We start from the raw sequence: 111467 nt of genomic DNA on the forward strand, positions 1-111467 counted from the left end.
GGTTAGGGTTATCACGTGGGTCAGATTTAGATGGAAATCACACCGCCAACTGGGTCACTTCTAGATGGAAATCAACACCAGAGGACGGAAAACTGTGAATGTCAAAGGCGGGAGTTTTCAGTAGCCCGAGATTGCTGCCCGGAGCGGCCGCCAACGCTGCAAAGGCGATGCCCGGTAGCAAGCCCGCTGCGCTGGGCCTGAATGCGGCCTTGCCCGGCTCGGAAGCAAGGGCCCTGACGTCAGTTCGCATAAGACTTCGTCGCTCGCTCGTTTCGACAGACCTACTACAACTGCCAGTTGTCTGAAGTCGCGCGTCGTCGCATGCTGAACGCAAATCCAGGCGTAAAACGACTCTTTTGGGGCGCGCTGAGTTTGGACAGCGATTGTTAAGTCAAGTCCGGAGCGACACCGTCGCTGGCTGGGATTTCTATTCGCTTCTTGTTGGGCTCTTCAAGTGAGGAAATTCCCCTTCGAAACACACAATTTCGACTTGAAAGCTCGGCTTCACTTCGAGGACTAGCCATGCATCTTGAACACCCTGCCAATCGCCGCGATGCTGATTCGTCAACCGTGACAGGTCCTGCGTTCTATCGCATGACCGATGTGGTGCGCATCACGGCCCTCAGTCGAACCACCGTATATCGAAGAATTGCCGGAGGCAAGTTCCCCCCTCCTGTGCATCTGGGCGGGCGCGCTTGTGGTTGGCCGCGTGCGGCGATTCAGCGCTGGATCGATGATCCGGAGGGTTACGCGAATGCCTCACTCATGCAGACGCGTCGAGTGAGTTGAATGTACGGCCGCGACACGGTGCCGTCGCTGCGCGTCAAGGGGGCAGTCGCCCAAATCGTCTACATCACGACATCGGCGTATCGCTCCCGAGCCTCGACGTCATCGAGAAAGAAGAAAGTCTTGTCGATGCGCGGCTAGGCTGCCTTGAGCGTCAGGATTTGCGCGCTTGCGGCAAGTTGGCCCAGGTAGTCCGCCCAGCGCTGCATCATGTCCTTGCGCTTGTCCATGAACTCCGCGCGGTCGTAGGCCGCACCCAGCGGCCCGCTCTTGCCATGGGCAAGCTGTGCCTCGATGACGTCGGGCGAAATGCCGTGAAGTTGCTCCGCCATGACCGTGCGGGCCATCGCACGAAAGCCGTGGGCGGTCATTTCGTCGTTGGTGTATCCCAGCCTTCGCAATGCGGCGTTCACGGTGTTCTCGCTCATGGGGCGTTCTCCTGTGCGGATGCTGGGGAACACGTATCGGCCGTGTCCGGTCAATGGCTCAATTTCCTCCAGTGTCTGCAGTGCCTGCTTCGACAGCGGCACGAAGTGGGGGCGGCCGTTGAGCTTTTCATGCAGCCTGCGCTTCATGTCCTGCGCCGGGATGGTCAGCATCGCCTTTTCGAGGTCGACCCAGGCCCATTCCATCGCACGGATGTTGCCGGGGCGCTGGAAGAGCAGGGCGGACAGGAGGAGGGCGGCGCGGGTGATCGGCTGCCCGCTGTAGCCGTAGATGGCGCGCATCAACTCGCCTACTTTCTGGGGCTCCAGGACAGCGGCCATGCTCTTGGTGAGCACCGGCCGAAGCGCCCCATGCAGATCCGGGGCTGGATTGCTCGCGCACCGGCCTGTCTGCACACCGTAGCGGAATACCTGTCCGGCGCACTGGCGCAGGGTGTGGGCCGTCTCGATGACCCCTCGGCCCTCGGTGCGCTTGAGCGCGTGCAGAAGATCCCTGGCCTGGATCGTGGCGATTGGCAGCTTGCCGATGTAGGGGAACAGGTCCTTGTCCATGATGCGCAGCCAGCGCTCCGAATAGGACGCGCTCCAACTGCTGGCCTTTGTGGCGTGGAATTCGCGCGCCAAGGCCTCGAACGTGTTGGCCGCCTCCACCGCCCGGGACAGTTTCTCTGCGCGCTTCGCGAGGCCAGGGTCGACGTTGTCGGCAAGCAACTCGCGGGCCTTGTCACGCCGCTGCCGGGCCTTCGCGAGCGATACGGCAGGGTAGACGCCCAAGGCCAGCGTCTTCGCCTTGCCGTTGAATCGGTAGTCCATGCGCCAGTACTTGCCGGCCGATTTGACGCGCAGATACATGCCGCCGCCGTCTGCGTAGCGCTCGCCGATCTCACTGCCCTTGTGCTTCACTTGCCTCACGAAAGTGTCTGTCAGCATTGGATTTTTCTCCTTGCTGTCGGTACCTGGCTTTGGCAGCAGGGCGGATACCTGCAGAAGTACCGACAAAGTACCGACAAGCCATGCTAGGCCCCGAGGTGCCGTGGAGCAAAGAAAAACCCGCACCCCCTATGAGAAGTGCGAGTTCTGAGTCAGCGCGATGCTGTTTGAAAAAGGAAATTGGCCTGCCCGGAGGGGATCGAACCCCCGACAACCTGCTTAGAAGGCAGGTGCTCTATCCAACTGAGCTACGGGCAGATTCCGGTCGAGAAGCGAGGGCCGGAGCCTTCGGTCCTCGGGCCGCAAGCGGTGCGGCAACAGACCCGAAAAATCAACGGTCTGGACGCTTCTGCCTTTGACCGGGGAAGCGCGGATTCTACCTACATCCCTCCATGCACGACGCCTTCGGCGGCGGTCGTTGAGAGGGCGAAAGGGCGGGGCTGGCGCCGGAGGACACCCTGGCGGTCTCGGCGGCCTGCTTCGACGCGAGCTGCTTCTTGCCGCAGGTGCTGCACCGGTAGAACCTGAGGGCCGGCAGCATCCTCATCCAGGTTCGCCGCTCGATGCGGCGAAGGCCGGCCAAGCCGCAGGAACATCGGAGAAACAGATTCAGCAGCATCACAGAAGAGTTCAAACCGGGAAGGTGTCGACACTCTTTCCCCGACGCTGCTTCGCGGTTTGCGCAACCGTGAAGCACCCGCGTTCGATTCTGTGGGGGCACAAGGCATGCAGCGAAAGGGCTGCACGCGCAACAGATTGCTAAGGAGGGCGTTTCGACCGTCCGATGCCTTTGTGGATCGCTGGGGCGGAGGGGGCGTCAGACGTTTTCCGAGCGGTACTTCCAGACCGCGTCGTTCACCGCGCGTTCGGACGCCAGTTGCTTCTTTCCGCAGGCGCTGCATTGGTAGAAGCGCAGGCTCGAGAAGAGTCGCATCCATGGCCGGCGCTCGATGCGTGCGAGATGCCTGAGGCCGCAAGAACAGCGGGAAAAGTAATTCAGCATCGGAAAAGGGTCCAGGGGTGAGGGTTCTGTTGCGACGTCCATCCCTGACTCAGCTCTTCGGCTTTGTAAACGCGATTTCACTTACTTTGTAAACACGATCACGATTGGCTTGATTCTGCGTGAGCGCCGAGGGCCTCGCGGGTAGTTCCTTAAGAAAAAGGTTGTCTTGACGGTGTAACAACAAGGCAGCGGCGTTGCCTGATGTACGGAAAGCCGTGGGTCGTGCTACGAAACGTCTAAAGGGCGGTGAGATTCGCGGCGATCACGAGCGGCCCGGAAAAGAAAAAAGCCTGCAACGACTTTCATCGTTGCAGGCTTTCACTTTTCTTTTGGTCGGGGCGAAAGGATTCGAACCTTCGACCCTCTGGTCCCAAACCAGATGCGCTACCAGGCTGCGCTACACCCCGCCAAGCCTTCCATTCTAGCCCGAATAAGAGGCCGCTCAGCGCTTCTCGTACTGTGTCTTGCCAAAAAGGATCTCGCGCGCCTTGTCATCGGTGATGGGACGGCGCAGGTCGGCCAGCACTTTCACGCCGCGCTGCACGGCGGGGCGCGCGGCGATGCCGTCGAACCAGGCCTTCAGGTGCGGGTAGTCGGTGAGGGTGATGCCCTGGTTCTCCCAGCTGCGCAGCCACGGGAAGATGGCGATGTCGGCAATCGAATAGCTCGTGCCGGCGATGAACTTGTGCTTGGACAGCTGTCGGTCGATCACGCCGTACAGGCGCCGGGCCTCGTTGGTGTAGCGGTCGACGGCATAGGCGATCTTCTCGGGCGCGTAGATGCGAAAGTGGTGCGCCTGACCGAGCATCGGACCGACGCCGCCCATCTGGAACATGAGCCACTGCAGCACGTCGTAGCGCTCGCGGTCGCCCGTGGGCAGGAACTTGCCGGTCTTGCCCGCGAGGTACACGAGGATGGCGCCCGATTCGAACAGCGAGATCGGCTGGCCGTCCGGTCCGTCGGGATCGGTGATGGCGGGGATCTTGTTGTTCGGGCTGATCTTCAGGAACTCGGGTGCGAACTGGTCGCCGGTGCCGATGTTCACGGGGTGCGCGTGGTACGGCAGGCCGCACTCCTCGAGCATGATGTGAATCTTGTGGCCGTTCGGCGTGGGCCAGGAATAGACCTCGATGGGCGATGCGGGCATGTCGCGGGCTCCGGAGTGAGAGGGTTGTGACGGGAGAACGGCAGCATATACACGCGCATCCGGACGCGTGCGGGTGCGGGCATTGGCCGTTCAGCCGCTGGTCACCCCACCTGCCGCTCGTGCGCGTTGCACCACATCCAATGCTCGCCGGGCTCGATCGACTGGATCACCGGATGCCCTTCGGCCCGCGCATGTTTCGTGGCATGGCGGTTCTTCGACGAGTCGCAGCAGCCGACGTGGCCGCAGTGCACGCACAGGCGCAGGTGCACCCAGGTGTCGCCGGTCTTCAGGCGGTCTTCGCAGCCGCGGGGCGTGTGCGGTGGGGCGAGGTCGGCGGGAACGTGTTCGCAGGCGTGGATGGGCATGGGCGTTTCAGGAAAAGAAGGGTTCAGGCCACGGCCGAGGCCGACGACAGGTGCTGGTGAATCAGCGCCACCACCGCGGCGCCTTCGCCGATCGCGCCGCCCACGCGCTTGACCGAGCCCGAGCGCACATCGCCCACCGCGAACACGCCCGACACGCTCGATTCAAGCGCCGTGGCCGGGCGCGCCGGAAAGCCGCTGCTCGCGGCCGGGCCGGTCAGCACGAAGCCGTGCTTGTCGACCGACACGCCGCAGCCCTCGAGCCACGACGTCTCGGGCTCCGCGCCGACGAACAGGAAGATGTTGCGCGCCGGGCAGTCGTGCTCCTGGCCCGAGGTGTGGCAGCGCCAGGTGGCACCGGTCAGGCCTTCTTCGGGCGCACCGTGCAGCCGCACGAGCTCGGTGTGCGGTTGCAGTGAGATATTGGGCGTGGCCTCGATGCGGTCGATGAGGTAGCGCGACATGCTGGCCGCCAGCGACGGCCCGCGCACCAGCACGTTGACCTTGGCCGCATGGCGCGACAGGAACACCGCCGCCTGGCCGGCCGAGTTGCCGCCGCCCACCAGTGCCACTTCCTGCTGCGCGCAGATCTTCGCTTCGATGGCCGAGGCCCAGTACCAGATGCCGCGGCCTTCGAATTCGGCCAGGCGCGGCACGCCGGGGCGGCGGTAGCGCGCGCCGCTCGCGATGACCACCGTGCGCGCGCTGATCGTGCGGCCATCGGTGAGTTTCAGCGCGAGGCTGTCCCGCGCGTTCTCGCGCGAGCAGTCGAGCGCCGCGACCTGCGCCGGGATCAGCATCTCGACGCCGAACTTCTGCGCCTGCACGAACGCGCGGCCCGCCAGGGCCTGCCCCGAGATGCCGGTCGGAAAGCCCAGGTAGTTCTCGATGCGCGCGCTGGCGCCGGCCTGTCCGCCGAAGGCGCGGCAGTCGAGCACGATCACGCGCAGCCCTTCGGAGGCGGCATACACGGCGGTCGCGAGGCCGGCTGGACCGGCACCGACCACGGCCACGTCGTAGAGCTCGTCGCGCGCCGCGGTGTCGACCATGCCGAGGCAGCGCGCCAGGCCCTCGTCGCTCGGGTTGACCAGCACCGAGCCGTCGGGGCACACGGCGAGCAACTGGTCGGGGCCGTACTGGGCGAGCAACGCGGCGGCATCGGGGTCGGCGGCCGCGTCGACCAAGTGATAAGGATGGCCGTTGCGGCGCAGGAAGTTCTCCAGCCGCGCCATCTCGGGCGAGTCAGGCCGCCCGATCAGCACCGGCCCGGCCGCACCCGATTCGATCAGCGCCACGCGCCGCAGGATCAGCGCGCGGGTGATGCGCTCGCCCAGGTCGGCCTCGGCCACCAGCAGCGCGCGCAAGCGGTCCGGCGGCACGACCAGCGCCTCGACCTCTTCGTCGGCATGCCCGTCGACCAGGGCAGGGCGTCCGCTCAACTGGCCGACCTCGGCGAGGAATTCGCCCGGCCCCTGGCGTGCGATCGGCACCACATGGCCCAGGCCGTCGCGCTGCGTGACGGCGACCACGCCCTTGAGCAGCACGAACATGCCGGCGCCGGTCTCGCCGGCGGTGAACAGGCGCTCGCCGCGCGCAAAGCGCTGCACGCTGCCGAAGCTGGCGATGCGTGCCATCTCGGCGTCACTGAGGACGGGGAAAGTCTGGTGCAGGCGGCTGTTGGCGCCTGGTGCGTCGGTGGCCATGGGGTCGAACTCCGTGTCGCGAATGCCCCGCATTAGACGCCGAAGCGGCGCCAAAGCGACGCTGACGCGCGTTGTAACAACGTCATGTGTCTGCCACGCCGCTGACATGCCGGTTTCATTGCGCGTGTCCAGACTCGGTCAGCAGAAAGGGATTTCCCATGAAAGAACTGCCGAACCCGACGTTTCCGCTCTCGCAGCTCGGACTGCGCGCAGCCTTGTGGCCCGCACCCGCGGCCGGAACCCCCGCCGTTGCTGCCGCTGCCGCCACCGTCGCCGCACTGGCCACCCGCACGTCGGTGCCCGAGGCGCCGCTGGCCGTCATCGTGCCGCCGGTCGTCGAAGCCAAGCCGGGCATCACGGTGAGCTGGGCGCGTCATCAGGACGACGTGCGCGCCGCGCAACGCCTGCGTCACGACGTGTTCGTCGGCGAGATGGGCGCACGTCTGACCACGCCGCTGGCCGGCCACGACATCGACCTGTTCGACGACTTCTGCGAACACCTGCTGGTGCGCGACGAACTCACCGGCCAGGTCATCGGCACCTACCGCGTGCTGACCCCCGCGCAGGCGCGCCGCGTCGGCAGCACCTACAGCGACACCGAGTTCGACCTGACCCGCCTGCGCGACCTGCGCGAGCGCATGGTCGAACTGGGCCGCAGCTGCGTGCACGCCGAGCACCGCCAGGGCGGCGTGATCCTCGCGCTGTGGGGCGCGCTGGCCGGCTTCATGCACCGCAACAAGCTCGACACCATGATCGGCTGCGCGAGCATTCCGATGTCGCACAACGGCGTGACCAGCGGCGACGCGGCGGCCAGCATCTGGCGCCAGCTCTCGGCCAGCCACCTGGCGCCGATCCAGTACCAGGTGCAGCCGCGCCTGCCACTGCCGGTCGAACGGCTCGACAGCGCGCTCGACGTGGAACCGCCCGCGCTCATCAAGGGCTACCTGCGCCTAGGCGCCAAGGTGCTCGGCGCACCGGCCTGGGACCCGGACTTCAACACCGCCGACCTGCCGATGCTGATGCGCATCGACGACCTGCCGGCGCGCTACCGCAAGCACTTCCTCGGCGCATGAAGCCGGCGGCCATCCGGCCCGACGCCGGGCCGCACGCTGCTTCGCTGTCGCCGAATGTGTCAGGTTCGCTCTCTGTGGGACAGGGTGCGTCACGCGAATGTCATGGAACTGTCACGGACGAAGTTGACACTGTCATATTTCAGCCGTCGTGTTCTCCCGTGCCGCTTGCTCCAGAATCAGTGCCCATGCCCTCCCTCTCCGCTGACCCGTCGCGTGCCGGCGAAGCGCCTCCGTTCGCGTTGCTGGACCGCGACCACAGCATCCTCTCGTTCAACGAGCGCGTGCTCGACTGGGCCCACCGGCCCGAAGTGCCGCTGATCGAACGGCTGCGCTACCTGTGCATCGTGTCGTCGAACCTCGACGAGTTCTTCGAAGTCCGCGCCGCACCGCACCTGAGCGCGGGCAGTGCCGGTGATCGCAAGGGCACCTACACGGTCGAATCCTTCGAGCGCCTGTCGGAAGCGGCCCATGCGCTCGTGGCGCGCCAGTACGCGCTGTACAACGACGAGCTGATGCCGACCTTTGCCACGCACGGCATCCATATCGTGTCGCACGGCGAACGCAACCCGGCCCAGCGCAAGTGGGTCAGCGAGTATTTCGAGCGCGAAGTGCGCCCGCTGCTGATCCCCGTGGGGCTCGACCCGGCGCATCCGTTCCCGCAGGTGGCCAACAAGTCGCTGAACTTCATCGTGCGCCTGGGCGGCAAGGACGCCTTCGGCCGCGAGAACCCGATCCAGATCGTCAAGCTGCCGCGCGTGCTGCCGCGCCTCATCAAGATGCCGGCCAAGGTGTCGGACGGCAAGACGCTGTTCGTGGCGCTGTCGAGCGTGGTGCGCGCGCACCTGGCCAGCATGTTCCCGGGCCGCGAGGTGGGCGACTTCTCGCAGTTCCGCGTCACGCGCCACTCCGACCTCGCGGTCGACGAGGAAGACGTCAAGAACCTGCGCACGGCGCTGCGCCAGGGCCTGCAGCACCGCCACTACGGCCAGGCTGTGCGGCTGGAGGTGTCGGCCAGCTGTGCCGAATCGCTCGCGAGCTTCCTGTTGGCGCAATTCAACCTGCCGCCGCAGGCGCTGTACCGCGTGCACGGCCCGGTGAACCTGGCGCGGCTCACGCAGCTCATCGACCTGATCGGCGAGCCGCAGCTGCGCTTTCCTCCGTATGCGCCGTCGTTCCCCGTCACGCTGTCGCCCGCCCAGTCGTTCTTCGAGCGGCTGCAGCGCGGCGACGTGCTGATCCACCAGCCCTTCGAAAGCTTCGACGGCGTGCTCGCGTTCCTGCGCGAGTCGGTGCTCGACCCGCAGGTGCTGGCGATCAAGCAGACCATCTACCGCACCGGCGCCGACTCCGAGCTCATGGACCTGCTGCGCGAAGCCGTGCGCCGCGGCAAGGAAGTGACGGTGGTGGTCGAGCTGAAGGCGCGCTTCGACGAAGAGGCCAACATCAACTGGGCCGAGATGCTCGAGTCGATCGGTGCGCAGGTGGTGTACGGCGTGGTGGGCCTGAAGACCCACGCCAAGATGCTGCTGGTGACGCGCCGCGAGGGCAAGCAGCTGCGCCGCTACGGCCATCTGTCCACCGGCAACTACAACCCGCGCACGGCGCGGCTGTACACCGACATCAGCCACCTCACGGCCGACCCGGCGCTCACCGCCGACATGGAGGCCGTGTTCGTCCACATGGCCAGCCAGAGCCGCCTGCCCAAGCTCAACCGCATGTGGCTCGCGCCCTTCGACCTGCACAAGAACCTGGTCGCGCGCATCGATGCGCTCGGACAGGCCGCCGCCAGCGGCGAGCCCACGCGCATCGTCGCCAAGATGAACGCGCTGACCGACGAAGAGATCATCGGCGCGCTCATCCGCGCGGGGCAGAAGGGCGTGAAGATCGACCTCATCGTGCGCGGCGCCTGCACGCTGCCGGCACAGGTGCCGGGGCTCACCGACAACGTGCGCGTGCGCTCGGTGATCGGTCGCTTCCTCGAGCATTCGCGGGTGTTCTACTTCCGCCATGGCGAGGACGAGTCGCTGTACCTGTCGAGCGCCGACTGGATGAACCGCAACATGATGCGGCGCATCGAACTGGCCTGGCCCGTGACCGACCCCAACCTGCGCCAGCGCCTCATCGACGAGTGCCTGGTGGCTTATCTGCACGATGGGCGCGACGCCTGGGACCTGGGCGGCGACGGCATCTACCGGCGTGTCGACCATGACACCCACCCCGGCGAGGCGGGTGCGTCCCCCGCGATCGAAGCGCATGGCGCCCAGGCCGCCTTGATGGGCCGCTATGCATCACGAGGAAACCACCGTGATGCGTCCGGCAATTGAAATTGAAGAAGAAGTTCGAAAGACGATGAGCATGGACTTGATCTTCTGGCGTCACGCCGAAGCCGAGGACTGGACCGAAGGGTGTGACGACATGCAGCGTTCGCTCACCCCGCGCGGCGAAAAGCAGGCCAAGCGCATGGCCACCTGGCTCGACCGGCAGCTGCCCGACGGCACGCGCATCGTGTGCAGCCCGGCGCGCCGCTGCGAGCAGACCGCGCTGGCCCTGGGCCGCAAGTACAAGCTGCGCTCCGAGCTGTCGCCCGACACCACCCCCGACGCACTGCTGGCCGCCACGGGCTGGCCCAACGGCAAGTCGGTGGTGCTGGTGATCGGCCACCAGCCTTCGCTGGGCCAGGCCATCTCGATGCTGCTCGGCCTGAAGCAGGACAGCTGCCCGGTGCGCAAAGGCTCGCTGTGGTGGATCCGCACCCGCGAGCGCGACGGCGATGTGCAGACCGTCGTGGTGACGGTGCAGGCGCCCGAGCTTCTCTAGCTGCTACAGCGGTCCTCCGCGGCGAATACCCCTGCCTGGCGCTTGCGGACAGGCGCTTTGTCACGGTTGCGGGCAGAGCTGGCAGGGCGCTTGTCTCCCGGAAAAAGGGGCGAAGCACTCATGCGCGCGCGCGGCGCAATTTCTACAGTGTGACTCCACGGCAGCGTGCTTTTGACGCCGATGCGGGAAAGAAGCGGTGCCGGTCGACCACATCACTGGGGAAGACGCATGAAACCGCTCAACACACTGCCAGGAAGCTTCATGAACATGCTGCGCGCAGACGCGGACGTGCGGTTGAAGGCGCTGTTTTTTCTGCTTGTTGCCGCAGCCCTGCTGTCGGGGTGTGCGACGAACACCGCCGCGCCTGCGCCGCCGACCCGTCACGATGTCGCCCGATCGATCGAGAAGGTCGAGCTCATCTACAACCAGGAAGACCAACTGATCGTCACGGATGGCGGCGGGTCGGGGCTGACGGGCTTCGCAGGGTTTCTGGGACCCCTCGCTGCACTGGTGGCCATCTCCGTCGATACCAACAGCCGACTGACGATGGCTGCCCGGACCGACCAGCGCAGCAAGGAGTTCACGGCCGCAGTGAAGAACAGCGGAGTGACCATGGGGCTGAACAGGCAGTTCGCAGAGCGACTGGCGGCGCGCCTGCGGGACAGTGGCCGCGAGGTGAAGCTGACGCCTTTCTTCCGCGCGACCGGAGAGCATGCGCAGATGCAGGTGCAGGAACTCCAGCCGACGCCCGGCTACAGCACATTGATCTTGCGGATCACGACGTCCTATGGCGCGGCCGATGCGACGTCGAGCTTCAAGCCGTACGTCTGGGTGGAGCAGTTGCTCAGGGACGAGAAGCAGTCCGTCGTGGGCCAGACGTTGCAGGTCGCCGACGTGAGCGAGCCGACCTATCTCCTGTACGACGGCCTGCTCAAGGACACTGCAGGCGCTCGCGAAGGGTTGAAGCGCGGGCTTGACCAGATCGTGCAGCCGGCCTATGTCAGCCTGTTCGGGGAAGACGAGTCGCGCAAGGCCAGCGCTGCGGCAGTCACGCAGACGGCCGGCATCGACACGAAGTGAAACGGCTCAGGCGCCGCTGAGTTCCATGCGCCAGTTGCCGGTCTTTTGCCAGGCCAGCACTTCCTCGCGCAGGAGGTGCGCCGACTGCGGGTACATCTCGGCCCAGTCGGGCGCGCAGGCGATCGTGAAGGCCCTGGCACCGAGTGCCGCGAGGTTCAGCGCCTGCGGCGGCTCGGGGTCGCGGCGCGCGTGGCACAGGATCACCGCCAGGCGCAGCGCCAGCAGCTGCATCACGAAGGTCTCGTCGTCCAGCGAGGCTTCGAGCTTGCGCAGCTTGCCGCGCTGGCCCAGCACCAGCTGGCCGAGGGCATGCAGTTCGTTCACTGCGAAGCCGGGTGCGTCGGTGTTGTCGAGGATGTAGGCGCCGTGCTTGTGGTAGTCGCTGTGCGAGACCAGCGCGCCGATCTCGTGCAGCTGCGCGGCCCAGCCGAGCTTGCGCAGTGCGCGGCCGGCGCGGCTGGAGGTGCTGCCGCCGCGTGCAGCGGGGGCGAGTTGCACGAACAGCGCGGCGGCGGTGTCGCTCACGCGCTTGGCCTGCGCCGGATCGACCGCGAAGCGGGTGGCGAGCCGGGTCACCGTGGCGCTGCGCATGTCGGCCACGCTCTCGTCGCGTTCGAGCAACTCGTAGAGCACGCCGTGGCGCAGGGCGCCCTGGGCGACTTTCATTTCCTGGATGTCGAGCAGGTCGAACACCGCGCGCAGCACGCTCAGGCCGCCGCCGATCACGGCCTTGCGGTCTTCGCGCATGCCGTCGATGCGCAGCTTGTCGATGCTGCCGGCCTTGAGCAGGCGATCGAGCAGCCAGTCGAGGCCCTCGCGCGTGACCAGGCCAGCCTCGCCGCCGGCCGCGGCGAGCACGTCGCCCACCGCGCCGATGGTGCCGGAGGCGCCGTAGGCCACGTCCCACTGGTCGCGCGTGTAGCTGGAGAGCGCGTCGTCCAGCACGGCCTTGGCCGCGACTTCGGCGGCGCGGAAGGCGGGGGCGGTGAACTGGCCTTCGCCGAAATGCTTCATCGACCAGGCGACGCTGCCCACGCGGTACGACTCCATGCGCTCGGCCTCGAGGGCGTGGCCGATGATCATTTCGGTGGAGCGCCCGCCGATGTCGATGACGAGGCGGCGTTCCTGGTCGGAGGCGTCGGTGTGCGGCAGGTGGTGCGCCACGCCCTGGTAGATCAGGCGGGCTTCTTCCCGGCCGGGGATCACGTCGATGCCGAAGCCCAGGATGGTGCGCGCGCGCAACAGGAACTCTTCGCGGTTGCGCGCTTCGCGCAGGGTCTGGGTGGCCACGGCGCGCACCTGCGAGCGCTTGAAGCCGGCCAGCCGCTCGCCGAAGCGGGCGAGGGCGTCCCAGCCGCGTTGCATGGCTTCGGTCGTGAGATTGCGGGCGCTGTCCAGGCCGTTGCCCTGGCGCACGGTTTCCTTGAGGTACTCGGTGCGGTGGATCTGTCCGTGGTCGACCTGGCCGATTTCCAGCCTGAAGCTGTTCGAGCCGAGATCGACCGCTGCGAGGCGGGTGCCGTTTTGCATTTTTTAGTGAAGAGGGCGGTTCTCTGATCGTAGCGCCGTGACAGCAGGCGCCGCCTCCCCAATCGCGTCACGGCGAGGGCTGGAGGTTAGGCGGGGTGAATGACGGTTGTGTGACAGCGTCACACACGACAGGGGTGGCGCAGCGGCATTTTCCCTCGACAGAAGGGGTGTCACATCGATGTCACAAAAGCTTTTTAGAGTCCGTTCGAGCCCCCAAAGGGACTACTTCTTACTTCTCAAGGAAGCTTTATGAAAACGACGTTCAAATTTGCAACCGCCGGCCTCGTGACCGCGCTGTTCTCCATTTCCGCCTTCGCACAAGACGTGACCGGCGCCGGCGCCAGCTTCCCCGCACCGCTGTACGCCAAGTGGGCTTCCGACTTCAACAAGGCCACCGGCGTCAAGATCAACTACCAGTCGGTCGGCTCGGGTGCCGGCCTGAAGCAGATCGAAGCCAAGACCGTCGACTTCGGCGCTTCGGACGCTCCCCTGAAGGACGACGAGCTGCAAGCCAAGGGCCTGATGCAGTTCCCCACCGTCATCGGCGGCGTGATCCCCGTGGTGAACATCCCCGGCATCAAGCCGGGCGAGCTGAAGCTCAACGGCCAGGTGCTGGGCGACATCTACCTGGGCAAGATCACCAAGTGGAACGACCCCGCGATCAAGGCTCTGAACGCTTCGCTGGCCCTGCCTGACGCCGCCATCGCCCCGGTTCGCCGCGCCGACGGTTCGGGCACCAGCTTCCTGTTCACTAACTACCTGAGCAAGGTCAACGCCGAGTGGAAGTCGAAGGTCGGTGAAGGCACGGCCGTGAACTGGCCCACCGGCGCGGGTGGCAAGGGCAACGAAGGCGTCGCCGCTTTCGTGAACCGCCTGCCGAACTCGATCGGCTACGTCGAGTACGCCTACGTCAAGCAGAACAAGATGACCTACGCCCAGCTGCAGAACGCCGCCGGCACGTTCGTCTCGCCCGACGACAGCGCCTTCAAGGCCGCCGCCGCCGGTGCCGACTGGAACAAGAGCTTCTACCAGGTGCTGACCAACCAGGCCGGCAAGGATTCGTGGCCCATCACCGGCGCCACCTTCATCCTGATGCACAAGGTGCAGGACAAGCCCGCCAGCGCCACCACCGTGCTGAAGTTCTTCGACTGGGCCTACAAGGGCGGCGACAAGACGGCCGACGAGCTGGACTACGTGCCGATGCCCGACGCCGTGAAGGCCACCATTGCCAAGGCATGGGGTGAAGTGAAGGACGCATCGGGCAAGCCGGTCGCGTTCAAGTAAGAAGCAACCCTTCATCCACCCTCCAGGACGGCGCGCCCATGAGCAACTCTTCGCTCCAGGACGCGCCGCTTTCGTCTTTGCCGGAGCGACCCGTGTCATCCACCTTCCCCGCTGCTGCCGCCTCCCTCGACCTCGCGGCCGAGCGCGCGCGCACCTCCGCCGCTCCTCCGCCGCCCGTCAAGGCGGCCCGTTCCGGCCCCATGGCCGACCGCCTCTTCGGCTGGGCCGCCAAGGGCGCCGCGCTGCTGACGCTCGCGATGCTGATCGGCATCCTGCTGTCGCTCGTCGCCGGCGCCTGGCCCGCCATTTCGAAGTACGGCCTCGGCTTCCTCACGAGCAGCGTGTGGGACCCGGTGAAGGACGAGTACGGCGGCCTCGTGATGATCTACGGCACGCTGGCCACCTCGTTCATCGCACTGGTGATTGCCGTGCCGGTGAGCTTCGGCATCGCGCTGTTCCTGACCGAACTCTCGCCCAACTGGCTCAAGCGCCCGCTGGGCACCGCCATCGAACTGCTGGCTGCCGTGCCGTCCATCGTGTACGGCATGTGGGGCCTGCTGGTCTTCGGCCCCATTCTTTCCACCTGGGTGCAGCAGCCGCTGCAGAAGCTGCTGGCCGGCGTGCCGTACCTCGGTGCCCTGGTGTCCGGCCCGCCCGTGGGCATCGGCATCCTGTCGGCCGGCATCATCCTGGCCATCATGATCATTCCGTTCATCGCCTCGGTGATGCGCGACGTGTTCGAAGTGACGCCCGCGCTGCTCAAGGAGTCGGCCTACGGCCTGGGCTCCACCACCTGGGAAGTCGTCTCCAAGGTCGTGCTGCCCTACACCAAGGCCGGCGTGATCGGCGGCATCATGCTCGGCCTGGGCCGCGCACTGGGCGAGACCATGGCCGTCACCTTCGTGATCGGCAACATGAACCAGCTCAACTCCCTGTCGGTGTTCGAGGCGGCCAACAGCATCACCTCGGCCCTCGCCAATGAATTCGCCGAAGCCGGCGCGGGCCTGCACCAGGCTGCGCTGATGTACCTCGGCCTCGTGCTGTTCTTCATCACCTTCGTCGTGCTGTCGCTCTCGAAGATGCTGCTGGCCCAGATGAAGAAGAGCGAAGGAACCAAGTCGTGAGCACCGCGCAAAACCTGATCAACGCCAAGACCCTGGCAGAGACGCGCCAGGCGAAGTTCGCCGCGCGCAACCGCGTCAACAAGATCGCCCTCACGCTGTCGCTCGCCGCGATGGCGTTCGGCGTGTTCTGGCTCGTGTGGATCCTGTGGGAAACGCTGCGCCAGGGCATCGGCGGCCTGGCGCTGGCCACCTTCACCGAGATGACGCCGCCGCCGAACGAGGCGGGCGGCATCGCCAACGCCATCTTCGGTTCGTTCGTGATGGTGATGCTGGCGACCTTCGTGGGCACGCCCATCGGCATCATGGCCGGCATCTACCTGGCCGAGTACAACCCCAAGGGCCTGCTGGCCTCGATCACGCGCTTCGTCAACGACATCCTGCTGTCGGCGCCCTCGATCGTGATCGGCCTGTTCGTCTACGCCGTGGTGGTGGCCTACTTCAAGACCTTCTCGGGCCTGGCCGGCGCGCTGTCGCTGGCGCTCATCGTGATTCCGGTGGTGATCCGCACCACCGAGAACATGCTGCAGCTGGTGCCACCAGGCCTGCGTGAAGCGGCCTATGCACTGGGCACGCCGAAGTGGAAGGTCATCCTGAGCATCACGCTGCGCGCCGCGCGCGCCGGTGTGGTCACGGGCGTGCTGCTGGCCGTGGCCCGCATCGCCGGCGAAACCGCGCCGCTGCTCTTCACCGCGCTGAACAACCAGTTCTGGACCGCCGACGTGAGCCAGCCGATGGCCAGCCTGCCGGTCACGATCTTCAAGTTCGCCATGAGCCCGTACGAGAACTGGCAACAACTGGCCTGGGCCGGTGTGTTCCTGATCACCGTCGCCGTGCTTGCCCTCAACATCCTGGCGCGCGTGCTGACGCGCAACAAACACTAAATCAAGAAGGCGCCAACATGCCAAACACCGTCGCACAACAACAACCGTCGCGCTCGAAGATCTCGGTCAAGGACCTGAACTTCTACTACGGCAAGTTCCACGCGCTCAAGGGCATCAACCTCGAGATCCCCGAGAACAAGGTCACGGCCTTCATCGGCCCGTCGGGCTGCGGCAAGTCGACCCTGCTGCGCACCTTCAACCGCATGTTCGAGCTGTACCCCGAGCAGCGCGCCGAAGGCACCATTGCGCTGGACGGCGAGAACCTGCTCACGTCCAAGCAGGATGTGGCGCTGATCCGCGCCAAGGTCGGCATGGTGTTCCAGAAGCCCACGCCGTTCCCGATGTCGATCTACGACAACATCGCCTTCGGCGTGAAGCTGTTCGAGAATCTGTCGGCCAGCGAAATGGACGACCGCGTCGAGTGGGCCCTGAAGAAGGCCGCCCTGTGGACCGAAGTGCGCGACAAGCTGCAGCAAAGCGGCTCGGGTCTCTCCGGTGGCCAGCAGCAGCGCCTGTGCATTGCGCGCGGCATCGCGATCAAGCCCGAAGTGCTGCTGCTCGACGAACCCTGCTCCGCACTCGACCCGATCTCGACCGCGAAGATCGAGGAGTTGATCGCCGAGCTGAAAAACGAGTACACCGTGGTCATCGTGACCCACAACATGCAGCAGGCCGCCCGCTGCAGCGACTACACCGCCTACATGTACCTCGGCGACCTGATCGAGTTCGGCGCCACCGAACAGATGTTCTTCAAGCCGCAGCGCAAGGAGACCGAGGACTACATCACCGGCCGCTTCGGTTGAAGTCAAAGGAAACACCATGACCGAGAAACACCTTTCCAGCCAGTTCGACAGTGAACTCAACGGCGTCTCGTCGCGCGTGATGGAGCTCGGCGGCATGGTCGAGTCGCAGATCCACCAGGCCGTGTACGCCCTGCTGCAGTTCGACGCCGAAGCCGCCGACCGCGTGATGGAGACCGAGCATCGCGTCAACGCGATGGAGATCGAGATCGACCGCGAACTGTCGTCGATCATCGCCCGCCGCCAGCCCACGGCACGCGACCTGCGCCTCTTGATCGCCATCAGCAAGACTACCGCCAACCTGGAGCGCGTGGGCGACGAGGCCAACAAGATCGCGCGCATGGTCAAGTCGATCATCGAGAGCGGTTCGGCCCGCCAGCTGCCCACCACCGAGCTGCGCATTGCCGCCGACCTGGCCTCGAACCTGCTGCGCACCGCGCTGGACGCCTTCGCGCGCCTGGACACGGCCGCCGCGCTGTCGATCCTCAAGGACGACGACCTCATCGACAAGGAGTTCGACGGCTTCGTGCGCAAGCTGGTCACCTACATGATGGAAGACCCGCGCACCATCTCCGCCAGCCTGGACCTGCTGTTCCTGGCCAAGGCCATCGAACGCATCGGCGACCACGCCAAGAACATCGCCGAGTTCATCATCTACATCGTCAAGGGCGCCGATGTGCGGCACACTTCGATGGAGGAAATCGAGTCGGCATTGCAGTGACGACCGTCGCCGCAAAGACTCCCCATAACGCATGAAGAAACCAAGAGTCCTGATCGTCGAAGACGAATCCTCGATCGCCGAGCTGATCGCCGTCAACCTGCGCCACAACGGCTTCGAGCCGATCTGGTCCGAAGACGGTGCCGCCGCCCAGCGTGAAATCGACGCCTTCCTGCCGGACCTGATCCTGCTCGACTGGATGCTGCCGGGCCAGAGCGGCCTGCAGCTCGCGCGCCAGTGGCGCAAAGACCCGCGCACCAAGGCCATCCCGATCCTGATGCTCACGGCGCGCGGCGACGAGCCCGACAAGGTCGCCGGCCTCGATGCCGGGGCCGACGACTACATCACCAAGCCGTTCTCCACGCAGGAAATGCTGGCGCGCATCCGCGCTGTGCTGCGCCGCCGCGCGCCCGAGGTGGTGACCGAGCGCGTCGAGATCGGCGAACTGGCCCTCGACACCTCCACCCACCGCGTCACTTGGCAGGGCGGGGCACTGAAGGTCGGCCCGACCGAGTTCAAGCTGCTGGCCTACCTGATGCAGCATGCCGAGCGCGTGCACAGCCGCGCGCAGCTGCTGGACAAGGTGTGGGGCGACCACGTCTACATCGAGGAACGCACGGTCGACGTGCACGTCAAGCGCCTGCGCGAGTCGCTGGGCGTGGCTGCGCCGATGGTGGAAACCGTTCGCGGAGCGGGTTACCGGCTGACGGCCCAAGTCACAGTGTGAGCAGCGCCGTGAGCCTCGGCGGCGGGCGCGGATAATCGCCCGCCATGCCTTTTCGTATTGCTACGTTTTTAATAGCATCCCTCGTAATTGCGGCGGGCGCTGTCGGCCTTTTCGGCTGGAAGTACGGCTGGCTGGGCGCCTGGCTGGGCGCGGTGCTCTGGCTGGGCTTCGATGCCTGGCGCGCCGAACGCCTGCTGCGCGTGCTGCGCAACGACGCGGCCGGGCTGCCGTCGCGCGGGCCGGGCGTGTGGGGCGAGCTTTCGGAGCGCATCCGCAAGCTGCTGCGCGACCGCGAACAACAGACCCGGCAGGCCGAAGACCGGCTGCAGGAGTTCCTGGCCGCGATCCAGGCGTCGCCCAACGGCGTGGTGCTGCTCGACGAGCAGGGCCGCATCGAGTGGTGCAACCAGACGGCGGCGGGCCAGTTCGGCATCGATGCCGAGCGCGACCTGCTGCAGCACCTGGCGAACCTCGTGCGCGATCCGGCGTTCGTGGCCTACCTGGCCTCGTGGAACTACAGCCGCGACGTCGTCATCGACGCACCCGGCCTCGTGCATGCACAGCATCGCGGCCATCCGGTGCGGCTGTCGGTGCAGGTGCATCCCTACGCCGGCAACCGGCGCATGCTGCTCACGCGCGACATCACGGCGCTCGAGCAGGCCGAGGCGATGCGGCGCGACTTCGTGGCCAACGTGTCGCACGAGATCCGCACGCCGCTCACGGTGCTGGCGGGCTTTGTCGAGACGCTGCAGAACCTGCCGCTGGATGCCGACGAACGCACGCGCTATCTGTCGCTGATGGGGCAGCAGTCGCACCGCATGGAAACGCTGGTGAACGACCTGCTGACGCTGTCGCGGCTGGAAGGCAGTGCGGCGCCATCGGGCAACCAGTGGGTGCGCATGCGCGCGCTGCTGGCGCAGTGCGAAGACGAAGGGCGCGGCCTGTCGGGCCGGCTCACGCCGCAGGGGCACCGGCTCACGTTCACGTCCGAAGCCGAGTCCGAGCTGTCGGGCGCGCCGACCGAGTTGCAGAGTGCGATGTCGAACCTCGTGAGCAACGCCATCCGCTACACGCCCGGCGGCGGCGAGGTGGTGGTGACCTGGCGGGTGCTGCCTGACGGGCGTGGCGAATACGCCGTGCGCGACACGGGCCCGGGCATTGCCGCCGAGCACATTCCGAGGCTCACCGAGCGCTTCTATCGCATCGACCGCAGCCGTTCGCGCGAGACCGGCGGCACGGGACTGGGGCTGGCGATCGTGAAGCACATCGCGCAGCGCCACGGCACCGAGCTGCGCATCGAAAGCACGGTGGGCAAGGGCAGTCGCTTCGCGCTGCTGTTCCCGGCGACGCGCGTGCGCGAAGCGCGTGTGATGAGCAAGTAAGCGGGCCGCGTGGCCCTCAGCGGGCCCGCGCCTTCATCGTCCAGCGCAGCAGCGCCACGAACAACAGCGCCGTGAGCGCCAGCGCCGCGGCGCTCATGAGCCAGAACGCCAGCGGCGACTGCATCGCCGGCCACGGCCCCAGGCCGCGGTAGGCCAGCAGGTAGCTGCCGCCCAAACCCATGCCCCAGAGCATCGCGCAGTAGATGACCAGCGGCGCCAGCGTCACGCGGTAGCAGCGCAGCACGAAGACACACAGCGTCTGGAAGGCATCGGCGATGTGATACAGCGCCACCGTGGTCAGCAGCGCCGCCGCCATCGCGATCACGGCCGGGTTGTCGGAGTACACGTTGGCGAGCTGAGTGCGGAACACGGCCATCGCGCCGGCATAGAGCAGGGCGAACAGCGCGGTGAGCTCGAAGCCCAGCCGGCAGGCATGGCGTGCCCGGGCGGTGTCGCCGGCGCCAAGCCAGAAGCTCACGCGTGCGCTCGTCGCGATGGCGAGCGACAGCGGCGTCATGTAGGCCACGGCCAGCAGGTTCGAGGCGATCTGGTGCGCGGCCGCTGCCGCGGTGCCCAGGCGCGCGATGAAGAGTGCCATCAGCGTGAACGACGTCACTTCCACCAGCACCGCGAGGCCGCCGGGCACGCCCAGCCGCGCGAACAGTCGGATCTGGCGCCAGTCGGGCGCCTCGATGCGCTCCCACAGCTGGTAGCCGCGGTAGAACGCGCCGTGGCGCAGAAGCCAGACCGCGCAGCCCAGCATGGCCCAGTTCACGCACAGCGTGGCCCAGGCGCAACCCACCAGCCCCATCGCCGGCAGGCCGGCACCACCGAAAGTGAACCAGACCGACAGCGGCAGCTTCACGAGCAGCGAGGCCAGCTGCAGCCAGGTCACGAGCTTGGGCTTGCCCAGGCTCTGGTTCAGCGTGCTGAAGAGGCGAAAGAGCAGGGCGGGTGCCAGCGCAAAGGCCAGCACCGCGAGGTAAGCCTCGACCTCGCCGCGCATGTCGGCGGGCACCTGCGTCCAGCGCAGCGCGGCGCCGGGCAGCAGCAGCACGGTCATGCCGACCACGACGGCGATGGCTGCGAGGTAGAGCGACTGGCGCACCGAGCGGCCGATCTCGCTGCCCCGGTTGGCGCCGTGCAGTTCGGCCCACACCGGCAGTAGCGCCTGCAGCACGCCCATCAGCGAGACATACACGCTGACGAAGATGGCGGCGCCCACCGACAGCGCGGCCAGCGCGCCTTCGGAATAACGGCCCGCGATGATGGTGTCGGCCACGCCGAAGGCCATCACGGCCAGCTGGCCGATCAGCACCGTGCCGGCGTGCCGCGCGATGAGTCCGCGTTCGTTCCCGTGCGTGCTGCTGCTCACGGGTCAGCGCACGATCTTTTCGTAGAGCAGCAGGTCGTCCGCGGGGCTGCTGGGACGGCGCAGGGTGCCGCTGAAGCGCCACTGTTCCAGCGGGATGATGGTGTGCAGCCGCTCGATGGTGTCGGGGCTCACGAGCAGCCACGGGCAGTCGTTGCCCAGCAGCAGCGGCTGCAGGTTGAGGTTGCCGTGGTGGCGCAGCGCCGCGACGTGCGGCCGGCTCAGCGCCAGCTCGGCGACGCAGCGCGGGTGGCCGATGCGCTCGGTCACGGCGCGCACCTGCGGGACGTAGCTGCGCGCGTAGTCGATGGACGGCAGCCACAGCGTCATCAGCAGCATCCAGCACAGCGCGGTACCGCCGGCCGGCAGCACCAGCGTCTTCCAGAGCGCGGCGCGATGGCGCCCGGTGCGCCAGCGCACCAGCCAGCACCAGGCCAGCGTGGCGGCCAGGGCGAGCACGAAGGCCGCCGGCGAGAACTCGGCCACGAAGCCCGGCACCAGCCGCGCCACGCTGGCGGCCGGCTTGCGCGGCGCGCCGGTCAGCATGGCGATCCAGTACATCCAGCCGAGCACGGCCAGGCCGCTGAAGAACAGCACGTTGAACCAGTCGATCAGCGCTGCCGCGCTGCGCCGGAAGGTCGGCAGCGCAAAGGCCGCCAGCGTGGCGAAGGCGGGCAGGGCCAGCAGCAGGGAGCGGTCGGAGAAGTCGGTGGTCCAGGTGGCGGCCAGCGGCACCAGCGCGAACCACAGCGGCAGCGCGACGTGGCGCTCGAGCCACTGGCGGCGCCAGCGCCAGAGCGTCCAGATCGCGAGCGGCCAGACCGGCCAGGTGAACCACAGCAACAGCTTGGCCTGGCTGCGCACGTCGGACAGCAGCGAGTGGCCCAGCGTGATCTTCCATTGCGCCAGGCCCAGGCCGAAGACCAGCGCGGCGGCCAGCACGGTGATGCCGACCATCGTCAGCAGGGCGGGCAGCGTGAAGCCGGGGCTCTCGTTGTCGCTGTAGCCTTCTGCTGCACGGGTGGCGCGCTGGCGGCGTTCGTAGACCATGTACACGGCGCTGCCGATCGCCAGCGCAAGGCCGACCGTTGGCCCGCCACTCAGCGTCATGCCGAGGGTGCCGACCACGAGGGCGATCACCGGGCCGACGCGGCGGTAGGGCAGTGCGGCGACGCCGTAGAACAGGTGCGAGGCGAAGTACAGCTGCGCCAGCGCGGGCGTGGTTTCATGCCCGAGCTGGGCCAGGCCCAGCGAGGCGATCAGCGCCAGCAGGCCGCCGTCGGCGATGGCGCGGGCGTAGTCGGTGGGGCGCGCCTCGCCGCCGAAGGCAAAGGCCACGGGTTGGGCGCGCGGCGTGCGGGCGAGGTAGTAGACGGCGTACCAGGTCGCGGTGAAGGTGCCCCACAGCATCAGCGCGAACACGAAGCGCACGGCCAGGTCGGGGTTGACCCACGATGGGGCAAGCTGGATCGCCCAGGCGCCGATCCAGTAGGGGATCAGCGCGGGGGTCTCGGGGCGCATGCCCAGCAGCAGCGGATCGAACCAGCGGGCGATGCCCTCGGTGCTGCGGGCCAGCTCGGCCATGTAGCCGAAGGCCGTGATGTCGGCACTCTTCCAGGGGCCCCGGCCGAGCAGGCCCGGCAGCAGGTAGGCCGCGCACAGCAGCAGCAACGCGACGCGCGGCAGCCGGCGTACGGCATTCTGGGCAACGATCGCGGGGGTCGGCTGGTTCAAGGGCGAGGCGGAAGAGGCGAAGGGGTGATTGGAAAGAAAAAGGGCAGCGCGGTAAACCGGGCTGCCCTCGACGCCAGAGCGCGTGCCTGATTACTTGGCAGCGGTCTTGCCGAAGCGGTTGCGGAACTTCTCGACGCGACCACCCATGTTGTCCACCGACTTTTGCGTGCCGGTGTAGAAGGGGTGCGATTCGCTGGTGGTGTCGAGCTTGAACAGGGGCAGCTCGCGGCCGTCGTCGGTCTTGCCCATTTCCTTGGTGTTCGCGCACGAACGGGTCACGAACTTGAAGCCGTTCGACATGTCGACGAACAGAACTTCGCGGTAATTCGGGTGGATGCCTTCTTTTGCCATGGTGTTTCCTTTTGCGCTGTTGGAATCAATGCGCGGTCGATGCGAGAGCCACCAGCGTGCCAGCAATCTGGCGCGCCGCCCTTGAGGCCTTTGACGTGAAGTGTGAGGGCCAAGGAAGCCGGGCGACGTGCCCAGCCGCACTTTTCGCGGAGCCTATGATTATCGCATACTGCCCCAATTGCGAGCAAACCGGGCCCTCCCATGACTTCTACACCCCTTCGCGCCGGCCTCGTCGGCTACGGTTTTGCCGGCCAGACCTTCCATGCGCCGGTGCTCTCGGCCGTTCCGGGGCTCGAACTGGCGGCCGTGGCGAGCTCGCAGCCGCACAAGGTGCACGCCGACTGGCCCGGCGTGGCCGTGGTGCCCGACGTGGCGGCGCTGGTGGCCCGGGCGGACATCGACCTCGTGGTGGTGGCGACGCCCAATGCCCAACACCATCCGGTCGCCAAGGCGGCGCTGGAGGCGGGCAAGCACGTGGTGGTCGACAAGCCCTTCACGCTTGACGTGGCCGAAGCGCGAGAACTCGAATTGTTGTCAAGGCGCAACAATCGCGTGCTCTCGGTCTACCAGAACCGGCGTTTCGACGCCGATTTCCTGACGCTCCAGCAGGTCCTGGCGTCTGGCGATCTGGGGCGCCCGGTGTATCTGGAATCGCATTTCGACCGGTTCCGTCCCGAGGTCCGCGAGCGCTGGCGGGAGCAGCCCGTGCCGGGCGCGGGCCTGTGGGTGGACCTGGGTTCGCACCTGCTCGACCAGGCCGTGCAGCTTTTCGGCCGGCCTGACACGCTGCAACTCGACACGGCCGCCTTGCGCGATGGCGCACAGGTCGAAGACTATTTCCACGCCGTGCTGCGCTACGAGAGCGGCCCTCATGCGCCTTTGCGCGTGGTGCTGCACGCCACGACGCTCGCGGCCCATGCGGCGCCGCGCTACATCGTGCACGGCACGCGCGGCAGCTACGTCAAGCATGGCGTCGATCCGCAGGAAGACGCGCTGCGCGCCGGCCAGCGACCGCCAGCCGAAGGGTGGGGCGCCGATCCGCTCGATGGTGAACTCACGCTGGTCGGCAGCGACGGCGCGCCGCACTTTCGCGCGGTGCCGACGCAGGCCGGCAACTACGTCGCCTACTACGCGGCGGTCCGCGATGCGATCCTCGGCAAGGGGGCCAATCCCGTGCCACCCGCGCAGGCCGTCGCACTGATGGAGCTGCTCGACATCGGCCGCCAGAGCGCTGCCGAAGGCCGCGCCATCCGCATCGAGCGCCCATGAAAAAAGCGCGTTGACCCGTGGGGTCAACGCGCTTTTGCGGAAGAGCCTGAAGCTCAGCCGCCGCGACGCATCATGTCGAAGAACTCGACATTGGTCTTGGTCGCCTTCATGTTCTTGAGCATCAGCTCCATCGACTCGATCTCGTCCATGTTGTACATGAGCTGACGCAGGATGCGGGTCTTCTGCAGGATCTCGGGGGCCAGCAGCAGTTCCTCGCGGCGCGTGCCGCTGCGGTTGAGCTGGATCGAGGGGAACACGCGCTTTTCGTACAGGCGGCGGTCCAGGTGGATTTCGGAGTTGCCGGTGCCCTTGAACTCTTCGAAGATCACTTCGTCCATGCGGCTGCCGGTGTCGATCAGCGCGGTGCCGATGATGGTCAGCGAGCCGCCTTCTTCCACGTTGCGCGCGGCGCCCAGGAAGCGCTTGGGACGCTGCAGCGCGTTGGAGTCGACACCGCCGGTCAGCACCTTGCCCGACGAGGGCACGACGTTGTTGTAGGCGCGGGCCAGGCGCGTGATCGAGTCCAGCAGGATCACCACGTCCTTCTTGAGTTCGACCAGGCGCTTGGCGCGCTCGATCACCATTTCGGCGACGTGCACGTGGCGCGCTGCGGGCTCGTCGAAGGTCGAAGCAATGACTTCGCCCTTCACCGTGCGCTGCATTTCGGTCACTTCTTCAGGGCGCTCGTCCACGAGCAGCACCATCATGTGCACGTCGGGGTAGTTGGCGCTGATCGCGTGGGCGATGTGCTGCATCATCACCGTCTTGCCGCTCTTGGGCGGCGCCACGAGCAGGGCGCGCTGGCCTTTGCCGATGGGGGCGATGATGTCGATGATGCGGCCGGTGAGGTTCTCTTCGCCCTTGACGCCTTCGCGTTCCAGCTTCATCTGTTCCTTGGGGAACAGCGGCGTCAGATTCTCGAACATCACCTTGTGCTTGTTGGCTTCGGGTGCGCCGTCGTTGACCTTGTCCAGCTTGGTCAGTGCGAAGTAGCGCTCGCCGTCCTTGGGCGTGCGCACTTCGCCTTCGATCATGTCGCCGGTGTGCAGGTTGAAGCGCCGCACCTGGCTGGGCGAGATGTAGATGTCGTCGGTGCTGGCCGTGAAGCTGGTGTCCGGGCTGCGCAGGAAGCCGAAGCCGTCGGGCAGGATTTCGAGCACACCGTCGGCGAAGACCTGTTCGCCGGCCTTGGCGCGTTTCTTGATGATCGCGAACATCAGCTCTTGCTTGCGCATGCGGCCGATGTTTTCGATCTCAAGCGCCTCAGCCTGCTTGAAGACTTCAGACACGTGGAGTGCCTTGAGTTCGTTTAAGTGCATGGAACGACCCCTGGAGGGGTAATCGAATCGGGAACGGGGGGAGGTTTGATGTGGGGCAAGAACTGCCTCACGAACCGGGGAACTCGAACCGGTTGCCTGATGAAAGGCCCGGTGAACTGAGGGCGATTATGACAGGAAAATCGCCCCGGCCAACGCATTGCGCGCTGGCCGGAAGAAATGCATCAGGCGAGTTGCTGGTCGATGAAGGCCGTGAGTTGTGCCTTGCTCATGGCGCCGACCTTGGTGGCGGCCAGCTGGCCGTCCTTGAACAGCATCAGCGTGGGGATGCCGCGAATGCCGAACTTGGCGGGGATGTCGCGGTTCTCGTCGACGTTGAGCTTGGCGATCTGCAGCTTGCCTTCGTAGGTGGCCGAGACTTCGTCGAGGATGGGGGCGATCATCTTGCAGGGACCGCACCATTCGGCCCAGTAGTCGACCAGGACCGGTTGGCTGGACTTGAGCACGTCGGCCTCGAAGGAAGAATCGGAGATGTGTTTGATCAGTTCGCTGGCCATGTGATGTGTCCTTGTGCGCAGAGAGAGTTTCGGTGCAGCTAAAGTGCTGGTCATTGTGACAGAAACCAAGGGGTGACGTGCCATGCGGCCCGGCTATGGCGGCGATAGCCAAAGCCCTTTGCGGCCCTGCCGCCGACCCCCTCAACCCCCTCGATAGAACATGAACGAAGGCCACCCCGTCCAGGCCCTGTGGTGCGATCCCGCCGACGGCGTCGTCGCGCGGATCGTGCGCGCGCTCGGCGAGCGCCAGCTGCATGCGGCGCGCACCGTGGTGCTGGTGCCGTACGCGCAGCTGATGGCGGTCGCGCGCGGCATGTGGGCGCGCTGCGGCAGCCCGGGCTTCGTGCCGCGCTTCGAGACCACGCACAACTGGGCGCGCAGCGCGGGTGGCTTCCTGCCGTCCGGCTACGACATCGCCTTCGACATGGCGCGCGACCTGGTCACGGCCCAGGGCCTGCTCGCGCAATCGGGCTTCCAGGCCGAACGCTTCGCGCTCGCGGGGCGCGTGGTCGAGCTGGCCTATCAGCTGGCGCCGCTGGCATCCGCCGTGGCGCCTGAGGTGCGCGGCAGCGACTGGGCACAGGGCGCAGCCAAGGTGGCCGATGCCGGCAGCGAGTCGGAGTGGTTCCGCATCGAGAGCGCGCTGATCCGCGTCGCCGTGGCCTGGGCCGCGAACTCGGGCTATGCAACCGACGTGCTGCTGCGCGACGCGGCGCGCACCCAGGTCGATGCGCTGATCGTGCTCGAAGGCTTCCAGACCGATCCGCTCACGCAGGCCCTGTGCGCGCTGTGGGGCGACCGCGCGATCCGCATTCCGCTCGTGCCCGCCGACGCACCGCCGTCTGCCGCCCACGCACACGTGGCGCTCGACCCCGAGGACGAGGCCCAGCTGGCCGCCGCCTGCGTACTGCAGCACCTGGCCGAGGGCCGCGCGCCGGTTGCGCTCGTTGCCACCGATCGCGCGCTCACCCGCCGCATCAGCGCCCAACTGAGCACGCAGGGCATCGTCACGCACGACGAAACCGGCTGGAAGCTGTCCACCACGCGCGCCGCCGCCACGCTGATGAGTGCCTTGCGCGCTTGCGCGCACGACGCAGCCACCGACCAGGTCCTCGAATGGCTCAAGAGCGGCGCCGAGGTCGATGGGTTCGCCGTGCAGTCGCTCGAAATGCGCCTGCGACGCGAAGGCGTGCGCGACTGGCAGGCCTGGTGCGCGTTGATCGCGCGCAGCGACAAGCCGCAGGACGAAAGCCTGCGCACGTTCACCGCCACCATCGAAACCCGCCGCGCCCCGATGGCGCGCGCGCGCTCCCTGGCCGAGTGGCACCGCGCGCTGCGCGAGTTGCTGACGGCCGGCGAGCAGTGGGACGCGCTCGCCGCCGACTTCGCGGGCGCCAAGGTGATCGCCGCGCTCTGGCTCGATGCCGACGCGCACGGCGAGGAAGACGAGTTCCCCGGCGGACGCCACAGCCTGGCCGAGTTCACCGCCTGGGCGCGCGACGTGCTCGAAGACGCCAGCTTCGTGCCGCCCGCCGGCGACGAGGCGCCCAAGGTGTCCGTGCTGCCGATGTACCAGTTGCTGGGCCGCGTCTTCGGCGCCGTCGTCATTCCCGGCTGCGACGACCGCCGCATGCCCCCGTCGCCCGAACCACCGGGCAACTGGAGTGCGGCGCAGCGCCTCGACCTGGGACTGGCCTCGCGCGAGGTGCTGGAGGCCGCGCAGCGCGCGGCCTGGGCCATGGCCACGCGCAACCCGAACTGCGACCTGGTCTGGCGCCATTCCGACGCCAGCGGCGAGCCCGTGCGCCCGAGCCCGCTGGTGCAGGCCCTGCAGCTCGCGCACGCATTGCAGTCGGGCGTCGATCCGCGCACGCCGCGCGACGTCGCCGTCACGCCGACCCTGCGGCCCACGCCCTCGGGCGCGCTGCTGCCGCTCACGAATGTGTCGACCAGCGTCTACGAAGACCTGCGCCGCTGTCCCTATCGCTTCTTCGCGCTGCGCCAGTTGGGCCTGCGCACCGCCGACGAGCTCGATGCCGAGGTCGACAAGCGCGACTTCGGCAACTGGCTGCACGCGGTGCTCGGCCAGTTCCACGAGACCCTGCGCGACGCGCCAATAGGCGATGCGCAAGCGCGCGCCACGCTGCTGGCCGACACCGCGCGCGATGTCACGCAAACCCTCGGCTACTCCGACGCCGAGTTCCTGCCCTTCGCCGCGGCGTGGCCGGCGGTGCGCGACGGGTATCTCGAATGGCTCGCGAAACATGAAGCGGACGGGGCGGTCTTCGTCGAGGCCGAGCCCTGGAAAGAGCAGCCCCTGGGCACCCTGCGGCTGGTCGGCCGGCTCGACCGCGTCGACCGCACGGCCGACGGCCAGCCCTTCGTGATCGACTACAAGACCGAGACCGCCTCCGTCACCAAGGAGCGCGTAAAGGACCCGACTGAGGACACGCAACTCGCCTTCTACGCGGCGCTGGTGGCCGACGACACCTTGCGTGCGGCCTACGTCAACGTGGGCGAGAAGTCGTCCGGCACGCAGACCGTCGAGCAGCCCGCCGTGGTCGAGGCGCGCGATGCGCTGGTCGCCGGCATCATCGACGACTTCGCGCGCATCGCGCAGGGCGCGCCGCTGCCGCCGCTGGGCGAGGGCAGCGTCTGCGATTTCTGCGCCGCACGCGGCCTGTGCCGCAAGGATTTCTGGGAGGTCACGCCATGAACGGCGCAGCCTACGAACACAACGGCCGGCACGTCGCGCGCGAGGCCTTCTACACCGTCGCCTGCGATCCGCGGCGCTCGGTCGCGGTCGAAGCCTGCGCGGGCGCCGGCAAGACCTGGATGCTGGTGTCGCGCATCGTGCGCGCGCTGCTCGAAGAGGGCGATTCCGCCTGCGAGCCGCACGAGATCCTGGCCATCACCTTCACCAAGAAGGCCGCCGGCGAAATGCGCGAGCGGCTCGATCAGTGGCTCGCGCTGTTCGCCGAACTCGATCCGGCCGCGTCGCAACGCGAACTCGTGATGCGCGGCATGACACCGGAGGCCGCGCAGGCGGCCGTGCCGCGGCTGCAGGGGCTCTACCGGCGCCTGCTCGAAGGCGGGCGTCCGGTGCAGTTCCGCACCTTCCACGCGTGGTTCGCGGGCCTGCTGCGCAATGCGCCGCTCGCCGTGCTGCGCGAGCTGGGGCTGCCGGCGAACTACGAGCTGCTCGAAGACGATGCCGAGGCGCGCACCCACACGTGGCGGCCGTTCTTCGAGGCGGTGACCGGCGACGCGCGCGCGCTGGCCGACTACTACGCTGTCGTCGCCACGCACGGCCGCTCGCAGACGGCGAAGGCGCTGGGCGAGGCGCTGTCGAAGCGGGTCGAGTTCTCGCTGTCCGACCCCCAGGATGCGGTGACGCCGTTCGACGTGCTGTACCCGGCCCTGCAGGGGCTGGAGGTGCCGACCGACGCGCTGCGCGGCGAGGCCGTGCGCCGCCGCTGGCTCGACCGCGCCGCCGCCCTCGGCCGCGAGGCCAACAAGACACCGCAGAAGGCGGCCGAAGCCATCATCGATGTGTTCGGCACGGGCGAGCCCGCGCCTGAGGCGCTGGCCGACGCGCTCGCCGTGCTGCGCAAGACCTTCTTCGTCGCCACCGAAGACCGGCTCACCAAGAACCTGCAGAAATTCCCCGCCGCGCAAGAGGCCGAGACCGAACTGCAGCTGCTGTGCGCCGCGCAGGCCCAGCACGCGGCATGGCTGTACCAGCAACGCATGACGCGGCTCACGCGCCTGCTGATCACCGCCTTCGGCGAGGTCAAGCGCGCGCACGGCTGGGTCGACATGAACGACGTCGAGCAGGCCGCGCAGCTGCTCTTGGGCCAGTCGGCGCTGTCGGGCTGGGTGCAGGAGCGGCTCGACGCGCGCGTCGCGCACCTGCTGATCGACGAGTTCCAGGACACCAACCCGCTGCAGTGGCAGGCGCTCTACGGATGGCTCAGCGCCTACACCGGCGCGGGCGGCAGCGCGCCGCGCGTGTTCATCGTGGGCGACCCCAAGCAGAGCATCTACCGTTTCCGCCGCGCCGAGCCGCAGGTGTTCATCGCCGCCAAGAAGTTCGTGCGTGAAGGGCTCGGCGGCGAACTGCTCAACTGCGACCACACGCACCGCAACGCGCGTGCTGTGGTGGGCCTCGTCAACAGCGCGATGCTGGCCGCGCAGGCGGCCGGCGAGTTCGACGGCTACCGCGCCCACACCACCGAGCGCGGCGACGACGGCGAGCTGCTGAAGCTGCCCGCCATCGACCGCGACGCGCTCGACACCACGGTGGCCGCCGCGCCGGCCGACGACGGCATGCTGCACTGGCGCGACAGCCTCGTCACGCCGCGCGTGCTGCCCGAAGAACAGCTGCTGCAGAAGGAATGCGAGCAGGCTGCGCGCTGGGTCGCGCAGCGCATCGCCGACGGCACGCCGCCGCGCCAGATCATGGTGCTGGCGCGCCGCCGCAGCCGCTTGTCGGCCATGCAGGATGCGCTGCGCCGCCGCCACATTCCCGTGCAGCAGCCCGAGAAGAACGACCTGAACGACGCGCCCGAGGTGCAGGACGTGGTCGCGCTGCTCGACGCGCTGGTGTCGCCCGCGCATGACCTGTCGCTGGCGCGCGCACTCAAGTCGCCGCTGTTCGGCATCGACGACGACACGCTGGTGCAGCTGGCGCGCTGCCAGCGCGAGACGCCGGTCGCCAGCTGGTTCTCGCTGATCCAGAAGGGCGAAGGCCTGCCGCCCGTGCTGACCGAGGCGGGCGTGCAGCTGCGCCGCTGGCAGCGCTGGCTGATGGCGATGCCGCCGCACGACGCGCTGGACGCGATCTTTCACGACGGCGACGTGCTCGCGAAGTTCGGCGCCGCGGTGCCGGCGGCCTTGCGCCAGAGCGCGCTGGCCAACCTGCGCGGGCTGGTCGCCGCTTCGCTCGACATCGACGGCGCGCGCTTCGCGACGCCCTATGCCCTGGTGCGGGCCTTGCGCGCGGGCGGTGTGCGCGCGCCCACCGTGGCCGCGCCCGAGGCCGTGCAGCTGCTGACCGTGCACGGAGCCAAGGGCTTGGAGGCCGACACGGTGCTGATGCTCGACTGCGACGCGCCGCCGCCGCGCGCGCAGACCATGGGCGTGCTGGTCGAGTGGAAGGGCAGCGACAGCGCGCCGACGCGCTTCGTGTTCCTGGCCAGCGAGAAGACGCCGCCGGCCTGCGCCGCCGCGCTGCTCGAAGAGGAGCAGCGCGCGCGCCACCGCGAAGAACTCAACGGGCTCTACGTGGCAACCACGCGGGCCCGCGAGCGGCTGGTGCTGTCGTCGGTGAAGCCGTCGCGCGCCAACGAGGGCAGCTGGTGGGCGCGGCTGGAGCCGCTGTGCGAGCCGACCGAGGCCGACGAGCCGCTGGTCGAGGCCTCCGCCGCCGGCGAGACCGGGGTGGGCACCTTCGCGATGAAGCGCCTGCCCGCACCGCTCGTGGCTGCAATTGGTACGCCGCCCGAAAGGAAAAAGGCACAAGACGCCACGGTCGACGCGCGTGCCGCCGCGTTCGGCCAGGCCATGCACCGGCTGCTCGAGTGGGCGGTGCCCGGCGAGGCCTTGCCGCCGGCCCATGTGCGGGCGGCCGCGCGCGAATTCATGCTCGATCCGCAGCAGGCGCGCGGCGCCGCGGCGCTGGCCCAGCGCATCCGCGCGGGCGCCGGTGCCTGGGTGTGGGACGATCGCAGCATCGACTGGCATGGCAACGAAGTCACGCTGGTCCACGAGGGCGATACCTTGCGCATCGACCGGCTGGTGCGCGAGCGCTCCACCGGCGCATGGTGGATCCTCGACTACAAATCGGCCGCGCGCCCCGAACGGGACGCGGCCCTGATCGCACAGATGCAGCGCTACCGCGCTGCCGTGCAACATGCCTACCCCGGTGCCACGGTGCGCGCCGCGTTCCTGACCGGGCAGGGCGAACTGGTGAATCTCGAATGACTGTTTCTCCTACCGTCGCCGTCATCGGCGGCGGACCTGCCGGCCTGATGGCGGCCGAAGTGCTGAGCGCGTCCGGCGCGCAGGTGCACGTGTACGACGCGATGCCCTCGGTGGGCCGCAAGTTTTTGCTGGCCGGCCGCGGCGGCCTCAACCTCACGCACTCCGAGCCTTTCGATGTGTTCGTGACCCGCTTCGGCGAGCGCCGCGCGCAGCTCGAGCCGCTGCTCGCGGCCTTCGGTCCGCAGCAGGCGCGCGAGTGGGCGGCCGGACTGGGCATCGAGACCTTCGTGGGCACCTCGGGTCGTGTGTTCCCGACCGACATGAAGGCCGCGCCCTTGCTGCGCGCCTGGCTGCATCGCCTGCGCGCCGCGGGCGTGCAATTCCACATGCGGCATCGCTGGGTGGGCGACGGGGCCTTCGATGCGAACGCGCTGCGCTTCGCGACGCCGACGGGCGAGGTCACCGCCAAGGCCGACGCCGTGGTGCTGGCCTTGGGCGGCGCGAGCTGGGCACGCCTGGGCTCCGATGGGGCGTGGGCACCGTGGCTGCAGGCGCAGGGCGTGGCGGTGGCGCCGCTGCTGCCCGCCAATTGCGGCTTCGACGGCGCAGGCTGGAGCGAGCATTTTTCAAGCCGCTTCGCGGGGCAACCCTTCAAGTCGGTCGCGATCGCTTTCACCGACAGCCAGGGACGGCACTTTGCGCGCAAGGGCGAGTTCGTCGCCACGGCCACCGGCATCGAAGGCAGCCTGGTCTATGCGGCGTCGGCGCTGCTGCGCGACGAGATTGCCGCGAACGGCAGTGCGACGCTGTTGCTCGACCTGCTGCCCGACCGCAGCGCCGAACAGGTGCTCGCCGCGGTGAAGCATCCACGCGGCGCTCGCTCGCTGAGCAGCCACCTCAAGAGCCGTCTCGGCATCGAGGGCATCAAGGCGGGCGTGCTGCACGAAGCGCTGAGCAAGGAAGCGATGCAGGACCCGGCGCAACTGGCGGCCACCATCAAGGCGGTGCCGCTGAAGCTGGTCGCGACGCGGCCGGTCGACGAGGCGATCAGCACCGCGGGCGGCGTGCGCTTCGATGCGCTCGATCCGGCCCTGATGGCGACGGCGCTGCCCGGCGTGTTCGCGGCAGGGGAGATGCTCGACTGGGAAGCGCCGACCGGCGGCTACCTGCTCACGGCAGCGATGGCCAGCGGCGCGGCTGCGGCGCGCGGCGCGATCCAGCGGCTGGGGCTATAGCCGCAGGCCTGCTCAGCGCTCGCAGGGCCAGAAGAACACCTGCTCGGGGTCATCCGCATCGAGGTTCTCGATGTGGCCGCTCTCTCTGAACCCGGCTTCTTTCAGCAGCGAGTGCATCGCCGCGTTGGAGCGGTTCGTGGAGGTGAAGAGCTTGGGGCGTTCGCAGATCGACTGGAAGTGATCGATGAGTCGCAGGCCGAGCCGCCTGCGGCGAAATTGCTCGCCGACCATCAGCATCTCGATGAACCCGCAGTCGAAGAAGTGGTGGTGCAGGACGCCGTAGGCGGCGATGTCGCCATCCACCTCGATCACATGGCAGAAGCGATCTTCGATCCAGCCTTGGATCTGCACGGCGCGGCACGCATCGTGCGCGGCCACGGTGTCGAGACGCACCAACGCTTCGAGATCACTGATGCAGGCGGGCCGGATGTCCAAGTTCATGGATGGCTGCGCGAAGTTCTGGGAATTTGAGGTGTCCGGGGTCGGTAACCCCTGGACACGGCGCGTAAGTTCTCTGGAAAGGAACTCACGGCTTCTGGATGTTAGGTTGACGAGCCTTACCCCTGGCACTGACTACGCAGTTAGGGCTGCTTGGTTCCCCACCTGACCCGGTTGGCCACTTCACCATGCAGGGAGGCCCGTCAGCCTGCATTCTAACCGCGCGGATTTGCCCCCTTGGCCGGGGCGTGAATCATTTCGACGGCGGATGGGAAACAAGCGTGAAGTGACCCCCGCCGCGCCTTTTAGAATGCCCGCAATGTCTTATCTCGTGCTCGCTCGCAAGTTCCGTCCGAAAACCTTCGGTGAGATGGTCGGTCAGGGGCATGTGGTCCAGGCGCTGGAAAACGCGCTGACGACGCAGCGCCTGCACCACGCCTATCTGTTCACCGGGACGCGGGGCGTGGGCAAGACCACGGTGTCGCGCATCCTGGCCAAGTCGCTCAACTGCCAGGGCCCGGACGGGCAGGGCGACATCACCGCCACGCCCTGCGGCGTGTGCCAGGCCTGCCAGGACATCGACTCGGGCCGCTTCGTCGACTACACCGAGCTCGACGCGGCTTCCAACCGCGGCGTGGACGAAGTGCAGTCGCTGCTCGAACAGGCGGTCTACAAGCCGGTGCAGGGGCGCTTCAAGGTCTTCATGATCGACGAAGTGCACATGCTCACGAACACCGCGTTCAACGCGATGCTCAAGACGCTCGAGGAGCCGCCCGAGTACCTCAAGTTCGTGCTGGCCACGACCGATCCGCAGAAGGTGCCGGTCACGGTGCTGTCGCGCTGCCTGCAGTTCAACCTGCGGCCGATGGCGCCCGAGACGGTGCTCGAACACCTCACCAGCGTGTTGCAGACCGAGCAGGTGCCGGCCGAGCCGCAGGCGCTGCGCCTGCTGGCGCGCGCCGCGCGCGGCTCGATGCGCGACGCGCTCTCGCTCACCGACCAGGCCATCGCCTTCGGCAACGGCGAGCTGCTCGAGACCGGCGTGCGCCAGATGCTCGGCAGCGTCGATCGCGGCCATGTGTTCCGCCTGATCGAAGCGCTGGCACAAGGCGACGGCAAGACCGTGGTCGACACCTCCGAGGCGCTGCGTCGCGACGGCATGTCCGCCGCGTCCACGCTCGAAGAAATGACGGCGGTGCTGCAGGCCATGGCGGTGCTGCAGGCCGTGCCCTCGCGCGCCGAATCGGCCGATGCGGCCACCGACCCCGACGCGGCCGACACGGCGCGCCTGGCGTCGCTGATGCCCGCCGACGAGACGCAGCTGCTGTACAGCCTGTGCCTGCATGGGCGCGGCGAGCTGGGCCTGGCGCCCGACGAGTACGCGGCGCTGACCATGGTGCTGCTGCGGCTGCTGGCCTTCAAGCCCTCCCATGCGGCCGCCTCGACGGCCTCCACGGAAAAAAAAACTCTGAATGACGCCGGTGGCGCCGCGCCGCGGGCTCCCGCGCGCGAAGCTGCCCCGGTTTCCCGGCCTTCGGTGCCCGATCCGGCACCCGTTGCCGCGCCTTCGCAACCGCCCGCGCAGCCTGCGCCGGCCGGCCAGCGGCTCGCGGTGGTCGATGCCCCGCAGCGCCAGCCCATGCCCCGGCCTGCCCCGCAGGAGGCGTCCGACGCCCCCGCGGCCCATGTGGTCGGCGTGCCGATCCGCGTGCAGCCGCCGCCCGGCCAGCGCGACGTGCCGCGCGAAGAAGAACAGCGCAGCACCTACACCCCGATCCCTCCGAGCGAAGAGGGCGACTTCTGGCATGCCACGGTCATGCAGCTCGTCGTGGCCGAAAGCGTGGCGGCGCTGGCGCGCGAGCTCGCGCTGCAGTCGCAGCTGGTGGCGCGCGACACCGACCAGTGGATGCTGCGCATCGAGCGCGAAACGCTCAACCAGCCGTCCAGCCGCGAGAAGCTCACGGCGGCGCTGCAGGGCCTCGGCCACAATGTGAGGCTGGCCATCGAGATCGGCGGCGTGGTCGACAGCCCGGCGCGCCGCAACAAGCAGGCGGCCGACGAGCGCCAGCGGGTGGCCGAGGAAGCCATCCGCAGCGACCCCGAGGTGCAGATGCTGATGCGCGACTTCGATGCGAAGATTGTTCCCGGATCGCTGAAGCCCCTCTGAAGCCGGCGCCGCAGTCGCCGCATTTTTCGACCGTATTCTTTCCATCACCAACCCATCACAGACAGGACCAACGATGTTCAACAAAGGACAACTGGCCGGCCTCATGAAGCAGGCGCAGGCAATGCAGGACAACCTCAAGAAGGCCCAGGAAGAACTGGCGCACATCGAGGTCGAAGGCGAGTCGGGCGCCGGTCTCGTCAAGGTCGTCATGACCTGCAAGCACGACGTCAAGCGCATCACCATCGACCCCAGCCTGCTGGCCGACGACAAGGACATGCTCGAAGACCTCGTGGCTGCCGCCTTCAACGCCGCCGTGCGCAAGGCCGAGGAAACCAGCGAGCAGAAGATGGGCAAGCTGACGGCCGGCATGCCCGGTCTCCCGCCTGGCATGAAGCTCCCGTTCTAAGCGACGCATGGCAGACGCCAGTTCGCTCGATGCGCTGGTCGATGCGCTGCGCCGGCTGCCCGGTGTCGGCGTCAAGTCGGCCTCGCGCATGGCCTTCCACCTGCTGCAGCACGACCGCGAGGGCGCGCAGTTGCTCGCTCGCGCGTTGCAGCAGGCGGCAGGCCAGGTGCGGCACTGCGAGCTGTGCAACACCTTCACCGAAGCGCCGATCTGCCATGTCTGCATGGACTCGCGGCGTGACGGCACCAAGCTGTGCGTGGTCGAGACGCCGGCCGACCAGGCCGCGCTCGAACGCACGGGCGCCTTTCGCGGCTACTACTTCGTGCTCATGGGCAAGCTCAGTCCGCTCGACGGCATCGGGCCGAAGGACATCGGCCTGCAGAAGCTGTTCGACCGCGCGCGCGACGGCACGGTGAGCGAGGTCATCCTCGCGACCAACTTCACCGCCGAAGGCGAGGCCACGGCGCACGTGATCGGCGAGGCGCTCAAGCAGCACGGGCTCACCGTGACGCGTCTGGCGCGCGGCGTGCCGGCCGGCAGCGAGCTCGAGTACGTCGACCTCGGCACGATCGCGCACGCGCTGGTCGATCGCCGCTGACGCGCGGCCTGTTCAAGGCCGCGTTCGTTCTTTCCTCCTGTTGTCGTCACCATGACCTTCTCCTTGCTCACCGTCGCCTACTGGTGCGTGTTCATCGCCTGCGGCCTGCCGTACCTCGCGGCATGGATCGCGAAGGCGGGCAGCTTCGGCGTGCGCGACAACATGCATCCGCGCGACTGGGCCGCCAAGCAAAGCGGCTGGCGCGCACGCGCCAACAGCGCGCAGGCCAACAGCTTCGAAGGCCTGCCGTTCTTCATCGGCGCGGTGCTCATCGCGCACCAGCTCGGCGTGGCGCAGGCGCGGCTCGACATGCTCGCGGTGGCCTACGTGGTGCTGCGCGTGATCTATCTCGCGCTCTACATCCGCGGCGCGCCGAGCGCGCGCAGCGCGGCCTGGGCACTCGCGTTCCTGGTCAATATCGCGATACTTTTTCTGGCGCGATAGCGCCTTGGCGAAGGCTTCTCCAGGAGGCCTTCGTGCTTACGTGAAAACCCGCACGGGATGACCCCGATGCAGGCCCACAGGGCGCACGCCTAAGCTCGATTCAGTTCACCAGAATCACAGAGCCCGCAGGACCGCGCCATGCTTCATCGCAGAACCCTCATCTCCGCCTCCGCAGTCGCTGCCGCAGCGATTGCATTGCCGCGGGTCTTTGCGCAGCAGGCCAAGCTGGAGAAAACCAAGGTCTCGATCGCGGTGGGCGGCAAGGCGGCGTTCTACTACCTGCCGCTCACCATCTCCGAGCAGCTGGGCTACTTCAAGGCCGAAGGGCTCGAAGTGGAAATCTCCGACTTCGCCGGTGGCGCGCGCGCACTGCAAGCGGTGGTGGGTGGCTCGGCCGATGTCTGCTCGGGCGCCTACGAACACACGATCAACCTGCAGGCCAAGAACCAGTTCTTCCAGGCCTTCGTGCTGCAGGGCCGCGCACCGCAGATCGCGGTGGGCGTGTCGACGAAGAACATGGCGGGCTACACCGGCATCCAGGACCTGCGCGGCAAGAAGATCGGTGTTTCGGCGCCGGGCTCGTCGACCAACATGGTGGCCAACCTCGTGCTCTCGCGCGGCGGCCTCAAGGCCAGCGACGTGAGCTTCATCGGCGTGGGCGTGGCAGCCGGTGCGCTCACCGCGCTGCGCTCGGGCCAGATCGACGCCATCAGCAACACCGACCCGGTGATGACCATGCTGGAGCAGAAGGGCGACGTGAAGATCATCAGCGACACGCGCACGCTCAAGGGCACCGAGCAGGTGTTCGGCGGGCCGATGCCCGCGGCCTGCCTCTACGCGCCGATCGACTTCATCCAGAAGCATCCCAACACCTGCCAGGCGCTGGCCAACGCGATCGTGCGCGGCCTCAAGTGGCTGCAGACGGCGGGGCCGGGCGACATCATCAAGACGGTGCCCGAGACCTACCTGCTGGGCGACCGCGCGCTGTACCTCGCGTCGTTCGACAAGGTGCGCGAGTCCATCGCCACCGACGGCCTCGTGCCGGCCGAAGGGCCGAAGACGGCGCTCAACGCCATCGCGAGTTTCGACACCTCGGTCAAGGCCGACAAGATCGACCTCGCCAGGACCTACACCAACGATTTTGCAAAGCGTGCGAAAGACAGGTTCAAAGCCTGATTGCGAACGTTCAGCAACCCGGCTTCGGCCGGGTTTTTTCTTCCGGAGCGCCATGCCCGACTACGCACTCGAACTCCTTTCCATCCGCTGCACCTTTCTTTCGAAGGACGACCCGGGCCAGCGCTACACGGCGGTGGACGACACCACGCTGCGCATCGGCGCGGGCGAGTTCGTCTCGGTGGTCGGGCCCACGGGCTGCGGCAAGTCGACGCTGCTGAACGTGGGCGCGGGCTTGCTCGAGCCGTCGTCGGGCGGGGTGAAGGTGTTCGGCCAACCGCTCACGGGCGTGAACAAGCGTGCGGGCTACATGTTCCAGACCGAGGCGCTGATGCCGTGGCGCAGCGCCATCGACAACGTGAAGGTGGGGCTGCAGTACCGCGGCGTGCCCGACACCGAGGCGCACGCGCAGGCCGAGGCGTGGCTCTCGCGCGTGGGCCTTTCGGGCTTCGGCGACCGTTACCCGCACCAGCTCTCGGGCGGCATGCGCAAGCGCGTGGCGCTGGCGCAGACGCTGGTGCTCGACCCCGACATCATCCTCATGGACGAGCCCTTCAGCGCGCTCGACGTGCAGACGCGGCAGCTGATGGAAAACGAAGTGCTCGAGCTGTGGAGCGCGAAGAAGAAGGCCGTGCTCTTCATCACGCACGACCTCGACGAGGCGATTGCGATGAGCGACCGCGTGGTGGTGCTGTCGGCCGGCCCGGCGACGCGGCCGATCGGCGAGTTCGTGATCGACCTGCCGCGTCCGCGCGACGTGGCCGAGGTGCGCACGCAGCCGCGCTTCGTGGAGCTGCATCGCCAGATCTGGGAGGTGCTGCGCGACGAGGTGCTCAAGGGCTACGCGCAGCAACTGAGGAAGGCCGCATGATGCCGCGCCTCGATGCACGCCATGCGCGCTTCTGGCAGCTCGCGCTGCTCGCCGTGATCCTGGTGCTGTGGCACGTGGCCTCGCGCAACGACCAGATCGCGTTCTTCCTCGGCCAGCCGATCGTGGTGGCGGGGCGCATCTGGAGCTGGTTCCTGCCCTTCGAGGTGCCGCCGAACCTGCTGTTTCCCGAAGGCCTGAAGGGCAACGCCGACATCTACCGCCACCTGGGCACGACGCTGCTCGAAACGGTGCTGGCCTTCGGCATCGGCACGGCGCTGGGGCTGGGCTGCGGCCTGTGGCTGGCGCTGGCGCCCACGGCGAGCCTGATCCTCGACCCGTACATCAAGGCCGCCAACTCGATGCCGCGCGTGATCCTCGCGCCGATCTTCGCGCTGTGGTTCGGCCTGGGCATCTGGAGCAAGGTGGCGCTGGCCGTCACGCTGGTGTTCTTCATCGTGTTCTTCAACGTCTACCAGGGCGTGCGCGAAGTGAGCCCGGTGGTGCTGGCCAACGCCAAGATGCTGGGCGCCAACCAGCGGCAGCTGCTGCGCACGGTGTACCTGCCCAGCGCCACGAGCTGGGTGTTCTCCAGCCTGCACACCTCCGTGGGCCTGGCCTTCGTCGGCGCGGTGGTGGGGGAGTACCTGGGCTCGGCGCGCGGCGTGGGCTACCTGATCCTGCAGGCCGAGGGCACCTTCGACGTGAACACGGTCTTCGCCGGTATCGTGGTGCTCACGGCCTTTGCGCTGGCGCTCGACGGGCTCGTGGGCCTGATCGAGAAGCGGCTCATGAAGTGGCAGCCGCGCAGCGGCGAGACCGAGAAGCTCTGAGCCGCGCGTTCAACGCGCCCAGTGCCTTCAGTGGGTCTGGCGCGTTTCGGTGTTGACCTGCACCAGCGCGCGTCCTGCGAAGAGGCCGCCGGACATCTCGAGCACCAGCCGTTCCTTGTCGCGGCGGCGCAGGTCGTCGATCACCTCGTCGGCTTCCTCGGGCGTGGCGCCCAGCGCGACCACGCCTTGCCGGCCGAAGGCCATCGCCGATTCGAAGGTCTCGCGGATCTGGTAGTCGACGTCGAGCTTCACGAGCTCGACCGCGTGCTCGCGATCGAAGGCGCGCACCATCAGGTGCGCATGCGGGAACTCGGACTTCACGTGCTCCGCGATGCGCGTGGCCACGGCGCGGTTGTCGATGCACACCATGATCGCGCGGGCGTTGTGCGCGCCGGCCGCATGCAGCACGTCGGCGCGTGCGCCATCGCCGTAGTACACCTTGAAGCCGAAGTCGGCGGCGTCGCGGATCACCTGCGTGTCGTTGTCGATGATCGAGATGGAGGCACCGCGCGCCAGCGCGCCCTGGATCGCGATCTGCCCGAAGCGGCCGAAGCCGATGACGAGCACGTTGCCGGCCAGTTCCTCGGCTTTCTCCACGCCCTCCATCGAGGCCTGCGCGGTGGGTGCGAAGCGGCGATGCACCAGCACCACCAGCGGCGTGAGCGCCATCGACAGCACCACCACCGCCGTCATGTTGGCGTTGACCGTCGGGCTGATGACCTTGGCGGCGAGCGCCGACGAGAACAGCACGAAGGCGAACTCGCCGCCCTGCGCCATCAGCACCGCGCGGTCGAGCGCATCGGCGGGCGAGCTCTTGGCGAGTCTCGCCACGCCGGAGATGCACAGCGCCTTGACCACCATCATCGAGATCACGCCCGCGACGATGAGCTGCCAGTTCTGTGCCACCACCGCGAGGTCGAGCGACATGCCCACGCCGATGAAGAACAGGCCCAGCAGCAGCCCGCGGAAGGGTTCGATGTCGGCTTCGAGCTGGTGGCGGAAGGTCGATTCGGAGAGCAGCACGCCGGCCAGGAAGGCGCCCATGGCCATCGACAGGCCTCCGACCTGCATCAGCAGCGCCGCGCCCAGCACCACGAGCAGTGCCGCGGCCGTCATCACCTCGCGCGCCTTGGAGTTGGCGAGCACGCGGAACAGCGGATTGAGCAGCCAGATGCCCGCCGCCACCAGCGCCGCGAGCGCACCCACGGCAATGCCGATGCCGATCCAGCGCGAAGGTGCAATGGCCTGCTGCGCCGCATCCACCGGTGCGATGAAGGCGACGATGGCCAGCAGCGGCACGATCAGCAGGTCTTCGAAGAGCAGCACGGCGACGATCTTCTGGCCGCGCGGCGCGGCGATGTCGCCACGCTCGCCGAGCAGCTGCATCACGATGGCCGTGGAGGTGAGCACGAAGCCCATCGCGCACACGAACGAGACGGCGAGCGGGAAGCCGAAGGCCATGCCCACGCCGGTCAGCAGGATGCCGCACACCACCACCTGCAGGCTGCCCAGGCCGAAGATGTCACGCCGCATGCTCCACAGGTGCGACGGGCGCATCTCGAGCCCGATCACGAAGAGGAACATCACGACGCCGAGTTCGGCCGTGTGAAGGATGGTCTGCGGGTCGGTGAAGAGGCCGAAGCCGAAGGGCCCGATGGCCAGGCCCGCCGCCAGGTAGCCGAGCACGGAGCCCAGCCCGAGCCGCTTGAACAGCGGCACGGCCACGACGGCGGCCCCTAACAGCGTGACGACCTTGATGAGATCGCCCGCGCTTCCTTCGACTGCCATGGCCTGTCCTCCTGATGTCGCTTTTCTTGTCCGGGCCCGGCACCACCCGCCGGCAGGGCAGGGGTCAGCGCTTGCGCTTGGACGGCGTGCCGCCGCGCGGCTGGCGCACCACCGCCTGCTTGGCGCTGCTGCTGCCGCGTGCGGCGGCCTTCACCGGCGCGCCGCCGCGCTTGGACGTGACCACCGCCGCACCCCGGCCGCGCGCGGGCGCTGCACCCGAGCCGACACGCGCCGCGGGCGTGGCGCGCACCGGCAGGTACACGACCACGCTGTAGCCGCGCTTGAAGGCGTGGTTGGGGTTGACGTCGTTCCAGTCGGCCACGGCCGCAGGCTTGAGGTTGTAGCGGCGCGCGATGCTCGCCACGTTGTCCGAGCGGCCGGCCTTGACGGTGGTGCGGCGCGTGATGATCTCGGGCTGGAAGCTCAGGTGGCCGCCGTCGGCCACGACGGCCGCCACGTCTTCCTTCACGCGTGCGCCGCGCGGCACGATCAGCGTGGAGCCGGCCTTGATGAGCATGCGCGGCGGCACGTTGTTGAGCGCGCGCAGGTCCGACTCGCTCATGCCCGAGCGCTGGGCGGCGTCGGCCACCGTCATGGTGGTGGGCACGACCCAGGCGGTCCAGCTGGCGTACTGGCCCTGCGTGTAGGCGTCGAAGTTGCGCTTGAAGACCGCCGCGTTGTCCCAGGGCAGCAGGATCTCGGAGGTGCCGGCCGCGATCAGCACGGGCTTGTGGGCGGCGGGGTTGAGCGCGCGGAAGTCTTCGATGCGCACGTCGGCCAGCTTGGCCGCCAGTTCCACGTCGAGGTCGCGCGTGAGCGGCACGGTCTGGAAGTAGGGGTGGTTGGCGATCAGCGGCAGCTCGGCGTTGAAGGCCTGCGGGTTGGCCACGATGTTCTTCACGGCCTGCAGCTTGGGCACGTACAGCCGGGTCTCGGCCGGCATCGACAGGTCGCTGTAGGTGGTGGGCAGGCCCAGGCGCTGGTTCTTGGCGATGGCGCGTCCCACGCTGCCTTCGCCCCAGTTGTAGGCGGCGAGCGCGAGCTGCCAGTCGCCGAACATGCCGTAGAGCTTTTGCAGGTAGTCGAGCGCGGCACGGGTGGAGGCCACCACGTCACGGCGGTCGTCGCGGAAGATGTTCTGCTTGAGGTCGAAGTCGGTGCCGGTGGCGGGCATGAACTGCCACATGCCGGCGGCGCGCGCGCTGGACACGGCCTGCGGGTTGAAGGCGCTCTCGATGTACGGCAGCAGCGCCAGCTCGGTCGGCATGTTGCGGCGCTCGAGCTCCTCGACGATGTGGAAGATGTACTTGTTCGAGCGCTCGGTCATGCGCTGGATGTAGTCGGGCCGGCTGGCGTACCACTGCTCGCGGTCGCGCACCAGGTCGCTCTCGAGGTTGGGCATCTTGAAGCCGCGGCGGATGCGGTCCCACATGTCGGCCGGCGGTGCCAGCGTGACCACGCTCTGCGAACGGGCCTGGCCGCTGGTCAGCGGGCTGAGGTTGGCGTCGCGCGGATAGATGGGCGTGGCGCTGCCCGAGGGGCGGGCGCCGGTGCCGCCGGCAGCGGTGCCGGCCTTGGCGGTGGGGGAGGAAGAAGCACTGTTGTCCGTGCTCGCGCAGCCCGCGAGTACCAGGGAGCCTGCGAGGCAGGTGGCAACGATAAATTTCATCGGAAGTCGTTTTTCCATTGGCGCAGGGCGGCGAACACCTCGGCTTCGGCGGCATCCGCGGAAAGCTCGGCATGGGCCCGCACTGCTCGAAAGACGGTGGCTTCGCGGCTGCGAAGAAAGGGGTTGATCCGGCGTTCGATCGCCAGTTGCGAGGGCAGCGTGGGCTGCCCCTGTGCGCGCAGGCTTTCGCAATGCGCGTTGTAGTGAGTGAGTTCGTCGTTGCCGGGTTCCACGGCGCGGGCGAACTTCAGGTTAGCAAGTGTGTATTCGTGCGCACAGCACACACGCGTGTCGCCGGGCAGCGCGGCGAGCGCGTCGAGCGAGGCGAGCATCTGCGTGGGCGTGCCCTCGAACAGGCGGCCGCAGCCGCCCGAGAAGAGGGTGTCGCCGCAGAACAGCACGGGGGCCTGCGCGGCCGAGGCCGGCAGGAAGTAGGCGATGTGCCCGGCCGTGTGGCCCGGCACGTCGATGACCTCGAAGCGCAGGCCCAGGGCCTGTGCGATGTCGCCCTGCACCAGCGGCGTGAAGGGCTCGGGGATGCGCTCGCGCGCGGGGCCCCACACCTTCGCACCCGTGGCCGCATGCAGCGCGGCCACGCCGCCCGTGTGATCGGGGTGGTGGTGCGTGACTAGAATCGCGGCCAGCTGCAGCTTGTGGTGCGCCAACGCATCGAACACCGGTTGGGCATCGCCCGGGTCCACCACGATGGCGTGGTGCCCGTCGTGCAGCATCCAGATGTAGTTGTCAGCAAAAGCGGGCAGCGGAACAAGGGTCATGAGCGGTCAAATTATAGGTTTGCAGGATTGGTTCGCGACCCCCCCCGGCCGCTACCTCCTAGCCTGGGAGCAGGCCCAGTTCGACGAGGCGGTGGCCGATGTTTTCGGTTACCACGCCTTGCAGCTCGGGGCCGCCGAGGTCGACGGGCTGCGCGCCAACCGCATGCCGCACCGCTGGCTGGCCCTGACCGACCCGGTGCGGGCCGGCAAGGCGACGCTGGTGACCGATTTCGCCGCCTTGCCGTTCGCGGCCAACAGCCTCGATCTCGTGGTGCTGCCGCACGCCTTGGAACTCAGTCCCGATCCGCACGCCACGCTGCGCGAGGTCGAGCGGGTGCTGGTGCCCGAGGGGCGGGTGGTGATCTGCGGCCTGAACCCGACCAGCCTGTGGGGCCTGCGGCAGCGCCGCGGGCACCTGTACCGCCGGCTGGGGCTGGGCGAGACCTTCCTGCCCGAGGCCGGCGAGTTCATCGGCTACTGGCGCATGCGCGACTGGCTGCGCCTGCTGAGCTTCGAGGTGGAGTCGGGCCGTTTCGGCATCTACCGGCCGGCGGTGCGCAGCGACGCCTGGCTGGAGCGCTCGCGCTGGATGGACGCCGCCGGCGAGCGCTGGTGGCCGATCTTCGGCGCCGCCTACTTCCTGGTGGCGGTGAAGCGCGTGCGCGGCATGCGCCTGCTGAGCGCCGACTGGCGCCGCAGCGGCGCGCGGGCGACGGCGCCGGTGCCCATCGCGGGCAAGGTGCACCGCAGCAAGCAGTGAACGAACGAATCCATGGACGCGGGCGGCATCGCCCGCATGACGCTAGAGAAAAAAGGAACAGTCAGTTTGAACGAAGTCGTGATCTACACCGATGGCGCGTGCAAGGGCAACCCGGGACCGGGCGGTTGGGGCGCGTGGCTCAAGTCGGGCCCCACCGAGAAGGAACTGTTCGGCGGTGAACTCAACACCACCAACAACCGCATGGAACTCACGGCCGTGATCGAAGGGCTCGCCGCGCTCAAGCGGCCCTGCAAGGTGCTGCTGTACCTGGACAGCCAGTATGTGCGCATGGGCATCACCGAGTGGATTCGCGGCTGGAAGGCCAAGGGCTGGCTCACCTCGACCAAGCAGCCCGTGAAGAACGTCGAGCTCTGGCAGAAGCTCGACAAGCTGGTGTCCGAGGGCGGCCACCAGATCGAGTGGCGCTGGGTCAAGGGGCACTCAGGCGATCCGGGCAACGAGCGGGCCGACATGCTGGCCAACAAGGGCGTGGACAAGGCCCTGGGCCGGATCTGACCGTCAGCGGCAGGGCCTGGGGCTAGATCAGTCCCTCGAAGACCATCACGTCGACTTCTTGCCCGGCGTCGACATGGCCCTGCTCGTGGGGCAGCACCACGAGCCCGTTGGCCTCGAGCATCGAACTCAGCACGCCCGATCCCTGGTGCGCCGCCACCCGCACCTCGGGCAACGACCCCGGCACCTGGCGGACAACGCCGCGCTGGTACTCGGTGCGCCCCGGCTTCTTGCGGATGGGCCCGGCGCTGCGCGCGCGCAGCAGCGGCGGCGGGGCGCAGGCTTCGTCGTGGCAGCCCATCAGCCGCAGCAGCGCCGGCCGCACGAAGGCCAGGAAGGCGACCATCGCCGCCACCGGATTGCCCGGCAGGCCGAACAGCACGGCCGACGTGGCCCCGGCCTCGCGCGGACGCGGAATCAGCCCCACCGCCAGCGGCCGCCCGGGCCGCATCGCGACCCGCCAGAAGGCCATGTCGCCCAGTTGCTGCATCACGTCGCGCGTGTGGTCGGCCGCGCCCGCGCTCACGCCGCCGCTGGTGACGATGGCATCGGCCTCGCTCGCCGCGCGCTGCAGCGTGGCCGCGAGCGTGGCGGGGTCGTCGTGCACCAGGCCGAGGTCGACCACCTCGCAGCCCAGCCGCGTGAGCAGGCCGAACAGGGTGTAGCGGTTGCTGTCGTACACGGCGCCTTCGCGCGGCGTGTCGCCCAGGCAGAGGATTTCGTCACCGGTCGAGAAGTACGCCACGCGCAGCCGGCGCCGCACGGTCACGCGCGCCAGGCCGAGGCTGGCGACCATGCCGAGCGCGGCCGGCGACAGGCGCTCGCCGCGCCGCAGCGCCGGCTGGCCCTGCATCAGGTCTTCGCCGGCCAGGCGCCGGTTGTCGCCGCGACCCAGCACACGGGCCGGAAAGCAGACCTGGTCGCCGTCGACCTTGCAGAACTCCTGCGGGATCACGGTGTCCAGGCCCGCCGGCATCATCGCGCCGGTCATGATGCGCACCGCGTCGTTCGGCCCCAGTGCGCCGCGCCAGGCCGAGCCGGCCAGCGCCGTGCCCGCCACGCGCAGCGTGAGCGAATGGTCGATGGGCGCATCGGCCGGCAACAGCGCGCCGTCGAAGGCGTAGCCGTCCATGGCCGAGTTGTCGTGCGGCGGCACGCTCACGGGCGAGATGAGGTCGTCGGCCAGCACGCGGCCGAGCGCGTCGCGCAGCGCGACCTCTTCGGTGTCTGCCACGGCCAGCGGCGCGACGAGGCGCGCGAGAAAGGCGGCGACGGTGTCGACGTCGAGGTCGCCCGCGTCGTAGTCCGCGAGGTCGGCGGCGATGGCGGCGATGCGGCTCATGGCTGTTCGAGCGTCTGCAGATCGGCCAGCGTGTTCGCGTTGAAGAAGGCGTCGGGCGCGTCGCCGGGGCGGTCGAAGGGAACGGTCAGGGCGTTGTGCTGCGCGGTCCAGGCGCCGACCTTGCGGCCGCCTTCCTCGACAAAGCGGCGCAGGCTGTCGCGCAGTTCGATGTGCAGCAGGCAGAACACCGGCTGGCGACGCAGCACCGTGCGGCCGTCGGCCTCGGTTTCAGGCGCGGCGGCCATGGCGATGCGCGCGTGGGCGCCCTCGGCGGCCAGGGCCGCGGCCAGCCGCGCCGCCAGGTCGGGCGGAAAGCGCGGCGTGTCGCAGGGCACGGTGAGCAGCCAGGGCGTGGGGCAGTGCTCGAGTCCGCTCAGCATGCCGGCCAGCGGGCCGGGGTGGTCGGGCACGCTGTCGGCGAACACGGGCACGCCCAGCGCTTCGTAGGCGGCGAAGTTCCGGTTGGCATTGATCAGCACGCCGCCGACCTGCGGGCGCAGCCGCCGCACGGCGTGCGCGGCGAGCACTTCGCCCTGGAGCAGCTGCAGGCCCTTGTCGACCCCGCCCATGCGGGTGCCGCGCCCGCCGGCGAGCACGAGGCCCGTGATGTCGGCCGCTGCGATGGCCGGTGCGGTACCCATGGCTGGCGGCCTCATCCGCCGATGTAGCTCATCTCGACGCGCCGGGGCGCCGCCGCGTCGGGGGCGCTGTCGTCGGGGCCGCGCAGGGCGCGCAGCTCGGAATAGCGGTCGGCGCGGCCCTGCCAGATGTGGCCGATGGCGGAAGCGATGTCGCTGTCGCTCGCACCGTCGCGCAGCATCGGTCGCAGGTCGTGGCCGTGGCTTGCGAACAGGCACAGGTACAGCTTGCCCTCGGTCGACAGGCGCGCGCGGCTGCAGTCGTGGCAGAAGGCCTGGGTCACGCTGCTGATCACGCCGATCTCGCCGCCGCCGTCGGCATAGGCCCAGCGCTGGGCGGTCTCGCCGGGCGTGGTGGCTTCGAGTGGCACGAGCGGAAACTCGGCCGCGATGCGCGCGATGACTTCGGCCGAAGGCAGCACCTCGTCCATGCGCCAGCCGTTGGTGGCGCCCACGTCCATGTACTCGATGAAACGCAGCACGACCTTGCCGCCGTGGTGCTCGCGGAAGTAGCGCGCCATCGGCAGGATTTCCTGCTCGTTGGTGCCGCGCTTGACCACCATGTTGACCTTGATCGGGCCCAGGCCCGCGGCCAGGGCAGCGTCGATGCCGGCCAGCACGTCGGCCACCGGAAAGTCGACGTCGTTCATGTGGCGGAACACGGCGTCGTCCAGGCTGTCCAGGCTCACCGTCACGCGCTGCAGGCCGGCGGCCTTCAGCGCGGCGGCCTTGCGTTTCAGCAGCGAGCCGTTGGTGGTCAGCGTGAGTTCGAGCGGGTCGCCGTCGGGCGTGCGCAGTTCGGCCAGTTGGGCGATGAGCCCCTCGATGTGCTTGCGCAGTAGCGGCTCGCCGCCAGTCAGGCGGATCTTGTGCACGCCGTGCGAGGCGAACAGGCGCGCCAGGCGCGTGATTTCCTCGAAGCTCAACAGGGCGCTGTGCGGCAGGTACTGGTAGTCCTTGTCGAACACGTCCTTGGGCATGCAGTAGCTGCAGCGGAAGTTGCAGCGGTCGGTCACGCTGATGCGCAGGTCGGTCAGCGGGCGGCCCAGCCGGTCGGCCAGCAGGCCGGTGGCGGGCACGGCAATGTCCGGCGCGGCCACGACGGCGTGGCCGGCCTGAGCGATCGGAATGACGGTGCTGCTGCTTTTCTTCATGGGGCGATGCCGATTTTGCGCCATGGCCCGCGACCGCGCGCCATGCGGGCTACTTCAGCACTGCTGCATAGACCATGTTGCGCGCGAGGCTTCGGTAGTGGGTGCGGTACTTGGGCGACTGCAGCATCAGCACCACGAACAGCTCGTTCTTCGGATCGACCCACATGTAGGTGCCGCCCGCGCCGCCCCAGTTGTATTCGCCGCCGCCGGACGGGTAGGGCGCCTCGCCGTCGTTGCGGCGCACCGCGAAGCCCAGGCCGAAGCCGTAGCCGGGGCCAGGCAGGTACAGCGGGCCGGGCACGATGCCGGCGCCGGCGTTCGAATGGTCGGTTGTCATCAGCGCCAGCGTGCGCGGGCCGAGGTAGCGCGTGCCGTCGAGCGTGCCGCCGTTGAGCAGCATCTGCAGGAAGCGCGCGTAGTCGGACGCGGTCGACACCAGCCCGCCGCCGCCCGACTCGAACTTGCGCACGATGCGCGGGTCGTTCAGGTCGGCGCCCACGCCGAAGCTGCGGTCGCTCGGCAGCGGCTCGGCGATGCGCGGCTGGCGCGCCGGCTCGGGCACGTAGTAGGTGGTGTCCTTCATGCCCAGCGGGTCGAACAGGCGCGCCTTTTCGAACTGGTACAGCGACTGGCCCGACACCACCTCGACCACGCGGCCCAGGATGTCGGTCGAGTAGCTGTAGTCCCAGGTCGTGCCGGGCTGGTAGGCCAGCGGCAGCTTGGCCAGGCGCTGCGAGAACTCGGCGCTGGTCGGGTCGCCGTCCGCGAGGTTGGCGGTGTTGTAGGCATGTTTCACCAGCCCCGGGCCGAAGAAGCCGTAGGTCAGGCCCGAGGTGTGGCGCATGAGGTCCTGCACGGTGATCGGGCGGCGCGCGGGCACGGTCTCGAGCACCGGCTTGCCGTCGGCGCCGGGCTTCTCGATGCCCACCGTCATGCGGGCGTACTCGGGCAGGTACATGGCGACGGGGTCGTCCAGCTTCATGCGGCCGTCCTCCACCAGCATCATCGCGGCGACCGTGGTGATGGGCTTGCTCATCGAGTAGATGCGGAAGATGCCGTCGCGCGGCATCGGCGTGCCGGCGGTGGCGTCGAGCTTGCCGACGGGTTCGAACCACGCGACCTTGCCCTGGCGCGCGACCAGCAGCACCGCGCCGGGGATCTTGCCGGCGGCCACATCGGCCTTGAGCACGTCGGTGAGCTTCTGCAGGCGTTCGCTCGAGAGGCCCACCGACTCGGGCCGGGCGGTGGGCAGCGACTGGGCGGTGGCGAGCAGCGGCAGGGCGAGGCTCAGGCCGAGCAGGGCCGTGCGCACCAGGGCGCGGCGCTTCAGGAAGGTCATGCGTGTTGTCTCCGTCGGTGGTGGAAGGATGGAACCGGCAGGACGGTCTTGACGCCGTCCGTTCGAACCGGTCGCGGGGCAGTGTATCGGTGGATGGGCCGCAGGGCGGCGCGCGACGAGCTGGCCGATTGGCGGCATCTATGGCGCCGATATCTTGACGCAGACAATGAGAATTACTATCATTTGAGCGCCTGAGTACGCAGCACAAGCACCACGCAAAGGGCTCTCTTCCAACAAGGAGCTTCCGAACCGTGCCGTACACCCTGCCAGCCTTGCCCTATGCCTTCGACGCGCTCGAACCCCACATCGACGCGCAGACGATGGAAATCCACCACGGCAAGCACCACCAGACCTACGTGAACAACCTGAATGCGGCGTTGAAAGACACGCCGCACGAGGACACGCCGGTCGAAGCCCTCGTCGCCGGCGTCGAGGAATTGCCCGAGGCGCTGCGCGCGCCCGTGCGCAACAACGGCGGCGGCCATGCCAACCACAGCCTGTTCTGGACCGTGATGGCGCCCCTGGGCCAGGGCGGCGGCGGGGCGCCTTCGGGCGCGCTCGCGCAGGCCATCGACACCGACCTGGGCGGCTTCGACGCCTTCAAGGACGCCTTCACCAAGGCCGCGCTCACGCGCTTCGGCAGCGGCTGGGCCTGGCTGGTCGTCGGTGCCGACGGCAAGCTGGCCGTGGAGAGCAGCGGCAACCAGGACAGCCCGCTGATGCGCGGCATCGGCTCGGGCAAGACCCCGATCCTGGGCCTGGACGTGTGGGAGCACGCCTACTACCTGAAGTACCAGAACCGCCGCCCGGAGTACATCGCGGCCTTCTACAACGTGGTGAACTGGGCCGAGGTGGCCCGCCGCCATGCCGCCGCGACCGGCGGCCGATGAGCCGAAGAGGAGCCCGCCCATGGACGACACGCAGCTGCAGGGCACGGTGGCCACAGCGCCGCCGCCGAGGTCGCCGCGCCCGTTGCGCGAATGGATCGGCTTTGCCATCGTCGCGGCCGGCGCGCTGGCGCTGGCGTCGCAGTTCTGGTCCTTCGTGCGCGCCGACCCGCTGGTGTGGAACGCGCTGCGCGGCGGCTCGGTGGCGGCGCTGGCGACCGCGCTGGGCACGCTGCCGGTGCTGTTCTCGCAGAGGTTGCCCGACAAGCTGCAGGACACGCTGTTCGGCTTCGGCGCCGGCGTGATGCTCGCGGCCTGCGCCTTCTCGCTGATCATTCCCGGGCTGGACGCCGCCAAGTCGACGGGCGTCTTCGGCGGTGGCGACTGGGCCGCCGGCGGCGTGATCGGCACGGCCATCCTGCTGGGCGGCCTGGTGCTCATGACCATGGACCGCGTGCTGCCGCACGAGCATTTCATCAAGGGTCGCGAAGGACAGAGCGGGCGGCAGTTGCGCCGCACCTGGCTCTTCGTGTTCGCGATCGCGCTGCACAACGTGCCCGAGGGCCTGGCCATCGGCGTCGGCTACGCGGCCAACAACGGCGTGCGCGCCGATGCGCTTGCCACCGGCATCGCGATCCAGGACGTGCCCGAGGGGCTGGTGGTGGCCGTGGCGCTGCTGGCCGCAGGCTACAGCCGCCTGTTCGCGGTGCTGATCGGCATGGCCTCGGGGCTGGTGGAGCCGCTGGGCGCCGTGCTCGGCGCGGCGGTGGTGGGGCATTCGGCGATGCTGCTGCCCTGGGGGCTGGGCTTCGCGGCGGGTGCGATGCTGTTCGTGATCAGCCACGAGATCATTCCCGAGTCGCACCGCAAGGGGCACGAGGCCTATGCGACCAGCGGGCTGATGATCGGCTTCGTGCTGATGATGCTGCTGGACACCGCGCTGGGCTGACGCACGGGCGCGGCGTCGTCAGCCTCAGCCGTGCTTGACGGCGATGGTCTTCAGGGTGGTGAAGCCGTACAGCGCCTCGAAACCCTTCTCGCGCCCGTAGCCCGACGACTTCACGCCGCCGAACGGCAGTTCGACGCCGCCGCCCGCGCCGTAGTTGTTGATGAACACCTGGCCGCTCTTCACGCGCCGGGCCATGCGGAACTGGCGTGCGCCGTCGGCCGTCCAGACGCCGGCCACGAGGCCGAACTGGGTGGCGTTGGCCAGGGCCACGGCTTCGTCCTCGTCGGCGAACTGCATCGCGGCGAGCACGGGGCCGAACACTTCTTCCTGCGCCAGGCGGTGGCCCACGGGCACGTCGCGCAGCAGGGTCGGGGCCTGGTAGAAGCCGGTCTCGGGCGCTTCCTCGACCACCACGCCCTGCGCCACCATCGGGATGCCGGCGTGTTGCGCGTCGCTCAAAAAGTCCCACACGCGCTGCTGCTGCGTCTGGCGGATCAGCGGGCCGACGTCGAGGTCCATCGCCGCGGGGCCCACGCGCAGGGCCTCGAAGGCATGGCCCAGGCGCTCGAGCAGGGGCTCGTAGATGTCGCGCTGGATCAGCACGCGCGAGCCCGCCGAGCAGGTCTGGCCGGCGTTCTGCACGATGGCGTTGATCACCACGGGAATCACCGCGTCCAGGTCGGCGTCGGCGAACACGATCTGCGGGCTCTTGCCGCCGAGTTCGAGCGTGACCGGGCAGTGCCGCTCGGCCGCCACCTGCTGGATCAGCGTGCCGATCTTCGGGCTGCCCGTGAAGCTGATGTGGTCGATGCCTTCGTGGCGCGCGAGCGCGTCGCCCACCTCGTGGCCGTAGCCCGTCACGATGTTGAGCGCGCCGGCCGGAAAGCCGACCTCGGCCGCCAATTGCGCCACGCGGATCAGCGACAGGCAGGCGTCTTCGGCGGGCTTGACCACGCACACGTTGCCGGCCGCCAGGGCGCCGCCCACGCTGCGCCCGAAGATCTGCATCGGGTAGTTCCACGGAATGATGTGGCCCGTGACGCCGTGCGGCTCGCGCCAGGTGAAGACGCTGTAGCCGTCCTGGTAGGGAATGGTCTCGCCGTGCAGCTTGTCGCAGGCGCCGGCGTAGAACTCGAAGTAGCGCACCAGCGCCACGGCGTCGGCGCGGGCCTGCTTCACGGGCTTGCCGCAGTCGCGCTGCTCGATGAGCGCGAGCTCGTCGACGTGCTCTGCGATCTTCTGCGAGAGCTTGAAGAGCAGGCGGCCGCGGTCGGCGGCGCTGACCTTGTGCCACACGCCCTCGAAGCAGTCGCGCGCGGCGCGCACGGCGGCGTCGATGTCGGCGGCGTTGCTGCGCTGGATTTCGTCGAAAGGCTGGCCGTCCGAAGGGTCGATGACGGGGAGGGTGCGGCCGGAGGCGGAGGGAACGTCCGCGTTGGCGATGTAGTTGAGCTGCATGGGGCGAGATTTTGCGCGAAGCCTGCCCCGCGCGTGGCGCCCCGGCCGGCCCGCCTTACTTCGCCGCGGTGGCTTTGGGCAGTGCGCGCACAGCGTTCAGCATGCGCTCGACGTGCTTGTCGGGGTTGAGGTTCTGGTAGTAGTAGGCGACCTTGCCGTCGGTCGCGATCACGTACGACAGGCGGTTGGCGAAGTCGGGCCGGGTCTGCATCAGCGCGTCGAAGCCCTGGATCACGGTCTTGCCCTGGTCGGAGGCCACCGGAAAGCGGCTCTGGCAGGACTTGACCGAGAACTTGGAGAGCGTGTCGATGTCGTCGGCCGACACGCCGATCACCGAGGCGCCCAGCGCCGCGAACTGGTCGACCGCCTCGGCGAAGGCGTGGGCTTCGATGGAGCAGTCGTTGGAGTCGGCCGCCGGAAAGAAGTACAGCACCACCGGCCCCTTGGCCAGCGCCTCGGCCAGCGAGTAGCGGAAGGTCTTGCCGCCGAGTGCGGCCGTGGCCGTGAACTTGGGCACCGGGTCGCCGATGTCGAGTGCGGCGTGGGCAGTGGGTACCCCGGCGGCGAGGGCCGCGGCCCACAAAGCGGTGCGCAAAAGGAGCGATCGGGCCATGATGTAACTCCGAAGCGAAGTGAACCGAATTCTAGGACGGTGCCTTGCGAAATGGGTCCTCGCTGAAACCGCGGCGGGCGTGGCGGCGTACATCAGGGCAATGGCAACCACAACGACAAGAGGAATCCGATCATGAATGCCTGGGCCCGGTCTTTCTTGCGCACGGCGCTGGCCGGCGTGCTGCTGGCATTGCTCGGCGCGTGCGGCTCGCTGCCGCCGGCGCGCGAACGCCCGGCCGAGCACGCCGTCGCGGCCGACCCGGGCACCGCGCTCGCGAAGATCGCCACGGCCTCCACGCCGCCCGGCGAGCATTCGGGCTTCCGGCTGATGCCGCTGGGCGTGTACTCGCTCGACGCGCGCCTGCAGCTCGCGCAGCGCGCCGAGCACTCACTGGTGGTGCAGTACTACCAGCTCGAGAACGACGCCACCGGTCGGCTGCTGCTGCGCACACTGCGCGAGGCGGCGGCGCGCGGCGTGAAGGTGCGGGTGCTGGTGGACGACCTGTACACGGTGAAGAGCCAGCAGCTGTTGCTGGCGCTGTCCGAGACGCCCAATGTGTCGGTGCGCCTGTTCAACCCGTTCTGCTGCGCGCGCGACGGGTTTCTCTCGCGCTTCGTGGTGTCGATCTTCGACATCCACCGGCTCAACCACCGCATGCACAACAAGCTCTTCATCGCCGACGGCGCGATGGCGGTGGTGGGCGGGCGCAACATCGCCGACGAGTATTTCGTGCTGAGCGAGGCGCAGAACTTCATCGACATGGACGCGCTGGTGGTCGGCAAGGTCGTGCCGCAGCTCGAGAGCATCTTCGACGCCTACTGGAACAGCGACCAGGTCTGGCCCATCGCCGAGATCGTGCGCGCGGAGGCCGGCGCGGCCACCTTCGATGCCGAGATCGGCATGTCGGGCCCGCCGCCGAAGGTCGTGCTGCCGCCTTCCGACATCCTCGGCTACGGCCCCATCGCCGAAGAGCTCGACGGCGGCCGCATGGGCCTGCTGTGGGGCGAGGCCCGCGCCATCGCCGACCCGCCCTCCAAGCCCACGACGCTGACGGCCGAAGATGCCATTGCCACCAGCGTGACGATGAAGGTCTGGGCGCTGCTGCTCGACGCCAAGACCGAGGTCGACCTGACCTCGCCCTACCTCGTGCCGGGCGAGCGCGGCATGGCGGCCTTCGAGGACCTGGCCAAGCGCAAGGTCAAGCTCACGCTGCTGACCAATTCGCTGGCCGCCAACGACGAGCCGCTGGTGCACACCGGCTACGCGCGCTACCGCGAGCGCCTGCTGAAAGGCGGTGCCGACCTGTACGAGCTGAGCCCGCAGCGCACCACCGCGAGCATGCGCTTCGGCAGCTTCGGCAATTCGCTGGGCCGGCTGCACGCCAAGACCGCCGCCATCGACAAGACGCGCATCTTCATCGGCTCGATGAACCTCGACCCGCGCTCGGCCAGCCAGAACACCGAGATGGGCGTGGTGGTCGACAACCCGCAACTGGCGCGCGAGATGTTGCGCATCATCCACGTGAGCAAGCTGCAGAACTCGTACCGGCTGCGGCTGTCGAAGGAGGGCGGCACGCTCGAGTGGCTCACGAACGACGGCGAGAAAGAGGTGATCCTCACCTCGGAACCCGAGTCGGGTTTCTTCCAGCGCCTGTACAACACCCTGATCTCCCCGCTGGTGCCCGAGATGCTGTTGTAGCCTCGGGGGATGGCGCAGACCTTCACTTCTCTTTCGGCCCCGCAGGTCATGCTGTGGGGCCTGCTGTTCTTCGGCGGCATCTACCTGGGTTTCGGCGCGCTCACCTGGCTGCTCACGAAGCGCGTGCTGCCGGCGCTGGGCATCGGGCGCGCGCTCGATCCGCGGCCGCTGCAGCCCGGCCAGCTGCGGCGCGAGCTCACGCAATCGGGCATCTCGGTGCTGATCTTCGGGCTGGGCATGGTGTTTCCATGGGGGCTGCTGCAGCTGGGCTGGGCGCGGCTCGAGCCCGACGCGGGCTGGCGCCGCATCGGGCTCGAGATCCTCGTGCTCGCGGTGTGGAACGACGTGCATTTCTGGCTCAACCACCGGCTGCTGCACACGCGTTGGCTGCGCCGCTTCCACGGCCCGCACCACCGCTCGTTCGTGACCACGCCGTGGGCCACCTACAGCTTTCACCCGATCGAGGCGCTGATGCTCGGCAACGTGATCCTGCTGCCGATGGTGCTGCACGACTTCAGCTTCTGGTCGCTGGCGTCGGTGCCGGTCTTCAGCCTGTTCTTCAACTGCGTCGGGCATTCGAACTACGACTTCATGCCCGGCGTGTCGTACAGCCACTGGTTCGCCGCGAGCCGCCGTCACCACCTGCACCATGCCGTGCACAACGGCAACTACGGCTTCCAGTTCACCTTCATGGACCGGCTGTTCCGCACGCGCATCGCGGCCGACGCGGCCGAGCCACTGTTCCAGGCGTTTCGAAAGAAGCATGGCGCCACGACGGCCTGACGCGCGCCATCGGCTGCCGCGGCTGCGCCACTGGCGCGACTGGCAAAGCCTCGCGTACCTCGTCGCCTTGCCCGCGCTGGCGGCGTGGCAGTGGGTGCACGGTTTCCAGGTGGTGCCGTATGCGCTGATGCTGTTCCTCACGCTCGGCATCGGCGTGATCCACCACAACCACGTGCACCTGCGCATGTGGCGCGGTCGGCGCATGAACCGGTTCACCGACTTCTGGATCACGCTGCTGCAAGGCCACCCGACCTTCGTCTTCTGGCCCGCGCATGTGGCCAACCACCATCGCCATCGCCATGGACCGAAGGACGTGGCGCGCACCTACCGCTTCGGCGGCGACACCAACCATCTGTGGGGCTATCTGCTGCATCCGTTCCAGGCGGTGTGGGTGCTGATGCCGCTGTTCTTCGGCTGGCTCGCGCGGCTGCATCGGCACCACCGCGGCGCCTGGCGCTATTGCATGGCGCAGTACGCGCTGTGGCTGGCCAGCTGGACCGTGCTGCTGGTGATCGACTGGCGCAAGGCATTGCTGTTCGTGATCGTGCCGCAGCTGCACGGCCTGCACTGGCTGCTGGCCACCAACTACCTGCAGCACGCGCACGCCGACGGACGCAAGACGCCGCGCAAGGAGGCACCCGGCGATACCCGCGGTAGCCAGCTGAACTACGCGCGCAATTTCGAGGGGCTGGTGAACCCCTTGCTGTTCAACATCGGCCTGCACACCGCACACCACGAGAACCCGCATGCCCATTGGTCCGAGCTCACGCACCTGCATCACACGCGCTACCGCGCGCAGGTCGCGCCCGCGCTCAACGAGGGCGGGCTGGTGCCGTACATGGTGCGCGTCTTCGTGCTGGGGACCGTGTGGCCGCGTTTTCGCAGCCGCTCGCTGATGCCTCCCGATTCACCTATTGCCTGAACCCATGCCCGTTTCATTCCAACGCGTGTACCTCGAAAGCGCCGGCTATTTCATGCCCGGCGAGCCTGTTCCCAACGACCGCATGGACGCGTACATCGCGCCGCTCAACCGCATGTCGGAGCGCATCAAGCGCCGCATCCTGGCCGAGAACGGCATCCTCACGCGACATTACGCGATCGACGAAGAAGGCGTGACGCGCCACACCAACGCGCAGCTGGCGGCCGGCGCGATCCGCGACTGCCTGCAGCGCGGCGGGGCCGAGTTGTCGCGCGTGTCGCTGCTGGCCAGCGGCTCCTCGGGCGGCGACACGCTGATGCCCGGCTTCGCCAACATGATCCAGGGCGAGCTGGCGGCGCAGCCGATGGAAACGCATTCGGTGCACGGCATCTGCGCGGCCGGCGTGTCGGCGATCCAGACGGCGGCGCAGGGCATCGAGCTGGGCGCGCACCGTTCGGCGCTGGCGGTGGCCAGCGAAATGCCGTCGCGCCTATTCAAGCGCTCGCGCTTTGCCGCGCGCGGCTACGAGACCGATTTCGACTCGCACTTCCTGCGCTGGATGCTGTCCGATGGCGCGGGCGCGCTGCTGCTGTCCGACGGCACGCCCGCGCTGGCCGGCAAGCCGGGGCTGCGCCTGAAGCTGAAGTGGGTGCACCAGCGCGCCTTCTCGGGCGATTACCCGGTGTGCATGCAGCTCGGCCTGACTGAAGACCGCGCGCGCGGGCACCTCGATTTCGGCTCGTGGGCCGAGGCCGAGGCGGCTGGCGCGCTGTCGTTGCGCCAGGACATCCGGCTCTTGCCGCACCTGTTCGACATCGGCATCCATGAGTACGCGGGCCTGGTGCGCGACGGCTGGGTCGATCCGAAGCGGGTCGACCATTTCCTGTGCCACTACTCGTCGGAAAAATTCATCCCGGTGGTCGAAGACCTGATGGCCAAGGCCGACCTGGCGATTCCGCGCGAGCGCTGGTGGAGCAACCTCGCGTGGCGTGGCAACACCGGCGCGGCATCGATCCTCGTGATGCTGGCCGAGTTCCTGCACACCAAGGCGCTGAAGCCGGGCGAGCAGATCTTCTGCTATGTGCCGGAGTCGGGGCGCTTCATGGCGGCGTACATGCTGCTCGAGGTCGAGGCCGTCGATGCGGCGCCTGTCGTGATCGCGCCCCGCGCGGCGGCGGTCGTGCCCGACGACGACCTCGTCATCGCGCCCCCGCACGACCCGGCCGCCGCGCCCGAGGGCCTGGGCGCCTTGCTGACCGAGCTGGCCGCGATCTGGCACGACTACCGCTCGCGCGTGTGGCGCACGCCGCTGATCCGCCAGATCCGCGAGCGCCGTTTTGCCGTGCCCGACTACCTGAACTGGATGGAGCAGTGGGTGCCGCAGGTGCGCGAAGGCAGCCTGTGGATGCGCGAAGGCGCCGCCTCGCTGAGCGAGCCGTACCGCATGCTGTCGTCGCTGATCGACGTGCACGCGGGCGAGGAGCAGAACGACTTCAACATTCTCTTCAGCGACTACCGCAAGGCCGGCGGCACGGTCGAATCGATCGATGCGTTGCGCCGCAACCCCGGCGGCGAGGCGCTCAACGCCTACCTGCACGGCCTGGCCGCCACGCGCGACCCGATCGGCCTCCTGGGCGCGATCTACATCATCGAAGGCACCGGCCAGCGCATCGTGCCGGCGCTGCTGCCGCTGCTCAAGGCCAGCCTGAAGCTGCCGCCCGACGCCTTCCGTTTCCTCGAGTACCACGGCCACAACGATGAGCACCACCTGAACCGCTGGCTCGCCGCGGTCGAGATGGTGATGGCCGTGGAAGGGCAGGCCCGCGCCGCCCGACAGATTGCCGACACCGCGCGCCACACGGCGGCGCTGTACCTGATGCAGTTCCAGCACATCACCGAACGAATGCCCCATGGATCGAACGCCTGAATTCCTGACGCAAGCCCACGACGAGCGCGACCCCAGCCCGTGGCTGGCGCTGTACCTCGACCAGAGCACGCCGCTGCCCGACGACGTGAAGGCGGCGTGGCTGGCCGATTCGAGCTCGGCCTCGCGCCAGTACCTGCTGCCGTTCCTGCGGCCGATTGCGCGGCTGACGATCATCCTGATCCAGATCGTGAAGGTGTTCGTGCCGCGCAACTGGTCGCACTCGCTGCTGCTGCACCGCTTCCTGGCGTGGGGGCTCAAGCGCTTCGTGTCGCCCGAGGCCAACTGGCTGATCCTGCGGCACTTTCACCTGGGTTCGCAGGTGCTGGCCTTCATCGGTCGCAACTCGCCCGCGCCCGTGGGTACCTCGCCGCTGGAGCCGGCCGACATCGACGCGCTGAAGGACGAGATGTTCCTGAAGCACGACCTGAATTTGTTCAACTTCGTGATCCGGCTGAACACGGCGTTGCGCGACAAGGGGCTGGCGCTGTGCAAGGCCGAGCAGGTCGATTTCTCGATGATCCAGCCGCCGGCATTGCGGCTGGAAGACATGCCCCAGGGCAAGCTCAATTTTCTCGACCTGCAAAGCGCCATCGAGCTGTTCACGCCGCTGTACCAGCTGATGCTGACCGACAACGATTTCTGGCGCGCCGCCAACTCCTTGCAACTGGACGAAACCATCGGCATCTACGCGGCGACGATCCTGAACGCGCCGGAGCACCTGATCCTGGTCAACAACAAGCATCCGTTGGTGCCGCTGTCGACTTTGCGGGCCGGGCACCGGCTGGTGATCCACGGCCTGTCGACCGAAATGCTTCACAGCCTGCTCCAGCGCATGCGTGCGGCGCAGGAAGCCATGTCGGCAGAGACACTTCCGCGCGACCCGCCCCTTGCATAGGGGTATGCTGTCCCCACATGCAAACCATGAACACGACCCGAAATCCGTCTCCCAAGACCGATCTGGCAGTGACCCACGTGCTGGCTCAACTGCTGGAGAGGCTTGAGCACAGCGCCGTGCCGGTTGGTGCCGAGCAGTACCGCTCGGTGGTCGAGCACCTGGTGCATGAATTCGAAGACGTCGAGCCCGGTGCCGAATTGGGGCAGTTGCTCGATGCCTATCCGGCCGCCTCCGAGGTCTACGAAAATATGAATTACCAGCACGCCGGCCTTTGCCGCTCGGCGCTGGACGTTTCCCTGGCCGCCGAAGGCGCAGCCAGGGAAGCCATTGCCCGCGCCATGCGCGGTGACGAATCGAACAAGGACAAGATGCATGGCCAAGGGTGAAGTGAAAACGGCAGTGGTGGCGGACGGGCTGCGCTACAAATCGAAGGCGCCGGGCTCTCCGTTCCGCGCTTCGGCGTCGTTCAGCGGGGCCACGATGTCCTGCTTCATGTGCGGCAAGCACCGCGTGCGTTCGCAGCTGCGCACGCGCCAGGTGCTGGGCAAGTCGCAGACCGTCTGCGCGCCTTCGTGCAAGGCGCTGGACGAGGCCCTCGAGGCCGAAGCATCGTCGAGCTGAGCGCCTAGCACGGCGCCGCGTCGCGTTGGCGACATGGCCTCATCGGCATGTCGTCGATTGCCTTCCATCCCGGTCGCAATCGATATACAGTTGGACACAAATGATGCAAGTAATTGCATTTAATCTAAAGTTCTAATTTGTAGCCGATGACCACTCAAATCCAGCAAGAAGGCGATCGGTGCCCCGCAGCGGGCGTGGATTTTTCTCTGCGTGGAGGGCCTGAGCTGTGAACAAGCCACGTCACGTCGTCATGCAGGTCGTCAAGCGCTCGTCCGGCAGCGCCACGCACCATGTCGAATTCCTCATGGACGACAACTTCGCCGAGCGCTTGCGCCAATTGCGCTCGCTGGTGCCGCCGCTGGGTGCCCTCAACAAGCAACGCGACCTCGTGATCGACAAGGTGCGCGTGCGCCTGCCCAACGCCATCTGGCGCTCGGGCAACGAGATCGCCATCGACGGCGGGGTGGACGGCTCCTGCATCGTGATCGCGGCCGAGGGCTCGTTCAACTGCGGCGGCAAGGACCGCCGCACGCGCGAAAAACTCGTGACCTACAACTTCTCGATCGCACGCCTGATCGAGCTGCACGGCGAACGCCCCGAAGGCGAAACGCTCTACATCCGCGACGGCGTGTTCGCCAATGACGAACCGGCCGAATCGCCGGCCGGCCGCTGGGTGGCGTCCATGCACGAACTCGAAGTGGTGATGCGCGTGCCCGACGCGCCGTCCGATTTCGACACGCTGCACGACCTCACGCTGCGCGCCGACGGGCAGCCAACGCAGGCGGGCGCGCTGAGCCCGCACCGCGCCAGCATCTACTGACGAACTCAGGCCGACGTGGCCGCAGGCGCGCCCACGGGCGTGAACTGCGCGCCGTTGTCGGCCAGCCAGCGTGCCGAGAGGCTGCTGTCCTGCTGGTCGGGGTGGAAGTCGCTGCGCAGGTACTGGCGCCAGCCCGCGAGATTGCCCCGCAGCAGGCCGCCGCGGCCCAGCAGGATGCGCGCGGCGCTCTTCCAGGTGGCCCACTTCCACAATTGCTTTTCATGCCGCAGGTTGTCGACCGTCTGGCGCATCAGGTCGCCGAGGAACATCACCGTCACGCGGCGGAACCAGCGCGTGCGCCATTCGTCGGAGCCACCCGCGGCCTTGTAGATGTCGAAGGCCACGCTCTTGTGCTCCAGCTCTTCCGCGCTGTGCCACAGCCACATCGTGCGCAGCCGGGGCTCGGCGCCGTCGAGGATCTCGGGGCGGGCCAGCAGCCACTCGGCGAACATCGCCGTGAAGTGCTCGGTGGCGGCCGTCACGGCCAGCGCATGGCGCGGATCGGCGCCGTCCATCAGTTCCATGCGCTGGCTGGCGCGCGCGGTCCAGCGATCGACCAGGCCTTGTTGCTCGAGGTGCGCGTTGAACAGCGAATGGATGCGCCGGTGCGTCGCCTCCTGGCCGATGAAGCCGCGCACGTCGGCGCGGTGGCGTTCCTGCACCTCGGGCGGCAGCGTGGCCATGGCGTCGCGCACGGCGTCGATGAAGAACTGCTCGCCGAAGGGGAAGCTCATCGACAAGGCGTTGAAGAAGGCGGTCGAGAAGGCATCGCCGCCGCACCAGTCGTGCGAGAAGGGCGGTTGCAGGTCGATCAGCAGGCGGCGGACAACGAGTTCGGTCATGGGGGGCAATTCCTGAGTTCGTGGGTAAAAGTTGGTACAACTCCGTACCGCGTGTCGCCATGGTGCAATTGTGAACTGGTACTGTCAAGTACCAAGGCGTAGGAAAATGAATCGCACATGACTGCCACCATCGACAAAACCGCCACGCCCGATGCCGCCGAAGGCGCGCCCAGCGAGCACTACGCGCGGCTGCTCCAGGGCATGGCGCATGCCGTGGCGGCCAAGGGCTACGCCGACACCACCATCGCCGACATCGTGCGCGAGGCGGCCGTGTCGCGGCGCACGTTCTACGAGCACTTCAGCACCAAGACCGAGTGCCTGATCGCGCTGTACGAAACGGCCAGCCGGCTCGGCCTGCAGGCCGTGAGCGAGGCCTTCGACCCGGCCCAGCCCTGGCACACGCAGGTGGAGCAGGCGATGACCGCCTACATGGACTACCTCGCCCAAGACCCTGTGCTGCTGCGCACGCTGTTCGTCGAAATCCTCGGGCTGGGCCTGCCGGGCCTGGCGGCGCGGCGGCGCGTGAACGGCGAGATCGCCAACTTCATCCAGGTGGCGATCAACAGCAGCGATTCAGGTGAGGTGCCCGCGGCGCACATGAGCAGCCAGATGGCGATGACGGTGGTGGGGGGCATCAATGAACTGGTGCTGCAGGCCATCGAGCAGGACCGCGTGGGCGACCTGCGCGAGTTGGTGGCGCCCGCCACGCGGCTGGTGCGCGCCGTGGCGGCCGACAGCCGGCGCTAGTCGCGTTCGTTCTGGCGCGGCGTGGCCGCAGCCCACAGCACGAGCAGTCCCGCTATAACCATCGCTGCCAGCGCCCCGAGGTACGGCAGCACGTCGTGCAGCGGCGCCCCCATCTGGTTGAGCCGCAGCGAAGCCTGGATGCCCGCCGTGCTCGGGAACAGCCAGCGCAGCGCCTGCAGGGGCGCGGGCAGGGCCTCGACGGGCCACGAGAAGCCCGAGAGAAAGGCCATCGGCAGCGCAGTGAAGAGCAGCACCTGCAACGCACGCTCGCGGTCGCGGAACCAGCAGCCCAGCAGCAGACCGAGCACGCAGATCGCAGGCACGTAGAACAGCAGAAGCACCAGCGCCCCGAACGGATTGCCGCCGCGCGGGTAGTCCTGCAGGAAGAACACCCAGCCGAAATAGAACAGGCCGCTCAGCACGCCGAAGCCCGACAGCGCGCCCAGCCGCCCCAGCCACGCGCCCATGCCGGCGCGTAGCCGGCCGGCCTCGGCCCAGGTGCCGGCCAGCATCGCGGCGCCCATCAGCAGCGTCTGCTGCAGGATCAGCAGCGCCACCGCCGGCACCACGTAGCTGCCGTAACCCTCGGTCGGGTTGAACAGCGCCACCAGTTGCGTGTTGAGCGGGCTGCGGCTGCGCGCGGCCTGGACCGCGCTTTGGCCGCCGGCCTGCAGCTTGCGGATCTCGATGCCGGCCGACACCGTGCCCACCGCTTCGGAGAAGCCGTACAGCACCGCCTTGTTCAGCAGCGCATAGGCGCCGTTGCCCTCGATGCTCACCACCGCCGGCGTACCGCGCAGCACGTTGCGCTTGAGGTCCTTTGGCAGCAGCGCATAGCCTTCGATCTCGCCGCGCCACAGCGCCTGCTGCGCCTCGTGCACGTCGGACGTGACCATACGCACATCCAGCCGCGGGCTGGCCATGGCGAAGCGCGCGATCTGCCGCGACAGCCCGCTATGGTCCTGGTCGACCACCGCCACCGGCACCCGCGTGACGGCCTGCGTGCCGTAGGGCCACGGGTAGAAGAAGCCGTAGATGATGGGCGCGAGCAGCATGATCAGCAGCACGCCCTTGTCGCGCAGCACGCCGAGGGCGGTGTCGCGCCAGGCGTCGGCGAAGCCTGGGATGCGCGTGCTCATCAGCGGCCTCCCCACGTCTCGGGCGCACCGGCCGCACGCACCAGCAGCGTGGCCGACACGGCCAGCAGCACGGCAGTGCCCACCACCATCCACAGCGGCGTGGCGGCCGAGTAGGCCACGGGTGCGCCCATCTGCAGCTGCTCCATCTGCACGCGGATGTAGTGCGTGTAGGGCAGCAAGCCGGCCCACAGCTGTGCGAGCACCGGCATGGCGACCAGCGGAAAGCCCACGCCGCCGAATGCGAAGGCCGGCGCCGTGATGAAGCCGGTGGCCGACAGCGCGGTGCGCAGCGAGCGCGTGAGGCTGGCCACGAAGGCACCGAGCGCGATCGACAGCGCCAGGAACACCATCAGCGCGAACAGCGTCCATCCCACCGAGCCGACCGGGTGCCAGCCGCGGCCGGCCGTGATCCACAGCATGGCGGCCAGGCCCACCGCCGACAGGCTCGCGAACGGCAGCGCCAGCTTGCCCGTCAGCGCGGCCAGCGCCTCGGGCCAGCGCGGTGCGGCGCCGAGCCAGCCGCCGAGGCTGCGGTCGCGCAGCTCGCGGCCCACGGCCCAGGCGCCGGCCGTCATCGCGAGGATGTGCAGCAGCGCCGGAATGAGCGCGGCACCGAGAAACTGCTCGTAGTCGGTCGAGGTGTTGAACAGCGCCACCATGCTGGCCTTGACCGGGTCCATGCTCACGCGCGCGGCCTTCATCGACTCGCCGCGCTTGTTGCGCACCGCGAGCTCGACGCCGGCCGACACCGTGGCGACGGCGGTGCGCACGTCGCGCTGGATCAGGCTCGAATGCGTGCCCAGCTGCGCGTTGTGCAACAACACGATCTGGCCAACGCGGCCCTGCTTGACATCGCGGCTCAGGTCGCGCGGCAGTTGCACCGCCGCATCGACAGCGCCGCTGGTGAGCGCGCGCTGCATCTCGCCTTCGTCTGCGTACCGCTGCGCCACGCGCAGGCCCGGCGTGGCGTCCAGGAAGCGCACCAGCTGGCGCGAGAGGGCGGAGTGGTCCTGGTCGAGCACGCCGATCGGCAGGCGCTCGGGCAGGCCGGCCGAGAAGATCCACCAGATCAGGAACACCGCGAGCAGCGGCACCCACGAGATCATGGCCAGGTCCCACGGACGCGTGCGCAGCAGCGCGAATTCGCGCCGGGCGCTGGCGGTGGAAAAGCCGCGCAGGCTCATGGCGGGCGCGGCGTCAGTCGACCAGAACGCTCATGCCGGGGCGCGCGCCTTCGATCGGCTTGAGCGGCCGGGCGCGGACCTCGAAGGTGCGCACGTCGAAGCCGGCACCGCCGCGCGTGGCGCGCCAGGTGGCGAAGTCGGGCAGCACACCGCTGTAGTAGACCTTGAAGCGGGCGGTGCGCCGGTCCTCGGGCAGGGCGGGCAGGCGGGCGTCGAATTCCTTGTCGAGCGCGAAGCGGGACAGCCGGTCTTCGCGCACGTTGAGCACCACCCACTGGTCGTTCAGGTCGACCACCGTGGCCACGGCCACGCCCTGCGGCGAGAGTTCGCCGACCTTGGCGAGCACCTTGGCCACCTCGCCGCCGACCGGGCTGCGCAGCTCGGTCTCGGCCTTCGCGGCTTCCACCTCGGCGACCACGCCGGCCACCTGCCGCGCCTGTGCGTTGGCGGCGGCCTTGTCCTCGGGGCGGGCGCCGGTGCGCGCCATGTCGTACTGCGCCTTGGCCGCCACGGCGGCGTCGCGCGAGGCCTTCCAGTTGGCTTCGGCTTCGTCGCGCTTCTGGTCGGCCACGAGGCCGTCGCGTGCCAGGCCGTCGACACGCCGGAACGACGTCTGCGCGAGTTGGGCGGCGGTCTCGGCGCGCTGCCATTGCATGCGCGCCATTTCGATCTCCTGCGGACGGGCGCCGTTCTGCGCCTTGTCGGCCACGGCCTGCGCGGCCTGCTCGGCGGCGGTGGCCTGCGCCAGCTTGGCGCGCACCTCGGGGCTGTCCATGCGCACCAGCAGGGCGCCGGCCTGGATGCGGTCGCCTTCCTTCACCGCCACTTCGGCGATGCGGGCCGTGACCTTGCCGGCCACGTCGGTCTCGCGCGCTTCCATCTGGCCCTGGAACACCTCGGGCGCCGGCTGCGCGGCGCGCCAGAAGCCCCAGACGAGCAGCACCAGCACGAGCAGTGCGGCGGCGATGGCGATCAGTCGGCGGGTCTTGGCACTCATCATGGTCAGTTCACCTTCACGTCGGCGCGCGCGATGTAGTCGGAAAAAGTCTCGGACAGGCCCGCGCTCTCGAGCAGCTGCGCGAGCGCCTGCACGTAGTCGTTGGCGGCCTGCGCGCGTTCGGTCAGCACCTTGGCCTGGTTGGTCTCGGCGTCGATCAGGTCGAGCGTGGTGCTGGTGCCTTCGCGCAGCCCGGCGGTGCGCAGCTTGACCACCTCTTGCGCGAGTTCGACCGAGACTTTCATCTCGAGGTACTGGCGGCGCGCGTTGTCCAGCGCGCGCCAGTTGCGTTCGACCAGCAGCGAGATGTCGCTGCGCGCCTGCAGGTCGGTGCGCTCGGCCTGTTCGACCTGCTTGTGCGAGGCGGCCGACAGCGCGTTGCGGTCGACCGAGTCGTACAGCGTCCAGCGCACGCCGAGGCCGGCCACCCAGTCGGCGTTGCCGCTCTTGATCTCGCGCGTGCCGAAAGCGACGACCTGCGGGCGGCGCAGGGCCTCTTCGCCTTCGTGCAGCTGCTCGGCCTGCGCCTTCTTGGCCGCGACCTTGCCCAGGCCCGGATGCCGCGTGAGCGCCGCATCGATGAAGTGGCCGAGCGGTTCGATCGGCGCACTGATGAGAAACAGCGGCGTCTGCGGCGTGACGCTGCCTTCGGCGCGCACCGTGCGCGCCAGGGCCACGCTCGCCAGCGCGGCGTCGTTCTCGGCCTTGCGGGCGTTGCGGCGCGCTTCTTCGTACGCGGCGCTGGCCTGCAGCCGCTCGACGCGCGAAATGACGCCGGCCACGAGCATCTTCTGCGCCGCCGCGTCGTGCTGCGCGATGGTGCGTTCGGCCTGCAGGCGCAGCGTGGCCGCGCGCTGCGCGAGCTGGGCGCCGAAGTAGCGCTGCACCAGCAGCGTGTCGACCTCGTGGCCGGCCTGTTCGGCATCGGCCTGGGCCTCGCGCGCCTGCGCCGAGACGAAGCCGCGCACCGCGTCGGTCGCGCCGCCCAGGTAGAGCGGCCACACGGCCGACACCGAGGCGTTGGCGCCGGTGTCGTGGCGGTTCAGCGTGTAGCTGTTGGGCAGCTGCGGAATCGGCACGCGCGAGACGAAGCTCTGGATCGACGGCGGCAGCGACGAGCCGATCTGGCCGAGCTTCTGGTTGAGCGGGTCGAGGTCGAGGTTCAGGTTCGCGTTGTACGCATAGGCCAGCCCCGAGATGCTGACCACCGGCCCGCCCAGGCGCTTGACGCCTTCGCTCTGCAGTTCCTTGGCTTCGACGGCGATGCGCGCGGCGGCCAGCTTGTCGGAGCGCTCGACCATGCGCTGGCGCGCGGCGTCGAAGCTCAGCGCCAGCGTGGAGGTGGTGTCGCCGCGGGCCTGCTGCTGCGCGAAAGCCGCGCCGCCGAGGAAGGCCGGCAACAGCAGCAGGGACGGAAGAAGGGCGAGGCGAGGTCGTGTCATCGGCATCAGGCGGTCTTGTGCAGCAGGGCGTCGAGCTCCTGCTGCAGGATCACGGGAAAGGCGGCCTGCACCGCCCCGGTGGCCAACGGCCGTGCTTTCTCGAGCAGCTGCGCGGCGCGGCCGGCATCGAGGGTGTCGCCGGAAAGCAGGCTGTCGGCCAGCGTGCGCAGCCAGCGCCGCGCCACGGTGCGCAGCGTGCGCACCATGGTTTCCTGCATGCCGATGACCGCTTCGAGCGGCAGGCCGAGCGCGGCCAGCTGTTCGGCGACCTGGCCGAGCGCCGGGCTCAGCACCTGCACCTGGCCGTCGGGCAGTTCGCGCATGAGGCCGGCGCGGGTGGCGCGGCCGAGCAGGGCGGGCGTCATCTGGCCCTGCCACTTGGTGGCCAGCGCCTGGGCCGACACCACCACGGGCGTTTCTTCGGCGAACAGGCTGCCCGACACCGAGCGCGCCACGGCCAGCAGGTCGGGCCAGGTGGAGGCCGGCGCGCGCGTGAAGATGCGGCGGATCGCCTCGATGCCGAAGCCCTGTTCGCGCAGTTCGCGGATCAGCGCCAGGCGCTGGACGTGGTCGGGGCCGTACAGGCCGAGCCGGCCCTGCAGCCGCGGCGGCGGCAGCAGGCCGCCCGTGGTGTAGGCGCGAATGTTGCGCACCGTGACGCCCGTGCGCGCCGCCAGGGCCTCGATGGAGAGGTCCTGCAAGGCGGTGGAATCGGGTGTAGCGGCGGATGCGTTCATGTGACAGTTTCAATGTTACATCGAAAATGTTGCATAAAACCAGCCCGGATCGCGCGGTCCGGGCTGGGCATCCTCAGCCCGGCTTGCGCTGCGCCGGGTCGTAGAAGAACTGTTCTTCGGCGATGCGCTCGCCGTCCCAGCGCTGCCAGGCGATCTCTTCCATGCGCATGCGGCCGCCGCCCTTGAAGACGAACTCGAAGATCCAGTGGATGGCGACGTGGTCGCCGTTCACCAGCACCGGCCGCACGCAGGTCGACGCCACCGACTCGGTGCGCGCGAGCACGGCGCTTTCCTGCGCAACGAGCGTGCTGCGCCCGCGCCGCGGCTCGGCCTGGTTCTCGCGCATGGTGGCGTCTTCGGTGTAGAAATCTTCGATGACCTGGGCATGCGCGCCGCCTTCGACGGCGGCAATGAAGGCTTCGAGCCGGGCGGGCGTGGGCATGTCAGGACTTCACTTTCACTTCGACGCGGCGCGCTTCCGAGGCCGGCCCGTCGGCCTGCGACTGCTCGGGCTTGGCGAGTTCAATCTTGTCCTCGGGCGCGCCCGCCGCCTTGATGGCGTCGCGCACGGCCATCGCGCGCTGCTTGGCCAGCTCGGCGTTCTTGGCCGCGTCGCCGCTGGCGTCGTGGTAGCCGCTCACCAGCACGGTGCTGCCGCTCTGCACGGCCTTGATGACATCCGACAGCGCCTCCTTGGCGTTGGGCGCGACCTCGGCGCTGGCGCTCGCGAAGTAGAACTTCACGATGCCGTTCTCGACCTTCACCGCCGCGGCTTCGGTGGCCACCACGGCCGCCGAGGCGAGGGTGGCGGCCGGCGTGGCTGCCGGCGCCATCGCGGCGGGTGCGGTGGCTGCAGGCGGCGTCTCGACCTTGGTCGGCACGGCCGCGGCCGCATCGCCGGCGTGGAACTTGACCACCAGCGGCACGATCAGCAGCGCCACGATGTTGATGATCTTGATCAGCGGGTTCACCGCCGGGCCGGCCGTGTCCTTGTACGGGTCGCCCACGGTGTCGCCGGTGACGGCCGCCTTGTGCGCCTCGGAGCCCTTGCCGCCGTGGTGGCCGTCCTCGATGTACTTCTTGGCGTTGTCCCACGCACCGCCGCCCGTGCACATGCTGATGGCGACGAACAGGCCGGTGACGATGGTGCCCATCAGCAGGCCGCCCAGCGCCTTCGGTCCCAGTACCAGGCCGACCAGGATCGGCACCACCACCGGCAGCAGCGACGGGATCATCATTTCCTTGATGGCCGCGCCGGTCAGCATGCCCACGGCCTTGCCGTACTCGGGCTTGCCGGTGCCTTCCATGATCCCGGGGATCTCGCGGAACTGGCGGCGCACTTCTTCCACCACCGCACCGGCCGCGCGGCCCACGGCCTCCATGGCCATCGCGCCGAAGAGGTAGGGGATCAGGCCGCCGATGAACAGGCCCACGATCACCATCGGGTCGCTCAGGTTGAAGCTGATGTTCAGCCCGAAGCTTTCCAGCTTGTGGGTGTAGTCGGCAAAGAGCACCAGCGAGGCCAGGCCGGCCGAGCCGATCGCGTAGCCCTTGGTCACGGCCTTGGTGGTGTTGCCCACCGCGTCCAACGGGTCGGTGATGTCGCGCACGCTGGCGGGCAGCTCGCTCATCTCGGCGATGCCGCCGGCGTTGTCGGTGATGGGACCGTAGGCGTCCAGCGCCACCACGATGCCGGCCATGCTCAGCATCGACGTCGCGGCCACCGCGATGCCGTACAGGCCCGCGAGGGCGTAGGAGGCCAGGATCGCGATGCACACGAAGATCACCGGCCAGGCCGTCGAACGCATCGACACGCCCAGGCCCGCGATGATGTTGGTGCCGTGGCCGGTGGTCGACGCTTGCGCGATGTGCTGCACGGGCTTGTACTGCGTGCCGGTGTAGTACTCGGTGACCCACACCAGCGCGGCCGTGAGCGCCAGGCCCACGAAGCAGGCGCCGAACAGCTTCAGCTGGCTGCCGCTCGCGGCAATGGCGTTGTCCGGAATGATCCAGCTGGTCACGAACCAGAACGCGATCAGCGACAGGATGCCCGCCACCGCCAGGCCCTTGTAGAGCGCCGGCATCACGTTGACCATGCCCGGCGAGGCCTTCACGAAGAAGCAGCCGATGATCGACGCGATGATCGACACGCCGCCCAGCGCGAGTGGGTACAGCACCGCGTCCAGCGGCGCCGCCGTGACCATCAGCGCGCCCAGCACCATGGTGGCGATCAGCGTCACGGCGTAGGTCTCGAACAGGTCGGCCGCCATGCCGGCGCAGTCGCCGACGTTGTCGCCCACGTTGTCGGCGATCACGGCCGGGTTGCGCGGGTCGTCTTCCGGAATGCCGGCTTCGACCTTGCCCACCAGGTCGGCACCGACGTCAGCGCCCTTGGTGAAGATGCCACCGCCCAGGCGCGCGAAGATCGAGATCAGCGAGGAGCCGAAGGCAAAGCCGATCAGCGGATTGAGGATGGCCGCCAGGCTGTGGTCCGCCTTCGGCGCACTGCCGGCCAGGAACCAGTAGAAGCCCGTCACGCCCAGCAGGCCCAGGCCCACCACCAGCATGCCGGTGATGGCGCCGCCGCGAAACGCCACGTCGAGCGCCGGGCCGATGCCCTTGGTCGCGGCTTGCGCGGTGCGCACATTGGCGCGCACCGACACGTTCATGCCGATGAAGCCGCAGGCGCCCGAGAGCACCGCGCCGACCACGAAGCCGGCGGCCGTGGTCAGGTCGAGGAAGAGGGCGATGAGCACCGCGAGCACCACGCCCACCACCGCGATGGTGGTGTACTGCTTGGCGAGGTAGGCCGAGGCGCCGGCCTGGATGGCCGCGGCGATTTCCTGCATCCGGGCGTTGCCCGGGTCCTTGGCGAGAATCCAACTTCGGGCCCAGAAACCGTAGCCCACGGCCACCAGGCCGCAGACGATGGCAAGAATCAGGGGGGTGTTGCCGCTCATGCTTTGCTTCTCCATTCGTTCGTTGTGACTTGTGGAGACGGACAGCCTGGGCCCTGCGCGCAACGCGTACGGGACCATGTTCTCCGCCGCGTTGCTTCCTCGAAGCTCACTGCACCGGAGGTGCGGAGCCGATTGGCCAACGCTTGCAATTTACAGGCAAAAACACACACGCGTGCGACCGGTCCGTGACACGGAAAGTAAACTCCGGGTTTGTCCCCATCCGTCTCATACTTTTCAACTACTCGAAAAACGTCATGTCCTTCGACAAAGTCTCCCCCGGCAAGAACGTCCCCGACGCCTTCAATGTCGTGATCGAAATCCCGATGAACGCCGACCCGATCAAGTACGAAGTCGACAAGGAATCGGGCGCGATCTTCGTGGACCGCTTCATGACGACGGCCATGTACTACCCGGCCAACTACGGCTACGTGCCGCAGACCCTGTCGGGCGACGGCGACCCGGTCGACGTGCTGGTGATCGCCCCGTACCCGCTGCTGCCGGGCGTGGTCGTGCCCTGCCGCCCCCTGGGCATCCTGATGATGGAAGACGAAGCCGGCGTCGACGGCAAGGTGCTGGCCGTGCCCACCGACAAGGTGCTGCCGATCTACAGCCACTGGAAGTCGGTCGACGACGTGAACCCGATGCGCCTGAAGGCCATCAGCCACTTCTTCGAGCACTACAAGGACCTGGAAGCCGGCAAGTGGGTCAAGGTGCTGGGCTGGGAAGGCATCGACGCCGCCAAGAAGGAAGTTCTCGACGGCATCGCCGCGTACAAGAAGTAATTTCTTTCGCTTGAAAGAAACGGCCTGGAGGCTCCGGGCCGTCAGCCCCGGACCGCATCCCCGGCCAGCCGCATCCACTCGCGGTTGACGCCTCGCGCATGCGCGTTCCAGTGGCGCGCCGCCTGCTGCAGCTCGTTCCAATGGCGCTGCGCACCGGCGGTGTCGCCTTGCTGCGCCAGCCACGCGATGTAGCGGGCGCGCGTTTCCACCGTGTTGTAGGTGCTCAGCGCCGCCTCGAAGGCCTCGCGCGCTTCCGGCGTGCGGCCCTCGGCGGCCAGCGCGCGGGCGTTCAGTACGGCGACCTCATCCTTGCGGTAGTCGTCGCGCGTGGCGCGCAGGCTCTGCAGTGCCTGCGAGGCTTCGCGGGCCGAGGCCGGGCTGCCTTCGGCGACCAGCGCGCTGGCCAGGCCGAACTGCAGCTCGGGGTCGGAGGCGAAGGGGCCTTTCAGCGCGTCACGGTAGTGCCCGACGGCATCGGCCGCCTGGCCGCGGTCCAGCGCCGCCTTGGCCAGGCGCAGCTTGTTCTGCGCCGTGGGCGCGAGGTCGTAAGCCTCGGCGGCGGCGCGGTACTCGCGCTCGGGGTCGATGAAGCCGATGGCCGCGTTCGCCACCTTGCCCGCGGTGCGCTGCATGCGCGAGGCCGGCAGGTACTCGACCACGAAGTACACGATGCTGCCGAGCAGCGGAAAGCTGAAGAGGATGATGAGCCAGTACATCTGCTTGCCGTGGCGCATGGCATGCACGGCGAAGTACAGCGCGATGAGGATGTGCAGTCCCAGTCCGACGAATGGCATCGGTGCTCCCTGTGTGTTGTGTGTGGTTGTTTGAGTGCCGGGCGGCTTTATAGCAGCCCCCGGCACCGCAGCGCCGCTCAGGCGGCCTTGAACGGGCTGCGCTCGCCGAGGTGGTCCATGTAGTTCTCGATGCCAGCGCCTTCGCGCTCGAGGAAGCGCTCGACCGCGTCCGCGAACGACGGGTGCGCGAGCCAGTGGGCGCTGGTGGTGCGCACCGGCATCAGCGCGCGGGCCATCTTGTGCTCGCCCTGCGCGCCGCCTTCGAAGCGCACCGCGCCGTGCGCGATGCACCAGGCGATGGGCTGGTAGTAGCAGGCCTCGAAGTGCAGGCAGTCGACGCGCTCCAGCGCGCCCCAGTAGCGGCCGTAGGCCACCAGCGGCTGGGCCTCGTCGGTGGAGAGCGCGATCAGGCTGGTCGCGATGGGGCGCCCGTCGCGCTCCGCCACGAACAGCAGCCACGCCTCGGGCAACGTGTCGGCCATGCGCTGGAAGAAATCTCGCGTGAGGTAGGGCGGGTTGCCGTGCTCGCGGTAGGTGCGCTCGTAGCAGCGGTAGAAGAAATCCCAGTCGGCGGCGGCAATGTCAGTGCCGCGCGACCAGCGGAAGCTGACGCCGGCCTCGGCGACCTTGCGGCGCTCCTGGCGGATCTTCTTGCGCTTGTCGTGCGAGAGGCTGGCGAGGAAGGCGTCGAAGTTGGTGTAGCCGGGTTCGGTTTCGCCGCTGGGCCGCCCCAAGGCGAAACGCGCCCCCTCGGGGGGCAGCGAGGACACGTCAGTGCCGAGCGTGGGGGCCACGTTCGTCCAGTGGAACTGCACCGTATGGCGCAGCATCAGCCCGGCTTCGGTGCATGCGGCGATATCCGCGTCGGCGCCGAACAGCAGATGCAAAGACGAAAGTTCCTGTTCCTTGCAGACGGCCACCAACGCCTGCACCAGCAGCGTGCGGCTTTGCGCGTCGCGTGCCAGCAGCCGGGCGCCGGGCACGGGGGTGAAGGGCACCGCCACCACGGCCTTCGGGTAGTAGGCCAGCCCGTGCTGCTCGTAGGCGTTGGCCCAGGCCCAGTCGAAGACGTACTCACCGTAGGAATGGTCCTTGAGGTAGAGCGCGCAGGCGGCTTCGAGCACCTCGCCGCGCCACAGCGTGACGAACTGCGGCGTCCATCCGCGCTCGGGCGAGGCGCTGCCGCTGTCGTGCATCGCCGCGAGGTATTCGTGGCGCATGAAGGGCGAGGGCTCGGGCTGCGCGGCGAGCAGGGCGTTCCAGGCTTGCGGGTCGATGTCCGACGGCGACGCCAGAACCCGAATGACATAATCGTTCAAGCCTTTTTCTTCCTTCTGTATGACGCTCAAGCTCGCCATCGCGCAACTCAATTTTGTGGTGGGCGACCTCGTCGGCAATGCGCAGAAGATCGTCGGCGCCGCACGCGAGGCCTACGCGCAAGGCGCGCGCCTTCTGCTGACACCCGAACTCTCGATTGCCGGCTATGCGGCGGAGGACCTGCTCCTCCGTCCCGCCTTCACCGAAGCCTGTGATGATGCCGTGAAAGGCATCGCCGCCGCGCTGGCCGACCTCAAAGACATGGTCGTGGTGGTGGGGCATCCCAGCGGCGGCAGCCTGCGCAGCCGATCTGTGGCCGTGCAGTTGCGCCACAACGCGGCCAGCGTCCTCAAGGAAGGCCGCATCCTCGAAACCTACGCCAAGCGCGAACTGCCGAACTACCAGGTGTTCGACGAGCGCCGCTACTTCACGCCGGGGCAGGGCACCTGCGTGTTCGAGGCGGGCGGCGTGTCCGTCGGCCTGCTGATCTGCGAGGACGCCTGGTTCGATGCGCCGGCCGAGCTGGCGCGCGCCGGCGGCGCCGAGGTGCTGGCGGTGATCAACGCCTCGCCGTACCACGTCGGCAAGGAAGGCGAGCGCGTGGCGCGCATGGCCGACCGCGCACGCGCCGTGGGCTTGCCGCTGGTCTACGCGCACCTGGTGGGCGGGCAGGACGAGGTGGTGTTCGACGGCGCCTCGTTCGCGCTGCAGGCCGACGGCGCGCTGGCCGCGCAGGCCGAGAGCTTTCGCGAGCGGCTGGTCTTCATGGAGCTCGCGCGCGGGGCGCAGGGCGGCGTCGCCGTCGTGGCCGACCCGTCGGCCATTGCCGCGCCGCGCGACGCCGAGGCGCAGCTGTGGGACGCGCTGGTGCTCGGCGTGCGCGACTACATCGGCAAGAATGGCTTTCCGGGCGCGATCCTGGGGCTGTCGGGCGGCATCGACTCGGCGCTGGTGCTCGCGATCGCGGTGGACGCGCTGGGCAAGGACAAGGTCCGCGCGGTGATGATGCCGTCGCCCTATACGGCCGACATCAGCTGGATCGACGCGCGCGACATGGCCGGCCGGCTGGGCGTGCGCTACGACGAGATTTCGATCAAGGACACCTTCGAGTCCTTCAAGGCCGCGCTGGCCGGGGAGTTCGCGGGCCGGCCGGAAGACACGGCCGAGGAGAACATCCAGGCCCGCATCCGCGGCACGCTGCTCATGGGGCTGTCGAACAAGTTCGGCGCCATCGTGCTGACCACCGGCAACAAGAGCGAGATGGCCACCGGCTATTGCACGCTCTACGGCGACATGGCGGGCGGCTTCGCGGTCATCAAGGACCTGCTCAAGACCACGGTGTTCGCGCTGGCGCGCTGGCGCAATGCCCACGACCCGTACGGCACCGGCGCGGCGCCGATTCCCGAGCGCATCATCACGCGCCCCCCGAGCGCCGAGCTGCGCCCCGACCAGACCGACCAGGACAGCCTGCCGCCCTACGACGTGCTGGACGGCATCCTGGCACGCTACATGCAGGACGATGAAGGCATCGACGAGATCATTGCCGCGGGCTACGACCGCGCGGTGGTCGAGCGGGTTGCGCGGCTCATCAGGATCAACGAATACAAGCGGCGCCAGGCGCCCGTAGGCATCCGGGTCACCCACCGAAGCTTCGGCAAGGATTGGCGTTACCCTATCACCAGCAAGTTCAACGAAACCGCCGGAGCACAAAAACCATGAAGCAGATCACCGCCATCGTCAAACCCTTCAAGCTCGAGGACGTGCGCGAAGCCCTCGCCGAGGTGGGTGTCACCGGCCTCACGGTGACCGAGGTCAAGGGTTTCGGCCGCCAGAAGGGCCACACCGAGCTGTACCGCGGCGCCGAGTACGTGGTCGACTTCCTGCCCAAGATGAAGGTCGAAGTGGTCGTCAACGAGAGCGACGTGGAGCGCTGCATCGAGGCCATCGTGAGCTCGGCGCGCACCGGCAAGATCGGCGACGGCAAGATCTTCGTGACCGAGGTGGAGCGCATCGTGCGCATCCGCACCGGCGAAGAAAACGAAAACGCAGTTTAGAGCTCGCCCCCAGGCTGCGCGCACTTCGTGTCGTGCACTGCGTTCTCCCCCAGGCTACGCGCACTTCGTGTCGCTTCGCCAACCCCCTACCGGGGGCAACACCTGAGGCCCGGCGGAGCCGGTTCCTCGGTGTTCGCTGGAATGGGGCCCCGAGGCTCCTGGGGCTTTCGGGTCAGAGGTTTTCTGAGAGCTTGTCGTCGCGGGGGTGCAGGGGGACTTCGGCGCGCAGTGCGGTCAGCAGTTCGGGCACGTCGGTGCCGGTGCGCACCAGGTCCATCTGCCATTCGCCCATGAAACCCTCGCGCACGCTGTGCGCCAGGAAGCTCAGCAGGCCGTCGTAGTAGCCGGCGGTGTTGAGGATGCCGGTCGGCTTGTCGTGGTAGCCGAGCTGGCGCCAGGTCCAGATCTCGAACAGTTCTTCGAAGGTGCCGATGCCGCCCGCCATCGCGAGGAAGGCGTCGGCGCGCTCGCCCATCATGGCCTTGCGCTCGTGCATGGTGTCGACGACGTGCAACTCGTCGCACAGGGGGTTGGCCAGTTCCTTGTCGACCAGGGCCTTGGGAATGATGCCGACGACGCGGCCGCCGGCCTGGCGGGTGGCCTCGGCCACCGTGCCCATCAGGCCGGTGCGGCCACCGCCGTAGACGAGCTGGCCGTTGTGGCTGCCGATCCACTGGCCCACGGCCTGGGCGGCCTGGGAAAACTCGGGGCGCTCGCCGGGGCGCGAGCCGCAATACACGCAAATCGAAAATTCAGGGGTCATCCTGCAATCATGCCGCAGGCGGCGGACCCGCTCATGACACGAAGCGTTGCCACAGGGCCGCGGCCCAGATGCCGCCGCACAGCGTGAGCGACAGCAGGACAGCGGCGCTGCCCATGTCCTTCGCGCGCTTAGAGAGGTCGTGCCATTCGGGGCCGATGCGGTCGATGGCGGCTTCCACCGCCGTATTGAGCAGCTCCACGATCATCACCAGGATGGCGCTGCCGGCGAGCAACGCCACCTCGACCCAGCTGCGCCCGAGCCAGAAGGCGGCCGGGATCATCAGCATCGACAGGATGGCTTCCTGGCGGAACGCTGGTTCGCTCCAGCCGGCGCGCAGGCCGTGCAGCGAGATCAGGGTGGCATGCCAGACGCGCTCGAAGCCCTTGCGGGCCTTCTGCGGGTTCACGGCGGGGTCGGGCAGGGCACTCATTGGCGGCTCATCGGCTTGGAGGTGATGAGCCGCGTACCGGCCCAGGCGTCGTGCCAGAACTGGCGCTCGGGGTGAAAACGGGCCAGCAGCGCCCAGATGGCGACCCAGCCGAAGATCAGGACGGTCGATTCGCCGCCCGACAGCTTGAACGGGGCGATGGCGGCCAGCGGGGGCAGGAACCAGACCCAGCTCAGCAGGTAGCGCGCGAGCGCGCGGCCCTGGCTGACGGGGCGGCCGTGGCGGTCGACGATGCGGATGTTCCAGGTCTTCATGGCCAGCGTCTGGCCCTTGGCCCAGAACCAGACGAAGTAGACGCCGAACACGACGAAGAGGAAGGCCTGCAGCAGGTGCCGGCGTTCGTCCATGGCGTCGCGCATCTGGCCCAGCGTGCTGAACAGCCAGCCGGACACGAACACGACCGCGAACAGCAGCATGCCTTCATAGAGCCAGCAGGCCATGCGCCGCCACAGGCCGGGCACCGCGGGAGCGTTGAGGGTGGGTGAAGAGGGCGAGGCGGACTGGCCGGGTCCCGAGGCCTCGGGCGAACTGGAAACCATCGAAACCTTCGGTCAGGGGGCGGAGGGCGAGGCCGCCGGCGCCGTGGCCGCGGACGGCGCCGGCACCTGGGCTTCGGCGGGCACCGGCGGCGGCGTGAGGCTGCTCGGCGCCGACGCCGCCGGAGCGACAACGGTGCTGGCCGGCACTGCGGGGCGTTCCGCGGCGACAGGCGGCGCCACCGGCGAACTCACGACGATGGCCGCCGGCGGCAGCACGGGCGTGGGCGGCGTGGCCGGCACGATCCGGGGCGTGTGCTGCCCGGGCGGCGTGACGGCCGGCACGGGCACGAGTTTTTGCGACGAGACCGGGCGAACCGGCAAGGCGGCGCCGCGGGGCTTGGGCGGGGCACTCTCGGCGAGCTTGCGTTTTTCTTCTTCGCTCAGCGCCTGGTACTGCTCCCACTTGAGCTTGCGCTCGTCGGCAGGCACGCGCTTGACCTCGGCGAAATTCAGGCGGGCCTGGGCGCGCTGCTGGTTGCTCAGCGCCGCCCATTCGATCATGCGGCTGTGCAGCGTGACCTGGTCGTCGGCGGGCATGTTCGCGTAGTTGCGCGACAAGGCCAGCCACTTGCGCTTCTGGCCGGCGTTCAGCGTGTTCCAGTGCGAAGCCAGCGGCTTCAGGGCGTGCTGCTGCTCATTGCTCAGTTCGTTCCACAGGGGCTTGGTCGTGGCAACGGCCTTGGGGCTTGCCGCGCCGTTGGTGGCTGCGGCGTGCGTGGCGGGCTTGGCGGCTTCGGGCAGCGTCTGTGCATCGGCCAGCGTCAGGCCGAAGGCGGCGGCTGCCAGCGCACCCGCCCAAACGACGGCGCCCGCCGGGAGCGGGCGCAACGGAAGCAGGGCTTTCGCACGGGAAACGGAGCGGCGTCGCATTCGGTCGGGCAAGGTGTTCAGTCGGAGGCGCTGTCGGACTTCAGGAATTGGGCGAAGCCGGGATCGGTGTAGGCGGCGGGCGGCAGGTCGCCCGTCAGCAGGGCCGAGTCGACCTCGGCGAGTTCGCTGGCGCGGTCGTCGTCCTGCAGCACGCTGATGGTGATCAGGCCGGCCACCAGGGCGATCAGGGGCACCACGGAACCGATGCGCGTCCACCAACTGCCGCCCAGCGTGACCGTGTGGCCCGACTGGACCGCCACGGGCGCCGTGCGCAACTGCGGCGCCTGCTTGCGCGCGGCCACGGCCTGCGAACGGGCAACGCGCAGACGCTCGCTGATGTCGTGCGGCAACGCTTGATTGCCGTCCGACAGCCGGGCCGCCAGCCGTTGGCCGAAGCGGTCTTCTGCTGCGCTGGATTGAGAGGTTGGAACCTTAGTGTTCATAGCGATATTCCCTTGGCCTTGAGCGCCTTGCTCAGAGCGTGGACAGCTCGCGAACAATGGGTTTTGACGCTGCCCTCGGAGCAGCCCATTGCGGCGGCCGTCTCTGCGACGTCCATTTCCTCCCAGTAACGCATCAGGAAAGCCTCGCGTTGACGGCCGGGCAAAGCCGCGATCTGTTCTTCGATTTCGTGAAAGACCTGGCTGCGGCGGGTGGTGTCTTCGGCGCTCTCCGATTCTCTGGAGTCGGTTGGCGAGACGAAGTTCTCCAGCAGGTCGAAATCTTCGCCGTTGTCGGCCGGTTCGAAGTCGCTCAGATTGGAAAAAAGCGCGCGGCGGGTCTTCTGGCGGCGGAACCAGTCGAGCGTGCAGTTCGACAGGATGCGCTGGAACAGCATCGGCAGTTCCTCGGCAGGCTTGTCGCCGTAGTGCTGGGCCAGCTTCATCATGCTGTCCTGCACGATGTCCAAGGCCGCTTCTTCGTCCCGCACGTGATAGACCGAGCGCTTGAAGGCCCGTCGTTCGACGTTTTTCAGGAAGTCGGAGAGTTCGTGTTCAGTAGCCAAATGAGAGGGGGCGGCGGGACGCGCCGCGTGGGGAGGATGTTTGGCGAACGCTCATGTTTTTATGCCGCGGATTATGCCTTTGTGCCAAGACAGGGCACCTGAAGCGAGTCTGAACGCGCCGGTAGTGTCATAATCCGCCTTGCAAGTCAAAAGGCAAACGGGTCACGGTCCGGCGGAACATCAGTCCGCTCATGGCTTTGGCCTCAAGTCCTGGCGCGGCCCCACAAGGGCTGGCAAGGGGCACCCAAGGTTTTTCGTTCCCGAAAAAACACAAAGGTTGATCATGGAAATCTCGAAGGCGGAACTAGCTTCCGCAGCAGCCGCGTCCTCTGGCGCCGGCAACACCACGCAAGAACTCATGGGCGCTGAAGTGCTGGTCAAGGCACTGCAGGCCGAAGGCGTCCAGTACATCTGGGGCTACCCGGGTGGCGCGGTTCTCTACATCTACGACGCGTTCTACAAGCAGGACACCATCCAGCACGTGCTGGTGCGTCACGAACAGGCCGCCGTGCACGCAGCCGACGGCTATGCGCGCGCCACCGGCGAAGTCGGCGTGGCACTGGTGACCTCGGGTCCCGGCCTGACCAATGCGGTCACCGGCATCGCGACGGCGTACATGGACTCGATCCCGATGGTGATCATTTCCGGCCAGGTGCCGACGGCCGCGATCGGCCTCGACGCCTTCCAGGAGTGCGACACAGTCGGCATCACGCGCCCCATCGTCAAGCACAATTTCCTCGTCAAGGATCCGAAGGATCTGGCCATGACGATGAAGAAGGCCTTCCACATCGCACGCAGCGGCCGTCCCGGCCCCGTGGTGGTGGACGTGCCGAAGGACGTGTCTTTCAAGAAGATCCCGTACAGCGGCTATCCCGACAAGGTCGAGATGCGCTCGTACAACCCGGTGCGCAAGGGCCACGGCGGGCAGATCCGCAAGGCGCTGCAGCTGCTGTTGGCGGCCAAGCGCCCCTACATCTACACCGGCGGCGGCGTGCTCCTGGGCAATGCCACGAACGAGCTGCGCACGCTGGTCGACATGCTGGGGTACCCCGTGACGAACACGCTGATGGGCCTGGGCGCCTATCCGGCGAGCGACCGCAAGTTCCTGGGCATGCTGGGCATGCACGGCACCATCGAAGCCAACAACGCGATGCAGAATTGCGACGTGCTGCTGGCCGTGGGCGCGCGCTTCGACGACCGCGTGATCGGCAACCCGAAGCACTTCGCGCAGAACGAACGCAAGATCATCCACGTCGACATCGACCCGTCGAGCATCTCCAAGCGCGTGAAGGTCGACATCCCGATCGTTGGTGACGTGAAGGACGTGCTTACCGAGCTGATCTCGATGATCCGCGAGAGCACGACCAAGCCCGATGCCGGCGCGCTGGCCGACTGGTGGAAGACCATCGAAGGCTGGCGCTCGCGCGACTGCCTCAAGTACGACCGCGACAACAAGGACGTGATCAAGCCGCAGTTCGTGGTCGAGACCCTCTGGAACATGACCAAGGACGCCGACACGTACATCACGTCGGACGTCGGCCAGCACCAGATGTGGGCCGCCCAATACTACCGCTTCGACGAGCCGCGCCGCTGGATCAATTCGGGCGGCCTGGGCACCATGGGCGTGGGCATTCCCTACGCCATGGGCATCAAGCTCGCCAAGCCCGACTCGGAAGTGTTCACCATCACCGGCGAAGGCTCGGTGCAGATGTGCATCCAGGAGCTCTCCACCTGTTTGCAATACAACACGCCGATCAAGATCTGCTCGCTCAACAATCGCTACCTGGGCATGGTGCGCCAGTGGCAGGAGATCGAATACTCCGGCCGCTACAGCCACAGCTACATGGACGCGCTGCCCAACTTCGTGAAGCTCGCCGAGGCCTATGGCCACGTCGGCATGCTGATCGAGCGTCCACAAGACGTGGAGCCGGCGCTGCGCGAGGCGCGCAAGCTCAAGGACCGCACGGTGTTCATGGATTTCCGTACCGACCCCACCGAGAACGTGTTCCCGATGGTCAAGGCCGGCATGGGCATCACCGAGATGCTGCTGGGTTCCGAAGATCTCTGATCCGGAACATTCGTTCGTTCAACCTTTACTGACGAATCTATTGCCCGCCAAGCCCGCGCATTACCGTGCACGGGGGAGGGCGGCGAAAAGAGGAGTCACGCCAACATGAAACACATCATTGCAGTGCTGCTGGAAAACGAGCCGGGTGCTCTTTCCCGCGTGGTGGGCCTGTTCTCGGCCCGTGGCTACAACATCGAATCGCTGACCGTCGCGCCGACCGAGGACGCAAGCCTCTCGCGCATGACCATCGTCACCAACGGCTCGGACGACGTGATCGAGCAGATCACCAAGCACCTGAATCGCCTCATCGAGGTCGTGAAGGTGGTCGACCTGACCGAAGGCGCCTACACCGAGCGCGAGCTCATGATGGTGAAGGTGCGTGCGGTGGGCAAGGAACGCGAGGAAATGATGCGCATGGCGGAAATCTTCCGTGGCCGCATCATCGACGTGACCGACAAGAGCTACACCATCGAGCTCACTGGCGACCACGGCAAGAACGACGCTTTCCTGGAAGCGATCGACCGCGGCGCCATCCTCGAGACGGTGCGCACCGGCGCCAGCGGCATCGGGCGCGGCGAACGCATCCTGCGGGTCTGACACCATGATTCGGAGCTCAGTCGCTGCCCGTTCGGGCTGAGCTTGTCGAAGCCTCCGCGCGAGCGGGGACTGCATTGAGCCCTTCGACAGGCTCAGGACGAACGGCACAACAACACACTGCAACTCGCTTATCTATCTGGAGAACATCATGAAGGTTTATTACGACAAGGACGCGGATCTCAGCCTCATCAAGGGCAAGACGGTTGCCATCATCGGCTACGGCTCGCAGGGTCACGCACATGCGCAGAACCTGAACGACAGCGGCGTCAAGGTCGTGGTCGGCCTGCGCAAGGGCGGCGCTTCGTGGGACAAGGTCGGCAAGGCTGGCCTGCAGGTCGCTGAAGTCGCTGATGCCGTGAAGTCGGCCGACGTCGTCATGATCCTGCTGCCCGACGAGCAGATCGCCGCCGTCTACAAGAACGACGTGGCCCCGAACATCAAGGAGGGCGCTTCGCTCGTCTTCGCGCACGGCTTCAACGTGCACTACGGTTTCGTGCAGCCGCGCGCCGACCTCGACGTGTGGATGGTCGCTCCCAAGGCTCCGGGTCACACCGTGCGCGGCACGTACACGCAAGGTGGCGGCGTGCCGCACCTGATCGCGGTGCACCAGGACAAGAGCGGCAAGGCGCGTGACCTCGCGCTGAGCTACGCCACCGCCAACGGCGGCGGCAAGGCCGGCATCATCGAGACCAACTTCCGCGAAGAAACCGAAACCGACCTGTTCGGCGAACAAGCGGTTCTGTGCGGCGGCACGGTCGAGCTGATCAAGGCTGGTTTCGAAACGCTGGTGGAAGCCGGCTACGCGCCCGAAATGGCGTACTTCGAATGCCTGCACGAGCTGAAGCTGATCGTTGACCTGATCTATGAAGGCGGCATCGCCAACATGAACTACTCGATCTCGAACAACGCCGAATACGGCGAGTACGTCACGGGCCCGCGCATCGTGACCGACGAGACCAAGAAGGCCATGAAGAAGGTCCTGCAGGACATCCAGACCGGCGAATACGCCAAGAGCTTCGTGCTCGAAGCCGCTGCCGGCCAGCCGGTGCTGATCAGCCGCCGCCGCCTGAACGCCGAGCATCAGATCGAAGTCGTCGGCGAAAAGCTGCGCGCGATGATGCCCTGGATCAAGAAGAACAAGCTGGTCGACCAGACCCGCAACTGATCTTCTTCAGAGGCAAGAGCCAACAAGGTGCTTCGGCACCCTGTTTCGGAGGGCCACCCGTCGCGGTGGCCCTTTTGTTTGAAGGGGAGCGCACGGGTCCCCTGAACTACACTGCGAAGCATGCGATTCACAGACCAAGATGCTATCGAATGGATAGCTGATCGGGCAGTTCCCACGAGGGACGGAGGCCAATTCAATGCATGACGACACCGTCCCCGACGACGCGCAGCCGCGCAAGCGTCGCAAGGGCATCTACATCCTGCCGAACCTGTTCACGCTGGCGGCGTTGTTCGGCGGCTTCTACTCGGTCGTGATGGCCATGAACGCGCGCTTCGACTTGGCCGCGCTCGGCGTGTTCGCCGCGATGGTGCTCGACAGCCTCGATGGGCGCGTGGCCCGCATGACCAACACGCAAAGCGCGTTCGGCGAGCAGATGGACTCGCTGTCCGACATGGTGTCGTTCGGTGCCGCGCCTGCGCTCATCGCCTACGAATGGTCGCTCAAGGGGCTGGGGCGCTGGGGCTGGATCGCCGCCTTCGTGTACTGCGCTTGTGCCGCGCTGCGGCTCGCGCGCTTCAACGTCAACACGGGCGTGGTCGACAAGCGCTGGTTCCAGGGCCTGCCGTCGCCGGCGGCCGCGGCATTGGTGGCGGGCTTCATCTGGCTCGTCAACGAATGGGGCAAGCGCGGCGGCGAGGTGCTGTACCTCTCGTGGACGCAGATCACCTGGGTCACCTTCGCCTTCACGCTGTACGCGGGCCTCACCATGGTGACCAATGCGCCGTTCTACAGCTTCAAGGACATCCAGATGAAGAAGAGCGTGCCCTTTGTCGTGATCGTGCTGATCGCGCTGGGCATTGCGGTCATCAACATCCATCCGCCGACCGTGCTGTTCAGCCTTTTCGTGGCCTATGGTTTGAGCGGCTACGTGGTGTACGCGTGGCGCAAGGCCAAGGGCCAGCCGGTGAGCGTGATCAGCACGTCGACCGAAGAGCCGGACGAGCGGGGACTGCACAACTGAAGAAGCCCCGGGCCTTCACAGGCCCGCGAAGGCTGTGCTACATTCGCAACCCTCATGACCAAGATTTCGCTGCTGGCCCTACTAGCCCTCCCTCACGGGCGGAGACGGTAGCGCACGCGCTAATCCTTCATCACGGCCCGTTCGCACCAGCAACGGGCCGTTTGTCTTTTGGGGTTGCTGGTTGAGTTCCAACCATCACAGAGAAATCGACATGCTCAAGCAACCTCAAGCCAAATACCGCGCATTCGCCCCGATCGGTCTCAAGGACCGCACCTGGCCCGATGCCGTGCTGACCAAGGCCCCGATCTGGCTGTCGACGGACCTGCGCGATGGCAACCAGGCCTTGGTCGAACCCATGGACATCGCGCGCAAGATGCGCATGTTCGAAACCCTCGTGGCCATCGGCTTCAAGGAAATCGAAGTCGGCTTTCCCTCGGCGTCGCAGGTCGAATTCGACTTCGTGCGCAAGCTCATCGAGGAAGACCGCATTCCCGACGACGTGACGATCCAGGTGCTCACGCAGGCGCGCGACCACCTCATCGAACGCACCTTCGAAGCCTTGCAAGGTGCACCGCGCGCCATCGTCCACCTCTACAACGCGGTGGCCCCCGTGATGCGCCGCGTGGTGCTCGGCATGGACGAAGACCAGATCGTCGAACTCGCGAGCAGCCATGCCCGCATGTTCAACGACTTCGCCGCAAAGCAGCCGAACACGAAGTGGACCTTCCAGTACTCGCCCGAGATGTTCTCGGGCACCGACGTGGTCTTCTCCAAGCGCGTGGTCGATGCGGTCACCGAGGTCTGGGCCCCGACGCCCGAGCGCAAGTGCATCGTCAACCTGCCCACCACGGTCGAGCATTCCACGCCGAACATCTTCGCGGACATGATCGAGTGGATGCACCGCAACCTCGCGCGGCGCGATTCGATCGTGCTGTGCGTGCACCCGCACAACGACCGCGGCACCGGCACGGCGGCCGGCGAACTGGCCTTGATGGCCGGCGCCGAGCGCATCGAAGGCTGCCTCTTCGGCAACGGCGAGCGCACCGGCAACCTCGACCTCGTGAACGTCGCGCTCAACCTCTACACGCAGGGTGTCTCGCCCGAACTCGACTTCTCGAACATCGACGAGATCCGCGCCACGGTCGAACACTGCAACCAGATTCCCGTACACCCGCGCCATCCGTACGTTGGCGACCTCGTCTATACCTCGTTCTCGGGCTCGCACCAGGACGCGATCAAGAAGGCGTTCGCCGCGCGCAAGGACGGCGACATCTGGGACATCCCGTACCTCCCCATCGATCCGAAGGACGTGGGCCGCAGCTACGAGGCCGTGATCCGCGTGAACAGCCAGTCGGGCAAGGGCGGCATGGCCTACCTGCTCGAGAGCGAGTACGGCCTCGAGATGCCGCGCCGCCTGCAGATGGAATTCATGCAGGTCGTGCAGCGTGTGATGGACGTCGGCGGCAAGGAGCTCACCGCTGCCGACCTCTGGCAGATCTTCGTGAACGAATACGGCATCGAGACCGCCAAGGCCCTGCAGCACCGCGTGATCCAGGAAGAAGGCGAGGGCGCCGAGGCCACGGTGGTGCTGCGCGGCGACCTGCCATGGGACGGTGAAACGCGCGCTATCGAAGGCCGCGGCAACGGCCCGATCGACGCTTTCACGCAGGCGCTGAGCCAGGCCACCGGCCACACGGTGCGCGTCATGGACTATCACCAGCACGCCATCGGCGCGGGCGCCGACGCCAAGTCGGTGGCCTACCTCGAGCTGCGCGTGGACGAGTCGCAGACGCTGTTCGGCGTCGGCATCGATGCGAACGTGATCTCGGCCTCGCTGAAGGCGATCGTGTCGGGGGTGCAGCGGGCCAGGGGCCGGGGCGCGCGCAGCGCACAATCGGTGGCTGAAGTCGCCTGACGCACCGGCACAAGCCTGACGCGCAAGGTGGGAACGAACCAAGGAGATCCACGATGACCGACCAACTCATTATTTTCGACACCACCTTGCGCGACGGCGAGCAGTCGCCCGGCGCCTCGATGACGCGCGACGAGAAATTGCGCATCGCCAAGCTGCTGGAGCGGCTCAGGGTCGACGTCATCGAAGCCGGCTTTCCGGCCAGTTCGAACGGCGACTTCGAGGCCGTGAAGGCCATCGCCAACGCGATCAAGGACTCGACGGTGTGCGGCCTGTCGCGTGCCAACGACCGCGACATCGCGCGCGCGGCCGAAGCCCTGAAGGGCGCGGCACGCGGGCGCATCCACACCTTCATCGCGACCTCGCCGCTGCACATGGAGAAGAAGCTGCGCATGTCGCCCGACGAGGTGCATGAGCAGGCCAAGCTGGCCGTGCGCTTCGCGCGCAACCAGATCGCCGACGTCGAGTTCAGCCCCGAAGACGGCTACCGCAGCGACCCGGACTTCCTGTGCCGCGTGCTCGAAACCGTGATCAACGAGGGCGCGACCACCATCAACGTGCCCGACACCGTCGGCTACGCCATCCCCGAGCTGTACGGCAACTTCATCAAGATGCTGCGCGAGCGCATTCCCAACAGCGACAAGGCGATCTGGTCGGTGCATTGCCACAACGACCTGGGCATGGCCGTGGCGAACTCGCTGGCCGGCGTGAAGATCGGCGGCGCGCGCCAGGTCGAGTGCACGATCAACGGCCTGGGCGAGCGTGCGGGCAACTGCTCGCTCGAAGAAGTGGTCATGGCCGTGAAGACGCGCAGGGACTACTTCGGTCTCGATCTGAACATCGACACCCAGCACATCGTGGCCGCCAGCCGCATGGTCAGCCAGACGACCGGCTTCGTGGTGCAGCCCAACAAGGCCGTGGTGGGCGCCAACGCGTTCGCACACGCCTCGGGCATCCACCAGGACGGCGTGCTCAAGGCGCGCGACACCTACGAGATCATGCGCGCCGAAGACGTGGGCTGGACCGCCAATAAGATCGTGCTGGGCAAGCTCAGCGGCCGCAATGCTTTCAAGCAGCGCCTGCAGGACCTAGGCGTGACGATGGAGAGCGAAACCGAGGTCAACGCCGCGTTCGCGCGTTTCAAGGAGCTGGCCGACCGCAAGTCCGAAATTTTCGACGAAGACATCCTGGCGCTGGTCAGCGCGGAAGAGCTGTCGCACGTTGGTGAACAGTTTGCTTTCGTCTCTCTCTCCCAGCACAGCGAAACCGGCGAACGGCCTCAAGCCAAGATCGTGTTCACGGTCCAGGGCAAGGAAGTCACCAGCGAATCCGACGGCAACGGGCCGGTCGATGCGTCCCTCAAGGCCATCGAGGCCCACGTCAAGAGCGGCGCCGAGATGGTTCTTTACTCTGTAAACGCCATCAGCGGCTCGACGGAAAGCCAGGGAGAAGTTACAGTCCGGTTACAAAACGCAGGGCGGGTGGTCAACGGTGTGGGTGCAGACCCAGACATCGTGGTCGCTTCGGCAAAGGCTTATTTGAGTGCGCTCAACAAGTTACAGAGCCAAGCTGAGAGAGTGGCGGCACAAGGTTAGGTTTTCAGGCGTTCCTTGGTATTCGAATGAAGAAGAGGATGCAAGTAACTGATATTGCGTGTCTTTTTTGATTTCGATACACTGCGGTCCTCGTTTGTTGCCGCTGGAGATTTATTGATGCCTGAAACCCGTCTACGTCGAGTTTCCATCCAGCGGTTCCTACCCGCCTTCAAGTTCCTCGCCGTGGCGCTGTGCGCATCGGCGTTTTTGCTGCCTGGCGCCCAGGCCGCGAAGAAGGAAAAACCCGCTGCCGCCAAGTCCGCCGTCGCCAAGAAGGCGAAGGCGCCCGCCGAAACGAAGCAGCGCAATGCGTCCGCTTCCAAGGTGGCACGCGGCGGTCGCGCCGAGCAGGCCGACAAGGTCGTGCGTGGTGGCCGCAACGTCGTGGCCACCATCCACAAGAAGAACGGCAAGACGGTCGTGGCCGTGCAGCGCCGTTCGGTGGTGCGCGTCGAGACGCCGGCCCGCCAGTCCTTCGGCCAGATGGCCGGTCTGCACAGCACCGACGACGCGCTCGACCTGAAGTCGAGCGTCGCCCTGGTGATCGACCAGGACACCCACGAGGTGCTGTTCAGCAAGAACGACCACGCCGTGCTGCCGATCGCTTCGCTCACCAAGCTCATGACCGGCCTGCTGATCAGCGAGGCCCACCTGCCGAACGACGAGCTCATCACCATCACGCAAGACGACGTCGACACCGAAAAGGGCAGCCGTTCGCGCCTGACCGTCGGCACCACGCTGTCACGCGGCGAGCTGTTGCACCTGGCGCTGATGTCCAGCGAAAACCGCGCAGCGCACGCGCTGGGCCGCACCTACCCGGGCGGTCTCACGACCTTCGTGAGCATCATGAATGCCAAGGCCCGCATGCTCGGCATGAAGGACACGCGCTACGTGGAGCCCACGGGCCTGTCGAGCCGCAACCAGTCGAGCGCGCAAGACCTGGCGCTGCTGGTCAATGCCGCCTATTCCGACGCCACCGTGCGTTCGCTGTCCACGTCGCCGGAATACCAGGTCGAGGTCGGCAACCGCGTGCTGCAGTTCAACACCACCAACCGTCTTGTGAAGAGCCCTGAGTGGGACATCGGCCTGCAGAAGACCGGCTACATCTCCGAAGCTGGCCAGTGCCTCGTGATGCAGGCCAAGGTGGCCGGGCGCAAGCTGATCATGGTGTTCCTGGATTCGGCCGGCAAGTTCAGCCGCATCGCCGACGCCGAGCGGGTTCGCCGCTGGGTCGAGGCCACGCACGCCGTGTCGGGACCGCGCGGCTTCCAGGTCGCCGGCTGAGATCGGTTGAACGGGGGGCCTTCAGCGGCCTGCCTGCAGCCCTCGTGGAGGGCCAACCGGCTGACTCGCCGGGATAGAGAGGAAAAGAGTCGAAAGCAAACGGGCGCTCAGGCGCCCGTTGTCACGTTCGCGCCCGACGCAGGCGTTGCGGCCACGCCGTCCTTGAAGCCCAGCGCGCCCGAGATTTCGTTGGCGGTCGCCTGCAGCTTGGGCAGCCAGCCTTCGTCGAGGCGATCGGCCGGGGCCGAGATCGACAGGCCCGCCACCAGCTTGCCCTGGTCGTCGTAGATGCCGGCGGCCATGCACCGCACGCCCAGTTCCAGTTCTTCGTTGTCGCGCGCGATGCCGTACTGGCGCGCCTTCGACAGCTCGCGCTCGAGCGCGGGCAGCTGGGTGATGCTGTTGCGGGTGTGGCCGGCCAGGCCGGTGCGCGTGGCGTAGCTGCGCACGCGCTGCGGATCGTCGGCGGCCAGGAACAGCTTGCCAGTCGAAGTCAGGTGCAGGGCGGCGCGGCCGCCGATGGCGCGCACCACCTGCATGCCCGAACGCTCGCTGTAGGCGCGCTCGATGTACACGATCTCGTCGCCCTGGCGCATGCTGAGGTTGACCGGCTGTTGCGTGAGCTTGTGCAGCTCGCGCATCGGGCCCAGGGCCGCGTCGCGCACGTTCAGCCGGCCCTTGACCAGGTTGCCCAACTCCAGCAGGCGCATGCCGAGGCGGTAGCTGCCGGCTTCGGGGCGGTCGACGAAGCGGCCGACCGCGAGGTCATTGAGGATGCGGTGCGTGGTCGACGGGTGAAGCCCCGTCTTTTCGCTGATTTCCTTCAGCGAGATCGCCTCTTCGCGCGAGGCCAGGACGTCGATCAGCGAGAACATGCGCTCGATGACCTGGATGACGGGAGTGGCGGGAACGTCGGATAGGTTTTTTCTCATGGCGCAATGCGGTGATGACCGTGCGCCATTTTACCTTGTGAAATCGCTCGATGCCTGCCAGTGGCCGTCCACCAACACTTCGTGCGGGGAAAAGCGGGCCTTGTAGTGCATCTTGGGGCTGCGCTCGATCCAGTAGCCGAGGTAGACGTGCGGCAGCCCCAGCTTGCGGGCCTGCTCGATCTGCCACAGCACGCTGTAGGTGCCGTAGCCGGCGCCGTCCTCGGGCTCGTAGAAGGTGTAGACGGCCGAGATGCCGTCGCTGAGCACGTCGAGGATCGACACCATCTTCAGCGCGCCCGGGCTGCCGTCGGGCAGGGTTTCGCGGAACTCGACCAGCCGCGAGTTGACGCGGCTTTGCAGCAGGAACTGCGTGTACTGGTCGATGCTGTCGTGGTCCATGCCGCCGCCCGAGTGGCGGCCGGTCTGGTAGCGCAGGTAGAGCTGGTAGTGCTCGGGCACGAAGCACAGCTTGAGCACGCGCGCCTGCAGGTCGGCGTGCTGTTTGGCAGTGCGGCGCTGGCTGCGGTTCGGCTTGAAGCTGTGCGCCAGCACGCGCAGCGGGATGCAGGCGCGGCAGCCGTCGCAATAGGGCCGGTAGGTGAACATCCCGCTGCGCCGGAAGCCGCTGAGCACCAGGTCGGAATACGCGTCGTTGTGGATCAGATGGCTGGGCGTGGCCACCTGCGAGCGGGCCTGGCGATCCGGCAGGTAGCTGCAGGGGTAGGGCGCTGTCGCGTAGAACTGCAGCGTGTGAAGCGGGAGATCCTTGAGGTGCGTCACGTCACGTCACGTCGAAAGAGGAGGTCGCTCGGAAAGGAGTTCGGACCAGCATACGGGGTCGAATTGCCACTGCGGGCCCTCCTGTTTTCGGGCCTGGGCCACGTGCGCGACGAAGCGCGCGCGCGGCATTTCGCGGGCGCCGAGGCTGGCCAGGTGCGCGGTGTTCTGCTGGCAGTCGATCATCGCGATGCCGGCGCGGCGGCACAGCGCGACCAGGCCGGCCAGCGCGATCTTCGAGGCATCCGGGCGGCGCGTGAACATCGACTCGCCGAACACGGCCCGGCCCAGCGCCACGCAGTAGAGCCCGCCCGCCAACTCGCCGTCGATCCAGGTTTCGACGCTGTGCGCGTGCCCGGCGCGGTGCAATTGCGTATAGGCCTCCACCATGTCCGGCACGATCCAGGTGCCCGACTGGCCGGCCCGCGCCGACTGCGAACAGGCCTGGATCACCGTTCCAAAATCGTGATCGATGCGCAGCTCGCAGCCCGGCGTCGCGGCAAAGCGGCTCAGGGTCTTGCGCAGCGAGCGATGCAGCCGGAAGTCGTTCACCCGCAGCACCATGCGCGGGTCGGGGCTCCACCACAGGATGGGCTGGTCGTCGCTGAACCACGGGAAGACGCAGCGGCTGTAGGCCTGCATCAGAGTATCGACATCGAGGGAGCCGCCGGCCGCCAGCAGGCCGGGCACCGGGTCCCGTTCGTCCCACGCCGAAGCGGGGTCGGGCAGTGCATCTCCGGGTTCGAGCCAAGGCAGTTGTCGCATGGATGCAGGTATACACGGCTTCTCGAAAACGCAAGCCAGTTGAGGGAAAATCCCGCTCACACGGGAACAGTCCACAAGGCTGCGGCCCTGGTGCCACCGCCGATGGCACGCGAGACAACCCCACAAGACCCGTCGAAAAACCTATAGTGCACAGCTTGCTTTCGCAGTACCACAGCGGATCCGGCAGGCATGTGCAGGGCGCCGGGGATCAGCACAAGAGGACCACGTTGACCACTGAACCCAATCCCACGCGCTTCGGCAGCGGCCAGGCGGTGCGCCGCCTCGAGGACGAAAGCCTGCTCGCAGGCGCCGGCCGTTACACCGACGACGTCACGCTCTCCGAGCAGGCGCACCTCGTCTTCCTTCGCTCTCCGTACCCACATGCGCGCATCGTGTCCATCGACACGTCCGCGGCCGTCGGCATGCCCGGCGTGCTGCGCGTGATCACCGGGGCCGACCTGGCCGAGGCCGGCGTCAAGCCGATGCCCGGCGCCGCGGGCTTCAAGCGCGCAGACGGCAGCGACAGCGCCAGCCCGCCGCGCCGCGCCCTGGCGCACGAGCGCGCACGCTTCGTCGGCGAACCGGTGGCGGCCGTCATTGCCGACACCGTGCAGCAGGCGCGCGATGCGGCCGAGGCCGTCATGGTCGATTACGAAGAGCTGCCGATGGTGGTCGACCTGCCGGGCGCGACCGCCGACGGTGCGCCGCTCCTGTGCGAGGAGGCGACGGGCAACATCGCCGCCGAGATGCGCCACGGCAGCAGCGAAGCCGCCACCGCCGCGTTCGAGCGCGCCGCCCACGTGATCGCCCTGGACGTGAACAACCAGCGCGTGGTCGCGCTCACCATCGAGCCGCGCGCCGTGCTCGCCACGCACGACAGCAAGACCGACCGCCTCACGATCCGCATGAGCACCCAGATGCCCTCCGGCGTGCGCGATTCGGTCTGCGCGGCCATCGGCCTGGCCAAGGAAAAAGTGCGCGTGGTCGTGGGCGACGTTGGCGGCGGCTTCGGCATGAAGACCGGCGCCTACCCCGAGGACATCGCGGTCGCCTACGCCGCGCTGCAGGTGGGCCGGCCCGTGAAGTGGGTGGCCGACCGCAGCGAAGAGTTCCTCTCGAGCGCGCACGGCCGCGACATCGAGGCGCGCGCCGAAATGGCGCTCGACGCCGACGGCAAGATCCTGGCCCTGCGCATCAAGACGCTCGCCAACGTGGGCGCCTACGCCACCGGCACCGGCGTCGCGATCCAGCTGCTGATCGGCCCCTGGGTGCAGACCAGCGTCTACGACATCCAGACCATCGACTTCCATTTCAAGGCGGTGCTCACCAACACCGCGCCCACCGGCGCCTACCGCGGCGCGGGCCGGCCCGAGGCCATCTTCACCATCGAGCGCCTGATGGACGAGGCCGCGCGCCAGACCGGCATCGACCGCATCGCGCTGCGCCGGCGCAACTTCATCCGCCCCGAGCAGATGCCCTACAAGAACCCGATGGCGCAGACCTACGACACCGGCCAGTTCGAGTCGGTGATGGACCAGGCGCTGCAGCTGGCCGACTGGCAGGGCTTCGAGGCCCGCGCGGCCGAATCGGCGGCGCGCGGCAAGCAGCGCGGCCTGGGCATCGCCACCTTTCTCGAATGGACCGGCGGCAACGTGTTCGAAGAGCGCGTGACCGTCTCGGTGCAGGCCGATGGCGTGATCGAGGTGTTCTCGGCCGTCAACGCCATGGGGCAGGGCATCGCGACCTCGCTCGCGCAGCTGGCCGTCGATGCCTTCGGTGTGCCCATCGAGAAGGTGCGCGTGGTGCTCGGCGACACCGACCGCGGCGACGGCTTCGGCAGCGCCGGCTCGCGTTCGCTCTTCACCGGCGGCTCGGCCGTGCGCATCGGCGCCGAGCGCACCATCGACAAGGCGCGCGAACTCGCGGCGCAGGAGTTCGAGGCCTCCATCGACGACATCGTCTACAGCCGCGGCACCTTCATCGTGGCCGGCACCGACCTCGAACTCGACCTGTTCACCCTGGCCGCCAAGCAGCCGGGGCGCGAGATCTTCGTCGACTCCACCAGCACCGTGGCCGGCCCGAGCTGGCCCAACGGTTGCCACATCTGCGAGATCGAACTCGACCCGCCCACGGGCGAGATCAGCGTCGTGGCCTACAGCTCGGTCAACGACGTAGGCCGCGTGGTCAACCCGATGATCGTGCGCGGCCAGCTCGAAGGCGGCGCGGTGCAGGGCATCGGCCAGGCGCTGTACGAGCAGGTGGTGTACGACAGCGAAACCGGCCAGCCCGTCACCGGCAGCCTCATGGACTACGCCGCGCCGCGCGCCGACATCGTCGACACCATGTTCCAGATGGAAATGGACGAATCCACGCCCTGCAAGAACAACCCGCTGGGCGTGAAGGGCGTCGGCGAGCTGGGCACCATCGGCGCCACGCCGGCCATCGTCAACGCGGTGGCCGACGCCTTTGCACGCAACGGCCTCGGGGCCCGCGCGCCCCGCCTGCACATGCCGCTGAGCCCGTCGCGCGTGTGGCAGGCCATGCAGACGATCGACTGAGCGCCACGGCCGGTGATCGAAGGGCGACGAAAGTCATCATGCGCGTCACCACCGAACTGCAGACCGACGCGATCCGCGTCTCGACCTACCGCTGCGACGCGGGCGTCGGCGCGGCGCCGTTCACCGAGGTGCACGAGACGCACTCGGTCTCGTACGTGCACAAGGGCAGCTTCGGCTGCCGCGCGCTCGGCCGCGACTACGAGCTGGTGGCCGGCGCGGTGCTGGTCGGCGCGCCGGGCGACGACTACGTCTGCACCCACGAGCACTTCGCCTGTGGCGACGAGTGCCTGTCGTTCCACTTCTCGCCGGGCTTCGTCGACCTGATCGGCGCCGACCGGCGCAGCTGGCATGCCTCGGCGTTGCCGCCGCTGCCCGAACTCATGGTGCTGGGCGAACTCGCGCAGGTCGCAGTCGAAGGCGGCAGCGACGTAGGCCTGGATGAGCTGGGCATGGGCTTCGCCAGCCGTTTCCTCGACGTGGTGAAAGGGCGCGGCAAGCCCGCGGCGCCGCCGCCGTCGGCCACGCCGCGCAACCGTCGCCGGGCGGTCGAGGCCGCGACCTGGATCGAGGCCCACGCCGCCGGCGAGATCGGCCTGGAAGACGCGGCCGCCCAGGCGGGCCTGAGCGCTTTCCATTTCCTGCGGCTGTTCTCCCAGGTGCTGGGCGTCACGCCGCACCAGTACCTCGTGCGCTCCCGGCTGCGCCGCGCGGCGCGCCTGCTGGCGGACAGCGACCTGGCCGTGACCGACGTCGCCCTCGAAGCCGGCTTTGCCGACCTGAGCAACTTCGTGCGCACCTTCCACCGCGCGGCCGGCGCGTCGCCGCGCGGTTTCCGGCTCGCTGCCAAGGGCGACCGCAAGATTTTCCAAGACCGCCTGGCCGCGCTGCTTCACGATGACCGCTTGATCCACCCTTCAAGCAGGAAGTCATCGCCATGTACGACCACATCGGACTGAAAGTCAAAGACCTCGCCGCGAGCCGGCGCTTCTACGAAGCCGCGCTCGCGCCGCTCGGCCACGTGCTGGGCTCCCACGACGACAGCTACGCGGGCCTCGGCCCGGCCGGCGAACCGGCGCTGTGGCTCTATGCCGCGAAAGGCGCCAAGGGCCCTGGCACGCACATCGCGTTCCGCGCGCCTGACCACGCGGCCGTCGCCGCCTTCCACAAGGCCGGCCTGAAAGCCGGCGGCACCGACAACGGCGGCGCGGGGCCGCGCGCCGACTACAGCCCGACCTACTACGCGGCCTTCCTCATCGACCCCGACGGCAACAACGTCGAGGCCGTCTGCCCCTGACACGAAAGGCACCGACCCCATGGCCACCGTCTACAAGGAATTCATCGTCGAGGCCGATGCCGCGCAGGTGTGGGACGCGCTGCGCGACTTCGGCGCCGTGCACACGCGCCTCGCGCCGGGCTTTCTCACCGGATGCGAACTCGACGGGCAGGGCGCCCGCATCGTCCACTTTGCCAATGGCCTCGTGGCGCGCGAGCTGCTCGTGGCCCTCGACGAAGAGAACCGCCGGCTGGCCTACACCGTGACCGACGGCAAGGCCACGCACCACCACGCGTCGGCCCAGGTGTTCGCGCACGGTGAAGGCCGGTCGCGCTTCGTCTGGATCACCGACGTGCTGCCCGACGGGCTCGCGGCGTACGTCGAACCCATGATGGCGCAGGGCGGCGCCGCGATGAAGAAGACCCTGGAGAAAGCCAGCGAACGATGAGCACGCCGACAACCCCTGCCGCGAGCGAGATTCTGGCGGTCGTGCAGCGCTACGCGCAGGCCTGGGCCGCCAACGACCTCAAGGCCATCGTCGACTGCTACCACGACGAGGTCGTCTTCCACTATTTCGGTCGCAGCCCGCTCGCGGGCACGCACCTGGGCAAGGCGGCCTGCCTCGCGGTGCTCAAGCAGGTGAAGGAGCGCACCAACCGCCGGCTGGTCGCGATCCGCGACGTGCTGGCCGGCGAGCATTTCGGACTGATCGTCGCCGTCGAGCAGTTCGAGCACCAGGGGCGCCCGGTCGAACTCGAGCGCCAGCTGCGCTACGCCGTGAGAGACGGCAAGCTCAGCGAATGCTGGATCTACGACGAAGACCAGCGCTGGGTCGACGAGGTGCTGTCGTCGCCCGCCGCTCAGAAGTCTTCGAGCGGCAGCCCCACGTAGTTTTCCGCCAGCGCGGTCGACGCCGCGCGCGAGTGCACGAGGTAGTCGAGCTCGGCTTCCTGGATCTTCTGGCCGAAGGCGCCCGTCTCGGGAAAGCGGTGCATCAGCGAGGTGAACCACCACGAGAAGCGCTCGGCCTTCCAGACCCGGCGCAGGCACAGGTCGGAATAACGGTCCAGCGCCGAGGCCGACTTCTCGTTGTAGAAAATCTCCAGCGCGCGCGACAGGTACCCCACGTCGGCGGTCGCGAGGTTGAGCCCCTTGGCGCCGGTCGGCGGCACGATGTGCGCCGCGTCGCCGGCCAGGAACAGCGAGCCGAAGCGCATCGGCTCGGCCACGAAGCTGCGCAGCGGCGCAATGCTTTTTTCGAGCGACGGGCCGGTCACCAGCCGTTCGCGCGCCTCGGGGTCCAGGCGTGCGCGCAGCTCGTTCCAGAAGGCCTCGTCGCTCCAGTTCTCCACCTTCTCTTCGGTCGGCACCTGCACGTAGTAGCGCGAGCGCGTGGCGCTGCGCATGCTGCACAGCGCAAAGCCGCGCTCGGTGTTGGCGTAGATGAGTTCGTGCGAGACCGGCGGCACGTCGGCCAGCACGCCGAGCCAGCCGAAGGGGTAGACCTTCTCGTAGGTCTGGATCGCGTCGGCCGGCACGCTGGCGCGGCTCACGCCGTGGTAGCCGTCACAGCCGGCGATGAAGTCGCACTCGATCTCGTGCGTCTGGCCGTCTTTCTCGTAGCGAACGCGCGGCTTGGCCGAATCGAAGTCGTGCAGGCTGACGTTGGCTGCGCTGTAGATCGTCGTGAGGCCTTCGGCCGTGCGCGCTTCCATCAGGTCGCGCGTTACCTCGGTCTGGCCGTACACCGTGACCTGCTTGCCGCCCGTGAGGCCGTGCATGTCGATGCGGTGGCGCGCGCCCTTGAACAGCAGCTCGATGCCGTCGTGCGGCAGGCCTTCGGCCTTGGCGCGGGTGTCGACGCCCGCGCGCGCCAGCAGGTCCATCGTGACCTGCTCGAGCACGCCGGCGCGGATGCGGCCCAGCACGTAGTCGCCGCTCTGGCGCTCCACGATGATGTTGTCGATGCCTGCCTTGTGCAGCAGCTGGCCGAGCAGAAGGCCGGCGGGGCCTGCGCCGATGATGGCGACCTGGGTGCGCATGTTCGTGTCTCCGAAAGGGTTTTGCCAAGCGTAGGGCGCGGCCGGCCGGTTGGGGCGGCGGCTGGCGAGGCTCTGTGCGATCATGCGAACGCGTGCGCGATCATCGCGCAACACTTCTTCAGCCGACCGATCCACGACGAACTCCCGACGACGAATGACCATCGCCCGCGCCGACTTCATCGAGGGCATCGCCAAGGGCATGGCGGTGCTCGAAAGCTTCGACACCGAGCGCCAGCGCCTGAACGCCACGCTGGCGGCCGAGCGTGCAGGCCTCACGCGCGCCGCGGCCCGGCGCCACCTGCTCACGCTGGCCCACCTGGGCTACCTGGAAACCGACGGCAGCTACTTCTGGATGGCGCCGAAGGTGCTGCGCTTCTCGGGCAGCTACCTGGCCTCGTCGCGCCTGCCGCGCGCGCTGCAGCCCACGCTGAACCGGCTCGCGGCGCAGACGGGCGAGTCGTTCTCGGCCGTGGTGCTCGACGGCGAAGAGGTGGTCATCGTCGCGCGCAGCGGCAGCTACGGCACGCCGACGCGCGTGCTGGCGTACGGCCTGCACCTGGGGGCGCGCCTGCCGGCCCACGCCACCTCGACCGGGCGCGTGCTGCTGGCCGCCATGGCCGCCACGCAGCTCACGCAGTGGCTCAAGGGCCGGCACCTGGCGCGGCTCACGCCACACACCATCACCCAGGCACGCGCGCTGCGCCAGCGCATCGCGCAGGTGCGCAAGGACGACTACTGCTTCGCCAGCGAAGAGCACGAACTCGGCGTGCAGGCGCTGGCGGTGCCGCTGCGCGACATGCAGGGCCACACGGTGGCGGCGCTCAACGTGGTGCTGTCGGGCACGCGCTACCAGGAAGAGACCTTGCAGCGCGAGATGCTGCCGCTGCTGTTCGAAGCGGCGCGCGAGGTGCGCTCCCTCCTGTGAGCGCAGGCGCGCTGAACTTTCGGCGCCGGCACGGCCTCGAACCCCCGAAACGGACACCACCATGCGACTCCTGCTTCTCGAAGACGACGTGATGATCGGCGAGGCCGTGCTCGACCTGTTGCGGGCCGAGCAGTACGCGGTCGATTGGGTGAAAGACGGCGATGCTGCCGAATCTGCATTGCGCACCCAGCAGTACGACCTCGTGCTGCTCGACCTGGGCGTGCCGCGCCGCGACGGCCTGGAAGTGCTGCGTGCCCTGCGTGCGCGCAAGCAGCGCATGCCGGTGCTGATCGCCACCGCGCGCGACTCGGTGCAGCAGCGCATCGAAGGCCTCGATGCCGGCGCCGACGACTACGTGCTCAAGCCCTACGACCTCGACGAACTGCTGGCGCGCATCCGCGCCTTGCTGCGGCGCGCATCGGGACGTGCCGAGCCGGTCTACGAGCACATGGGCGTGAGCATCAACCCCGCCACGCGCGAGGTCGCGGTGAACGGCGAGCCGGTGGTGCTGTCGGCGCGCGAGTGGGCCGTGCTCGAGCCGCTGCTGGCCCGCCCGGGCATGGTGCTCTCGCGCGCCCAGCTCGAAGAAAAGCTCTACGGCTGGAAGGACGAGATCAGCAGCAATGCGGTCGAGGTCTACGTGCACGGCCTGCGCAAGAAGCTGGGCGCCGAGTTGATCCGCAACGTCCGCGGCGTCGGCTACATGGTGCCCAAGGCATGATGGGCCGCGTGATGCGATGGACCGGATCGCTGCGTGCGCGGCTGCTGGTGTTCCTGCTCGCGGCCATCGTGCTCGCGGCCGGCGCGCAGGCGCTGGTGGCCTACCGCACGGTGCTGAAAGAGGCCGACGACATCTTCGACTACCACATGCAGCAGATGGCGCTGTCGCTGCGCGCGGGCCTGCCGCCGAGCGCGGCCGTGGGCGGGCTCGGCGGTGCGGAGCAGAACTTCGATTTCGTGGTGCAGGTGTGGACCGTCGACGGCGTGCGCATCTTCGAATCAGCCGAAGAAGCCGCGCTGCCGCAGCTCGCGGTGCTGGGCTTTGCCGACGTGCGCGCACGCGGCACGACCTACCGCGTGTTCTCGATGCAGACCCGCGGGCTGGTGATCCAGGTGGCGCAGGACATGGCGGCGCGCCGCCACATGGCCGGCTCGCTCGCGCTGCGCACCATCGTGCCCGTGGCGCTGATGGCGCCGCTGTTGATGCTCGTCGTGTGGTGGGTGGTGAGCCTGTCGCTGGCGCCCGTGGCGCGCGTGCGCCGGCAGGTGGCGTCGCGGCAGGCCGACGACCTCTCGCCCGTGAGCGAGGAAAACCTGCCCGAGGAAGTGCGCCCGCTGGTGCAGGAGCTCAACCTGTTGTTCGGCCGCGTGCGCCATGCCTTCGACGCGCAGAAGCACTTCGTGGCCGATGCCGCGCATGAACTGCGTTCGCCGCTGGCGGCGCTCAAGCTGCAGGTGCAGGGCTTGCAGCGCGCGCCCGACGATGCGGCGCGCACGCTGGCCGTGAGCCGGCTGTCGGCCGGCATCGACCGCGCCACGCGCCTGGTCGAGCAGATGCTGGCGCTGGCCCGTCACGAGGCCAGCGTGGCCGCGGGCGCCAAGCCCGAGACGGTCGATCTGACCGAGGTGGCGCGCCTGGCGATCTCCGATGCGGTGGCCGCCGCGCAGGCGCGCCGCATCGACATCGGCGTGGCGCAGTCCGACGCGGGCGCGACCGTGAGCGGCCAGCCCGAGGCGCTGCGCATGCTGCTGCGCAACCTGATCGACAACGCCGTGAAGTACACGCCCGAAGGCGGGCGGGTCGACATCGGCCTCGTGAAGCGCGCCGACGCGGTGGAGTTGCGCGTGGACGACAGCGGCCCCGGCTTGCCCGAGGCCGAGCGTGCGCGCGTGCTCGATCGCTTCTACCGCTCGGGCGAGCCGCAGGCGCCGGGCAGCGGGCTGGGGCTGGCCATCGTGAAGTCGATCGCCGACCTGCATGGCGCCACGGTGGCGCTGGAAAAGTCCCAAAGCCTCGGCGGGCTGTGCGTGCGAGTGACATTCGCTCCCGCCAAAGAGTGAAATCCGCTTAAGCGACGCCTAAGTCAAGGCCGCGACATTCCTTTCACCGTGTTTGCGCTTCGGCGCAGGATTGAAAGGAATCGAAGAATGAAAGCCGCCCTGATTTCCCCCCGTGCCCTCGTGATCGCGCTGGCCAGCGCCGGCGTGATCGGTGCCGTCGGCGCCGGGGCCTACACCAGTGCCCGCGCCGTGAATGCCCCGGCCACCACCGCCGCCGTGGCCGCGCCGGCCGCGATGGTCACCTTGCCCGACTTCTCGACCATCACCTCGCGCGACGGCCCGGCCGTGGTCAACATCAGCGTGACCGGCACCGAGAAGGCCCCGGACGACGACACCATGGCGCAGCTGCAGGGCATCGACCCGGACGATCCGATGTTCCAGTTCTTCCGCCACTTCCAGGGGCAGATGGGACCGCGCGGCCAGCAACAGCAGCAGCGCGCCGTGCCGGTGCGCTCGCAGGGCTCGGGCTTCATCGTGGACCCGAGCGGCATCATCATGACCAACGCCCACGTGGTGAAGGACGCGAAGGAAGTCACCGTCAAGCTGACCGACCGCCGCGAGTACCGCGCCAAGGTGCTCGGCGCCGATGCCAAGACCGACATCGCAGTGCTCAAGATCGATGCGAAGAACCTGCCGGTGCTCGCGCTGGGCAACACCAAGGACCTGAAGGTCGGCGAATGGGTGCTGGCCATCGGTTCGCCCTTCGGCTTCGAGAACACCGTGACGGCCGGCGTAGTGAGCGCCAAGGGCCGTTCGCTGCCCGACGACAGCTACGTGCCGTTCATCCAGACCGACGTGGCCGTGAACCCCGGCAACTCGGGCGGGCCGCTGCTCAATGCGCGCGGCGAGGTGGTCGGCATCAACTCGCAGATCTACAGCCGCAGCGGCGGCTACCAGGGCGTGTCGTTCGCCATCCCGATCGACGTGGCGGTGCAGGTGAAGGACCAGATCGTCGCCACCGGCAAGGCCACGCATGCGCGCCTGGGCGTCGCGGTGCAGGAGGTGAACCAGGCCTTCGCCGATTCGTTCAAGCTCGACAAGCCCGAGGGCGCGCTGGTCTCGAACATCGAGAAGGGCGGCCCCGGCGACCATGCCGGCCTGAAGGCGGGCGACGTGATCCGCAAGGTCGACGGCCAGGCCATCGTGTCCTCGGGCGACCTGCCGGCGGTCATCGGCCAGCAGGCGCCGGGCAAGAAGGTCACGCTCGACGTGTGGCGCCAGGGCGAGCGCCAGGAGCTGCAGGCCAAGCTCGGCGATGCCAGCGACAAGCCGGCGCAGGTCTCCAAGGCCGACAACACGGCGGGGCAGGGCAAGCTCGGCCTGGCGCTGCGCCCGCTGCAGCCGCAGGAACAGCGCGCGGCCTCGGTCGACGGCGGCCTGCTGATCGAGGACGTGGCGGGCCCGTCGGCGATGGCCGGGGTGCAGGCCGGCGACGTGCTGCTGGCGATCAACGGCACGCCGGCCAAGAGCCTGGAGCAGGTGCGCCAGGCGGTGGCCAAGGCCGACAAGTCGGTGGCGCTGCTGATCCAGCGCGGCGAGGACAAGATCTTCGTGCCGGTGCGCCTGGGCTGACCGACCCGTGCGCGCTCAGGGCAGCGCGCAGGGCCAGTCGAGCGACACGCGCGTGCCGCCGGCCTGCGCGTCGGCCCGCTCGATCTGCAGCCGCGCCCCGATGGCCTGCGCCCGCGAACGCATGTTCGCGAGGCCGTGGCCACCGGGGCGTTCGTTCGCCGGCAGCCCGCGGCCGTTGTCGGTGAGCACGATGCGCACCAGCGGCGGCGTCTGCTCGCCGTGCCAGCCCACATGCATCACGATGCGCGTGGCGCCCGCATGCTTCAGCACGTTGGTGAAGGCCTCCAGCAGGATGCGCTGCAGCTGCAGTGCGGCCTGCGCGGCAAAGGGCGCGAGCGTGGGGATGAGCGCCACGTCCCACACCAGCTCGATGCCGGCCGCGTCCAGCCGGGGCTGCAGGCGGTAGCGCAGCGTGGCCAGCACGGTGGTCAGGTCATCGTGCATGGGTTGCAGCGAATCTACGGCCATGCGCATCTCGTCGAGCGCCAGCTTCACGTGCTCCTCGACCACGTCGCGGTCGGGCGCGGGCTGGTTCACCACGTTGAGCAGGCCCACGAGCTGCGAGCCGACGCCGTCGTGGATCTCCCGCATGATGCGCTGGCGCTCCAGCAGCACGGCCTGTTCTTCCTGCTGCTTGCGCACGGTTTCGAAGGCGCCGCGCAGCTGCTCCTCGCGCTCGGCCACGCGCGCGGCGAGGTTGGCGTTGAGCGAGCGGTAGTCGGCCACGGTGCGGCTGTAGCGCTCCACCACGAGGCCGGCCAGGATCATCACGAAGAAGAAGATCGCGTGCGAGGTGAGCGTGTAGTAGGCGCCGCCGAACAGGCCCATGCGCACCAGCAGCAGGTCGTGTGCGCCCGCCAGGATGGCCAGCGTGCCCGCGGCCATCAGCACGCCCGCGATGCGCCGCCGCGCCACCAGCGCGCCGTGCACCACGTAGGGCAGGCAGATGGTGCTCGTGACCTGCAAGATCGCCAGCCCCGTGGTCCACAGCGCCGGCAGCGCGAAGGCGAAGGAGGCGCAGGCCAGCACCACCGACAGCGCCAGCGCGCCGTAGATGGAGCGCACCAGCCACGGCGGGTTGCGGTCGAGCACCAGCAGCACGAAGCGCGCGATCAGCCCGATGTGGCAGGCATAGCAGACCGCCACCACGGCGCCCCACAGCGGCCAGGGCACGGGCCCTTCGGTCAGCACGCGGTCGAGGTTGCGCGCCACGCCCGAGAGCGCGGCCAGCGCGAAGCAGCCGTAGAGCGCATCGCGCTGGCGCAGCCACAGCCCGGCGGCCAGGCCGCCCATCAGCAGCAGGCTCACGGCGTAGACGATGGCCGAGGTGTTGCGCCAGTTCTGCTGCGAGCGGTGCAGCGGGGCCAGGGAGGCCTCGGGGCCGTAGAGCACGCTGGCCAGCCCGCCGCCGCGCTGGCGCTGGATGGTGGCCTGGATGAGCAGTTCCTGCGGCTGGCCGTCGCCGCGTCGCAGCGCGGCGGCCAGCGGGATCAGCAGGTTGGCCTTGCCGGCGTCGTAGGCCGGGTCGCCGAGCACGCCGTAGTTGGCGACCAGCGCGCCGTTGAACCACACGGCGGCTTGGTTGCCCAGGCCCGACATCAGGAGCGCCTGGGCGTCGTCCGCGCGGGCGGCGTCCGGGGGCAGCACGATGCGGTAGCTGGCCTTGCCGCCGCGCCCCGGAAACTCGTGGTCCCAGCGAAAGGGCAGCGCCACCTGCCGAACCTGCATCGGCAGGCCGTCGGGTTCGAGGCTGGCTTCGGCCCAGTCCACGTCGGTGCTGCCCGGCGGGGTGGCGGCGTGGGCGAAAGGGGCGGCGAGCACCAGCCACAGCAGCAGTTGCAGCACGGCTTGCATGCGGGAAAAGAAGGGGCGGCTCACGCGGCTAGGAAAGCCGGCCTGGAGGACGGGTCGCCAACACGGCTTCCGAGGGTGGGGGCGCATCCAGCTTGCCGTAGATGTTTCTGATATGGGTTTGAACCGTCGATGCGGAGACTCCCATCTGCGCGCCGATTTCGGCATAGGTGAAACCACGAGACACCCGGTCGAGCACTTCGGCCTCGCGCGACGAGAGGTGCCCGGGCGCGCCGTCGGAGGCCTGCCAGCGGCGCAGAAGCTGCCGCGCGATGCCCGGCGGCAGCGGGGAGCCGCCAGCGCCCAGGTGGCGCAGGTGCGCCGCCAGGTCGGCCTCGGTGCCGTCCTTGAGCAGGTAGCCGCGCGCGCCGGCCTCGAAGGCCTGCACCATGTGGGTCTCGTCGCCGAAGATCGTCAGCACCATCACCGCGCAGGCCGGCTGCATGCGGCGGCATTGGCGGATCACCTGCAGGCCGGGGTGGTCGGGCAGGCCGAGGTCGACCAGCAGCACATCGACCGGGTTGTCCGTGAGCCAGTTCAGGATGTCGACCGCGTTCGAGGCGCTGAAGGCCAGCGCCAGCGCCGGGTCGGCGCCGATCACGCGGGCGATGCGCTCGCGCATGCCGCTGTCGTCCTCGACCACGGCGACCTGGGTGGCGGTCAGGGGCATGGCGGGCTTCCGCAGGCGAGACCGGGGCCGAGGCGCATGGGCAGATCCGTTTCCGTTCGGAGGTTGCAGGTGCCGCAAGCCTATCGACCGGTATCGGGCGAGCCCATCCTATAGACGGGGGATGGAGGTACCCTGCCGGCGCGCGATGGTGTCCAGCCGTGTCGCGACGCGCGCCACGTGCTGCACCAGTTCGGGAGGCGACTCGATCTCGATGGCGTGGCCCAGGCAGCCCAGCCACACGGCCAGCGCATCGAGCGAGCTGGCGCCGGTGACGACGCGCGTGCGGTCCGCGTCGAGGGCCTCGGGCACGCCGCCCACCCAGCCCAGATGCGGTTCCAGCGCCGCGAGCGGGGCATGCACGACCACGCGCGCGTGGTGCAGGTAGGGCGAGACCTTGAGCGCGTGTTCCATGTAGGCCTCGACGTCGCCCAGCGGCAGGCGGCGCGCGGTGAAGCGCGCGCCCGTCGGTTCGGCGTCGACGATGCGGTCGAGGCGGAAGGTGCGCCAGTCCTGGCGCGCCGTGTCCCAGGCCAGCAGGTACCAGCGCTGGCCGGTCTGCACCACGCGGTGCGGCTCCACCGTGCGCGCCGTGGCCGTCTGGTGGTGGTCCTGGTAGCCGAAGCGCAGCTCGCGCCGCTCGGTGCAGGCTTCGGCGAACATCGACACCGCCTTCACGCGCACGCCCGACTTGCTGCGCATCACCGGCACCACCGAGGCGCGCACGCTGCCCAGGCGGCGCTGAAGGCGCGGCGGCATCAGCTGGTCGAGCTTGGCGAGGGCGCGCATCGAGGCGTTGCCGATGTCGCCTTCGCCCGTGCCGGCATGGCCGAGCGCCAGCGCCACCGCAATGGCTTCCTCGTCTTCCAGCAGCAGCGGCGGCAGCGCGCTGCCCGCACCCAGCCGGTAGCCGCCGGCCGCGCCCGAGGTCGAGTCGACCGTGTAGCCGAGGCTGCGCAGCCGGTCGACGTCGCGGCGCAGCGTGCGCTCGGTGATCTCCAGGCGCTCGGCCAGGGCGGCGCCGGTCCAGGCGCGCTGGGCCTGGAACAGCGCGAGCAGGCGAAGCAGGCGGGCGGAAGCAGACAGCATGGGCTGCATCATGCCTGCGATCGAGGACAGGATCTGTCCGCAATGGGTCGTAACCTTGGGTTTCCTCCACTCGTTTCCACGGACACCGACCATGAAGAAGACCTATCACGGCAGCTGCCACTGCGGCAAGGTGCGCTTCCAGGCGCTCATCGACCTCGCCGCGGGCACCGGCAAGTGCAACTGCTCGATCTGCATGAAGTCGCGCGGCTGGGGCGCCATCGTCAAGCCGGCCGACTTCACGCTGCTGTCGGGCGAGGACGACCTGTCGAGCTACCAGTTCGGCTCGTTCAGCGCCGAGCACCTGTTCTGCCGCCATTGCGGCGTCAAGTCCTTCGGGCGCGGCAACGTGCCGGAAATCGGCGGCGCCTACGTCAGCGTGAACGTCTCCTGCCTGGATGACGCGACGCTCGAAGAGCTGGCCACCGCGCCGGTGCGCTACATGGACGGTCGCCACAACAACTGGTTCGAGGTGCCGGCGGAGGTGCGCTATCTCTGAGATGACCGATGGCCCCGCGCTTTCGGCTGAGAATGCCTGTTGCTTCACCTGCTGCGAACGAAACCAATGAACGACGAACTCGAAGCCCGCATCCGCTCGGGCCAGGCGCTGTCCGAATCGATGGGCAACTTCCACGTGACCGGCTGGGACGCCGAGCACAAGACGCTGAAGGCCGCCTTCACCGTGCGGCGCGAGTACTGCCACACGAACGGCACGATCGCCCAGGGCGGCTTCATCACCGCCTGGCTCGACGCCGCCATGGCCCATGCGGTCATGCACGACACCGAGCAGGCGCAGACGGTCTTCAGCCTGGAGATCAAGGTGAGCTTCTACGAGAAGGTCGGCCCCGGCGAAGGGCGCGTCGAGGGGCGCGTGATCCGGCGCGGGAAGCGCGTGGCGTTTCTCGAAGCTGCGCTCTACAACCCCGATGGGAAGCTGGCGGCCGAGGCCACGTCGACCGGAATACTGGCGAGCCTCTAAAGCTACGCCTGCCCGACCTGGGCCTGTATCTCCCGGATCACCGCTTCTTTTTCCCGGTTGTAGACCTGCGGGTCGGCCGGGTCGATGCCGTGGGCTCGGTCCTTGGCTTCTTCGTACTTCCTGCGCAGGTCCGGGCGCCGGTCGAGCACTTCCATGAACGCCAGCGAATCGGCGTGCACCGGGTCGCCGCGATGGCAGATGTGCAGGTTGAGGTTGAACCTGCGCCCGCCGTGCAGCACGGACGCGCAGACGTAAGGCTTCTCGTCCGTGTCGACCCACACGGGGCGGCGGTGAAACCCGAGGGCCTCGAATTCCGACTGGGTCGTGCGCAGGTTCTCGCGCTGCGTGATTGCCGCGATGTCGACCATCGGCTTGCCCCGCAAACCGACGATGGCCGTGCTCCCGATGTGCACGAGTTCCACGCCCTCGAGCTGCGCCTGCACGTGGCGCTGCACCTGCGCGAACACCTCGGCGTACGCCGGGTCGTAGGGCAGGATGTGGCGCTGGTCCAGGCTCTCGTCGAAGGCGAGGAGCTTCATCGCACGATGCGCGCGAGCCAGGCCAGCAGCACGGCCACGACTTCGTCGCGGTTGGTCTCGTTGAGCGTCTCGTGGCGCGCACCGCCGAACACATGGCACGACACGTCGCGCAGGCCGGCGTCGCGGTAGCGTTGCACCAGCGGATAGAACCACTCGGCCTTGTTGCTGACCGGGTCCTGGTCGCCGGTGAACAGGTACAGCGGCAACTCGGGCTGGATGCGCGTCTGCATTGCGGCGGGCGTAAGTTCGTCCAGGTTCGCGAACATGGAGCCCATGCCTTCGGCCGACACGGTGAAGCCGCACAGCGGGTCGGCGATGTAGGCGTCGACCTGGGCCGGATCGCGGCTGAGCCAGTCGAAGGGCGTGCGCACGTCGGGCAGCGCGGCGTTCATGTCTTCGAGGCGGAAGCCGCTTTGCAGCGCGCCGCCCAGCAGGTCGAGCGCCGTGGTGCCGGACAGCACCGCGCCCGACAGCAGCTCGCTGTGCCGCACCAGGTAGTACTGCGTGGCGAACGAGCCCATGCTGTGGCCGACGAGGATCAGCGGCAGCCCGGGGTGCTCGGCGCGTGCGTGGCGGCTGAGCAGCGCCATGTCCTCCACGAGGCCGGCGAATCCGCGCGGGCCGAACTCGCCGAGCTCGTCGCGCGCGGCGGCGCCGGGGCCGTGGCCGCGGTGCTCGTTCGCGTAGACGACGTAGCCGGCCTGTGTGAGCGCGTCGGCCAGCGGCCGGTAGCGCAGCGAATGCTCGCCCATGCCATGTGCCAGCTGCACGATGGCGCGCGGCGCGGTGCCCTGCCAGCGGTGGGCCTCCACCGGATGGCCGTCGTTGGCGGTCAGTTCGAAGTGGGTCTCGGTGCTCGGCATGCGGGGTCCTCCAGGGAAGTGGATCTGCATCCTAATCGTTGGCAGCCCGCAGCATGGCCTTGCGCAGCCACGCCTGCGCCGGGTCCTTGTCGGTCACTGCGCGCCAGGCCATCCGCAACTGGTAGCTCGGGCTGTCGAAGGGCAAGGGCTCGCAGCGCAGGCCGCTTTGCGCCGACAGCGCCAGCGCCACGTGCTCGGGCACCGTGGCCAGCAGGTCGGTGCCCGCCAGCACGGCGGGCAGGCTGCCGAACTGCGGCACCGAGAAGAGCACGTCGCGCTGGCGTCCGAGTTCGCCCAGCGTTTCGTCGACGGTGCCGCACAGGTCGCCGGCATAGGTCACGAGCAGGTGGCGTCGGCGGCAGTAGTCGTCGAGCGACAGCCTGCCGGGCGCGGTGTCGGCTCGGAGCACGGCAAAACGCGCGGTGCGGACCTTGCGCACCTTCGCATCGGCGGGCAGGTCTTTCAGGAAGGACATCACCGCGCTGACGCGGCCCTGATCGAGGTAGCGCATGGCGTTGCGGTAGCAGACGGTGAGCGTCACCAGTTTGGCTCCGGGCACTTCGGTGCTCAGGGCGCGCAGCAGGCGGGGCAGCATCGCGATTTGCAGGTCGTCGGTCAGGCCGATGCGGAACACCGGTGCGGCGCGCGCCGGTTCGAAGTCGGCCTGCGCGCGGAACGTGGCCTCGATCTGCGCGAGCGCGGGGCCCAGGCCCTGCATCAGGGCGAGGGCCCGTGCGGTGGGTTCCATCACGCGGCCCTGGCGCACCAGCAGCGGATCGCCGGTGAGTTCGCGCAGTCGCGCGAGCGCGTGGCTCACCGCGGGCTGGCCGAGGTTCAGCCGCTCGGCAGCGCGGCTGACGTGGCGCTCGCGCATGAGCGCGGCCAGCACGGTGAGCAGGTTCAGGTCGATGCGGTTGAGTTCGATGGGTTTCATTGGGGTCCTGGCGTTATCGATGGTGCGCATAGCGACTATCCCGCGAATCGATTTCCTTGATGACGCTGCGGCCTCTAGATTGAAGCCATCGGTCATTCAAGAAAAGAAGGAGAGTTGTCATGAGCAGGATGGTTCGCTTCCACGCATTCGGTGGTGCCGAGGTGCTGAAGGTCGAAGAGGTCGCAGTGCCCGCGCCGGGCATTGGCGAAGTGCGCATCGCGGTGCAGGCCATCGGCCTGAACCGGGCCGACGCGCTGTGGCGCGAGAACCTGTACATCGAAGACGCGACGTTGCCGGCGGGGCTGGGCAACGAAGCCGCCGGCGTCATCGAAGCCGTGGGCGAGGGCGTCGAAAGGCTGCGCGTGGGTGACAGGGTCGCGGTGCTGCCGGGAGCGAGCCAGGGGTTGTATCCGACCTACGGTGACCGCATCCTCTTTCCGGCCGCGCATGTGGTGCGGCATCCCGCCAACCTGTCGGCCGCGCAGGCTGCGGGCGCCTACATGGCGTATCTCACGGGCTACTTCCCGATGTTCGAGATCGCACGGCTGCAGCGCGACCAGGTCATGCTGGTCACCGGGGCGTCATCGGGCACCGGCATCGCGGCGCTGCAGATGGCGCGCGCGGCGGGCATCGTCGCCATCGCGGTCACGCGCACGGCTGCCAAGCGCGACGCGCTGAGGGAAGCGGGCGCTGCGCATGTGGTCGTGACGGACGAAGAAGACGTGGTCGAGCGCGTGCTGGCGCTCACCGAAGGCCGCGGTGTCGACCTGGTGTACGACGGCGTGGGCGGCGCGCAGGTCGAGCGGCTCGGCGACGTGGTCGCGCATGGCGGCTGGTATGTGCTGTATGGCCTGTCGGGTGGCGCCGAATTCAGGTTTCCGGTGGTGGCGCAGTTCCGCAAGAGCTGGCGCTTCCACGTCTACAAGGTGCTGGAGCACACGGGGGCCGCCACCATGGGGTTGCCGCGCGACGCGGCCGCACTGGGTCGCGCGCTGGCGTTCATCGATGCGGGGCTTGCCGATGGCACGCTGCACGTGCGCATCGACCGGAGCTTCGCGCTCGACGACGTGGTGCAGGCCCATCGCTACCTCGAGCGCGCCGGGCACATCGGCAAGGTCGTGCTCGAGGTCTGACCGGCGCTCAGGCGGCGGACGTCAGTCGGTACCAGGCCACCCCGTCGTCGGCGACGTCGCACGCGATCTCGCCGCGGTGGCGCAGGTAGTTGAGGCAGGCCAGGCTTTCGCCGGTGGCCATGCCCAGCAACGGCACGTCGGATTCGGCGATGCTGCGCGCGAACAGGCTCGTGAACACATCGACCGCGCGCTTCTGCG

105 protein-coding genes, 2 tRNA genes and 1 other RNA gene (1 of these 108 running past the window's edge) are annotated in these 111467 nt (G+C 68.2%); 58 read left to right on the forward strand and 50 right to left on the reverse strand.

Annotated elements, in window-relative coordinates:
• Positions 1 to 522 precede the first annotated feature (522 nt).
• Complete coding sequence (locus AC07Y4_RS03060; protein WP_495274185.1) at positions 523 to 789, forward strand: helix-turn-helix transcriptional regulator; 267 nt, start codon at positions 523 to 525, stop codon at positions 787 to 789.
• 134 nt (positions 790 to 923) lie between these two features.
• Here AC07Y4_RS03060 and AC07Y4_RS03065 read toward each other — a convergent pair whose 3' ends face one another.
• The 6 genes from AC07Y4_RS03065 to AC07Y4_RS03090 all read right to left on the reverse strand — a co-directional run bounded on the left by AC07Y4_RS03065 (position 924) and on the right by AC07Y4_RS03090 (position 6377).
• A complete protein-coding gene (locus AC07Y4_RS03065) occupies positions 924 to 2162 on the reverse strand; it encodes a tyrosine-type recombinase/integrase (RefSeq protein ID WP_495274186.1) in 1239 nt (412 codons plus the stop codon).
• 181 nt (positions 2163 to 2343) lie between these two features.
• Positions 2344 to 2420 (reverse strand) — tRNA-Arg (locus AC07Y4_RS03070).
• Positions 2421 to 3495: 1075 nt separating this feature from the next.
• Positions 3496 to 3572: transfer RNA gene (locus AC07Y4_RS03075), tRNA-Pro, on the reverse strand.
• A 35-nt stretch (positions 3573 to 3607) separates the two neighbouring features.
• On the reverse strand, positions 3608 to 4312 hold the full coding sequence (locus tag AC07Y4_RS03080) for a glutathione binding-like protein (protein WP_095745562.1): 705 nt from the start codon (positions 4310 to 4312) through the stop codon (positions 3608 to 3610).
• Between the two features lie 101 nt (positions 4313 to 4413).
• Positions 4414 to 4677 carry a UBP-type zinc finger domain-containing protein gene (locus tag AC07Y4_RS03085; RefSeq protein WP_487846751.1) on the reverse strand — a complete coding sequence of 88 codons (264 nt, stop codon included), beginning with the start codon at positions 4675 to 4677 and terminating at the stop codon, positions 4414 to 4416.
• A 23-nt stretch (positions 4678 to 4700) separates the two neighbouring features.
• Positions 4701 to 6377 carry an FAD-dependent oxidoreductase gene (locus AC07Y4_RS03090; protein ID WP_169805035.1) on the reverse strand — a complete coding sequence of 559 codons (1677 nt, stop codon included), beginning with the start codon at positions 6375 to 6377 and terminating at the stop codon, positions 4701 to 4703.
• A 158-nt stretch (positions 6378 to 6535) separates the two neighbouring features.
• Here AC07Y4_RS03090 and AC07Y4_RS03095 point away from each other — a divergent pair, with 158 nt between their 5' ends.
• From AC07Y4_RS03095 to AC07Y4_RS03110, 4 genes are all read left to right on the forward strand, one after another.
• Positions 6536 to 7450 (forward strand): GNAT family N-acetyltransferase, encoded by a 915-nt coding sequence (locus AC07Y4_RS03095; RefSeq protein ID WP_487846752.1) that lies wholly within the window; start codon positions 6536 to 6538, stop codon positions 7448 to 7450.
• A complete protein-coding gene (gene ppk1 / locus AC07Y4_RS03100; protein WP_487846753.1) occupies positions 7447 to 9774 on the forward strand; it encodes a polyphosphate kinase 1 in 2328 nt (775 codons plus the stop codon). Before AC07Y4_RS03095 ends, ppk1 begins: the two co-directional genes overlap by 4 nt.
• Before the next feature lie 31 nt (positions 9775 to 9805).
• Positions 9806 to 10267, forward strand: coding sequence for a SixA phosphatase family protein (locus AC07Y4_RS03105; protein ID WP_062473174.1), 462 nt, complete (start codon positions 9806 to 9808; stop codon positions 10265 to 10267).
• Positions 10268 to 10495: 228 nt separating this feature from the next.
• A complete protein-coding gene (locus AC07Y4_RS03110; protein ID WP_487846754.1) occupies positions 10496 to 11347 on the forward strand; it encodes a hypothetical protein in 852 nt (283 codons plus the stop codon).
• Between the two features lie 6 nt (positions 11348 to 11353).
• Here the strand turns inward: AC07Y4_RS03110 and AC07Y4_RS03115 are convergent, their stop codons facing one another.
• Positions 11354 to 12877: a Ppx/GppA phosphatase family protein gene (locus AC07Y4_RS03115; protein ID WP_487846755.1), complete on the reverse strand. Its 1524-nt coding sequence runs from the start codon at positions 12875 to 12877 to the stop codon at positions 11354 to 11356.
• A 249-nt stretch (positions 12878 to 13126) separates the two neighbouring features.
• On the opposite strand from AC07Y4_RS03115, the gene pstS reads away from it, so the two are divergent.
• Genes pstS through phoR form a run of 7 tightly spaced genes read left to right on the forward strand, consistent with a single transcriptional unit; the run spans position 13127 to position 19793 of the window.
• Positions 13127 to 14161: a phosphate ABC transporter substrate-binding protein PstS gene (gene pstS, locus AC07Y4_RS03120; RefSeq protein WP_062473144.1), complete on the forward strand. Its 1035-nt coding sequence runs from the start codon at positions 13127 to 13129 to the stop codon at positions 14159 to 14161.
• 38 nt (positions 14162 to 14199) lie between these two features.
• Entirely contained in the window at positions 14200 to 15285 is a 1086-nt protein-coding gene (gene pstC / locus AC07Y4_RS03125) for a phosphate ABC transporter permease subunit PstC (RefSeq protein ID WP_095745556.1), read from the forward strand.
• Positions 15282 to 16166, forward strand: a complete 885-nt coding sequence (gene pstA, locus AC07Y4_RS03130; RefSeq protein WP_159276600.1) for a phosphate ABC transporter permease PstA — start codon at positions 15282 to 15284, stop codon at positions 16164 to 16166. The genes pstC and pstA overlap by 4 nt, the downstream gene beginning before the upstream one ends.
• Before the next feature lie 17 nt (positions 16167 to 16183).
• Positions 16184 to 16969, forward strand: a complete 786-nt coding sequence (pstB, locus tag AC07Y4_RS03135) for a phosphate ABC transporter ATP-binding protein PstB (RefSeq protein ID WP_056580144.1) — start codon at positions 16184 to 16186, stop codon at positions 16967 to 16969.
• 16 nt (positions 16970 to 16985) lie between these two features.
• Positions 16986 to 17687 carry a phosphate signaling complex protein PhoU gene (phoU, locus tag AC07Y4_RS03140; RefSeq protein ID WP_062473142.1) on the forward strand — a complete coding sequence of 234 codons (702 nt, stop codon included), beginning with the start codon at positions 16986 to 16988 and terminating at the stop codon, positions 17685 to 17687.
• Positions 17688 to 17718: 31 nt separating this feature from the next.
• Positions 17719 to 18411 carry a phosphate regulon transcriptional regulator PhoB gene (gene phoB, locus AC07Y4_RS03145; RefSeq protein ID WP_062473140.1) on the forward strand — a complete coding sequence of 231 codons (693 nt, stop codon included), beginning with the start codon at positions 17719 to 17721 and terminating at the stop codon, positions 18409 to 18411.
• A 44-nt stretch (positions 18412 to 18455) separates the two neighbouring features.
• Positions 18456 to 19793 carry a phosphate regulon sensor histidine kinase PhoR gene (phoR, locus tag AC07Y4_RS03150; RefSeq protein ID WP_487846756.1) on the forward strand — a complete coding sequence of 446 codons (1338 nt, stop codon included), beginning with the start codon at positions 18456 to 18458 and terminating at the stop codon, positions 19791 to 19793.
• Between the two features lie 16 nt (positions 19794 to 19809).
• Here phoR and AC07Y4_RS03155 read toward each other — a convergent pair whose 3' ends face one another.
• From AC07Y4_RS03155 to AC07Y4_RS03165, 3 genes are all read right to left on the reverse strand, one after another.
• Entirely contained in the window at positions 19810 to 21168 is a 1359-nt protein-coding gene (locus AC07Y4_RS03155) for an MATE family efflux transporter (protein ID WP_487846757.1), read from the reverse strand.
• Positions 21169 to 21171: 3 nt separating this feature from the next.
• A complete protein-coding gene (locus AC07Y4_RS03160; RefSeq protein ID WP_487846758.1) occupies positions 21172 to 22899 on the reverse strand; it encodes a hypothetical protein in 1728 nt (575 codons plus the stop codon).
• A 90-nt stretch (positions 22900 to 22989) separates the two neighbouring features.
• On the reverse strand, positions 22990 to 23250 hold the full coding sequence (locus AC07Y4_RS03165) for a type B 50S ribosomal protein L31 (RefSeq protein WP_056580149.1): 261 nt from the start codon (positions 23248 to 23250) through the stop codon (positions 22990 to 22992).
• Positions 23251 to 23451: 201 nt separating this feature from the next.
• Between AC07Y4_RS03165 and AC07Y4_RS03170 the strand changes: the two genes are divergently transcribed.
• On the forward strand, positions 23452 to 24519 hold the full coding sequence (locus tag AC07Y4_RS03170; RefSeq protein WP_487846759.1) for an oxidoreductase: 1068 nt from the start codon (positions 23452 to 23454) through the stop codon (positions 24517 to 24519).
• Positions 24520 to 24572: 53 nt separating this feature from the next.
• Here the strand turns inward: AC07Y4_RS03170 and rho are convergent, their stop codons facing one another.
• The gene (rho, locus tag AC07Y4_RS03175; protein ID WP_062473130.1) at positions 24573 to 25838 is read right to left on the reverse strand and encodes a transcription termination factor Rho; all 1266 of its coding nucleotides are present in this window, start codon (positions 25836 to 25838) and stop codon (positions 24573 to 24575) included.
• A gap of 182 nt (positions 25839 to 26020) precedes the next feature.
• Positions 26021 to 26353: a thioredoxin TrxA gene (gene trxA / locus AC07Y4_RS03180; protein ID WP_042578306.1), complete on the reverse strand. Its 333-nt coding sequence runs from the start codon at positions 26351 to 26353 to the stop codon at positions 26021 to 26023.
• Between the two features lie 160 nt (positions 26354 to 26513).
• On the opposite strand from trxA, the gene AC07Y4_RS03185 reads away from it, so the two are divergent.
• Genes AC07Y4_RS03185 through AC07Y4_RS03195 form a run of 3 tightly spaced genes read left to right on the forward strand, consistent with a single transcriptional unit; the run spans position 26514 to position 33573 of the window.
• Complete coding sequence (locus AC07Y4_RS03185) at positions 26514 to 29069, forward strand: PD-(D/E)XK nuclease family protein (protein WP_487846760.1); 2556 nt, start codon at positions 26514 to 26516, stop codon at positions 29067 to 29069.
• A complete protein-coding gene (locus AC07Y4_RS03190) occupies positions 29066 to 32338 on the forward strand; it encodes a UvrD-helicase domain-containing protein (protein ID WP_487846761.1) in 3273 nt (1090 codons plus the stop codon). The genes AC07Y4_RS03185 and AC07Y4_RS03190 overlap by 4 nt, the downstream gene beginning before the upstream one ends.
• On the forward strand, positions 32335 to 33573 hold the full coding sequence (locus AC07Y4_RS03195; protein ID WP_487846762.1) for a TIGR03862 family flavoprotein: 1239 nt from the start codon (positions 32335 to 32337) through the stop codon (positions 33571 to 33573). The genes AC07Y4_RS03190 and AC07Y4_RS03195 overlap by 4 nt, the downstream gene beginning before the upstream one ends.
• 12 nt (positions 33574 to 33585) lie before the next feature.
• On the opposite strand, the gene AC07Y4_RS03200 is transcribed toward AC07Y4_RS03195, so the two are convergent.
• Complete coding sequence (locus AC07Y4_RS03200; RefSeq protein WP_487846763.1) at positions 33586 to 34008, reverse strand: GNAT family N-acetyltransferase; 423 nt, start codon at positions 34006 to 34008, stop codon at positions 33586 to 33588.
• A 111-nt stretch (positions 34009 to 34119) separates the two neighbouring features.
• An RNA gene (ffs, locus tag AC07Y4_RS03205) (signal recognition particle sRNA small type) lies at positions 34120 to 34216 on the reverse strand.
• 114 nt (positions 34217 to 34330) lie between these two features.
• Here ffs and dnaX point away from each other — a divergent pair.
• The 7 genes from dnaX to AC07Y4_RS03240 all read left to right on the forward strand — a co-directional run bounded on the left by dnaX (position 34331) and on the right by AC07Y4_RS03240 (position 40500).
• Complete coding sequence (gene dnaX / locus AC07Y4_RS03210; protein ID WP_487846764.1) at positions 34331 to 36178, forward strand: DNA polymerase III subunit gamma/tau; 1848 nt, start codon at positions 34331 to 34333, stop codon at positions 36176 to 36178.
• A 73-nt stretch (positions 36179 to 36251) separates the two neighbouring features.
• Positions 36252 to 36584 (forward strand): YbaB/EbfC family nucleoid-associated protein, encoded by a 333-nt coding sequence (locus AC07Y4_RS03215; protein WP_007836669.1) that lies wholly within the window; start codon positions 36252 to 36254, stop codon positions 36582 to 36584.
• 7 nt (positions 36585 to 36591) lie between these two features.
• Positions 36592 to 37182: a recombination mediator RecR gene (recR, locus tag AC07Y4_RS03220; protein ID WP_062473120.1), complete on the forward strand. Its 591-nt coding sequence runs from the start codon at positions 36592 to 36594 to the stop codon at positions 37180 to 37182.
• Between the two features lie 51 nt (positions 37183 to 37233).
• Positions 37234 to 37626, forward strand: a complete 393-nt coding sequence (locus AC07Y4_RS03225) for an MAPEG family protein (protein WP_487846765.1) — start codon at positions 37234 to 37236, stop codon at positions 37624 to 37626.
• Between the two features lie 138 nt (positions 37627 to 37764).
• A complete protein-coding gene (locus AC07Y4_RS03230; protein ID WP_159271585.1) occupies positions 37765 to 38802 on the forward strand; it encodes an ABC transporter substrate-binding protein in 1038 nt (345 codons plus the stop codon).
• 52 nt (positions 38803 to 38854) lie between these two features.
• The gene (locus tag AC07Y4_RS03235) at positions 38855 to 39670 is read left to right on the forward strand and encodes an ABC transporter ATP-binding protein (RefSeq protein ID WP_487846766.1); all 816 of its coding nucleotides are present in this window, start codon (positions 38855 to 38857) and stop codon (positions 39668 to 39670) included.
• Positions 39667 to 40500, forward strand: a complete 834-nt coding sequence (locus tag AC07Y4_RS03240; protein ID WP_062473112.1) for an ABC transporter permease — start codon at positions 39667 to 39669, stop codon at positions 40498 to 40500. Before AC07Y4_RS03235 ends, AC07Y4_RS03240 begins: the two co-directional genes overlap by 4 nt.
• A gap of 27 nt (positions 40501 to 40527) precedes the next feature.
• On the opposite strand, the gene AC07Y4_RS03245 is transcribed toward AC07Y4_RS03240, so the two are convergent.
• The 3 genes from AC07Y4_RS03245 to gloB all read right to left on the reverse strand — a co-directional run bounded on the left by AC07Y4_RS03245 (position 40528) and on the right by gloB (position 44733).
• Complete coding sequence (locus AC07Y4_RS03245; protein WP_487846767.1) at positions 40528 to 42288, reverse strand: monovalent cation:proton antiporter-2 (CPA2) family protein; 1761 nt, start codon at positions 42286 to 42288, stop codon at positions 40528 to 40530.
• Between the two features lie 64 nt (positions 42289 to 42352).
• Positions 42353 to 43957 (reverse strand): transglycosylase SLT domain-containing protein, encoded by a 1605-nt coding sequence (locus AC07Y4_RS03250; RefSeq protein WP_487846768.1) that lies wholly within the window; start codon positions 43955 to 43957, stop codon positions 42353 to 42355.
• Positions 43954 to 44733, reverse strand: a complete 780-nt coding sequence (gene gloB, locus AC07Y4_RS03255) for a hydroxyacylglutathione hydrolase (RefSeq protein ID WP_487846769.1) — start codon at positions 44731 to 44733, stop codon at positions 43954 to 43956. The genes AC07Y4_RS03250 and gloB overlap by 4 nt, the downstream gene beginning before the upstream one ends.
• On the opposite strand from gloB, the gene AC07Y4_RS03260 reads away from it, so the two are divergent.
• Together AC07Y4_RS03260 and rnhA are read left to right on the forward strand one after the other, a co-directional pair.
• Entirely contained in the window at positions 44732 to 45493 is a 762-nt protein-coding gene (locus AC07Y4_RS03260; RefSeq protein WP_223301333.1) for a class I SAM-dependent methyltransferase, read from the forward strand. The two genes, gloB and AC07Y4_RS03260, sit on opposite strands and share 2 nt — an antisense overlap.
• Positions 45494 to 45559: 66 nt before the next feature.
• Entirely contained in the window at positions 45560 to 46009 is a 450-nt protein-coding gene (rnhA, locus tag AC07Y4_RS03265; protein WP_095745544.1) for a ribonuclease HI, read from the forward strand.
• A gap of 22 nt (positions 46010 to 46031) precedes the next feature.
• Here the strand turns inward: rnhA and moeA are convergent, their stop codons facing one another.
• From moeA to AC07Y4_RS03285, 4 genes are read right to left on the reverse strand one after another with little or no spacing between them, the layout of a single operon-like run.
• Complete coding sequence (gene moeA / locus AC07Y4_RS03270; RefSeq protein WP_487846770.1) at positions 46032 to 47348, reverse strand: molybdopterin molybdotransferase MoeA; 1317 nt, start codon at positions 47346 to 47348, stop codon at positions 46032 to 46034.
• Complete coding sequence (gene mobA / locus AC07Y4_RS03275; RefSeq protein ID WP_487846771.1) at positions 47345 to 47989, reverse strand: molybdenum cofactor guanylyltransferase MobA; 645 nt, start codon at positions 47987 to 47989, stop codon at positions 47345 to 47347. The genes moeA and mobA overlap by 4 nt, the downstream gene beginning before the upstream one ends.
• An 11-nt stretch (positions 47990 to 48000) precedes the next feature.
• Positions 48001 to 49140: a GTP 3',8-cyclase MoaA gene (moaA, locus tag AC07Y4_RS03280; protein ID WP_487846772.1), complete on the reverse strand. Its 1140-nt coding sequence runs from the start codon at positions 49138 to 49140 to the stop codon at positions 48001 to 48003.
• 49 nt (positions 49141 to 49189) lie between these two features.
• Entirely contained in the window at positions 49190 to 50479 is a 1290-nt protein-coding gene (locus AC07Y4_RS03285; RefSeq protein WP_487846773.1) for a serine hydrolase domain-containing protein, read from the reverse strand.
• Positions 50480 to 50730: 251 nt separating this feature from the next.
• On the opposite strand from AC07Y4_RS03285, the gene AC07Y4_RS03290 reads away from it, so the two are divergent.
• Positions 50731 to 51369 carry a superoxide dismutase gene (locus AC07Y4_RS03290; protein ID WP_487846774.1) on the forward strand — a complete coding sequence of 213 codons (639 nt, stop codon included), beginning with the start codon at positions 50731 to 50733 and terminating at the stop codon, positions 51367 to 51369.
• Positions 51370 to 51388: 19 nt separating this feature from the next.
• Positions 51389 to 52315, forward strand: a complete 927-nt coding sequence (locus AC07Y4_RS03295; protein WP_487846775.1) for a ZIP family metal transporter — start codon at positions 51389 to 51391, stop codon at positions 52313 to 52315.
• Positions 52316 to 52339: 24 nt separating this feature from the next.
• On the opposite strand, the gene AC07Y4_RS03300 is transcribed toward AC07Y4_RS03295, so the two are convergent.
• Entirely contained in the window at positions 52340 to 53773 is a 1434-nt protein-coding gene (locus AC07Y4_RS03300; RefSeq protein ID WP_062473096.1) for an aldehyde dehydrogenase family protein, read from the reverse strand.
• Positions 53774 to 53828: 55 nt separating this feature from the next.
• Entirely contained in the window at positions 53829 to 54386 is a 558-nt protein-coding gene (locus AC07Y4_RS03305) for a peroxiredoxin (protein WP_095745539.1), read from the reverse strand.
• A gap of 132 nt (positions 54387 to 54518) precedes the next feature.
• Here AC07Y4_RS03305 and AC07Y4_RS03310 point away from each other — a divergent pair, with 132 nt between their 5' ends.
• The 8 genes from AC07Y4_RS03310 (at position 54519) to AC07Y4_RS03345 (ending at position 62049) form a co-directional block, all read left to right on the forward strand.
• Positions 54519 to 56084 (forward strand): phospholipase D family protein, encoded by a 1566-nt coding sequence (locus AC07Y4_RS03310; protein ID WP_487846776.1) that lies wholly within the window; start codon positions 54519 to 54521, stop codon positions 56082 to 56084.
• A gap of 9 nt (positions 56085 to 56093) precedes the next feature.
• Entirely contained in the window at positions 56094 to 56867 is a 774-nt protein-coding gene (locus tag AC07Y4_RS03315) for a sterol desaturase family protein (protein ID WP_487846777.1), read from the forward strand.
• Entirely contained in the window at positions 56848 to 57789 is a 942-nt protein-coding gene (locus AC07Y4_RS03320) for a fatty acid desaturase family protein (protein WP_487846778.1), read from the forward strand. The genes AC07Y4_RS03315 and AC07Y4_RS03320 overlap by 20 nt, the downstream gene beginning before the upstream one ends.
• Positions 57790 to 57793: 4 nt before the next feature.
• Positions 57794 to 59713, forward strand: coding sequence for an iron-containing redox enzyme family protein (locus AC07Y4_RS03325; RefSeq protein WP_487846779.1), 1920 nt, complete (start codon positions 57794 to 57796; stop codon positions 59711 to 59713).
• Positions 59697 to 60608 carry a DUF6999 family protein gene (locus AC07Y4_RS03330; RefSeq protein ID WP_487846780.1) on the forward strand — a complete coding sequence of 304 codons (912 nt, stop codon included), beginning with the start codon at positions 59697 to 59699 and terminating at the stop codon, positions 60606 to 60608. Before AC07Y4_RS03325 ends, AC07Y4_RS03330 begins: the two co-directional genes overlap by 17 nt.
• 26 nt (positions 60609 to 60634) lie before the next feature.
• Positions 60635 to 60994, forward strand: coding sequence for a hypothetical protein (locus AC07Y4_RS03335; protein ID WP_370680636.1), 360 nt, complete (start codon positions 60635 to 60637; stop codon positions 60992 to 60994).
• Positions 60981 to 61229, forward strand: coding sequence for a hypothetical protein (locus AC07Y4_RS03340; protein ID WP_056580179.1), 249 nt, complete (start codon positions 60981 to 60983; stop codon positions 61227 to 61229). Before AC07Y4_RS03335 ends, AC07Y4_RS03340 begins: the two co-directional genes overlap by 14 nt.
• Before the next feature lie 226 nt (positions 61230 to 61455).
• Complete coding sequence (locus AC07Y4_RS03345) at positions 61456 to 62049, forward strand: hypothetical protein (RefSeq protein ID WP_070060930.1); 594 nt, start codon at positions 61456 to 61458, stop codon at positions 62047 to 62049.
• Between the two features lie 5 nt (positions 62050 to 62054).
• Here AC07Y4_RS03345 and AC07Y4_RS03350 read toward each other — a convergent pair whose 3' ends face one another.
• Positions 62055 to 62891: a metal-dependent hydrolase gene (locus tag AC07Y4_RS03350; protein ID WP_062473075.1), complete on the reverse strand. Its 837-nt coding sequence runs from the start codon at positions 62889 to 62891 to the stop codon at positions 62055 to 62057.
• A 117-nt stretch (positions 62892 to 63008) separates the two neighbouring features.
• Between AC07Y4_RS03350 and AC07Y4_RS03355 the strand changes: the two genes are divergently transcribed.
• Positions 63009 to 63638 (forward strand): TetR/AcrR family transcriptional regulator, encoded by a 630-nt coding sequence (locus tag AC07Y4_RS03355; RefSeq protein WP_062473073.1) that lies wholly within the window; start codon positions 63009 to 63011, stop codon positions 63636 to 63638.
• On the opposite strand, the gene AC07Y4_RS03360 is transcribed toward AC07Y4_RS03355, so the two are convergent.
• From AC07Y4_RS03360 to AC07Y4_RS03390, 7 genes are all read right to left on the reverse strand, one after another.
• Positions 63635 to 64777, reverse strand: a complete 1143-nt coding sequence (locus tag AC07Y4_RS03360; RefSeq protein ID WP_487846781.1) for an ABC transporter permease — start codon at positions 64775 to 64777, stop codon at positions 63635 to 63637. The two genes, AC07Y4_RS03355 and AC07Y4_RS03360, sit on opposite strands and share 4 nt — an antisense overlap.
• Positions 64777 to 65961, reverse strand: coding sequence for an ABC transporter permease (locus tag AC07Y4_RS03365; protein ID WP_487846782.1), 1185 nt, complete (start codon positions 65959 to 65961; stop codon positions 64777 to 64779). The genes AC07Y4_RS03360 and AC07Y4_RS03365 overlap by 1 nt, the downstream gene beginning before the upstream one ends.
• Before the next feature lie 13 nt (positions 65962 to 65974).
• Positions 65975 to 66961 (reverse strand): HlyD family secretion protein, encoded by a 987-nt coding sequence (locus AC07Y4_RS03370; protein ID WP_487846783.1) that lies wholly within the window; start codon positions 66959 to 66961, stop codon positions 65975 to 65977.
• A gap of 2 nt (positions 66962 to 66963) precedes the next feature.
• Entirely contained in the window at positions 66964 to 68400 is a 1437-nt protein-coding gene (locus tag AC07Y4_RS03375) for a TolC family protein (protein ID WP_495274187.1), read from the reverse strand.
• Between the two features lie 5 nt (positions 68401 to 68405).
• Positions 68406 to 69137 carry a MerR family transcriptional regulator gene (locus tag AC07Y4_RS03380; RefSeq protein ID WP_487846785.1) on the reverse strand — a complete coding sequence of 244 codons (732 nt, stop codon included), beginning with the start codon at positions 69135 to 69137 and terminating at the stop codon, positions 68406 to 68408.
• A 73-nt stretch (positions 69138 to 69210) separates the two neighbouring features.
• A complete protein-coding gene (locus AC07Y4_RS03385) occupies positions 69211 to 69579 on the reverse strand; it encodes a nuclear transport factor 2 family protein (protein WP_095950208.1) in 369 nt (122 codons plus the stop codon).
• A 1-nt stretch (position 69580) separates the two neighbouring features.
• On the reverse strand, positions 69581 to 72097 hold the full coding sequence (locus AC07Y4_RS03390) for a sodium-translocating pyrophosphatase (protein ID WP_487846786.1): 2517 nt from the start codon (positions 72095 to 72097) through the stop codon (positions 69581 to 69583).
• A gap of 254 nt (positions 72098 to 72351) precedes the next feature.
• Between AC07Y4_RS03390 and ppa the strand changes: the two genes are divergently transcribed.
• Complete coding sequence (ppa, locus tag AC07Y4_RS03395; protein ID WP_007834256.1) at positions 72352 to 72879, forward strand: inorganic diphosphatase; 528 nt, start codon at positions 72352 to 72354, stop codon at positions 72877 to 72879.
• A 41-nt stretch (positions 72880 to 72920) separates the two neighbouring features.
• Here the strand turns inward: ppa and AC07Y4_RS03400 are convergent, their stop codons facing one another.
• Together AC07Y4_RS03400 and AC07Y4_RS03405 are read right to left on the reverse strand one after the other, a co-directional pair.
• Positions 72921 to 73673, reverse strand: a complete 753-nt coding sequence (locus AC07Y4_RS03400; RefSeq protein ID WP_062481428.1) for a hypothetical protein — start codon at positions 73671 to 73673, stop codon at positions 72921 to 72923.
• A gap of 77 nt (positions 73674 to 73750) precedes the next feature.
• The gene (locus AC07Y4_RS03405) at positions 73751 to 74992 is read right to left on the reverse strand and encodes a GNAT family N-acetyltransferase (protein WP_487846787.1); all 1242 of its coding nucleotides are present in this window, start codon (positions 74990 to 74992) and stop codon (positions 73751 to 73753) included.
• Positions 74993 to 75011: 19 nt separating this feature from the next.
• On the opposite strand from AC07Y4_RS03405, the gene AC07Y4_RS03410 reads away from it, so the two are divergent.
• Both AC07Y4_RS03410 and AC07Y4_RS03415 read left to right on the forward strand, forming a co-directional pair.
• On the forward strand, positions 75012 to 76709 hold the full coding sequence (locus AC07Y4_RS03410) for an NAD+ synthase (RefSeq protein ID WP_487846788.1): 1698 nt from the start codon (positions 75012 to 75014) through the stop codon (positions 76707 to 76709).
• Positions 76706 to 77044: a P-II family nitrogen regulator gene (locus AC07Y4_RS03415; protein WP_056580191.1), complete on the forward strand. Its 339-nt coding sequence runs from the start codon at positions 76706 to 76708 to the stop codon at positions 77042 to 77044. Before AC07Y4_RS03410 ends, AC07Y4_RS03415 begins: the two co-directional genes overlap by 4 nt.
• A gap of 172 nt (positions 77045 to 77216) precedes the next feature.
• Here the strand turns inward: AC07Y4_RS03415 and AC07Y4_RS03420 are convergent, their stop codons facing one another.
• Genes AC07Y4_RS03420 through AC07Y4_RS03445 form a run of 6 tightly spaced genes read right to left on the reverse strand, consistent with a single transcriptional unit; the run spans position 77217 to position 80670 of the window.
• Positions 77217 to 77807 carry an LOG family protein gene (locus AC07Y4_RS03420; RefSeq protein ID WP_070060919.1) on the reverse strand — a complete coding sequence of 197 codons (591 nt, stop codon included), beginning with the start codon at positions 77805 to 77807 and terminating at the stop codon, positions 77217 to 77219.
• 31 nt (positions 77808 to 77838) lie between these two features.
• Positions 77839 to 78237 (reverse strand): diacylglycerol kinase, encoded by a 399-nt coding sequence (locus tag AC07Y4_RS03425; protein WP_062481435.1) that lies wholly within the window; start codon positions 78235 to 78237, stop codon positions 77839 to 77841.
• Positions 78234 to 78794: an RDD family protein gene (locus AC07Y4_RS03430; RefSeq protein ID WP_487846789.1), complete on the reverse strand. Its 561-nt coding sequence runs from the start codon at positions 78792 to 78794 to the stop codon at positions 78234 to 78236. Before AC07Y4_RS03430 ends, AC07Y4_RS03425 begins: the two co-directional genes overlap by 4 nt.
• A gap of 12 nt (positions 78795 to 78806) precedes the next feature.
• The gene (locus tag AC07Y4_RS03435; protein ID WP_487846790.1) at positions 78807 to 79622 is read right to left on the reverse strand and encodes a DUF3106 domain-containing protein; all 816 of its coding nucleotides are present in this window, start codon (positions 79620 to 79622) and stop codon (positions 78807 to 78809) included.
• A 59-nt stretch (positions 79623 to 79681) separates the two neighbouring features.
• On the reverse strand, positions 79682 to 80107 hold the full coding sequence (locus AC07Y4_RS03440; RefSeq protein ID WP_062478060.1) for a DUF3619 family protein: 426 nt from the start codon (positions 80105 to 80107) through the stop codon (positions 79682 to 79684).
• Complete coding sequence (locus tag AC07Y4_RS03445; RefSeq protein ID WP_062478063.1) at positions 80104 to 80670, reverse strand: RNA polymerase sigma factor; 567 nt, start codon at positions 80668 to 80670, stop codon at positions 80104 to 80106. The genes AC07Y4_RS03440 and AC07Y4_RS03445 overlap by 4 nt, the downstream gene beginning before the upstream one ends.
• 283 nt (positions 80671 to 80953) lie before the next feature.
• On the opposite strand from AC07Y4_RS03445, the gene AC07Y4_RS03450 reads away from it, so the two are divergent.
• The 7 genes from AC07Y4_RS03450 (at position 80954) to AC07Y4_RS03480 (ending at position 90312) form a co-directional block, all read left to right on the forward strand.
• On the forward strand, positions 80954 to 82738 hold the full coding sequence (locus AC07Y4_RS03450) for an acetolactate synthase 3 catalytic subunit (RefSeq protein WP_095745524.1): 1785 nt from the start codon (positions 80954 to 80956) through the stop codon (positions 82736 to 82738).
• 105 nt (positions 82739 to 82843) lie between these two features.
• The gene (gene ilvN / locus AC07Y4_RS03455) at positions 82844 to 83335 is read left to right on the forward strand and encodes an acetolactate synthase small subunit (protein WP_062478068.1); all 492 of its coding nucleotides are present in this window, start codon (positions 82844 to 82846) and stop codon (positions 83333 to 83335) included.
• Between the two features lie 148 nt (positions 83336 to 83483).
• Positions 83484 to 84500 carry a ketol-acid reductoisomerase gene (gene ilvC, locus AC07Y4_RS03460; protein ID WP_062478069.1) on the forward strand — a complete coding sequence of 339 codons (1017 nt, stop codon included), beginning with the start codon at positions 83484 to 83486 and terminating at the stop codon, positions 84498 to 84500.
• Positions 84501 to 84696: 196 nt separating this feature from the next.
• Positions 84697 to 85521, forward strand: a complete 825-nt coding sequence (gene pssA, locus AC07Y4_RS03465; RefSeq protein ID WP_062478071.1) for a CDP-diacylglycerol--serine O-phosphatidyltransferase — start codon at positions 84697 to 84699, stop codon at positions 85519 to 85521.
• A 211-nt stretch (positions 85522 to 85732) separates the two neighbouring features.
• Positions 85733 to 87436 carry a 2-isopropylmalate synthase gene (gene leuA, locus AC07Y4_RS03470; protein ID WP_139704127.1) on the forward strand — a complete coding sequence of 568 codons (1704 nt, stop codon included), beginning with the start codon at positions 85733 to 85735 and terminating at the stop codon, positions 87434 to 87436.
• Between the two features lie 53 nt (positions 87437 to 87489).
• A complete protein-coding gene (locus AC07Y4_RS03475) occupies positions 87490 to 89028 on the forward strand; it encodes a 2-isopropylmalate synthase (RefSeq protein WP_070060915.1) in 1539 nt (512 codons plus the stop codon).
• 117 nt (positions 89029 to 89145) lie between these two features.
• Positions 89146 to 90312, forward strand: a complete 1167-nt coding sequence (locus AC07Y4_RS03480; protein ID WP_062478078.1) for a serine hydrolase — start codon at positions 89146 to 89148, stop codon at positions 90310 to 90312.
• A 107-nt stretch (positions 90313 to 90419) separates the two neighbouring features.
• Here AC07Y4_RS03480 and AC07Y4_RS03485 read toward each other — a convergent pair whose 3' ends face one another.
• From AC07Y4_RS03485 to aat, 3 genes are read right to left on the reverse strand one after another with little or no spacing between them, the layout of a single operon-like run.
• Positions 90420 to 91244: an IclR family transcriptional regulator gene (locus AC07Y4_RS03485; protein ID WP_062478081.1), complete on the reverse strand. Its 825-nt coding sequence runs from the start codon at positions 91242 to 91244 to the stop codon at positions 90420 to 90422.
• 30 nt (positions 91245 to 91274) lie between these two features.
• Positions 91275 to 92024, reverse strand: a complete 750-nt coding sequence (locus AC07Y4_RS03490; RefSeq protein ID WP_447744660.1) for an arginyltransferase — start codon at positions 92022 to 92024, stop codon at positions 91275 to 91277.
• A gap of 6 nt (positions 92025 to 92030) precedes the next feature.
• Positions 92031 to 92786 (reverse strand): leucyl/phenylalanyl-tRNA--protein transferase, encoded by a 756-nt coding sequence (aat, locus tag AC07Y4_RS03495; protein WP_495274188.1) that lies wholly within the window; start codon positions 92784 to 92786, stop codon positions 92031 to 92033.
• 227 nt (positions 92787 to 93013) lie between these two features.
• Here aat and AC07Y4_RS03500 point away from each other — a divergent pair, with 227 nt between their 5' ends.
• The 5 genes from AC07Y4_RS03500 to AC07Y4_RS03520 are packed head-to-tail and all read left to right on the forward strand — an operon-like array spanning position 93014 to position 97508.
• Positions 93014 to 95344 (forward strand): xanthine dehydrogenase family protein molybdopterin-binding subunit, encoded by a 2331-nt coding sequence (locus tag AC07Y4_RS03500; RefSeq protein ID WP_070060911.1) that lies wholly within the window; start codon positions 93014 to 93016, stop codon positions 95342 to 95344.
• 38 nt (positions 95345 to 95382) lie between these two features.
• Positions 95383 to 96300, forward strand: coding sequence for a helix-turn-helix domain-containing protein (locus AC07Y4_RS03505; protein WP_487846791.1), 918 nt, complete (start codon positions 95383 to 95385; stop codon positions 96298 to 96300).
• A complete protein-coding gene (locus tag AC07Y4_RS03510) occupies positions 96279 to 96638 on the forward strand; it encodes a VOC family protein (RefSeq protein WP_159276673.1) in 360 nt (119 codons plus the stop codon). The genes AC07Y4_RS03505 and AC07Y4_RS03510 overlap by 22 nt, the downstream gene beginning before the upstream one ends.
• Before the next feature lie 19 nt (positions 96639 to 96657).
• Positions 96658 to 97065, forward strand: coding sequence for an SRPBCC family protein (locus tag AC07Y4_RS03515; protein WP_487846792.1), 408 nt, complete (start codon positions 96658 to 96660; stop codon positions 97063 to 97065).
• The gene (locus tag AC07Y4_RS03520) at positions 97062 to 97508 is read left to right on the forward strand and encodes a nuclear transport factor 2 family protein (RefSeq protein WP_487846793.1); all 447 of its coding nucleotides are present in this window, start codon (positions 97062 to 97064) and stop codon (positions 97506 to 97508) included. The genes AC07Y4_RS03515 and AC07Y4_RS03520 overlap by 4 nt, the downstream gene beginning before the upstream one ends.
• On the opposite strand, the gene pobA is transcribed toward AC07Y4_RS03520, so the two are convergent.
• Complete coding sequence (gene pobA / locus AC07Y4_RS03525) at positions 97478 to 98659, reverse strand: 4-hydroxybenzoate 3-monooxygenase (RefSeq protein ID WP_095950239.1); 1182 nt, start codon at positions 98657 to 98659, stop codon at positions 97478 to 97480. The two genes, AC07Y4_RS03520 and pobA, sit on opposite strands and share 31 nt — an antisense overlap.
• A 154-nt stretch (positions 98660 to 98813) precedes the next feature.
• On the opposite strand from pobA, the gene AC07Y4_RS03530 reads away from it, so the two are divergent.
• The 4 genes from AC07Y4_RS03530 to AC07Y4_RS03545 all read left to right on the forward strand — a co-directional run bounded on the left by AC07Y4_RS03530 (position 98814) and on the right by AC07Y4_RS03545 (position 103217).
• Positions 98814 to 99584: an IclR family transcriptional regulator domain-containing protein gene (locus AC07Y4_RS03530; RefSeq protein ID WP_070060906.1), complete on the forward strand. Its 771-nt coding sequence runs from the start codon at positions 98814 to 98816 to the stop codon at positions 99582 to 99584.
• A 61-nt stretch (positions 99585 to 99645) separates the two neighbouring features.
• Positions 99646 to 100305, forward strand: a complete 660-nt coding sequence (locus tag AC07Y4_RS03535) for a response regulator (protein ID WP_062478105.1) — start codon at positions 99646 to 99648, stop codon at positions 100303 to 100305.
• An 11-nt stretch (positions 100306 to 100316) separates the two neighbouring features.
• Positions 100317 to 101645, forward strand: coding sequence for an ATP-binding protein (locus AC07Y4_RS03540; RefSeq protein ID WP_487846794.1), 1329 nt, complete (start codon positions 100317 to 100319; stop codon positions 101643 to 101645).
• Between the two features lie 87 nt (positions 101646 to 101732).
• The gene (locus tag AC07Y4_RS03545; protein WP_487846795.1) at positions 101733 to 103217 is read left to right on the forward strand and encodes a Do family serine endopeptidase; all 1485 of its coding nucleotides are present in this window, start codon (positions 101733 to 101735) and stop codon (positions 103215 to 103217) included.
• Between the two features lie 15 nt (positions 103218 to 103232).
• Here the strand turns inward: AC07Y4_RS03545 and AC07Y4_RS03550 are convergent, their stop codons facing one another.
• The 3 genes from AC07Y4_RS03550 to AC07Y4_RS03560 all read right to left on the reverse strand — a co-directional run bounded on the left by AC07Y4_RS03550 (position 103233) and on the right by AC07Y4_RS03560 (position 106824).
• The gene (locus AC07Y4_RS03550) at positions 103233 to 105071 is read right to left on the reverse strand and encodes a sensor histidine kinase (protein WP_139704150.1); all 1839 of its coding nucleotides are present in this window, start codon (positions 105069 to 105071) and stop codon (positions 103233 to 103235) included.
• Between the two features lie 28 nt (positions 105072 to 105099).
• Complete coding sequence (locus AC07Y4_RS03555) at positions 105100 to 105738, reverse strand: response regulator (protein ID WP_095745514.1); 639 nt, start codon at positions 105736 to 105738, stop codon at positions 105100 to 105102.
• A 108-nt stretch (positions 105739 to 105846) separates the two neighbouring features.
• A complete protein-coding gene (locus tag AC07Y4_RS03560) occupies positions 105847 to 106824 on the reverse strand; it encodes a helix-turn-helix transcriptional regulator (protein ID WP_487846796.1) in 978 nt (325 codons plus the stop codon).
• A gap of 91 nt (positions 106825 to 106915) precedes the next feature.
• On the opposite strand from AC07Y4_RS03560, the gene AC07Y4_RS03565 reads away from it, so the two are divergent.
• On the forward strand, positions 106916 to 107320 hold the full coding sequence (locus AC07Y4_RS03565) for a GFA family protein (RefSeq protein ID WP_487846797.1): 405 nt from the start codon (positions 106916 to 106918) through the stop codon (positions 107318 to 107320).
• 66 nt (positions 107321 to 107386) lie between these two features.
• On the forward strand, positions 107387 to 107800 hold the full coding sequence (locus AC07Y4_RS03570; RefSeq protein ID WP_062478117.1) for a PaaI family thioesterase: 414 nt from the start codon (positions 107387 to 107389) through the stop codon (positions 107798 to 107800).
• A gap of 2 nt (positions 107801 to 107802) precedes the next feature.
• Here AC07Y4_RS03570 and AC07Y4_RS03575 read toward each other — a convergent pair whose 3' ends face one another.
• Genes AC07Y4_RS03575 through AC07Y4_RS03585 form a run of 3 tightly spaced genes read right to left on the reverse strand, consistent with a single transcriptional unit; the run spans position 107803 to position 110136 of the window.
• A complete protein-coding gene (locus tag AC07Y4_RS03575) occupies positions 107803 to 108339 on the reverse strand; it encodes a GrpB family protein (RefSeq protein ID WP_487846798.1) in 537 nt (178 codons plus the stop codon).
• On the reverse strand, positions 108336 to 109202 hold the full coding sequence (locus tag AC07Y4_RS03580) for an alpha/beta fold hydrolase (RefSeq protein ID WP_487846799.1): 867 nt from the start codon (positions 109200 to 109202) through the stop codon (positions 108336 to 108338). Before AC07Y4_RS03580 ends, AC07Y4_RS03575 begins: the two co-directional genes overlap by 4 nt.
• A gap of 31 nt (positions 109203 to 109233) precedes the next feature.
• Complete coding sequence (locus AC07Y4_RS03585) at positions 109234 to 110136, reverse strand: LysR family transcriptional regulator (RefSeq protein WP_307635669.1); 903 nt, start codon at positions 110134 to 110136, stop codon at positions 109234 to 109236.
• Positions 110137 to 110255: 119 nt separating this feature from the next.
• Here AC07Y4_RS03585 and AC07Y4_RS03590 point away from each other — a divergent pair, with 119 nt between their 5' ends.
• Positions 110256 to 111269: a zinc-dependent alcohol dehydrogenase family protein gene (locus AC07Y4_RS03590; RefSeq protein ID WP_487846800.1), complete on the forward strand. Its 1014-nt coding sequence runs from the start codon at positions 110256 to 110258 to the stop codon at positions 111267 to 111269.
• A gap of 7 nt (positions 111270 to 111276) precedes the next feature.
• Here the strand turns inward: AC07Y4_RS03590 and AC07Y4_RS03595 are convergent, their stop codons facing one another.
• A protein-coding gene (locus tag AC07Y4_RS03595) for an MBL fold metallo-hydrolase (RefSeq protein WP_487846801.1) crosses the window boundary here: on the reverse strand, positions 111277 to 111467 show its 3' end. 886 nt of this gene lie beyond the right edge of the window; 191 of the gene's 1077 nt are visible here — the last part of the coding sequence; the start codon falls outside the window, past its right edge — the gene reads right to left on this strand; the stop codon is at positions 111277 to 111279.

Source organism: Variovorax sp. GW460-12-1-14-LB1 (assembly GCF_059423605.1).

Bases quoted from the DNA above. Each gene is read 5' to 3' on its own strand.
- AC07Y4_RS03060 (WP_495274185.1), top strand. From the start codon at position 523: ATGCATCTTGAACACCCTGCCAATCGCCGCGATGCTGATTCGTCAACC.
- AC07Y4_RS03065 (WP_495274186.1), bottom strand. From the start codon at position 2,162: ATGCTGACAGACACTTTCGTGAGGCAAGTGAAGCACAAGGGCAGTGAG.
- AC07Y4_RS03080 (WP_095745562.1), bottom strand. From the start codon at position 4,312: ATGCCCGCATCGCCCATCGAGGTCTATTCCTGGCCCACGCCGAACGGC.
- AC07Y4_RS03085 (WP_487846751.1), bottom strand. From the start codon at position 4,677: ATGCCCATCCACGCCTGCGAACACGTTCCCGCCGACCTCGCCCCACCG.
- AC07Y4_RS03090 (WP_169805035.1), bottom strand. From the start codon at position 6,377: ATGGCCACCGACGCACCAGGCGCCAACAGCCGCCTGCACCAGACTTTC.
- AC07Y4_RS03095 (WP_487846752.1), top strand. From the start codon at position 6,536: ATGAAAGAACTGCCGAACCCGACGTTTCCGCTCTCGCAGCTCGGACTG.
- ppk1 (WP_487846753.1), top strand. From the start codon at position 7,447: ATGAAGCCGGCGGCCATCCGGCCCGACGCCGGGCCGCACGCTGCTTCG.
- AC07Y4_RS03105 (WP_062473174.1), top strand. From the start codon at position 9,806: ATGGACTTGATCTTCTGGCGTCACGCCGAAGCCGAGGACTGGACCGAA.
- AC07Y4_RS03110 (WP_487846754.1), top strand. From the start codon at position 10,496: ATGAAACCGCTCAACACACTGCCAGGAAGCTTCATGAACATGCTGCGC.
- AC07Y4_RS03115 (WP_487846755.1), bottom strand. From the start codon at position 12,877: ATGCAAAACGGCACCCGCCTCGCAGCGGTCGATCTCGGCTCGAACAGC.
- pstS (WP_062473144.1), top strand. From the start codon at position 13,127: ATGAAAACGACGTTCAAATTTGCAACCGCCGGCCTCGTGACCGCGCTG.
- pstC (WP_095745556.1), top strand. From the start codon at position 14,200: ATGAGCAACTCTTCGCTCCAGGACGCGCCGCTTTCGTCTTTGCCGGAG.
- pstB (WP_056580144.1), top strand. From the start codon at position 16,184: ATGCCAAACACCGTCGCACAACAACAACCGTCGCGCTCGAAGATCTCG.
- phoU (WP_062473142.1), top strand. From the start codon at position 16,986: ATGACCGAGAAACACCTTTCCAGCCAGTTCGACAGTGAACTCAACGGC.
- phoB (WP_062473140.1), top strand. From the start codon at position 17,719: ATGAAGAAACCAAGAGTCCTGATCGTCGAAGACGAATCCTCGATCGCC.
- phoR (WP_487846756.1), top strand. From the start codon at position 18,456: ATGCCTTTTCGTATTGCTACGTTTTTAATAGCATCCCTCGTAATTGCG.
- AC07Y4_RS03165 (WP_056580149.1), bottom strand. From the start codon at position 23,250: ATGGCAAAAGAAGGCATCCACCCGAATTACCGCGAAGTTCTGTTCGTC.
- AC07Y4_RS03170 (WP_487846759.1), top strand. From the start codon at position 23,452: ATGACTTCTACACCCCTTCGCGCCGGCCTCGTCGGCTACGGTTTTGCC.
- rho (WP_062473130.1), bottom strand. From the start codon at position 25,838: ATGCACTTAAACGAACTCAAGGCACTCCACGTGTCTGAAGTCTTCAAG.
- trxA (WP_042578306.1), bottom strand. From the start codon at position 26,353: ATGGCCAGCGAACTGATCAAACACATCTCCGATTCTTCCTTCGAGGCC.
- AC07Y4_RS03185 (WP_487846760.1), top strand. From the start codon at position 26,514: ATGAACGAAGGCCACCCCGTCCAGGCCCTGTGGTGCGATCCCGCCGAC.
- AC07Y4_RS03190 (WP_487846761.1), top strand. From the start codon at position 29,066: ATGAACGGCGCAGCCTACGAACACAACGGCCGGCACGTCGCGCGCGAG.
- AC07Y4_RS03195 (WP_487846762.1), top strand. From the start codon at position 32,335: ATGACTGTTTCTCCTACCGTCGCCGTCATCGGCGGCGGACCTGCCGGC.
- dnaX (WP_487846764.1), top strand. From the start codon at position 34,331: ATGTCTTATCTCGTGCTCGCTCGCAAGTTCCGTCCGAAAACCTTCGGT.
- AC07Y4_RS03215 (WP_007836669.1), top strand. From the start codon at position 36,252: ATGTTCAACAAAGGACAACTGGCCGGCCTCATGAAGCAGGCGCAGGCA.
- recR (WP_062473120.1), top strand. From the start codon at position 36,592: ATGGCAGACGCCAGTTCGCTCGATGCGCTGGTCGATGCGCTGCGCCGG.
- AC07Y4_RS03225 (WP_487846765.1), top strand. From the start codon at position 37,234: ATGACCTTCTCCTTGCTCACCGTCGCCTACTGGTGCGTGTTCATCGCC.
- AC07Y4_RS03230 (WP_159271585.1), top strand. From the start codon at position 37,765: ATGCTTCATCGCAGAACCCTCATCTCCGCCTCCGCAGTCGCTGCCGCA.
- AC07Y4_RS03235 (WP_487846766.1), top strand. From the start codon at position 38,855: ATGCCCGACTACGCACTCGAACTCCTTTCCATCCGCTGCACCTTTCTT.
- AC07Y4_RS03240 (WP_062473112.1), top strand. From the start codon at position 39,667: ATGATGCCGCGCCTCGATGCACGCCATGCGCGCTTCTGGCAGCTCGCG.
- AC07Y4_RS03245 (WP_487846767.1), bottom strand. From the start codon at position 42,288: ATGGCAGTCGAAGGAAGCGCGGGCGATCTCATCAAGGTCGTCACGCTG.
- AC07Y4_RS03250 (WP_487846768.1), bottom strand. From the start codon at position 43,957: ATGAAATTTATCGTTGCCACCTGCCTCGCAGGCTCCCTGGTACTCGCG.
- AC07Y4_RS03260 (WP_223301333.1), top strand. From the start codon at position 44,732: ATGAGCGGTCAAATTATAGGTTTGCAGGATTGGTTCGCGACCCCCCCC.
- gloB (WP_487846769.1), bottom strand. From the start codon at position 44,733: ATGACCCTTGTTCCGCTGCCCGCTTTTGCTGACAACTACATCTGGATG.
- moeA (WP_487846770.1), bottom strand. From the start codon at position 47,348: ATGAGCCGCATCGCCGCCATCGCCGCCGACCTCGCGGACTACGACGCG.
- mobA (WP_487846771.1), bottom strand. From the start codon at position 47,989: ATGGGTACCGCACCGGCCATCGCAGCGGCCGACATCACGGGCCTCGTG.
- moaA (WP_487846772.1), bottom strand. From the start codon at position 49,140: ATGAAGAAAAGCAGCAGCACCGTCATTCCGATCGCTCAGGCCGGCCAC.
- AC07Y4_RS03285 (WP_487846773.1), bottom strand. From the start codon at position 50,479: ATGACCTTCCTGAAGCGCCGCGCCCTGGTGCGCACGGCCCTGCTCGGC.
- AC07Y4_RS03295 (WP_487846775.1), top strand. From the start codon at position 51,389: ATGGACGACACGCAGCTGCAGGGCACGGTGGCCACAGCGCCGCCGCCG.
- AC07Y4_RS03300 (WP_062473096.1), bottom strand. From the start codon at position 53,773: ATGCAGCTCAACTACATCGCCAACGCGGACGTTCCCTCCGCCTCCGGC.
- AC07Y4_RS03305 (WP_095745539.1), bottom strand. From the start codon at position 54,386: ATGGCCCGATCGCTCCTTTTGCGCACCGCTTTGTGGGCCGCGGCCCTC.
- AC07Y4_RS03310 (WP_487846776.1), top strand. From the start codon at position 54,519: ATGAATGCCTGGGCCCGGTCTTTCTTGCGCACGGCGCTGGCCGGCGTG.
- AC07Y4_RS03315 (WP_487846777.1), top strand. From the start codon at position 56,094: ATGGCGCAGACCTTCACTTCTCTTTCGGCCCCGCAGGTCATGCTGTGG.
- AC07Y4_RS03320 (WP_487846778.1), top strand. From the start codon at position 56,848: ATGGCGCCACGACGGCCTGACGCGCGCCATCGGCTGCCGCGGCTGCGC.
- AC07Y4_RS03325 (WP_487846779.1), top strand. From the start codon at position 57,794: ATGCCCGTTTCATTCCAACGCGTGTACCTCGAAAGCGCCGGCTATTTC.
- AC07Y4_RS03330 (WP_487846780.1), top strand. From the start codon at position 59,697: ATGGATCGAACGCCTGAATTCCTGACGCAAGCCCACGACGAGCGCGAC.
- AC07Y4_RS03335 (WP_370680636.1), top strand. From the start codon at position 60,635: ATGAACACGACCCGAAATCCGTCTCCCAAGACCGATCTGGCAGTGACC.
- AC07Y4_RS03340 (WP_056580179.1), top strand. From the start codon at position 60,981: ATGGCCAAGGGTGAAGTGAAAACGGCAGTGGTGGCGGACGGGCTGCGC.
- AC07Y4_RS03350 (WP_062473075.1), bottom strand. From the start codon at position 62,891: ATGACCGAACTCGTTGTCCGCCGCCTGCTGATCGACCTGCAACCGCCC.
- AC07Y4_RS03355 (WP_062473073.1), top strand. From the start codon at position 63,009: ATGACTGCCACCATCGACAAAACCGCCACGCCCGATGCCGCCGAAGGC.
- AC07Y4_RS03360 (WP_487846781.1), bottom strand. From the start codon at position 64,777: ATGAGCACGCGCATCCCAGGCTTCGCCGACGCCTGGCGCGACACCGCC.
- AC07Y4_RS03365 (WP_487846782.1), bottom strand. From the start codon at position 65,961: ATGAGCCTGCGCGGCTTTTCCACCGCCAGCGCCCGGCGCGAATTCGCG.
- AC07Y4_RS03370 (WP_487846783.1), bottom strand. From the start codon at position 66,961: ATGATGAGTGCCAAGACCCGCCGACTGATCGCCATCGCCGCCGCACTG.
- AC07Y4_RS03375 (WP_495274187.1), bottom strand. From the start codon at position 68,400: ATGACACGACCTCGCCTCGCCCTTCTTCCGTCCCTGCTGCTGTTGCCG.
- AC07Y4_RS03380 (WP_487846785.1), bottom strand. From the start codon at position 69,137: ATGAACGCATCCGCCGCTACACCCGATTCCACCGCCTTGCAGGACCTC.
- AC07Y4_RS03385 (WP_095950208.1), bottom strand. From the start codon at position 69,579: ATGCCCACGCCCGCCCGGCTCGAAGCCTTCATTGCCGCCGTCGAAGGC.
- AC07Y4_RS03390 (WP_487846786.1), bottom strand. From the start codon at position 72,097: ATGAGCGGCAACACCCCCCTGATTCTTGCCATCGTCTGCGGCCTGGTG.
- ppa (WP_007834256.1), top strand. From the start codon at position 72,352: ATGTCCTTCGACAAAGTCTCCCCCGGCAAGAACGTCCCCGACGCCTTC.
- AC07Y4_RS03400 (WP_062481428.1), bottom strand. From the start codon at position 73,673: ATGCCATTCGTCGGACTGGGACTGCACATCCTCATCGCGCTGTACTTC.
- AC07Y4_RS03410 (WP_487846788.1), top strand. From the start codon at position 75,012: ATGACGCTCAAGCTCGCCATCGCGCAACTCAATTTTGTGGTGGGCGAC.
- AC07Y4_RS03415 (WP_056580191.1), top strand. From the start codon at position 76,706: ATGAAGCAGATCACCGCCATCGTCAAACCCTTCAAGCTCGAGGACGTG.
- AC07Y4_RS03420 (WP_070060919.1), bottom strand. From the start codon at position 77,807: ATGACCCCTGAATTTTCGATTTGCGTGTATTGCGGCTCGCGCCCCGGC.
- AC07Y4_RS03425 (WP_062481435.1), bottom strand. From the start codon at position 78,237: ATGAGTGCCCTGCCCGACCCCGCCGTGAACCCGCAGAAGGCCCGCAAG.
- AC07Y4_RS03430 (WP_487846789.1), bottom strand. From the start codon at position 78,794: ATGGTTTCCAGTTCGCCCGAGGCCTCGGGACCCGGCCAGTCCGCCTCG.
- AC07Y4_RS03440 (WP_062478060.1), bottom strand. From the start codon at position 80,107: ATGAACACTAAGGTTCCAACCTCTCAATCCAGCGCAGCAGAAGACCGC.
- AC07Y4_RS03450 (WP_095745524.1), top strand. From the start codon at position 80,954: ATGGAAATCTCGAAGGCGGAACTAGCTTCCGCAGCAGCCGCGTCCTCT.
- ilvN (WP_062478068.1), top strand. From the start codon at position 82,844: ATGAAACACATCATTGCAGTGCTGCTGGAAAACGAGCCGGGTGCTCTT.
- ilvC (WP_062478069.1), top strand. From the start codon at position 83,484: ATGAAGGTTTATTACGACAAGGACGCGGATCTCAGCCTCATCAAGGGC.
- pssA (WP_062478071.1), top strand. From the start codon at position 84,697: ATGCATGACGACACCGTCCCCGACGACGCGCAGCCGCGCAAGCGTCGC.
- leuA (WP_139704127.1), top strand. From the start codon at position 85,733: ATGCTCAAGCAACCTCAAGCCAAATACCGCGCATTCGCCCCGATCGGT.
- AC07Y4_RS03475 (WP_070060915.1), top strand. From the start codon at position 87,490: ATGACCGACCAACTCATTATTTTCGACACCACCTTGCGCGACGGCGAG.
- AC07Y4_RS03480 (WP_062478078.1), top strand. From the start codon at position 89,146: ATGCCTGAAACCCGTCTACGTCGAGTTTCCATCCAGCGGTTCCTACCC.
- AC07Y4_RS03485 (WP_062478081.1), bottom strand. From the start codon at position 91,244: ATGAGAAAAAACCTATCCGACGTTCCCGCCACTCCCGTCATCCAGGTC.
- aat (WP_495274188.1), bottom strand. From the start codon at position 92,786: ATGCGACAACTGCCTTGGCTCGAACCCGGAGATGCACTGCCCGACCCC.
- AC07Y4_RS03505 (WP_487846791.1), top strand. From the start codon at position 95,383: ATGCGCGTCACCACCGAACTGCAGACCGACGCGATCCGCGTCTCGACC.
- AC07Y4_RS03510 (WP_159276673.1), top strand. From the start codon at position 96,279: ATGTACGACCACATCGGACTGAAAGTCAAAGACCTCGCCGCGAGCCGG.
- AC07Y4_RS03515 (WP_487846792.1), top strand. From the start codon at position 96,658: ATGGCCACCGTCTACAAGGAATTCATCGTCGAGGCCGATGCCGCGCAG.
- AC07Y4_RS03520 (WP_487846793.1), top strand. From the start codon at position 97,062: ATGAGCACGCCGACAACCCCTGCCGCGAGCGAGATTCTGGCGGTCGTG.
- pobA (WP_095950239.1), bottom strand. From the start codon at position 98,659: ATGCGCACCCAGGTCGCCATCATCGGCGCAGGCCCCGCCGGCCTTCTG.
- AC07Y4_RS03530 (WP_070060906.1), top strand. From the start codon at position 98,814: ATGACCATCGCCCGCGCCGACTTCATCGAGGGCATCGCCAAGGGCATG.
- AC07Y4_RS03535 (WP_062478105.1), top strand. From the start codon at position 99,646: ATGCGACTCCTGCTTCTCGAAGACGACGTGATGATCGGCGAGGCCGTG.
- AC07Y4_RS03540 (WP_487846794.1), top strand. From the start codon at position 100,317: ATGCGATGGACCGGATCGCTGCGTGCGCGGCTGCTGGTGTTCCTGCTC.
- AC07Y4_RS03545 (WP_487846795.1), top strand. From the start codon at position 101,733: ATGAAAGCCGCCCTGATTTCCCCCCGTGCCCTCGTGATCGCGCTGGCC.
- AC07Y4_RS03550 (WP_139704150.1), bottom strand. From the start codon at position 105,071: ATGCAAGCCGTGCTGCAACTGCTGCTGTGGCTGGTGCTCGCCGCCCCT.
- AC07Y4_RS03555 (WP_095745514.1), bottom strand. From the start codon at position 105,738: ATGCCCCTGACCGCCACCCAGGTCGCCGTGGTCGAGGACGACAGCGGC.
- AC07Y4_RS03560 (WP_487846796.1), bottom strand. From the start codon at position 106,824: ATGCTGTCTGCTTCCGCCCGCCTGCTTCGCCTGCTCGCGCTGTTCCAG.
- AC07Y4_RS03565 (WP_487846797.1), top strand. From the start codon at position 106,916: ATGAAGAAGACCTATCACGGCAGCTGCCACTGCGGCAAGGTGCGCTTC.
- AC07Y4_RS03570 (WP_062478117.1), top strand. From the start codon at position 107,387: ATGAACGACGAACTCGAAGCCCGCATCCGCTCGGGCCAGGCGCTGTCC.
- AC07Y4_RS03575 (WP_487846798.1), bottom strand. From the start codon at position 108,339: ATGAAGCTCCTCGCCTTCGACGAGAGCCTGGACCAGCGCCACATCCTG.
- AC07Y4_RS03580 (WP_487846799.1), bottom strand. From the start codon at position 109,202: ATGCCGAGCACCGAGACCCACTTCGAACTGACCGCCAACGACGGCCAT.
- AC07Y4_RS03585 (WP_307635669.1), bottom strand. From the start codon at position 110,136: ATGAAACCCATCGAACTCAACCGCATCGACCTGAACCTGCTCACCGTG.
- AC07Y4_RS03590 (WP_487846800.1), top strand. From the start codon at position 110,256: ATGAGCAGGATGGTTCGCTTCCACGCATTCGGTGGTGCCGAGGTGCTG.